The sequence below is a fragment of the Marinobacter sp. EVN1 genome (genome assembly GCF_000475375.1).
Taxonomy (GTDB): domain Bacteria; phylum Pseudomonadota; class Gammaproteobacteria; order Pseudomonadales; family Oleiphilaceae; genus Marinobacter; species Marinobacter nauticus.
In genome coordinates, this window is the sequence record NZ_AXCB01000012.1 from 1 (window position 1) to 115343 (window position 115343).

The 115343-nt window shown below is 56.7% G+C and carries 105 protein-coding genes and 3 tRNA genes (1 of these 108 running past the window's edge); 64 read left to right on the top strand and 44 right to left on the bottom strand.

The window, feature by feature from the left end:
• Nucleotides 1–649, top strand: a 649-nt coding sequence (locus Q674_RS25085; protein ID WP_031209797.1) for a DUF4336 domain-containing protein, incomplete at its 5' end; no start/stop codon positions are given.
• Nucleotides 650–1065: 416 nt separating this feature from the next.
• Here the strand turns inward: Q674_RS25085 and Q674_RS25090 are convergent.
• The gene (locus tag Q674_RS25090; protein WP_023008126.1) at nt 1066–2049 is read right to left on the bottom strand and encodes an AraC family transcriptional regulator; all 984 of its coding nucleotides are present in this window, start codon (nt 2047–2049) and stop codon (nt 1066–1068) included.
• Between the two features lie 138 nt (nt 2050–2187).
• Here Q674_RS25090 and Q674_RS25095 point away from each other — a divergent pair, with 138 nt between their 5' ends.
• From Q674_RS25095 to Q674_RS25115, 5 genes are all read left to right on the top strand, one after another.
• Complete coding sequence (locus tag Q674_RS25095; protein WP_023008127.1) at nt 2188–3006, top strand: NAD(P)H-binding protein; 819 nt, start codon at nt 2188–2190, stop codon at nt 3004–3006.
• A gap of 151 nt (nt 3007–3157) precedes the next feature.
• Nucleotides 3158–3859, top strand: a complete 702-nt coding sequence (locus tag Q674_RS25100) for a response regulator transcription factor (RefSeq protein ID WP_023008128.1) — start codon at nt 3158–3160, stop codon at nt 3857–3859.
• 2 nt (nt 3860–3861) lie between these two features.
• Nucleotides 3862–5328 carry a sensor histidine kinase gene (locus Q674_RS25105; protein WP_023008129.1) on the top strand — a complete coding sequence of 489 codons (1467 nt, stop codon included), beginning with the start codon at nt 3862–3864 and terminating at the stop codon, nt 5326–5328.
• 96 nt (nt 5329–5424) lie between these two features.
• Entirely contained in the window at nt 5425–6618 is a 1194-nt protein-coding gene (gene msrB / locus Q674_RS25110) for a peptide-methionine (R)-S-oxide reductase MsrB (protein WP_023008130.1), read from the top strand.
• A gap of 151 nt (nt 6619–6769) precedes the next feature.
• Nucleotides 6770–7456 carry a PEP-CTERM sorting domain-containing protein gene (locus Q674_RS25115; RefSeq protein WP_014421834.1) on the top strand — a complete coding sequence of 229 codons (687 nt, stop codon included), beginning with the start codon at nt 6770–6772 and terminating at the stop codon, nt 7454–7456.
• A 61-nt stretch (nt 7457–7517) separates the two neighbouring features.
• Here the strand turns inward: Q674_RS25115 and Q674_RS25120 are convergent, their stop codons facing one another.
• Genes Q674_RS25120 through Q674_RS25130 form a run of 3 tightly spaced genes read right to left on the bottom strand, consistent with a single transcriptional unit; the run spans nt 7518 to nt 11871 of the window.
• Nucleotides 7518–8726, bottom strand: a complete 1209-nt coding sequence (locus tag Q674_RS25120; protein ID WP_031209799.1) for an efflux RND transporter periplasmic adaptor subunit — start codon at nt 8724–8726, stop codon at nt 7518–7520.
• A 27-nt stretch (nt 8727–8753) separates the two neighbouring features.
• Complete coding sequence (locus tag Q674_RS25125) at nt 8754–11129, bottom strand: ABC transporter permease (RefSeq protein ID WP_023008132.1); 2376 nt, start codon at nt 11127–11129, stop codon at nt 8754–8756.
• 4 nt (nt 11130–11133) lie between these two features.
• The gene (locus Q674_RS25130; RefSeq protein WP_023008133.1) at nt 11134–11871 is read right to left on the bottom strand and encodes an ABC transporter ATP-binding protein; all 738 of its coding nucleotides are present in this window, start codon (nt 11869–11871) and stop codon (nt 11134–11136) included.
• A 146-nt stretch (nt 11872–12017) separates the two neighbouring features.
• Here Q674_RS25130 and yghU point away from each other — a divergent pair, with 146 nt between their 5' ends.
• The 3 genes from yghU to Q674_RS25145 are packed head-to-tail and all read left to right on the top strand — an operon-like array spanning nt 12018 to nt 16162.
• On the top strand, nt 12018–12890 hold the full coding sequence (gene yghU / locus Q674_RS25135; protein ID WP_023008134.1) for a glutathione-dependent disulfide-bond oxidoreductase: 873 nt from the start codon (nt 12018–12020) through the stop codon (nt 12888–12890).
• Nucleotides 12891–12906: 16 nt separating this feature from the next.
• On the top strand, nt 12907–15312 hold the full coding sequence (locus Q674_RS25140; protein ID WP_023008135.1) for a Lon protease family protein: 2406 nt from the start codon (nt 12907–12909) through the stop codon (nt 15310–15312).
• Nucleotides 15287–16162: a universal stress protein gene (locus Q674_RS25145; RefSeq protein ID WP_023008136.1), complete on the top strand. Its 876-nt coding sequence runs from the start codon at nt 15287–15289 to the stop codon at nt 16160–16162. Before Q674_RS25140 ends, Q674_RS25145 begins: the two co-directional genes overlap by 26 nt.
• A gap of 27 nt (nt 16163–16189) precedes the next feature.
• On the opposite strand, the gene ftsH is transcribed toward Q674_RS25145, so the two are convergent.
• The 3 genes from ftsH to ggt are packed head-to-tail and all read right to left on the bottom strand — an operon-like array spanning nt 16190 to nt 20141.
• Nucleotides 16190–18091, bottom strand: a complete 1902-nt coding sequence (ftsH, locus tag Q674_RS25150; RefSeq protein WP_023008137.1) for an ATP-dependent zinc metalloprotease FtsH — start codon at nt 18089–18091, stop codon at nt 16190–16192.
• Nucleotides 18088–18336: a YkoF family thiamine/hydroxymethylpyrimidine-binding protein gene (locus tag Q674_RS25155; protein ID WP_023008138.1), complete on the bottom strand. Its 249-nt coding sequence runs from the start codon at nt 18334–18336 to the stop codon at nt 18088–18090. Before Q674_RS25155 ends, ftsH begins: the two co-directional genes overlap by 4 nt.
• Before the next feature lie 44 nt (nt 18337–18380).
• On the bottom strand, nt 18381–20141 hold the full coding sequence (gene ggt, locus Q674_RS25160) for a gamma-glutamyltransferase (protein WP_023008139.1): 1761 nt from the start codon (nt 20139–20141) through the stop codon (nt 18381–18383).
• A 144-nt stretch (nt 20142–20285) separates the two neighbouring features.
• On the opposite strand from ggt, the gene purU reads away from it, so the two are divergent.
• The 12 genes from purU to pyrF all read left to right on the top strand — a co-directional run bounded on the left by purU (nt 20286) and on the right by pyrF (nt 34638).
• A complete protein-coding gene (gene purU, locus Q674_RS25165) occupies nt 20286–21140 on the top strand; it encodes a formyltetrahydrofolate deformylase (protein WP_023008141.1) in 855 nt (284 codons plus the stop codon).
• Between the two features lie 126 nt (nt 21141–21266).
• Entirely contained in the window at nt 21267–23837 is a 2571-nt protein-coding gene (gene gyrA, locus Q674_RS25170; protein ID WP_014421825.1) for a DNA gyrase subunit A, read from the top strand.
• Nucleotides 23834–24916, top strand: coding sequence for a 3-phosphoserine/phosphohydroxythreonine transaminase (gene serC, locus Q674_RS25175; RefSeq protein WP_023008142.1), 1083 nt, complete (start codon nt 23834–23836; stop codon nt 24914–24916). Before gyrA ends, serC begins: the two co-directional genes overlap by 4 nt.
• 2 nt (nt 24917–24918) lie before the next feature.
• Nucleotides 24919–26016: a prephenate dehydratase gene (pheA, locus tag Q674_RS25180; protein ID WP_023008143.1), complete on the top strand. Its 1098-nt coding sequence runs from the start codon at nt 24919–24921 to the stop codon at nt 26014–26016.
• A gap of 29 nt (nt 26017–26045) precedes the next feature.
• Nucleotides 26046–27170 carry a histidinol-phosphate transaminase gene (hisC, locus tag Q674_RS25185; protein ID WP_023008144.1) on the top strand — a complete coding sequence of 375 codons (1125 nt, stop codon included), beginning with the start codon at nt 26046–26048 and terminating at the stop codon, nt 27168–27170.
• A gap of 1 nt (nt 27171) precedes the next feature.
• Entirely contained in the window at nt 27172–29400 is a 2229-nt protein-coding gene (locus Q674_RS25190; protein ID WP_031209805.1) for a bifunctional prephenate dehydrogenase/3-phosphoshikimate 1-carboxyvinyltransferase, read from the top strand.
• Complete coding sequence (cmk, locus tag Q674_RS25195) at nt 29400–30080, top strand: (d)CMP kinase (protein WP_023008146.1); 681 nt, start codon at nt 29400–29402, stop codon at nt 30078–30080. Before Q674_RS25190 ends, cmk begins: the two co-directional genes overlap by 1 nt.
• A 129-nt stretch (nt 30081–30209) precedes the next feature.
• Nucleotides 30210–31901 carry a 30S ribosomal protein S1 gene (gene rpsA / locus Q674_RS25200; RefSeq protein WP_011784537.1) on the top strand — a complete coding sequence of 564 codons (1692 nt, stop codon included), beginning with the start codon at nt 30210–30212 and terminating at the stop codon, nt 31899–31901.
• A 132-nt stretch (nt 31902–32033) separates the two neighbouring features.
• On the top strand, nt 32034–32330 hold the full coding sequence (locus tag Q674_RS25205) for an integration host factor subunit beta (protein WP_011784538.1): 297 nt from the start codon (nt 32034–32036) through the stop codon (nt 32328–32330).
• 71 nt (nt 32331–32401) lie between these two features.
• Entirely contained in the window at nt 32402–32704 is a 303-nt protein-coding gene (locus Q674_RS25210) for a LapA family protein (RefSeq protein WP_011784539.1), read from the top strand.
• A complete protein-coding gene (gene lapB / locus Q674_RS25215) occupies nt 32704–33876 on the top strand; it encodes a lipopolysaccharide assembly protein LapB (RefSeq protein ID WP_023008147.1) in 1173 nt (390 codons plus the stop codon). Before Q674_RS25210 ends, lapB begins: the two co-directional genes overlap by 1 nt.
• 51 nt (nt 33877–33927) lie before the next feature.
• Nucleotides 33928–34638: an orotidine-5'-phosphate decarboxylase gene (pyrF, locus tag Q674_RS25220; RefSeq protein WP_023008148.1), complete on the top strand. Its 711-nt coding sequence runs from the start codon at nt 33928–33930 to the stop codon at nt 34636–34638.
• Between the two features lie 510 nt (nt 34639–35148).
• Here the strand turns inward: pyrF and Q674_RS25225 are convergent.
• Nucleotides 35149–35224, bottom strand: a tRNA-Asn gene (locus Q674_RS25225).
• Between the two features lie 70 nt (nt 35225–35294).
• The gene (locus Q674_RS25230; RefSeq protein WP_023008149.1) at nt 35295–36479 is read right to left on the bottom strand and encodes a pyridoxal phosphate-dependent aminotransferase; all 1185 of its coding nucleotides are present in this window, start codon (nt 36477–36479) and stop codon (nt 35295–35297) included.
• Nucleotides 36480–36672: 193 nt separating this feature from the next.
• On the opposite strand from Q674_RS25230, the gene uvrB reads away from it, so the two are divergent.
• Nucleotides 36673–38727: an excinuclease ABC subunit UvrB gene (gene uvrB / locus Q674_RS25235; RefSeq protein WP_023008150.1), complete on the top strand. Its 2055-nt coding sequence runs from the start codon at nt 36673–36675 to the stop codon at nt 38725–38727.
• Here uvrB and rimI read toward each other — a convergent pair whose 3' ends face one another.
• Nucleotides 38728–39843: a ribosomal protein S18-alanine N-acetyltransferase gene (gene rimI / locus Q674_RS25240; RefSeq protein WP_031209807.1), complete on the bottom strand. Its 1116-nt coding sequence runs from the start codon at nt 39841–39843 to the stop codon at nt 38728–38730.
• Nucleotides 39844–40045: 202 nt separating this feature from the next.
• On the opposite strand from rimI, the gene Q674_RS25245 reads away from it, so the two are divergent.
• Nucleotides 40046–41545: a RimK family protein gene (locus Q674_RS25245; RefSeq protein ID WP_014421813.1), complete on the top strand. Its 1500-nt coding sequence runs from the start codon at nt 40046–40048 to the stop codon at nt 41543–41545.
• Between the two features lie 9 nt (nt 41546–41554).
• Here Q674_RS25245 and Q674_RS25250 read toward each other — a convergent pair whose 3' ends face one another.
• Nucleotides 41555–42718: a cation diffusion facilitator family transporter gene (locus Q674_RS25250; protein ID WP_014421812.1), complete on the bottom strand. Its 1164-nt coding sequence runs from the start codon at nt 42716–42718 to the stop codon at nt 41555–41557.
• A gap of 404 nt (nt 42719–43122) precedes the next feature.
• Here Q674_RS25250 and Q674_RS25255 point away from each other — a divergent pair, with 404 nt between their 5' ends.
• Nucleotides 43123–44145: a quinone-dependent dihydroorotate dehydrogenase gene (locus Q674_RS25255; RefSeq protein WP_023008152.1), complete on the top strand. Its 1023-nt coding sequence runs from the start codon at nt 43123–43125 to the stop codon at nt 44143–44145.
• 174 nt (nt 44146–44319) lie between these two features.
• On the opposite strand, the gene rmf is transcribed toward Q674_RS25255, so the two are convergent.
• Nucleotides 44320–44532, bottom strand: coding sequence for a ribosome modulation factor (gene rmf / locus Q674_RS25260; protein ID WP_011784548.1), 213 nt, complete (start codon nt 44530–44532; stop codon nt 44320–44322).
• Nucleotides 44533–44853: 321 nt separating this feature from the next.
• Between rmf and rlmKL the strand changes: the two genes are divergently transcribed.
• The gene (gene rlmKL, locus Q674_RS25265; RefSeq protein WP_023008153.1) at nt 44854–47031 is read left to right on the top strand and encodes a bifunctional 23S rRNA (guanine(2069)-N(7))-methyltransferase RlmK/23S rRNA (guanine(2445)-N(2))-methyltransferase RlmL; all 2178 of its coding nucleotides are present in this window, start codon (nt 44854–44856) and stop codon (nt 47029–47031) included.
• Here the strand turns inward: rlmKL and Q674_RS25270 are convergent.
• The gene (locus tag Q674_RS25270; protein WP_022992549.1) at nt 47019–47621 is read right to left on the bottom strand and encodes an outer membrane beta-barrel protein; all 603 of its coding nucleotides are present in this window, start codon (nt 47619–47621) and stop codon (nt 47019–47021) included. The two genes, rlmKL and Q674_RS25270, sit on opposite strands and share 13 nt — an antisense overlap.
• Before the next feature lie 107 nt (nt 47622–47728).
• Nucleotides 47729–48211: a hypothetical protein gene (locus tag Q674_RS25275; protein ID WP_014421807.1), complete on the bottom strand. Its 483-nt coding sequence runs from the start codon at nt 48209–48211 to the stop codon at nt 47729–47731.
• A gap of 114 nt (nt 48212–48325) precedes the next feature.
• Between Q674_RS25275 and Q674_RS25280 the strand changes: the two genes are divergently transcribed.
• The gene (locus tag Q674_RS25280) at nt 48326–49615 is read left to right on the top strand and encodes a M18 family aminopeptidase (RefSeq protein ID WP_023008154.1); all 1290 of its coding nucleotides are present in this window, start codon (nt 48326–48328) and stop codon (nt 49613–49615) included.
• A 51-nt stretch (nt 49616–49666) separates the two neighbouring features.
• Here the strand turns inward: Q674_RS25280 and Q674_RS25285 are convergent.
• Nucleotides 49667–49742: transfer RNA gene (locus tag Q674_RS25285), tRNA-Asn, on the bottom strand.
• A gap of 73 nt (nt 49743–49815) precedes the next feature.
• On the opposite strand from Q674_RS25285, the gene Q674_RS25290 reads away from it, so the two are divergent.
• Nucleotides 49816–50781 (top strand): YheT family hydrolase, encoded by a 966-nt coding sequence (locus tag Q674_RS25290; protein WP_227501176.1) that lies wholly within the window; start codon nt 49816–49818, stop codon nt 50779–50781.
• 4 nt (nt 50782–50785) lie between these two features.
• On the opposite strand, the gene Q674_RS25295 is transcribed toward Q674_RS25290, so the two are convergent.
• Nucleotides 50786–51427, bottom strand: coding sequence for an arylesterase (locus tag Q674_RS25295; protein WP_023008156.1), 642 nt, complete (start codon nt 51425–51427; stop codon nt 50786–50788).
• Nucleotides 51428–51488: 61 nt separating this feature from the next.
• On the opposite strand from Q674_RS25295, the gene Q674_RS25300 reads away from it, so the two are divergent.
• A complete protein-coding gene (locus tag Q674_RS25300) occupies nt 51489–52208 on the top strand; it encodes an ABC transporter ATP-binding protein (protein ID WP_081698918.1) in 720 nt (239 codons plus the stop codon).
• Complete coding sequence (locus tag Q674_RS25305; protein ID WP_023008158.1) at nt 52208–54694, top strand: ABC transporter permease; 2487 nt, start codon at nt 52208–52210, stop codon at nt 54692–54694. The genes Q674_RS25300 and Q674_RS25305 overlap by 1 nt, the downstream gene beginning before the upstream one ends.
• 7 nt (nt 54695–54701) lie before the next feature.
• Here the strand turns inward: Q674_RS25305 and Q674_RS25310 are convergent, their stop codons facing one another.
• The 4 genes from Q674_RS25310 to Q674_RS25325 form a co-directional block, all read right to left on the bottom strand.
• Nucleotides 54702–55472, bottom strand: coding sequence for a substrate-binding periplasmic protein (locus Q674_RS25310; protein ID WP_011784557.1), 771 nt, complete (start codon nt 55470–55472; stop codon nt 54702–54704).
• A 174-nt stretch (nt 55473–55646) separates the two neighbouring features.
• Nucleotides 55647–56834: an iron-containing alcohol dehydrogenase gene (locus Q674_RS25315; RefSeq protein WP_014421801.1), complete on the bottom strand. Its 1188-nt coding sequence runs from the start codon at nt 56832–56834 to the stop codon at nt 55647–55649.
• Nucleotides 56834–57379 (bottom strand): hypothetical protein, encoded by a 546-nt coding sequence (locus tag Q674_RS25320; protein WP_031209808.1) that lies wholly within the window; start codon nt 57377–57379, stop codon nt 56834–56836. The genes Q674_RS25315 and Q674_RS25320 overlap by 1 nt, the downstream gene beginning before the upstream one ends.
• Before the next feature lie 160 nt (nt 57380–57539).
• Complete coding sequence (locus Q674_RS25325) at nt 57540–58814, bottom strand: M48 family metalloprotease (protein WP_023008160.1); 1275 nt, start codon at nt 58812–58814, stop codon at nt 57540–57542.
• A gap of 168 nt (nt 58815–58982) precedes the next feature.
• Between Q674_RS25325 and Q674_RS25330 the strand changes: the two genes are divergently transcribed.
• The 7 genes from Q674_RS25330 (at nt 58983) to Q674_RS25360 (ending at nt 66503) form a co-directional block, all read left to right on the top strand.
• Entirely contained in the window at nt 58983–59723 is a 741-nt protein-coding gene (locus Q674_RS25330; protein WP_014421798.1) for a DUF599 domain-containing protein, read from the top strand.
• Between the two features lie 18 nt (nt 59724–59741).
• Entirely contained in the window at nt 59742–60212 is a 471-nt protein-coding gene (locus Q674_RS25335) for a PaaI family thioesterase (protein ID WP_011784562.1), read from the top strand.
• A complete protein-coding gene (locus tag Q674_RS25340; protein WP_011784563.1) occupies nt 60209–60643 on the top strand; it encodes a PaaI family thioesterase in 435 nt (144 codons plus the stop codon). Before Q674_RS25335 ends, Q674_RS25340 begins: the two co-directional genes overlap by 4 nt.
• Nucleotides 60644–60744: 101 nt before the next feature.
• Nucleotides 60745–62637, top strand: a complete 1893-nt coding sequence (gene htpG / locus Q674_RS25345) for a molecular chaperone HtpG (RefSeq protein ID WP_023008161.1) — start codon at nt 60745–60747, stop codon at nt 62635–62637.
• A 13-nt stretch (nt 62638–62650) separates the two neighbouring features.
• Nucleotides 62651–62869, top strand: coding sequence for a DUF2835 domain-containing protein (locus Q674_RS25350; RefSeq protein ID WP_014421794.1), 219 nt, complete (start codon nt 62651–62653; stop codon nt 62867–62869).
• A 349-nt stretch (nt 62870–63218) separates the two neighbouring features.
• The gene (gene katG, locus Q674_RS25355; protein WP_023008163.1) at nt 63219–65390 is read left to right on the top strand and encodes a catalase/peroxidase HPI; all 2172 of its coding nucleotides are present in this window, start codon (nt 63219–63221) and stop codon (nt 65388–65390) included.
• Nucleotides 65391–65525: 135 nt separating this feature from the next.
• Complete coding sequence (locus tag Q674_RS25360; protein ID WP_023008164.1) at nt 65526–66503, top strand: tRNA dihydrouridine synthase; 978 nt, start codon at nt 65526–65528, stop codon at nt 66501–66503.
• Here Q674_RS25360 and Q674_RS25365 read toward each other — a convergent pair.
• Nucleotides 66500–67519, bottom strand: a complete 1020-nt coding sequence (locus tag Q674_RS25365; RefSeq protein WP_023008165.1) for a class I fructose-bisphosphate aldolase — start codon at nt 67517–67519, stop codon at nt 66500–66502. The two genes, Q674_RS25360 and Q674_RS25365, sit on opposite strands and share 4 nt — an antisense overlap.
• A gap of 152 nt (nt 67520–67671) precedes the next feature.
• Between Q674_RS25365 and Q674_RS25370 the strand changes: the two genes are divergently transcribed.
• Nucleotides 67672–69726, top strand: coding sequence for a dehydrogenase (locus tag Q674_RS25370; protein WP_023008166.1), 2055 nt, complete (start codon nt 67672–67674; stop codon nt 69724–69726).
• Between the two features lie 7 nt (nt 69727–69733).
• Here the strand turns inward: Q674_RS25370 and Q674_RS25375 are convergent, their stop codons facing one another.
• The 3 genes from Q674_RS25375 to Q674_RS25385 all read right to left on the bottom strand — a co-directional run bounded on the left by Q674_RS25375 (nt 69734) and on the right by Q674_RS25385 (nt 71320).
• The gene (locus Q674_RS25375) at nt 69734–70219 is read right to left on the bottom strand and encodes a GNAT family N-acetyltransferase (protein ID WP_011784570.1); all 486 of its coding nucleotides are present in this window, start codon (nt 70217–70219) and stop codon (nt 69734–69736) included.
• A 6-nt stretch (nt 70220–70225) separates the two neighbouring features.
• A complete protein-coding gene (locus Q674_RS25380) occupies nt 70226–70558 on the bottom strand; it encodes an SMR family transporter (RefSeq protein ID WP_023008167.1) in 333 nt (110 codons plus the stop codon).
• A 72-nt stretch (nt 70559–70630) separates the two neighbouring features.
• Nucleotides 70631–71320, bottom strand: coding sequence for an aspartate/glutamate racemase family protein (locus Q674_RS25385; RefSeq protein ID WP_023008168.1), 690 nt, complete (start codon nt 71318–71320; stop codon nt 70631–70633).
• Between the two features lie 252 nt (nt 71321–71572).
• Here Q674_RS25385 and Q674_RS41650 point away from each other — a divergent pair, with 252 nt between their 5' ends.
• On the top strand, nt 71573–71734 hold the full coding sequence (locus Q674_RS41650) for a CCGSCS motif protein (protein ID WP_022992530.1): 162 nt from the start codon (nt 71573–71575) through the stop codon (nt 71732–71734).
• A gap of 38 nt (nt 71735–71772) precedes the next feature.
• On the opposite strand, the gene Q674_RS25390 is transcribed toward Q674_RS41650, so the two are convergent.
• From Q674_RS25390 to Q674_RS25400, 3 genes are all read right to left on the bottom strand, one after another.
• Nucleotides 71773–72180: a hypothetical protein gene (locus tag Q674_RS25390; RefSeq protein WP_011784573.1), complete on the bottom strand. Its 408-nt coding sequence runs from the start codon at nt 72178–72180 to the stop codon at nt 71773–71775.
• Nucleotides 72181–72249: 69 nt separating this feature from the next.
• Complete coding sequence (locus Q674_RS25395; RefSeq protein WP_023008169.1) at nt 72250–72735, bottom strand: hypothetical protein; 486 nt, start codon at nt 72733–72735, stop codon at nt 72250–72252.
• A 113-nt stretch (nt 72736–72848) separates the two neighbouring features.
• On the bottom strand, nt 72849–73763 hold the full coding sequence (locus Q674_RS25400) for a DMT family transporter (protein ID WP_023008170.1): 915 nt from the start codon (nt 73761–73763) through the stop codon (nt 72849–72851).
• A gap of 122 nt (nt 73764–73885) precedes the next feature.
• Between Q674_RS25400 and Q674_RS25405 the strand changes: the two genes are divergently transcribed.
• Together Q674_RS25405 and Q674_RS25410 are read left to right on the top strand one after the other, a co-directional pair.
• Nucleotides 73886–74782: a LysR family transcriptional regulator gene (locus Q674_RS25405; protein WP_023008171.1), complete on the top strand. Its 897-nt coding sequence runs from the start codon at nt 73886–73888 to the stop codon at nt 74780–74782.
• 140 nt (nt 74783–74922) lie between these two features.
• Complete coding sequence (locus tag Q674_RS25410; RefSeq protein ID WP_011784577.1) at nt 74923–75549, top strand: NAD(P)H-dependent oxidoreductase; 627 nt, start codon at nt 74923–74925, stop codon at nt 75547–75549.
• Between the two features lie 6 nt (nt 75550–75555).
• Here the strand turns inward: Q674_RS25410 and Q674_RS25415 are convergent, their stop codons facing one another.
• The 10 genes from Q674_RS25415 to Q674_RS25465 all read right to left on the bottom strand — a co-directional run bounded on the left by Q674_RS25415 (nt 75556) and on the right by Q674_RS25465 (nt 84282).
• On the bottom strand, nt 75556–76362 hold the full coding sequence (locus tag Q674_RS25415; protein ID WP_023008172.1) for a tetratricopeptide repeat protein: 807 nt from the start codon (nt 76360–76362) through the stop codon (nt 75556–75558).
• 115 nt (nt 76363–76477) lie between these two features.
• A complete protein-coding gene (locus tag Q674_RS25420; RefSeq protein WP_023008173.1) occupies nt 76478–77131 on the bottom strand; it encodes an AraC family transcriptional regulator in 654 nt (217 codons plus the stop codon).
• 109 nt (nt 77132–77240) lie between these two features.
• On the bottom strand, nt 77241–77702 hold the full coding sequence (locus Q674_RS25425) for a carboxymuconolactone decarboxylase family protein (RefSeq protein ID WP_023008174.1): 462 nt from the start codon (nt 77700–77702) through the stop codon (nt 77241–77243).
• 83 nt (nt 77703–77785) lie between these two features.
• Nucleotides 77786–78088 (bottom strand): hypothetical protein, encoded by a 303-nt coding sequence (locus tag Q674_RS25430; protein WP_023008175.1) that lies wholly within the window; start codon nt 78086–78088, stop codon nt 77786–77788.
• A gap of 37 nt (nt 78089–78125) precedes the next feature.
• Nucleotides 78126–78734 (bottom strand): hypothetical protein, encoded by a 609-nt coding sequence (locus Q674_RS25435; RefSeq protein ID WP_036198996.1) that lies wholly within the window; start codon nt 78732–78734, stop codon nt 78126–78128.
• Nucleotides 78735–78828: 94 nt separating this feature from the next.
• The gene (locus Q674_RS40815) at nt 78829–79365 is read right to left on the bottom strand and encodes a zf-TFIIB domain-containing protein (protein ID WP_023008177.1); all 537 of its coding nucleotides are present in this window, start codon (nt 79363–79365) and stop codon (nt 78829–78831) included.
• A 45-nt stretch (nt 79366–79410) separates the two neighbouring features.
• Nucleotides 79411–80313 (bottom strand): glycosyltransferase family 2 protein, encoded by a 903-nt coding sequence (locus tag Q674_RS25445; protein ID WP_227501177.1) that lies wholly within the window; start codon nt 80311–80313, stop codon nt 79411–79413.
• 53 nt (nt 80314–80366) lie between these two features.
• Nucleotides 80367–80918 carry a hypothetical protein gene (locus tag Q674_RS25450; protein WP_147232537.1) on the bottom strand — a complete coding sequence of 184 codons (552 nt, stop codon included), beginning with the start codon at nt 80916–80918 and terminating at the stop codon, nt 80367–80369.
• A gap of 496 nt (nt 80919–81414) precedes the next feature.
• A complete protein-coding gene (locus Q674_RS25460; RefSeq protein ID WP_023008181.1) occupies nt 81415–82113 on the bottom strand; it encodes an NrdJb in 699 nt (232 codons plus the stop codon).
• A 30-nt stretch (nt 82114–82143) separates the two neighbouring features.
• A complete protein-coding gene (locus tag Q674_RS25465; protein ID WP_014421772.1) occupies nt 82144–84282 on the bottom strand; it encodes an adenosylcobalamin-dependent ribonucleoside-diphosphate reductase in 2139 nt (712 codons plus the stop codon).
• Between the two features lie 288 nt (nt 84283–84570).
• Between Q674_RS25465 and Q674_RS41040 the strand changes: the two genes are divergently transcribed.
• Complete coding sequence (locus Q674_RS41040) at nt 84571–84777, top strand: hypothetical protein (RefSeq protein WP_147232538.1); 207 nt, start codon at nt 84571–84573, stop codon at nt 84775–84777.
• Between the two features lie 64 nt (nt 84778–84841).
• Nucleotides 84842–85660 (top strand): DUF6160 family protein, encoded by an 819-nt coding sequence (locus Q674_RS25470; RefSeq protein WP_023008182.1) that lies wholly within the window; start codon nt 84842–84844, stop codon nt 85658–85660.
• A 60-nt stretch (nt 85661–85720) separates the two neighbouring features.
• Here Q674_RS25470 and Q674_RS25475 read toward each other — a convergent pair whose 3' ends face one another.
• The 3 genes from Q674_RS25475 to Q674_RS25485 form a co-directional block, all read right to left on the bottom strand.
• A complete protein-coding gene (locus Q674_RS25475) occupies nt 85721–86515 on the bottom strand; it encodes an ABC transporter ATP-binding protein (RefSeq protein ID WP_011784596.1) in 795 nt (264 codons plus the stop codon).
• 9 nt (nt 86516–86524) lie between these two features.
• On the bottom strand, nt 86525–87427 hold the full coding sequence (locus tag Q674_RS25480; protein WP_014421769.1) for an ABC transporter permease: 903 nt from the start codon (nt 87425–87427) through the stop codon (nt 86525–86527).
• 66 nt (nt 87428–87493) lie between these two features.
• The gene (locus Q674_RS25485; RefSeq protein ID WP_014421768.1) at nt 87494–88468 is read right to left on the bottom strand and encodes an ABC transporter substrate-binding protein; all 975 of its coding nucleotides are present in this window, start codon (nt 88466–88468) and stop codon (nt 87494–87496) included.
• A gap of 268 nt (nt 88469–88736) precedes the next feature.
• Here Q674_RS25485 and Q674_RS25490 point away from each other — a divergent pair, with 268 nt between their 5' ends.
• The gene (locus Q674_RS25490) at nt 88737–90404 is read left to right on the top strand and encodes an AMP-binding protein (RefSeq protein ID WP_023008183.1); all 1668 of its coding nucleotides are present in this window, start codon (nt 88737–88739) and stop codon (nt 90402–90404) included.
• An 84-nt stretch (nt 90405–90488) separates the two neighbouring features.
• Here the strand turns inward: Q674_RS25490 and Q674_RS25495 are convergent, their stop codons facing one another.
• A complete protein-coding gene (locus Q674_RS25495) occupies nt 90489–92177 on the bottom strand; it encodes an ABC transporter permease (protein WP_023008184.1) in 1689 nt (562 codons plus the stop codon).
• Between the two features lie 150 nt (nt 92178–92327).
• Complete coding sequence (locus Q674_RS25500; protein ID WP_014421765.1) at nt 92328–93341, bottom strand: Fe(3+) ABC transporter substrate-binding protein; 1014 nt, start codon at nt 93339–93341, stop codon at nt 92328–92330.
• 194 nt (nt 93342–93535) lie between these two features.
• Here Q674_RS25500 and Q674_RS25505 point away from each other — a divergent pair, with 194 nt between their 5' ends.
• The 3 genes from Q674_RS25505 (at nt 93536) to Q674_RS25515 (ending at nt 95958) form a co-directional block, all read left to right on the top strand.
• Complete coding sequence (locus Q674_RS25505; RefSeq protein ID WP_031209819.1) at nt 93536–93814, top strand: PilZ domain-containing protein; 279 nt, start codon at nt 93536–93538, stop codon at nt 93812–93814.
• 62 nt (nt 93815–93876) lie between these two features.
• Nucleotides 93877–94473, top strand: coding sequence for a hypothetical protein (locus tag Q674_RS25510; protein WP_023008186.1), 597 nt, complete (start codon nt 93877–93879; stop codon nt 94471–94473).
• A 177-nt stretch (nt 94474–94650) separates the two neighbouring features.
• Nucleotides 94651–95958: an HD-GYP domain-containing protein gene (locus Q674_RS25515; RefSeq protein ID WP_023008187.1), complete on the top strand. Its 1308-nt coding sequence runs from the start codon at nt 94651–94653 to the stop codon at nt 95956–95958.
• Here Q674_RS25515 and Q674_RS25520 read toward each other — a convergent pair.
• Nucleotides 95948–97063, bottom strand: coding sequence for a hypothetical protein (locus Q674_RS25520; RefSeq protein WP_023008188.1), 1116 nt, complete (start codon nt 97061–97063; stop codon nt 95948–95950). The two genes, Q674_RS25515 and Q674_RS25520, sit on opposite strands and share 11 nt — an antisense overlap.
• Nucleotides 97064–97311: 248 nt before the next feature.
• On the opposite strand from Q674_RS25520, the gene Q674_RS25525 reads away from it, so the two are divergent.
• The 3 genes from Q674_RS25525 to queF are packed head-to-tail and all read left to right on the top strand — an operon-like array spanning nt 97312 to nt 99869.
• Nucleotides 97312–98262 carry an ABC transporter ATP-binding protein gene (locus Q674_RS25525; protein WP_014421760.1) on the top strand — a complete coding sequence of 317 codons (951 nt, stop codon included), beginning with the start codon at nt 97312–97314 and terminating at the stop codon, nt 98260–98262.
• A complete protein-coding gene (locus tag Q674_RS25530; RefSeq protein ID WP_011784607.1) occupies nt 98259–99032 on the top strand; it encodes an ABC transporter permease in 774 nt (257 codons plus the stop codon). Before Q674_RS25525 ends, Q674_RS25530 begins: the two co-directional genes overlap by 4 nt.
• An 18-nt stretch (nt 99033–99050) precedes the next feature.
• Nucleotides 99051–99869: an NADPH-dependent 7-cyano-7-deazaguanine reductase QueF gene (gene queF / locus Q674_RS25535; RefSeq protein WP_023008189.1), complete on the top strand. Its 819-nt coding sequence runs from the start codon at nt 99051–99053 to the stop codon at nt 99867–99869.
• Nucleotides 99870–99878: 9 nt separating this feature from the next.
• On the opposite strand, the gene Q674_RS25540 is transcribed toward queF, so the two are convergent.
• Nucleotides 99879–101318, bottom strand: a complete 1440-nt coding sequence (locus Q674_RS25540) for an adenylate/guanylate cyclase domain-containing protein (protein WP_023008190.1) — start codon at nt 101316–101318, stop codon at nt 99879–99881.
• 173 nt (nt 101319–101491) lie between these two features.
• On the opposite strand from Q674_RS25540, the gene Q674_RS25545 reads away from it, so the two are divergent.
• From Q674_RS25545 to tgt, 15 genes are all read left to right on the top strand, one after another.
• Nucleotides 101492–102073 carry a nitroreductase gene (locus Q674_RS25545; RefSeq protein WP_023008191.1) on the top strand — a complete coding sequence of 194 codons (582 nt, stop codon included), beginning with the start codon at nt 101492–101494 and terminating at the stop codon, nt 102071–102073.
• Between the two features lie 216 nt (nt 102074–102289).
• Entirely contained in the window at nt 102290–102688 is a 399-nt protein-coding gene (flgB, locus tag Q674_RS25550; protein WP_011784611.1) for a flagellar basal body rod protein FlgB, read from the top strand.
• 33 nt (nt 102689–102721) lie between these two features.
• Nucleotides 102722–103171, top strand: coding sequence for a flagellar basal body rod protein FlgC (gene flgC, locus Q674_RS25555; protein ID WP_022992507.1), 450 nt, complete (start codon nt 102722–102724; stop codon nt 103169–103171).
• A gap of 17 nt (nt 103172–103188) precedes the next feature.
• Entirely contained in the window at nt 103189–103866 is a 678-nt protein-coding gene (locus tag Q674_RS25560) for a flagellar hook assembly protein FlgD (protein WP_011784613.1), read from the top strand.
• Between the two features lie 28 nt (nt 103867–103894).
• Nucleotides 103895–105820 (top strand): flagellar hook protein FlgE, encoded by a 1926-nt coding sequence (locus Q674_RS25565; protein WP_023008192.1) that lies wholly within the window; start codon nt 103895–103897, stop codon nt 105818–105820.
• A gap of 76 nt (nt 105821–105896) precedes the next feature.
• Entirely contained in the window at nt 105897–106649 is a 753-nt protein-coding gene (locus Q674_RS25570; protein WP_023008193.1) for a flagellar basal body rod protein FlgF, read from the top strand.
• Between the two features lie 81 nt (nt 106650–106730).
• Nucleotides 106731–107519, top strand: coding sequence for a flagellar basal-body rod protein FlgG (gene flgG / locus Q674_RS25575; protein ID WP_023008194.1), 789 nt, complete (start codon nt 106731–106733; stop codon nt 107517–107519).
• Nucleotides 107520–107522: 3 nt separating this feature from the next.
• Entirely contained in the window at nt 107523–108224 is a 702-nt protein-coding gene (flgH, locus tag Q674_RS25580) for a flagellar basal body L-ring protein FlgH (RefSeq protein WP_023008195.1), read from the top strand.
• Nucleotides 108221–109315 carry a flagellar basal body P-ring protein FlgI gene (locus Q674_RS25585; protein WP_022992502.1) on the top strand — a complete coding sequence of 365 codons (1095 nt, stop codon included), beginning with the start codon at nt 108221–108223 and terminating at the stop codon, nt 109313–109315. Before flgH ends, Q674_RS25585 begins: the two co-directional genes overlap by 4 nt.
• An 8-nt stretch (nt 109316–109323) precedes the next feature.
• The gene (gene flgJ / locus Q674_RS25590) at nt 109324–110310 is read left to right on the top strand and encodes a flagellar assembly peptidoglycan hydrolase FlgJ (protein WP_023008196.1); all 987 of its coding nucleotides are present in this window, start codon (nt 109324–109326) and stop codon (nt 110308–110310) included.
• Between the two features lie 6 nt (nt 110311–110316).
• Entirely contained in the window at nt 110317–112353 is a 2037-nt protein-coding gene (gene flgK / locus Q674_RS25595; RefSeq protein ID WP_022992500.1) for a flagellar hook-associated protein FlgK, read from the top strand.
• A gap of 16 nt (nt 112354–112369) precedes the next feature.
• Complete coding sequence (gene flgL / locus Q674_RS25600) at nt 112370–113659, top strand: flagellar hook-associated protein FlgL (RefSeq protein WP_023008197.1); 1290 nt, start codon at nt 112370–112372, stop codon at nt 113657–113659.
• Between the two features lie 83 nt (nt 113660–113742).
• Nucleotides 113743–113829 (top strand) — tRNA-Leu (locus tag Q674_RS25605).
• A 41-nt stretch (nt 113830–113870) separates the two neighbouring features.
• Nucleotides 113871–114971 carry a tRNA preQ1(34) S-adenosylmethionine ribosyltransferase-isomerase QueA gene (gene queA, locus Q674_RS25610; RefSeq protein ID WP_023008198.1) on the top strand — a complete coding sequence of 367 codons (1101 nt, stop codon included), beginning with the start codon at nt 113871–113873 and terminating at the stop codon, nt 114969–114971.
• 14 nt (nt 114972–114985) lie between these two features.
• A protein-coding gene (gene tgt / locus Q674_RS25615; protein WP_031209823.1) for a tRNA guanosine(34) transglycosylase Tgt crosses the window boundary here: on the top strand, nt 114986–115343 show its start. The gene runs 764 nt beyond the window's last position; the window shows 358 of its 1122 coding nt (coding positions 1–358); the start codon lies at nt 114986–114988; the stop codon falls past the right edge of the window.

A 115343-nucleotide genomic window follows, 5' to 3' on the forward strand; every position in this document is an offset into this window, starting at 1 on the left:
CTTATTCAGAGCCTCCTTAGGTTTGCCTTTTTCCACTCGAATGACCGTCGTTAGACTTTCCAGTGGAGACCTGTGGATTCATAGCCCAATCAAATTATCTGAATCAGTTATAGAGAAAATTGACAGTTTAGGCTGTGTAAAATATTTAATTGCACCCAATCATTTACACCACTTGTTCTTATCTTCATGGGTTGCCGCCTATCCGAACGCAGAAGTCTATGGCACCAACGAAGTGATTAAAAAGCGTAGCGATATCTCGTTTCATGCCTCGCTTGATAACTCGAAAGGCTATGCTTGGGCCCCAGACATTGAACAAGAACTGTTTTCTGGTTCTCCATTAATGGAAGAATGTGTGTTTTACCATAGCAGTTCAAGAACGTTGATTGTTACTGACCTGGTTGAGAACTTTTCTGGTCAGGACTTTAACTACTGGCAACGGGTAGTGGCTAAGGGTGTTGGTATACTTGCCCCTCATGGGAAGATGCCTTTGGACTGGCGTTTAAGCTTCATGTTTGGTAAAGCGGACGCACGGAAACACCTAGATAGGTTGTTGTCTTGGAAGCCGCAACTGTTGGTTATGGCTCATGGTGAGATAGTCACTGAAAATGCAGGCGAGTTCTTACAGCAGTCATTCAAATGGTTAGCATGAGTAATATTTGAAAAAGTCGAAAAAGGCATCTAAAAGGGATTCTCAATGCTTGGCGGTTTTGGTTTGAAGAGCTGCTTAAGTGTTTAAGGCACAGAGCTTTAGTTTGGGGGGCTTGCGTTGGTGCCCCCCTTTGGTTCCTATACCACTAACGTTACGGACTAACTGGATGAAGAACGTGACTAAAACTCAGTATTTACTGCTGGTGTGTGTCTTGGTTGCTGGCTGTAGCAGCAAAGCCGTGTATGACAATGTGCAGCGAAACAACCGACAGGAATGTGTCAGTGTGCCACCCCCTCAGTATGATGAATGCATCGAACGTTCCAGTAAGTCATACGAAGAGTACGAGAGGGATCGGTCTGAGGTACTCCAGTCTGAACCATAGAGCCGTGGGCGGGAAAATCGGGCTCATTATGTGTTTACCTTTCGCAGCCTTTCCGCCGCAGTGGTGGCACCCCGAAAACCCGCTTGTAAGCCCTCGAAAACGCCGCTTCGGATTGGTACCCCAGCTCTTCAGCCAGCTTAGTTAGTGTCACGGGTGATTGACCAATTCTGAGTCGCGCCAGGTTCATCCTCCATTCGGTCAGGTACTGTTTGACTGAAGTGCCTATCACCTCGGTAAACCGGGCGGAGAACCCCGAGCGGGACATGCCCGCGTGCCTGGCAAGCCGGCTGACTGTCCAGTCAGCCTCAGGATGTGCGTGTATGGCCGCCAGAGCCTTGCCCAGTTTCGGATCTTTCAGCGCGCCCAGCCAGCCTTTGCTGGCTTCCGTGCTGGAGTTGATCCAGTGTCGTATGGCCTGAATCACGATGATATCTGCCAGGTGGGCCATCACCGTGACCCCGCCGGGTGATAGTGCGCGGGCTTCCTGCTCCATCAGTTGTATCAGCGTTGTAAGCTGGGCGGGCAGGGTGCCATCGTCGCCTTTTATGTGAATGCACTGTGGCAATTCACGAATGAGCTTCTGAGCCGCAATCTGGTCGAAGCCAAGCACGCCGCAGGTCAGTCGGGTTTCTTCTTTGCCCGTGCGCTGTTCTTCCGTGCCGGCCCCGCCATAGCGCATGAACTCAAAGCGGTCTGTCAGCCGGGTGACGGGAATATCAAAAAAGGGTTCGCACGGCTGATTGTTACTATGGGAGATACAGTGGCCTTCCCCTTTGGGTACCAGCGCCATGTCGCCCGTTTTAAGGAGCAGGCTATCCCGGTCTTTGAAACGCAACCAGCAGCTTCCCTGGGTGACGATGTGAAACATCATTTTGCCGCCGAGCGGCGGCATCTCCATTCCCCACGGAGTAATCAGTTCGGCAGTCGCGTAGACGGTACCGTCCATACGAAGTGAGCACAGCGTCTCGCCGAGTGGATCGGAGGTTGTCGGCATGCGGCGCTCAAGTTCAGGGATCATTGTTTCTCACGTGTTTTGGACGATCTGCAAAATATAGTGGATTAAAGAGCATTAAGCATCGGTTTTTGTCCTCGTAAACTGGAATCTTCGGGGGTTAGCACCCTCATCAGAAACTGATCGTTAAACGAGGACCAGGCCATGAAATCAGAAGTCATCGCTGTTGTTGGCGCCACCGGTAAGACCGGTTCCAGGGTATTGGCAAAACTGGGTGAGATGGGGCTGGAGGCGCGCGGCCTGTCACGCTCTTCTCCCATCCCCTTCGATTGGGCAGACCGCAGTACCTGGGCCGCGGCACTTCAGGGAGTGCGTGCTGCCTACGTTACGTATTTCCCGGATCTCGCGGTGCCGGCGGCGGAAACGGATGTGCGTGCCTTTGTGGCGGAAGCTAAACAGCAGGGTGTGGCGCACCTGGTATTGATGTCGGGGCGTGGAGAGGCGGGTGCACGGCGGGCAGAACAGGTACTGGAAAGCAGCGGGTTGGACTGGAACGTGGTTCGCGCCAGCTGGTTTATGCAGAACTTCAGTGAAAGCTTTATGCTGCAGGGCCTGCAGGCGGGTGAGCTGGTGTTGCCCAGGCCCAACGCCAGGGAACCATTCATCGATGTGGATGACCTGGCCAGTGTGGCGGTAGCGGCGCTGACCAATCCCGCATTGAAAAACCAGGTACTGGAAGTTACCGGTCCGGAGCTGCTCTCGTTCGAGGAGTGTGTGCATGCGATTGCTGCGGCCAGTGGCCGTGAGATCCGGTTTACGCCGTTACCGGTGGAGGCCTATCTGGATGGCGCCAGGGCGCAGGGTATGGCAGACGACATGGCGTGGCTGATCAACGAACTGTTTGTGAACATTCTTGATGGCCGCAATGAAAGCACCACTCCAACGGTTGAACAAGTGCTGGGGCGGCCTGCGCGCCGGTTCAGGGACTATGTTGCTGATGTTGTGCCTATGGGGGTGTGGTGATTGGGTGATCGCTTGCTTGAGGTTCGATATTGTCTGTGTCCGGAGTTTATGAAGAAGTTTATGGTTTTGTGAACTTTCCACGATAGACTCAGAGGACTGACGATAATACTGGATTGACAGCCAGTGTTGACCGAAAGGAGCACTCAGCTGCATGCCGCGCACGGTATTGATAATCGAAGACAATCCCGGTATCGGCGAACTGGTCCGCATGCAGGTATCCGACCTGGGCATGACTGCGGTTCTGCGGGACCGGGGCGACAGCGGCCTGGCGCGGTTCCGGGACGGTGGTATTGATCTGGTGATTCTGGACCTCATGCTTCCAGGCCTGGATGGCCTGGCGGTGTGCCGGGAAATACGCTCCAGTGCGGACTATGTGCCGGTGCTCATGTTGACCGCAAAGAGCACCGAGCTGGACAGGGTGCTGGGGCTGGAAATGGGGGCGGATGACTACCTCACCAAGCCTTTCAGCGTGGCGGAACTGTCCGCTCGCATCAAAGCTCTGTTCCGGCGGGTGGACGCGCTCTCCCGGAAGAACTCACCCGAAGACGACGTGGCGGAGATCGAGGCGGACGGGCTGCGGATTGATCCGGCTCGGCGCCGGGTCTTCCTGGAGTGCCGCGAGCTCGATCTGACCGCCCGTGAGTTCGATCTTCTGTGGCACTTTGCTTCCCATCGTGGCCGGGTTTTCAGCCGGGCCCAATTGCTGGATGCCGTCTGGGGGTACAATCACGACGGCTACGAGCACACCGTAAACACCCATATCAACCGCCTGCGTAACAAGATTGAGCCCGATCCGGCCGAACCGCGTTACGTTCAGACGGTCTGGGGCGTGGGCTATCGGTTTATGGATTAACCATGGGCCTTTCCGTGCTTCGAACCCTGTATGCGAGGCTGGCCATTGGTCTGTTCCTGCTGCTGTTGGTGGTGGGCGGGCTATTCACTTTGCTGAGCCTGGCCTCGGTCAGGGAGTATTCGGCTGCCGTTAACCAGCAACTGAACCGGAATCTGGCGCAGAATCTGGTCTCTGACCGAAACCTGGTCACCGATGGCCAGTTGAATCGGGATGCCCTGAAGCAGCTGTTCGAGCTGTATATGACGATCAATCCCAGCCTTGAGATTTACCTGTTGGATACCGATGGGGCCATTCTTGCCTATTCCGCCGATCCGGACCGAATCAAGCGTAATCGGGTATCCCTCGGGCCAATCCAGACACTGCTCGAAAACCCGGACGCCTATCCTCTGCCGGGGGACGACCCTCGTAGTCACGATCGGCAAAAAGTCTTCTCTGTGACCCCCGTTCCCTCGGCAATCGACCCTGCCGGCTACCTTTATGTGGTTCTGAGGGGTGAAGAATTCGACCTCGCGGAGAGCATGGTGCACAGCAACCGGTTGTTGCAGATGGGCGCAGGCGCCCTGGCGGTGAGCCTGCTCGTCGGGCTCCTGGCCGGGTTGGTGTTCTTCCGAATGTTAACGCGGCGGCTGTCCCGGCTGACTGAACGGGTGGAGTCGTTTGAACGGGAATTGTCCTCTGAGCAGAGTCCTCCACTGGCCGAGAAGGGCGACGACATTGATTACCTGGCCTCTCGGTTTGATCTCATGGCGCGACGCATTGTGGCGCAACTGGATCTCCTGAAGCACAAAGACGCCCAGCGTCGACAGCTGGTTGCTCAGGTGTCTCACGATCTTCGAACACCGCTGGCGTCTATTCAGGGCTACCTGGAAGCGCTGCGGATGAAGCATGAGACCCTGGAAGCCGAAGAGCGAGGCCGGTTCCTGGCGGTGGCCCTGTCAGAAACACACCGGTTGGGCAGGCAGGTTGAGGAGTTGTTCGAGCTGGCCGCCCTGGACGCCCGTGAAAAACAGCCGGATATCGAGCCGTTTGTCATGGCTGAGTTGCTCTACGACGTCGTTCAGAAGCATAGGCCTGCGGCAGAACGAGCTGGTGTTGAGCTCACCATTTCGGCGACAGAGACCGAGAGCGTGCTGGCGGATATCGCGATGACAGAGCGGGTTCTGGACAATCTCATCAGCAATGCCATCGACCATTCTCCGCGGAATACAAGAGTCATACTCACGATGTCAGTACGGGATGGTGGAGCAGCGATCACTGTTGCTGATGGTGGGCCTGGCATCCGCAAAGAAGACCTTGGCCAGGTGTTTGACCCCTTCTACCAGGCCGCCGGAGCCGAACGCACCGGCCATGCCGGCCTGGGACTTGCGATCGCCCAGCGCTTGGTCGTCCTGCAGCAAGGCAGGCTCTCAGCGCACAATGCGAACGGTGCTGTCTTTACCCTCTGGCTACCGTTAGCTTCCTCCAGCTAGCTTTCCGCTGCGTTATAGATTTGTGATAGTTGCTGAACGTTTTTGTGAATTCAGATCGCTAGGCTGTGATTATGGATTCAAGCGAGGAGAAGTGTCATGAAATGCAAAGTTATAAGCCTGTTTTCCGCCCTGGCGCTGGTCTCCGCCGCCGGTCTTTTTGCGGCACAGGTGGCAGCAGAGCGAGTGGATAGTGCAGGTAATGCCTATGCACCGGATGATCCGGATCTGGCCGTGGCGACCTTTGCTGGCGGCTGTTTCTGGTGCGTGGAAGCCGGCTACGAAAAGATTCCTGGTGTTGTCGAGGCAGTGTCTGGCTACGCTGGTGGAGAAGAAAAAAGTCCGACCTATAAACAGGTCTCTTCCGGGCGTACAGGCCACACTGAAGCCGTCCAGGTATATTACGACCCGGACAAAATGACCTATGGGGGGTTGCTGGCCGGCCTCTGGCGAATGATGAATCCGACCGACCTGGAGGGCCAGTTCGTTGACCGTGGTCGGCAGTACCGGCCCACCATTTTTTACCACAACGAGGAGCAGAAGCGCCTCGCAGAGGCGGCAAAGCAGGCACTGGAGGCTTCTGGCGTCTATGACAAACCGGTGGTGATCCCCATTGAGCCGCTCAAGAGATTCTATTCGGCGGAGGAATACCACCAGGACTACTACAAGAAGAATCCGGTCCGCTACAAGTTCTATACCTTCAATTCGGGGCGTTATCAGTTTATTGAAGAGGTCTATGGCGAGGATTATGAGCTGGACTTCTCGCGCTATCAGCCCAATAACGGAGTCAATGACTCGATGCCTGCGGAGGCCGATCCGACAGAAGCGGCGGCAAGCGGGGGGTTTCACCCCGAACGTTTTCAAAAGCCGGATGACAAGACTCTTCGGCAGCGTTTGACGGAAATGCAGTATGAGGTCACGCAGGAGGATGGTACTGAACCCGCCTTCAACAATACATACTGGGACAACACCAGGGCGGGGCTTTATGTGGATGTCGTTTCCGGTGAGCCGCTGTTCTCCTCACGCGATAAGTACAAGTCCGGTACCGGCTGGCCGAGCTTCACTCGCCCGATTACGCCAGAGGCAGTGGTAGAACGTGAGGACAAGTCGTTTTTCATGACCCGGACGGAGATTCGCAGTGCCCATGCGGATTCTCATCTGGGCCATGTCTTTGACGATGGTCCGGCACCGACGGGATTGCGCTATTGCATGAATTCCGCGGCCATGAAGTTCATCCCGCTGGGGCAAATGGAAGCCGCGGGGTATGGCAAATGGATCGACGCTGTCGAGTAAGATTGCGCGATAATAGCGTCGGAATAATTTACATGACTGGCTTTATGTTCTAATAAAGGTTTTAAATATCAATAAGATATAAATAGGCACGCTATGTGCTTCCTTGCTGGCAACGTCATTATCTCTGGAAGAACCAAATAAGGAAGTACAGATGAACAAGTTGGGCAAAGCGCTTTCTGTTGTTGCAGTGTCCGGGCTCGCCAGCGTTGCCAACGCGGGTGTTATCGAAACCGTATCTGGCTGGAATGGCTCCAGCGAAATAGCCGCCTTCGGTGAATCTAACAGTGCTACGTACGGACAAACCTTCAAGGTGGGCGGTTCTGAAACCCAGCTGGATAGCTGGACGTTCTTCCTGAACGACAGAGTTAACCCCGATTACGTGGACTTTGCTTTCTATGTAATGGACTGGGATGCTGCCACCACCCGCGCGACCGGCTCCGTGCTTTTCCAGAGTGCCGCTGTGTCCTCAACCAACAACGGTGGTCTTGATGGTATGGAAGAGTTTACCTTCAACACCGGCGGGTTGAATCTTGTCGGGGGTAACGACTACATCGCGTTTATCAGTTCGACCGGCTTGTTCGATGGCCAGACTGGTACCGCCTCTGCAGGCTCCCTGCGTGACGAGTCTGCCTATCTGGACGGTGGCTTTTTCTGGCAGAACAACGGCAATAGTGCCGGTACCTGGGATACCCAGAGCTGGAGTTCCGGGTCGAACTACGGCGACCTGGCGTTTTCAGCCTCCTTCTCGTCCGCCGCGAAAGTGCCGGAGCCAGCCAGCCTTCTTTTGCTCGGCCTTGGTCTGGCTGGGCTGGGCTTCTCGCGCAGAACGAAAGCCTGATCCCATTGAAGAGGGACGCCGGCACACTATGTGCCGGCTTCGTTCCATTCAGGGGGTTGCGTTAACGCACCCGGACCTGATCGCCGTCTTCCAGGCCACGGCCGGGGTGCCGGACCACCCGAACGCCCTCCTGCAGTCCCTGCGTTACCTGGGTCATTAAACCGTTGGATGGTCCTGTCGTGACTGTCTGGCGTCTAGCCGTTTCGCTCTCAACCATGAAAACCGCAGAAGCGCCGTTGTATTCGAAGATCGCTGAGGTGGGTACCTGCAAGGTGTCTTCGCTTTGCCACAGGATAAAGTCAGCGTCCACCCGGTAGCCGTCTCCCAGCTGTCGCCACTGCTCCCGTGGGCTGACCATATCGGCAATAACCTGAACCCGTTGTTCTTCCACGCCCAGAGCGGATACATCCTCAAAACCGATAGGCTCGATACGACGAACCGTTGCTTCCAGTACCGGCCCGCCCCAGCCACTCAGTCGCACGCCAAGGCCGGGTTCCAGTTTGACGGCATCAAAACTCAAGACCTCGACCACCACTTCCAGAGCGCCAGGGTCTCCGACCTCCAGTATCGGCTCGCCGGCCTGGATGACGCCCTCGCTCTGGCGAACTAGAGCCAGAACCGCGCCGTTAACCGGAGAGCGCACGGCGACCCGCTCGGCAGGTTTCTGGCCATTGGAGGACGCGGTTGAGATCTGCAGCCGGGTTTGAGCGGCGGCCAGTTCATGGGCGGCCACCTCTTCATCAAAGCGGGCGGAACGCAGGATAGCCTGTGCCCGGGCTGCCGTGGATTTCGCCTGTTGTAACTGTTCGGTGGAGACAAAGCGGGATTCTTCCAGAGCGAGTAGGCGCTGGTATTCATTCTGAGCGAACTCAGCATCAGCCTCCGCCGCCTGAACCTTTTGTTGGATGGATTGAAGTGCCGCCTGGGCGGCGGCTGCCCGAGCCTCGGCTTCGGCGCGGGTTCGGGCGTCCAGGATGCTGGCGGGCGTCGGGTCCACAAACGTCAGTAGCTCCCCGGGAATCACCGCGTCGCCTACGTCCAGCTGAACCCGGTGAATATAGCCGGCCACGGGGGAGGAAATCAGATAGCGATCTTTGACCCGGGTTTTGCCCTCTTCAAGAATGGTCACTTCCATGGGGCCGCGCTCGACGGGGGCAAGGTCAACCCAAACGGGCTCTGGCCGCAGGATAAGCGCGAAGACGATGGCGGCTAGTGAGGCCATCAAAAGCCAGAAGGCCCATTTTCCTTTTGAGATGCGTTGTGTCGCCATGTTGGGTCCCATGTGAGTGTGTGTGCATTATTCCCGGGTTTTCAGAACCGCGACAAGGTCCAGTTTACGAAGTCGCCACCAGGTGATGAAGCCGGAAATCAATGCCGACAAAATGACCACGTTGGCCGCCAATGCCAGGGTTTGGACGGTCAGGACCAGAGGAACGCGATAGAGTTCGGTCTGCATCGCGGTAACCACAAAACTTGCCAGTCCAAAACCAATCGCCCAACCCAGAGGAATTCCCAGTAACAGCAGTATGGCCAGTTCCCCGAGCAGAATGTGGGCGACTTCGTTGTGGCTGTACCCCAGTACTCTCAAGCTCGCCAGGTCTCGCCCCCGTTCGGCCAGGGAAATCCGCGCGGTATTGTAGATCACACCGAAAGCAATAATGCCGCCGAGCAGGCTGATGATGAAGGTGTAGGTCAGGAAGGTGCGCGCGAGCGTCTCGAAGAAGCTGTCGAGCATTGCCTGTCGCAGATTGGTGGCCATCACTCCCGGCGTATCCCGGAGTGCCTGGTAGACGGTGTTGGTTTGCTCCGGCGCCAGATTCATCAGCATCTGGTTCACTCTCGGGCCTTCGCGAAACGCCTTGTTCATGGCGGCCAGATTCATGTAGGCGCCCACACCGAGGAACTCGCTGGTAACGCCAGCCACCGTGAGGTCCAGTTCCGGGCGTCGGCCTTCCAGCACTCGCACCCGAACTGTGTCTCCGGTCTCAACATTCAGGGCCTTGGCCAGAAAGTCGGTTACCAACAGGCCGGCAGCAGGAATGGCCACGTTCTCCAGATCCTGGTTAACCACAAATTGCAGTTTGGCGTCCCGGGGCAAGCCGGTGAGCACCGTGCGCCATCTGCGGTGTTCGTTAACCAGCTCTACGGTAACGGCCCGGCGTCCTTCGACGTAACGCACACCGGATTGGCGCGCCATTCCGTACAGTGCGGTCGGGTTGACCGGGTCGGTGAGTGTGGCGGTCAGGTCCTGCTTCTGCACCCGGGCGAATTGGGTGTGCACCATCAGCGAAACAGAGCTGAACTGGAAATTGCCCACCACCACGATGGCCGTGGCCATGGCAATGCCAAATACCGAGAGGGCGGTTCGGCCTGGCTTGCGGGCGAGCTGCCTGACGATCATGCGTGAAGGCTGATGAAAGCGCACCCAGCCCAGCAGCCGTTCGGTAATGGTAATCCGGTATCGGGCGGGGCTCTCGGGCTGCATGGCTTCCGCCGGGGGCAGGGCGGCCGCAGCGCGGATGGAGCGCCAGCCGCCGAGCAGTGCAACTGCCATGCTGATCAGGGCCAGTAACGCCAGCCACCAGGGATTGATTCGGAACAGTAGCGAAGGGAAGCGGTAGTAATCCATATACAGCTCTCCCAACCGATGCCCCAGCCAGAGGCCACTGGCGCAGCCGATGGCAAGCCCGGTAAACGCAATGGCCAGCACCAGTTGGCTATAGTGCCAGCCGATCTGGCCATTGCTGTAGCCGAAGGCTTTGAGAATGGCGACGATTTCCCTCTGGGTACTGATCAGGCGTGTCACCACCACATTGAGCAGAAACATGGCGACGCCCATAAAAATGGACGGAAAGATAATCGCCATGGCCTTCAGCTGCTCGAGCTCGTCACTGAGAAAACGGTGTGAGAACTGGTCAGCCCGGGCGAACGCACCGGTACTGCCGTAGCGCGCCAGCAACCGGTCCAGTGGGTCGATCACATCTTCCACAGGATGCCGCGGGTCGATCTGCAGCACCAGACTGTTGAAGGCACCCCGCATGTCCATGGCGGCGGCCAGTGCTTCCTGATTCAGCCAGAGCACGCCAAAGCGCTGATAATCCGGCAGCATGCCCCCCGGAGGTATCACGTAGATGAATTCCGGCGACTCGACAATGCCCACGATTTTCAGGGTTTGTTGTCGGCCATTGATGATGGCGTTGAAACTGTCGTCCAGAGTGAGCTGGTGCGCATCCGCGAAGCTGCCAATGATTGCGACTTCATTGGCGTGGGTGGCGCTTGGCAGTCGACCTTGCCGGACATACAGCTGGTTTACCTCGGGTTGGCCGGCCGGAGGAACAGACACCAGGTGGGCCGACACAGGTTCATCGTAATCGGGGAGACTGAGCTTTGCGGCGCCTTCCACCCGGCCGCTCAGGCGGGTCACACCCGGTAGCTTGGAAACCGTTTGCAGCACATGGCGGGGGGCCCGTTTTACCGAAACGAAAACATCAGCAAACTGGTGCTCCTGATAGTACTGATCCCGGGTGGCCGTCAGGGAGGAGTAATTGACCAGGGACATCAGGCAAACCGCGATCCCGCCCGCAATCACCAGCGCGATCGCCAGCAGCTGGCCGCGCATCTGCCAGATTTCCCGTCTCAGTTTGGTGTGCAGTACGCTCGGCCCGAAAATCATGGCATCACCAGCTCAGGGTGTTCGGGTCCTGGCGTTCTGAGTTGCGGTGCTCACCGCTGATCACGCCATCTGAAAGGGTGATCACTCTGTCCGCCATGTTCGCGATTGAAGCATTGTGGGTGATGATTATCGTGGTCGTGCCGGTTTCCCGGTTTGCCCGTTCCAATGCCGCGAGGACCAGTATACCGGTGGCCGAGTCCAGGGCTCCGGTAGGCTCATCGCACAGCAGCACCCGGGGTCGCTTGGATATGGCTCTGGCAATGGCCACTCTTTGTTGCTCGCCACCGGAAAGCTGAGCCGGGAAATGGTCCAGGCGACTGGCCAGGCCCACCATGTCCAGGGCTTCTTCCGGCGCCATGGGGTCACGGGCAATCTCGGTCACGGCGATGACGTTTTCGCGGGCGGTCAGGCTGGGGATGAGGTTGTAGAACTGAAACACGAACCCGACATAATCCCTGCGATAGCGGGTAAGCTCCCGGTCTGAGGCGCCGGCCAGGTCGATGTCCTGATAACGAACTTCGCCGGTGGTGGGCACATCCAGTCCGCCCAGAATGTTCAAAAGCGTGGATTTGCCTGAGCCTGAGGCGCCAAGCATCACTACCAGCTCCCCAGGATAAAGGCTGATATCGACCCCCCGCAGGGCATGTACTTCCACATCGCCCTGACGGTAGGTTTTGGTCAGGCCTTTCGTTTGAAAGACAGGAGCGGTCCGGTCGGCGTGACACGCCATGGCAGGTTCCATTGCAGTCCAGTTGATCCAGAGCCGAGTATAGCCCAATACCGATCACCGATTATTGATCCCGCGCAGACGTATTCCACGTGCGTACCCGTGCCGGATTCGGTTACAGTCATGCCACTAACCCTGTAAAGCCAATGGGAGAAAACGGAATGAGTGACCCAACTTACACACCTCCGAAAGTCTGGAAATGGGATCCGAACAACGGCGGCAAGTTCTCTAACATCAACCGCCCCATCGCCGGCCCTACCCATGAAAAAGAGCTGCCGGTGGGGGAGCATCCGTTCCAGCTTTATTCCCTGGCAACGCCCAACGGTGTGAAAGCAACGGTCATGCTTGAGGAGCTGCTGGAAAAAGGCATAAAGGAGGCGGAATACGATGCCTGGCTGATTCGAATCACCGAAGGGGATCAGTTCAGCAGCGGGTTCGTGAAGGTGAATCCCAACTCCAAGATCCCTGCCATGCTGGATCGCAGTGTGGACCCGGCCATCCGGGTTTTTGAGTCTGGTTCCATTCTGTTCTACCTGGCGGAAAAGTTTGATGCGTTTCTGCCCAGGGACCCGGCCAAACGCACCGAAACCATGAACTGGCTGTTCTGGCAGATGGGCAGTGCGCCTTTCCTGGGAGGCGGCTTTGGTCACTTTTATGCCTACGCGCCAGAAAAGTACGAGTACCCCATCAACCGCTACACTATGGAAGTGAAGCGCCAGTTGGACGTGCTCGATCGTCAGCTGGCGGATAACCAGTACATTGCCGGTGATGAATACACCATCGCCGACATGGCCATCTGGCCCTGGTACGGAGCCCTGGTGAAAAACATGGTGTACGAGGCGGCCGAATTCCTGGAAGCCCACACCTATACCAACGTGGTTCGCTGGACCGACGAGGTGGCCCAACGCCCGGCAGTAAAGCGTGGCCGTATGGTGAACAAGGCCTGGGGTGATCTTGCCTCCCAGCTGCACGAGCGGCACGATGCCAGCGATTTTGATTTGCGCACCCAGGACAAACTGGAAGGCAACGCCTAAGCCATAAGGAGGACGGATGGCTCTGCCCGACGCACTTACCGAAGACCGGATCTACCATCGGTGCCCGCTGGACAAACTGGATTTTGAAACCACGGAAAGCCTGGAAGATCTGGCTCTGCCATTCGGTCAGGATCGGGCACTGCGTGCCCTGGAATTCGGGGCTAGCATGAAGGCCCAGGGTTTTAACCTGTTCGTATTGGGGCCCTCCGGTGCCGGCAAGCATGAGCTGGTACGGCGGGTATTGGCCAGCCATGCCGCGGAAAAACCGGTGCCGTCGGACTGGTGTCATGTGTTCAATTTTCAGCAATCGGACAAACCCGGGGCCATCGAGCTGCCGCCGGGGGAAGGTCGCATATTCAAGGCCGATATGAGCGAACTGGCCAACGAACTGAAGTCCACCATACCGGCCACTTTTGAAAGCGAGGAGTACCAGGCCCGTATTCAGGAACTGCAGGAAGAGGTTACCCGGCGCCAGCAGCAAGGCCTGTCTGAGATTCAGGAAGAGGCAAACGCCAATAATATTGCCATGCTCACCACCCCGGCCGGTTTCACCTTTGCGCCCATGCGCAACGGCGAGGTGATCGAGCCTGAGGAATACAAGACCTTCTCCGATGAAGAAAAGGAACTGGTGGAATCCAAGGTGGAAGACCTCCAGAAAAAGCTGCAGCAGGCCATACAGCAGGTGCCCCGGCTGCGCAAGGAAGTTCGGGAGCGGGTCCATGCCCTGAATGAGGAAATGGTCCAGCTTACCCTGGGCGGGCCCATGGGTGAGCTGCGCGAGAAGTGGGCGCATGTGCCGGCCGTGGTCGCGCACCTGGACGCGGTTCGAGAGGATGTGGTGGAGCATGCCGAGGCCTTTCAGGATACCGAAAACGGCGCACCGGCAGGGTTGTTGAACCGTTACCGGGTGAATCTGCTGGTGGATAATGCCGAGACCCGTGGGGCCCCCGTCATCTATGAAGATCTTCCCAACCACCAGCACCTGGCGGGCCAGATCGAACACCGGGCCCACCAGGGTAACCTGTACACGGATTTCACCTTGATTCGGGCCGGGTCTCTGCACCGGGCCAACGGCGGCTACCTGATTCTGGATGCCCTGCGCGTACTGTCGCAGCCGATGGCCTGGGAAAGCCTCAAACGCATACTCTTTTCCGGCGAGATCCGCATCGAATCCCTGGAGCGCCTGTATGGCCTCGCCACCACGGTAAGCCAACAACCGGAGCCGATTCCGCTTTCGGTAAAGGTGGTGCTGCTTGGCGACCGGATGTTGTATTACCTGCTGTCCCACTACGATCCGGACTTTCTGGACCTGTTCAAGGTGGAAGCGGATTTTGAGGACGACATGGAGCGGGATGAGGCCAGCTACTTACTCTACGCCCGGATGATTGCCACTATGGCCCGGTCGGCTGGCGTAAGAACCCTGGACAGGGAGGCGGTTGCCAGGTTGATTGAACACGCGAGCCGTCTGGCCAGCGATCAGAACAAGCTGACGGCCCACGATCGTGTACTGAAAGATCTGCTCACTGAGTCGGACCACTGGGCTGGTGTGGCCAACAGCCCGCAGGTGTGCGCCAGCCATGTTCAGCAGGCCATTGACGAGCGGGACTACCGGGCGAGCCGGGTCCGTGAGCGCAGTCTGGAGCAGATTCGCCGGGGTGTGGTGATGATTGCCACTCAGGGCGAGCAGGTGGGGCAGGTGAATGGTCTATCGGTACTGCAGCTAGGCGCCACCCGCTTTGGTCAGCCCACCCGAATTACCGCCACGGCGCGCCCTGGCAAGGGCCAGGTGGTGGATGTCGAGCGGGAAGCCAAGCTTGGTGGGCCGATCCACAGCAAGGCGGTGATGATTCTGTCCCGGTTCCTGGCCAATCGTTATGCGCCGATGAATGAGCTTTCACTGTCGGCCAGTCTGGCCTTTGAACAATCCTACGGTGGCGTGGAAGGGGATTCTGCCTCGGTGGCGGAAACCTGTGTGTTGTTGTCCGCCATCGCCGGCGTTCCGCTCAAGCAGTCCCTGGCGGTTACCGGCTCCATGAACCAGCATGGTGAGGTGCAGGCGGTGGGTGGCGTCAACGAAAAGATTGAAGGCTTCTTCAATGTCTGCCGGCAGGACGGCGGCGTAAACAGCCAGGGTGCCTTGTTGCCGGCCAGCAATGTGGAGCATCTGATGTTGAATGAATCGGTGCGGGAAGCGGTGCAGGACGGAAGGTTCTCCATTTATCCCGTTACCCATATCGACCAGGCCATTGAGTTGTTGACGGGCCTGGAGCCGGGGCAACCGGATGCTGATGGCGTGTTCCCTGAGTGCAGCTTTAACCGACGCGTGGCAGACAGGCTGGCCGCGTTTGCCGAGGTTGGCAAAAGCAAGGACAAAGACACGGGTCAGGATAATGGCAATGGCGGACACAACGGTCAGTCATAAAACTCCGGAGCCAGCCCCCGCCGTAGCCCGGCGGATATTGGTGTTGCTGGATGGTTCCAGGCGGAGTCTGGCAGCCCTGGAGGCTGCGGCAGACATTGCACGTGCGCAGCAAGCCGAAGTTCTGGGTATCTTTGTGGAGGAAGTAAGCCTGCTGCGTAGCGCCGGTTACGGTTTTGCCCGGGAAGTGGGCCGGAGTTCCGGCGTGGCGAGGCCCATGGATGTCGACGCTCTGGAAGTCCGTATGCAGGCAACTGCAGAGAAGCTTCGCCGTACTCTCGAGCGAACCCTGGCGCCCTGGGGTGTGGCCCAGGCACTGAGATTATGCCGGGGTGAAGTGGTAGAGCAGGTATTGGGGCTGGTACAGCCTGATGATTTGTTGGTGCTCGGCGGGGCTGGCTGGTCCGGTATTTCATCTTTCAAGCTGGGCTCAACCGCGCGGGGCCTGTTACGGCAGGCGCCGGGAGATGTGCTGTTGTGGCCGGAATCGCGCTCATTACCACCGGGCAGGGTGGTGGTGTTGCTGAACCACGATCAGGGCGCGAATCATCGGGCTGTGCGGGTAGGCGTGGAGCTGGCCAGGCGTGGGCAGCGGGCGCTGACGGTTCTGGTGCGCTCAGACGCCGCTGATGATCCCGAATTGCTTGGGGAGCTTGCAGCCATGCTTGAAGCCGGGGGCATTGCTGCCCGGGTCAGGCGTTTGCCCAAAGCCGGTGCTGCTGCCATGGCGAGGGCCGTGCGGGAGGAGGGAGCAGCACAGCTGGTGATCAGCCGTCAGTGCAGCCTGTTTGAACAGCAAGGCGCGGAGTCCCTGCTTTGCCAGCTGAATCTACCGGTCACCATCACGCCCTGAGCAAACCGCTGTTGTGCCGGCAGTTGTTCAGGCGGTCTCCCGGCTGCGAGCTTCCTCCAGCACCTCGGTTATTTCCCCGGCTGACAGGGTTTCCCTTTTCATGACGGCTCTGGCAAGGGCATCCAGTTCCTGCCGGTGTTCGGTCAGGAAGCTCACGGTAAAGGCTTCAAAGGCCAGTAATTGCGACTGGATTTCCGAGTCGATCATTTCCGCGAGTTTTTCGCTGTACTCCCGGGGCGCGCCCATTTCCCGGCCAAGGAATACGTGTTCTTCGCCAATGCCCAGGCCGAGCGGGCCGATCTTTTCGCTCATGCCCCACTGGCCCACCATTCGCCTCAGCAGTTTGGTGGCTTCTTTCAGGTCATTCTGGGCGCCGGTGCTGACTTCGCCATATATGATCTTTTCGGCAGAACGCCCGCCCAGCATCACCTTGATGCGGTCCTCCAGGTAACTTTCGGTGTAATTGTATTTGTCTTCTTTCGGGGTCTGTTCGGTCACTCCCATGGCCATGCCGTGGGGAATAATGGTGATCTTGGTGAGAGGATCTGCCTTGGGCATGTAATAGGCCATAATGGCATGCCCGCATTCGTGGTAGGCCACGGCTTCACGCTCTTCCGGTGTTAACTGGGCGTCCCTTTCCTCACCCAGAATCAGGCGATCGTGGGCCACTTCAAAACAGTGGTTGTTTACCTCAACGAGGTTGTCGCGGGCGGCTGTAAGGGCCGCTTCGTTCACCAGGTTTTTCAGGTCGGCGCCGGAGAAGCCGGTCGTGCGTGCGGCCACCTGCGTCAGGTCCACATCCGCAGCCAGCGGCACCTTGCGCACATGTACCTTCAGAATAGCTTCCCGGGCCTCCCGGTGAGGGCGGTCCAGGGTGATTTTCCGGTCAAACCGGCCCGGGCGCAGCAGAGCGGTGTCCAATACATCCGGGCGGTTGGTGGCGGCCAGCACAAGAACGTTCTCATGGGCCTCGAAACCGTCCATTTCCGTGAGGATCTGGTTCAGGGTCTGTTCGCGCTCGTCGTGGCCGCCCCCCAGGCCAGCTCCCCGTGAGCGTCCGACGGCGTCCAGCTCATCGATAAAGATCAGTGCCGGGGCTTCCTTGCGAGCCGTCTGGAACATGTCCCGAACCCGTGCCGCGCCAACGCCCACGAACATTTCGATAAACTCGGAGGCACTGATGCTGAAGAAGGGGACTTCCGCCTCGCCGGCAATGGCCCGCGCCAACAGAGTCTTGCCGGTGCCCGGCGGGCCAACCAGGAGAACCCCTTTAGGCATCACGGCGCCCAGACGACGATACTTATCCGGAGACTTCAGGAAGTCGATAATTTCCGAAATGTCCCGTTTTGCGGACTCAATGCCCGCTACATCGTCCAGTGTCGTGGTGGAGGTTTCCCTGCGGGCGCGGCGGGCCCTGGACTTGCCATAGTCAAAGGGGCCGCCGCCCTGAGTCATGCGTTTCTGGGCGGCACCCCAGAACCAGAACATCAGCGCCAGTAACAGGATCCAGGGCAGGAAGCCCAGGATCAGCTCCTGCCACCAGGGGCGGCCGGAGCGGGAGCCTCGAACCAGTACTTCCTGTCTTTCCAGTAGTGGTAGTAGCTCCGGGTCTTCCACCTGTGGCCTGAGCGTTATGAAACTGCTCGACGGTGGCCGGCTGTCGTTGGCAAACCGGCTGGCACCGGAATCCGTAAAGCTTCCGCTGATCTCTTCGGTGCGCAGGGTAACTTCGGCAACCTGGCCGCTTATGACGGCCTGTTTGAACTCGGAATAGGCCAGTTCCTGTTGTTGCTGCTGGTTGTTCCCCTGTAGCCACAGGAACATCAGGAAAATGGCTGCGCTCAACCACAGAAACGAGTACTGGTTGGGTATCGTCGGTTGCGGCTGCGGTGTCTGGTCCTGCTTTCCGGGTTCTTTGCTGGGTGTCATCTCGGCCTCCGGTCACCCTCCATGATTTTTGCTACAAACACCGATTTGCCGTAGGTCTCGAAAGACCATTTCATGGTGTCTGAGAGCACCTTCATCACTTCGTCATACTCGCCGAAGATCTCGGTACTCATGCGACCAGGGTGGACCTCAAGGCTGGTCTGTTCCAGGCGTGCAATCAGATCCCAGATCGGTTGTTTGTAGTCGTCCTTGAGCGGATAGCAGCTCAGTTGTACGGAAAGATACATCAGTTACCTCCTGTCCGGGATGCGCCCGGTCAATATTGAATGGCTCAGAATCCCATGGCAGACGAAGTGCTGCGCCGGGGATCGGCTCCGCCGTAAAGCGTGCCGTCTTCGCCAATCAGGATGCTCTGGATGGCACCCATGGCCGAGCCGGTGTTGATGGTGTGCCCTCGCGCCCGTAGCAGGTCCAGAGTGTCCGGGCTGATACCCTGTTCCACCCGAATCTCGTCCGGTAACCATTGGTGGTGGATACGCGGCGCACTGACGGCTGTCTGTATGTTCATATTATGGTCGATCACATTCATGATCACCTGCAAGGTGGTGGTGATGATCCGGGAGCCGCCGGGGCTGCCGGTTACCAGGAAATTCCGGTTGTCCTTCCGTACGATGGTCGGCGACATGGAGCTGAGCATGCGTTTACCTGGCTCCACTTTGTTGGCTTCGCCGCCGATCAGGCCATAGGCATTGGGAACCCCCGGTTTGGCGCTGAAATCGTCCATCTCGTTATTGAGCAGAAAGCCGGCACCGGCCACGGTAATGCCCGAGCCATAGCTGAAATTGATGGTGTAGGTGTTTGATACCGCGTTGCCCCAGCGGTCCACCACCGAGAAGTGTGTGGTCTCCGGGCTTTCCCGGGGCCCAGGTTTTCCAGGCGCGATCTCGCTGGCGGGCCGGGCCTTGTCTGCCTTGATGGATGCGCGAAGTTGGTCGGCGTAGCCCTTGCTGGTCAGCCCTTGCAGCGGCACAGCTACGAAGTCTGTATCCCCCAGGTATTCCGAGCGATCTGCGTATGCCAGTTTCATGGCCTCGGCCATGTGGTGGATGGTGTTTGCGGAGTTGTGCCCCCAGTCGCCGATGGGGTATTCCTCCAGAATGTTGAGGATCTGCACGATGTGAGTGCCGCCGGAGGAGGGCGGCGACATGGAGTAGATATCAAATCCCCGATAGGTGCCGTGGACCGGCTGGCGAACGGCGGGTTCATAGTTGCGCAGGTCTTCCAGAGTAATCAGACCCTCGCCCCGTTGCATTTCCGCCACAATCAACCGGGCGGTTTCTCCTTCATAAAAGCCTTTTATACCCTGCTCGGCAATGCGCTGGAGGGTGTCGGCCAGTTCCGGCTGGCGAAACACTTCGCCAGGTTGTGGGGCCGATCCATCCTCTTTATAGAAGGTTGCGCGGGTGGCTGGCCAGCGTTCAAGGCGGTCCCGGGCCTGCTCCAGGCCTTCGGTGAATCGGTGGGGTACCACAAAACCCTCCCGGGCCAGTCGAATAGCCGGGGCCAGGGCCTGGCTCAGGCTCAGGGTGCCGTGGCGCTCCAGTGCCAGCGCCAGCCCGGCTACGGTGCCGGGTACCCCGGCGGCCTTATGGCTGAACCGGCTGCGCTCGCTCACGACATTGCCGTCCTGATCCTGAAACATGGTTTCGGTGGCTGCAGCCGGTGCGGTTTCGCGATAATCAATGGCTTCCGGGGCATCGCCGTAACCGGGCGAGTAGACCAGAAAGCCGCCACCGCCAATATTGCCGGAACGGGGTTGGGTGACGGCCAGGGCGAAGCCGGCGGTAACAGCGGCATCAATGGCGTTGCCCCCGTCTTTCAATACCTTCAGGGCAACCTCTGTGGCCAGGGTGTGGCTGGTGGCAACCATACCCTGGGTGCCCTGAACCGGATGGAAACGTTCCCCTTCCAGAATGGCCTGTTCGTTGGCACTTGTGTTGTAGGCGAGCAGGAAAAGCATCAGCGCGGCTGTCGCTCTCCAGAGCCGCCTGTGGCTGATTTTCGAAGCGGGGCTGTAGATCACTCTGTCCATGGTCGGATTCCTCGTTTCTGGCTGTCAGATAGGCTATCATAGCCGGTCATTTTTACCGGTGCGTACCGACCATCGCCGTGAATGTCCGGTTTGTGGTTTCCTTTCGCGCCCGCTTTCCCCGGATTCAAGTTAAGGAAAGGCTTCATGGAGCATACCTATCGTCTTGTTATTTCCTGCCCGGACAGGGTCGGGATTGTTGCCAAGGTGAGTAATTTTCTGTCCACCTATAACGGCTGGATTACCGAGGCGAGCCACCACTCCGATACCCAGGCCGGCTGGTTTTTCATGCGGCATGAAATCAAGGCCGAATCGATACCGTTCGGGCTGGACCAGTTCCGTGCCGCCTTTGAGCCGATTGCCCGCGAGTTCAACATGAACTGGCACATTGCTGATTCCGCGCGCCCCAAACGGGTTATCCTGATGTGCAGCAAGGAATCACACTGCCTAGCCGATCTGTTGCACCGTTGGCACAGCAAAGAGCTCAATTGCGAGATCGTTGCGGTGATTTCCAACCACGATGATCTTCGCCGTATGGTGGAGTGGCACGAGATTCCTTACCACCATGTGCCGGTGAGCAAAGAGAACAAGGCTGAGGCCTTCGCCCATATCGACGAGCTGTTCCAGCAATACGATACCGACGTGGTGGTGCTGGCCCGTTACATGCAGATTCTGCCTGCCGAGCTGTGCGGAAAGTACTCCGGCAAGGTGATCAATATTCACCACAGTTTCCTGCCATCTTTCGCCGGTGCCCGTCCCTACCATCAGGCCTATAGCCGGGGTGTGAAGCTGATTGGTGCCACCTGCCACTATGTCACCGAGGATCTGGACGAGGGTCCGATCATCGAGCAGGACGTCATTCGGATCAGTCACAGCGACTCCATCGAAGACATGGTTCGCCTGGGTAAGGATGTGGAGAAAAATGTTCTGGCCCGGGGCCTGCGGTCCCACATTGAAGACCGCGTGATTACCTACGAAAACAAGACCGTGGTGTTTGATTAAGGCTTTACCACAGTTGCCCCCGGTGGGGGCGGTCTGTGGTATGCTTGGCGGCTTGTTGAAGAATAAAGACGGGGCCCGGAAACGGCCCCGGAACGACTTCCAGATAACGCAAAGGAACCTTTCTCGATGGGTGAGTTAGCCAAAGAGATCCTGCCGGTCAATATTGAAGACGAGTTGAAACAGTCCTACCTCGACTACGCCATGAGCGTTATCGTTGGCCGGGCATTACCCGATGTCCGGGACGGCCTGAAGCCGGTACACCGCCGGGTGCTGTTCGCCATGTCCGAGTTGGGTAACGACTGGAACAAGGCCTACAAGAAGTCCGCCCGTGTGGTGGGTGACGTTATCGGTAAATATCACCCCCACGGTGACTCTGCGGTATACGACACCATCGTTCGAATGGCCCAGCCATTCTCCCTGCGCTACCCGCTGGTAGACGGCCAGGGTAACTTCGGTTCCATCGACGGCGACAATGCCGCCGCCATGCGTTACACCGAAATCCGCATGGAGAAGATCGCCCATTCGCTGCTGGCGGATCTCGACAAGGAAACCGTCGATTACGTAGACAACTACGACGGCACCGAACGTATTCCGGAAGTCCTGCCGACCCGTGTGCCTAACCTGCTAGTGAACGGCTCCTCCGGTATTGCCGTGGGTATGGCGACCAATATTCCACCCCACAACCTGACGGAAGTGGTGAACGGCTGCCTGGCACTGATCGATAACCCGGATCTCACGGTCGATGAGCTGATGGAATTCATCCCGGGCCCGGACTTCCCCACCCAGGGCATCATCAATGGCCGTGCCGGTATCGTGGAAGCCTACCGCACAGGACGTGGCCGCATTTATATCCGTGCCCGCCACGAGATTGAGCAGGACAAGAAGACCGGCCGCGAATCCATCATCATCACCGAGCTGCCTTACCAACTGAACAAGGCCCGTCTGATCGAGAAGATCGCGGAACTGGTGAAGGAAAAGCGCCTGGAGGGTATCTCCGAGCTGCGTGATGAATCGAACAAGGAAGGTATCCGGGTTGTGATCGAATTGCGCCGGGGCGAGAACCCGGATGTGATCATCAACAATCTGTTCGCCCAGACTCAGCTGGAAACCGTGTTCGGTATCAACATGGTGGCGCTGATCAACGGCGAGCCCAAGACCCTGAACCTGAAAGAAATGCTCGATGCGTTTGTGCGTCATCGTCGGGAAGTGGTCACCCGCCGCACCATTTATGAGCTGCGCAAGGCTCGTGAGCGGGGCCATATTCTGGAAGGTCTCACCGTTGCCCTGGCCAACATTGATGAAATCATCGAGTTGATCAAACAGTCGCCCTCTGCTGCAGAAGCGAAAGAAAAGCTGATGGACAAGGGCTGGGCGCCTGGCGACGTACTCGCGATGTTGGAGCGTGCAGGTGAAGATGCTTGCCGCCCGGATGATTTGCCGGAGATTTATGGCCTCCGAGAAGGCCTGTACCACCTGTCGCCGGAGCAGGCCCAGGCGATTCTGGATCTGCGACTGCACCGCCTGACCGGTCTGGAAACCGAAAAGCTCCAGAACGAGTACAAGGAAATCCTGGAGAAGATTGCCGATCTGCTGGATATCCTGGGCGACCCCGAGCGTCTGATGCAGGTGATTCGTGACGAACTGGCAGAAATTGTCAGCCAGTATGGCGATGAGCGCCGTACCGAGATCACCAGCTCCCGTCGCGACCTGACCATCGCAGACCTGATCGACGAAGAAGATCTGGTGGTGACTATTTCCCACAGTGGCTATGCCAAGACCCAGGCCGTTGAGGATTACCAGGCCCAGCGCCGTGGTGGCCGGGGTAAAGCGGCAACGTCGATGAAGGACGAAGACTTTATCGAGAAGCTGCTGGTTGCGAATTCCCACGACACCATTCTGTGCTTCTCCAACAAGGGTAAGGTGTACTGGCTGCGGGTGTTCGAGATTCCCCGCGGCAGCCGTGGCTCCCGTGGTCGCCCCATGGTCAACATTCTGCCGCTGGACGAAGGAGAGCGTATTACCACCTTCCTGCCGGTACGGGATTACCCGGAAGATCAGTTTGTGCTGATGGCCACCTCGGCCGGTGTGGTCAAGAAGACACCGCTGCCGAACTTCTCGCGCCCACGCAGCAGTGGCCTGATTGCCCTGAATCTCGATGAGGGTGACACCCTGATTGGTGCCGCCATTACAGATGGTTCTGCCGAAGTGATGCTGTTCTCCAGTGCCGGTAAAGCGGTGCGCTTCCAGGAAGAGCAGGTTCGCCCGATGAGCAGGACGGCTCGTGGTGTCCGCGGTATCAAGATGCCGGAAGGGCACCATGTCGTGTCCCTGATCATTCCGCAGGAAGGCGGTGTGATTCTGACGGCCAGTGAGCATGGTTATGGCAAGCGCACGGCCATTGATGAATTCCCGGCCTACAGTCGTGGCAGTCAGGGCGTTATCGCCATGCAGTGCTCCGAGCGAAACGGTAATCTGGTGACTGCGCTGCAACTGTTTGATGGCGACCAGATGATGCTGATCTCCGACAAGGGCACACTGGTGCGTACCCGCACTGATGAGGTGTCGGTACTGAGCCGGAATACCCAGGGCGTGCGTCTGATCCGTCTGGCCCAGGAAGATGAGCGCCTGGTGGGTGTGGAGCGGATTGCAGAATCCGATGATGAAGAAGAAGTGGAAGGCGAGGAAACCGAAGAATGAGCAGGGCGTTCAATTTCTGTGCTGGTCCGGCCACCTTGCCGGAAGCTGTGCTGAAGCAGGCCCAGAGCGAAATGCTCGATTGGCGGGGCACCGGCATGTCGGTGATGGAGATGAGTCATCGCAGCGATGAGTTTGTTGCCATTGCAGAAGCGGCTGAGAAGGATCTCCGTGAATTGGCCGGTATTTCAGATGATTACGCTGTACTCTTCATGCAGGGTGGAGCTTCCAGCCAGTTCTCGACCATTCCGCTGAATCTGCTTGGTGACAAGGCCTCGGCCGATTACGTGAACACCGGTATCTGGTCGAAAAAGGCCATTGCCGAAGCCAAGCGCTACGGTAATGTGAATGTGGTTGCCAGCTCTGAAGACAGCGGGTTTACCACCATTCCGGATCAGTCCGGCTGGAATACCAGTGCCGATGCCGCTTACCTGCATTACACGCCGAACGAAACCATCGGTGGTCTGGAATACGATTTTATTCCGGACAGTGGCAATGTGCCGCTGGTGGCGGATATGTCTTCCACCATGCTGTCCCGGCCGCTGGATATCAGCAAATTCGGTCTGATCTATGCCGGCGCCCAGAAGAACATCGGCCCCTCGGGCCTGGTGGTGGTAATTATCCGTAAGGATCTCCTGGGTAAGGCCCGGAAAGAGACGCCGACCATGATGAACTATCAGGTCATCGCCGATAACGGCTCCATGTACAACACCCCGGCGACCTATTCCTGGTACCTGTCCGGGCTGGTGTTCAAGTGGCTGAAAGAGCAGGGCGGTGTTCAAGCCATGGGCGAGATGAACGCCCGGAAAGCAAAGAAGCTGTATGGTTTCATTGATGGCAACGATTTCTACGCCAACCCCATTGAACCACGCTTCCGCTCCTGGATGAACGTACCGTTCACTCTGGCCGATGATGCGCTTAATGCTGAATTTCTGAAAGGCGCTGAAGCCCGGCATCTGCTCAACCTGCAGGGCCACCGTTCGGTCGGTGGTATGCGTGCCAGCATCTACAACGCCATGCCGGAAGAAGGTGTCGACGCACTGATCGACTACATGGCGGAATTTGCGAAGGAGCGCGGCTGATCATGACGGATGAGAAGACCCGCCTGGGGGAATTAAGGGAGGAGATCGACGCCCTTGATCAGCAGATCATGGAGCTGATCAGTGCCCGGGCGAAATGTGCGCAGGAAGTGGCCCATGTCAAATTGGCGGCCAATCCCGGTGAGGATGTATTCTTTTACCGGCCTGAGCGCGAAGCTCAGGTGTTGCGCCGGATCAAGGAAAAGAATCCGGGGCCTTTGCCCGCTGAAGAGATGGCGCGGCTGTTCCGTGAGATCATGTCGGCTTGCCTGGCGCTGGAAAAGCCCATGCATATTGCCTTCCTGGGCCCGGTAGGCACCTTCACCCAGGCGGCGGCGCTCAAACACTTCGGCCACTCTGTCGTCAGCGTGCCGCTGCCTGCGATTGATGCGGTATTCCGCGAGGTAGAATCCGGTGCGGCGCATTACGGTGTGGTGCCGGTTGAGAATTCCACTGAGGGTATGATCAATCACACCCTCGATATGTTCATGTCTTCGCCGTTGAAAATCTGCGGTGAGGTGCAGCTTCGCATTCATCATCATCTGCTGGTATCGCCGAAGCACAAGGATGAGGAAATTACCCGCATCTATTCCCATCAACAGTCGTTCGCCCAGTGCCGGCAGTGGCTGGATACACATCGCTACGGTATTGAGCGTATTACCGTTTCCAGCAATGCCGAGGCGGCGCGCCGCGCGGCTGAAGAGCCGGGCGCGGCGGCGATTGCCGGAGATATGGCGGCGGAGCTGTACGGTCTGGAAAAGCTGGCTAACAGCATTGAGGATCGCCCGGACAATACCACCCGCTTCCTGATCATTGGGCGGGAAGAGGTGCCGGCCAGTGGCCAGGACAAGTCCTCGATTCTGGTCTCCATGCGCAACAAACCGGGCGCTCTGTATCAGCTGCTGGAGCCGTTCCACCGTCACGGCATCAGTCTGACACGGATTGAAACGCGGCCTTCGCCCAGTGGCACCTGGGCTTATGTTTTCTACATTGATTTCGAAGGTCACATGCAGGATGACAGGATCAGCAAGGTACTGGCTGAAATTGATGAAGAAGCCGTGGAGCTGAAGCGCCTGGGGTCCTATCCCATCGGCGTACTTTGATTTCGAATGTCGATCCTGAGGAGAGTTCAATGGCAGTGGATTACCAGAGTCTTGCGGTAAAAGGTGTTCAGGCTCTGTCTCCGTACCAGCCCGGCAAGCCGATTGAAGAGCTGGCCCGGGAGTTGGGATTGAATCCGTCGGAGATCATCAAGCTGGCCAGCAATGAGAACCCGCTTGGGCCGAGTGAGAAAGCGGTATCGGCCGCCCGAAATGCCCTCGATGAAATGTGCCTGTACCCGGACGGCAATGGCTTTGATCTGAAGCAGGCTCTGGCTCGTCGCTTTGGCGTGGAAATGAGCCAGATCACCCTCGGTAATGGTTCCAACGATGTGCTGGAAGTCATTGCCCGGTGTTTCGCCGACTCTGATAGCGAAGTGGTGTTCTCCCAGTATGCCTTCGCGGTTTACCCGCTGGTAACCCAGGCGATTGGCGCCCGAGGTGTGGCGGTGCCTGCAAAAGACTGGGGGCACGATCTGGATGCCATGGCCGATGCGGTGACCGAGCGCACCAAGCTGGTGTTTGTTGCTAATCCGAATAATCCCACCGGTACCGTGCACACCGCCGATGCGATTGAAGCGTTTCTGGATCGTATCCCTGAACAGGTTTTGATTGTTCTGGATGAAGCCTACTGCGAATACCTTGTTGGTGACGAGTACCCGGATGGTATTCGACTGCTGGACAAATACCCGAACCTGATTGTCTGCCGCACCTTTTCCAAGGCGTGGGGGCTTGCAGCGTTGCGAGTGGGCTACAGCATCAGTTCTCCGGCCATTGCTGACATCCTGAACCGGGTTCGCCAGCCATTCAATGTCGATACCGTTGCCCTGGCGGCGGCCACAGCAGTTCTTGAGGATGAGGCCTATCTGCAGAAATCCCGGGAGGTGAACGAAGCCGGCCTGCAACAACTGGCGGAAGGCTTCGATCGCATGGGGCTTTCCTACATCCCTTCGGCAGGCAACTTCATTGCCGTGGAAGTGGGTGAGCCAGCCGCCGGTATCTATCAGGCCTTGTTGGCCCATGGCGTGATTGTTCGGCCCGTCGCTGGTTATGGCATGCCCCGGCACCTGCGTGTGTCGGTCGGCCTTCCGCAAGAAAATGAACGTTTTCTTGATGCGCTGGCTGAGGCATTGGCGTCAGCAGGGCTGGGGGCATGAAGTGACAGTTCCGAGTGCGCCTTTTCGTCGGGTTGCGGTTATCGGCCTGGGGCTGATTGGCGGTTCTCTGGCCAGCGCCATACGCACGCAACAGCTTGCGGGAATGGTGACCGGTTTTGATACCCGTCAGGATGAACTGGCTCTCGGCGTTGAACTGGGTGTAATAGACGAGGCTGCGGATTCCATCGAGCAGGCCGTAAAGGGCAGTGATCTGGTGGTGTTGGCCGTTCCGGTGCGGGCCACCCGTGCGGTGCTGGAACAAATTCGGCCCGTTCTCGAAGAGGGCGCCATTCTTTCTGATGTGGGTAGTACCAAGTCCAGTTTTGTCTCCGATGTGGAGGCAGTGTTTGGTGAGCTGCCGCCATGGGTAATACCCGGCCATCCCATTGCCGGTTCCGAGAAGAGCGGTATCCGTGCGGCCCGGCCCGATCTCTTTGCCAATCACAAGGTGATCCTGACGCCAGCGCAAAATGCCGACCAAGATGGCCTGAATCGTTTGCGGACCGTCTGGGAAGGTGCCGGTGCGACCGTGCTTACCATGTCGGTGGGGTATCACGATGAGGTGCTCGCGGCCACCAGCCATTTACCCCACCTGATCGCTTTTTCGCTGGTAGACACTCTGGCGGGCGAAGATGAGAATATGGATATCTTCCGATATGCCGCAGGTGGGTTCCGTGATTTTACCCGGATTGCCGCAAGCGATCCGGTGATGTGGCACGACATTTTTCTCTCCAATCGGGATGCCGTACTCCGGGTAATAGACCACTTTACCGAAGATCTGGATCAACTCCGCGCTGCCATTGCCTGTGGCGATGGTGCCACGTTGCTCAGGGTTTTCAGCCGTGCCAAGGCGGCGCGGGAACATTTTTCCAAAATGCTTTCAGGACAGGCGTACGTGACTAACAACAGCGATAAACAGGTGACTTTCCAAATGCAGCCGGGCGGCACCGTGAGAGGTGACATCCGGGTTCCGGGCGACAAGTCCATGTCTCACCGTTCCATCATGCTCGGTGCCCTGGCTGAGGGGACAACCGAAGTGAAGGGCTTCCTGGAGGGGGAGGACAGTCTTGCCACCCTGCAGGCGTTCCGGGATATGGGCGTCACCATCGAAGGTCCGGATGACGGCTTCGTGCGCATTCACGGCGTCGGTATGAAAGGCCTGCAGGCGCCCCGTGGCCCGTTGTATCTGGGTAACTCGGGTACGGCCATGCGCCTGTTTGCCGGATTGCTGGCCGCTCAGCCCTTCGATTCTGAGCTCACGGGCGATGCCAGTTTGTCGAAGCGGCCTATGGGGCGCGTGGCAGATCCACTGCGTGCCATGGGAGCGGTCATCGACACCGGTGAGGGTGGTCGGCCGCCGTTGAAGATTCGGGGTGGACATGCACTCACGGGCATTCATTACGAAATGCCGGTGGCCAGTGCCCAGGTGAAATCCTGCCTGCTGCTGGCGGGACTCTACGCTGAGGGTGTTACCTCGGTGACCGAGCCGGCGCCAACCCGGGATCATACCGAGCGCATGCTGGAGGGTTTCGGTTACCACGTTCACCGCGACGGTGCGACTGCCAGTGTCACCGGTGGAGGCAAACTGTCTGCTTGCGCCATTGATGTGCCGGCTGATATTTCCTCGGCCGCGTTTTTCCTGGTGGCGGCCAGTATTGCCGAAGATTCTGACCTGACGCTTCGCCACGTTGGCATGAACCCCACCCGTGTAGGTGTAATCAATATCCTGAAACAGATGGGTGCCAACATTGAAGTGTTCAATGAGAAGGTCATCGGTGGAGAGCCGGTAGCCGATCTTCGGGTGCAGTCAGCCCGTCTGAAGGGCATCGACATTCCGGAAGAGCAGGTACCACTGGCCATTGATGAGTTCCCTGTATTGTTCATCGCTGCTGCCTGCGCCAAAGGGCGCACCGTATTGCGCGGCGCCGAGGAGCTTCGGGTGAAAGAGAGTGACCGGATTCAGGTAATGGCGGACGGTCTCAAGGCTCTGGGCGTGGAAACCACCGTGACACCCGACGGCATCATCATAGATGGCGGCCAGGAAATCGGCGGCGGTACCGTGGAAAGCCATGGTGATCATCGCATTTCCATGTCGTTTGCGGTGGCATCATTGCGCGCAACCGGACCTATCCGGATCAACGATTGCGCCAACGTGGCTACATCGTTCCCGGGTTTTGTTGATCTGGCATTGCAGACAGGAATTCGAATTAACGCAGAAGGTAGTGATTGATGAGTAATAGCAAGGCACCGGTAATTACGGTTGACGGCCCTGGCGGTTCTGGCAAGGGTACCGTTACCCAGATGTTAGCCCGCAAACTGGGCTGGCATCTGCTCGACAGTGGTGCCTTGTATCGGCTGACGGCCCTGGCGGCTGCCCGCCAAGGGGTTGCGCTGGACGACGAGCCGGCACTGGTTCGGGTTGCCGCAGGGCTCGATGTTGCGTTCATGCCGACGCCTCCGGGTGAGCCTGCGAAGGTTCTGTTGGCCGGGGAAGATGTTACCTCCGAAATCCGCACCGAGACCTGCGGTGATAACGCGTCAAAAGTCGCCGTCATGCAACCGGTGCGCGATGCCTTGTTGCAGCGCCAGCGGGATTTCCGGGTGGCGCCCGGGCTGGTGGCCGATGGCCGCGATATGGGTACGGTGGTCTTTCCGGATGCACCGGTCAAAATCTTCCTGACCGCCAGTGCCGAGGAGCGGGCCCGCAGGCGCTACAATCAGTTGAAGGAAGCAGGTGTCGATGTTAACATTGACGCCCTTTTAGAGGAGATACGGGTACGTGACGAGCGGGATATGAACCGTTCTGCGGCCCCCCTCAAGCCTGCAGATGATGCGCAAGTCATTGATTCTACGGGTTTGAGTATCGAAGAGGTGTTAGACAGGTGTATGGCCGCAGCAGGTCAGGCCTGACTACACCTTTTTGTCGTTGAAATGCCGGAACAGCGTACTCTGCCAGCCGCTGGCTGATTCCGGACATCGTTAACAGACCGTGTTGCTGGTGACACGGAGCACACTTGCGTTGATCATATAGGGCACATAATGAGCGAGAGCTTTGCGGATCTTTTTGAAGAAAGTCTAAAAGAAATTGACATGCAACCGGGTTCCATCGTCCAGGGAACCGTAGTTGACGTCGACAACGACTGGGTCACCGTTAACGCCGGACTGAAGTCCGAAGGCGTTATCCCCGCCTCCCAGTTCCTGAACGAAAAAGGCGAGTTGGAAGTAGCTGTCGGCGATGTTGTCGATGTGGCTCTCGATGCAGTTGAAGACGGTTTCGGTGAAACCCGTCTGTCCCGTGAAAAGGCCAAGCGCGCTGAAGCGTGGAAGGTTCTCGAGAAGTCCTTCGAAGCTGAGGAAGTGGTCAAGGGTATTATCAATGGCAAGGTCAAAGGTGGTTTCACTGTTGATCTGGCCGGCATCCGTGCCTTCCTGCCGGGTTCCCTGGTAGACGTTCGTCCGGTTCGCGACACTGCGCACCTGGAGAACAAAGAGCTTGAATTCAAGGTTATCAAGCTGGACCAGAAGCGTAACAACGTGGTTGTTTCCCGCCGCGCCGTTCTGGAAGCTGAAAACAGCGAGCAGCGTGAAGCTCTGCTGGAAACCCTGACCGAAGGTCTGGAAATCAAGGGTATCGTCAAGAACCTGACCGACTACGGTGCATTCGTAGACCTGGGCGGTGTTGACGGCCTGCTGCACATCACTGATATGGCCTGGAAGCGCATCAAGCATCCGAGCGAAATCGTGAATGTGGGCGACGAAATCAATGTTAAAGTCCTGAAGTTTGACCGTGAGCGCAACCGTGTGTCTCTGGGTCTGAAGCAGCTGGGCGAAGATCCCTGGGTCGACATCAAAGGTCGTTACCCGGAAGGTTCCAAGGTTACTGCTCGCGTAACCAACCTGACCGACTACGGCTGCTTTGCCGAGCTGGAAGAGGGTGTTGAAGGTCTGGTCCACGTATCCGAAATGGATTGGACCAACAAGAACATCCATCCGTCCAAGGTTGTTCAGGTAGGTGACGAAGTAGAAGTGATGATCCTGGATATTGACGAAGAGCGTCGTCGTATCTCTCTGGGCATCAAGCAGTGCGTTGCCAACCCGTGGGAAGATTTCTCCAGCAACTTCAACAAGGGCGACCGTATCTCCGGCAAGATCAAGTCCATCACGGACTTCGGTATCTTCATCGGCCTGGACGGTGGCATCGATGGTCTGGTTCACCTGTCTGACATCAGCTGGAACGAGACTGGCGAAGAAGCCGTTCGCGAATACAAGAAGGGCGACGAAGTTGAAACCGTTATCCTGTCTGTTGATCCAGAGCGTGAGCGCATCTCCCTGGGCATCAAACAGCTGGAAAGCGATCCGTTTGCCGAGTTCGTTCAGCTGAACGACAAGGGCTCCATCGTTAAGGGCACCGTATCTGCGGTTGACGCCAAAGGCGCCACCATTGCCCTGAACGAAGAAGTTGAAGCGGTACTGAAAGCCTCTGAAATCAGCCGTGACCGCGTAGAAGACGCGCGTAACGTTCTGAAGGAAGGCGAAGAAGTTGAAGCGAAGATCATCAGCATCGATCGCAAAAACCGCGTGATCAACCTGTCTGTCAAGTCCAAAGACGTTGAGGACGACAAGCAGGCCCTGGAAAACGTACGCAGTAAGGCTGCAGAATCCTCAGGTGCCACCACTATCGGTGACCTGATCAAGGAGCAGATGCAGCAGCAGAACGCTAACAAGGACTAAGTTTCCGGTTGGTATCAAAAAAACGGGCTCTAAGAGCCCGTTTTTTTTGTGTTTTTTTCTGGTTTGGCTAAACTAGAGGCATTGGAACCCGGTAATTTGCTGCGGAATAATAACGACAGAGGGAAAAGCCTCATGACGAAGTCCGAACTGGTTGAACTGATCGCCTCGAAGCAGACTCAGCTCTCCGTAAAGGATGTTGAGCTCGCGGTGAAAAGCATCATCGAGCATATGTCTCAGTCCCTTGCCGACGGCCAGCGAATTGAGATCCGTGGATTTGGCAGTTTTTCCCTGCATCATCGGGCTGCCCGCACCGGACGTAACCCGAAAACCGGCGACGCCGTGCAGCTGCCTGCCAAGTTTGTGCCGCACTTCAAGCCCGGCAAAGAGCTTAGGGAGCAGGTGAACGACAGCATGAAGAAAGGTTTCTGAGGCCCCGAGAAGGCAATTAATACACGAAACCTCACATACCGGGCATCTGACCCGTTGGGAGCGCTTAAGACATGGCAGGACTGCGGAAGATCCTAATTACCTTGCTGGTTCTGGTTCTGATTCTTCTGGCGCTGGTGTTTTCCCTGAATAATCAGATGGCGGTCTCGCTCAACTTCCTGTTGTTCGAAACCCAGCCCCATGGCGTTGCTGTCTGGATCATCATGGCGTTTGTGATTGGTGCACTGGTTGGGGTGCTTGTGACTACCATGGCTACCGTCCGGACGTCTGTATCGCGCCGTCATCTGCAGAAGCGTCTTGAGCGGACAGAGCACGCACTCGAAAAATCCAGGGCACAAAACGACCGGGCACTTTGATGGACATGCTGTTTCAGTGGCTGCTTCTGACGGCGGCCGTTGCCGCTGGCTGGGCTGTAGGTCGATACGGAAACCGCTCTGGCCGCGCCTCCCGAGCCATTATGGACGAGGATTCCGTTCGGGACCGTCTGCAGTTTCTCTTTACCAACTACTCTGATCAGGCCGTCGAGAACTTCGTTCAATCCCTTGCCGTCAACAAAGACACCGTCAGCTTGCATCTCTCCATTGGCAGCCATTTCCGGAACAAGGGAGAGACAGACCGCGCCATTCTGATTCACCAGAATCTTCTTGCCAGGCCTGAGCTGCCGGCCCGTTATTCGCCCCAGGTTACCCAGGAACTGGCAATGGACTATCTGAATGCCGGATTGCTCGACCGGGCCGAAGCATTGTTTCACCAGTTGATGGGCGACCGCGAGTACGGGCGTCGCTCAGCCATTGCGTTGATCGAGCTCTATCAGCAGGAGAGAGAGTGGGAGAAGGCGGCCCAGGTGGCAAAAACCCTCACTCGTGGTGATGCGGATCCTGCTACCTTCAAGGCGCTGGCCTACATTACCTGCGAATTGTCTGATAGCGCCCTGAGCCGTAACGACGACCGCTGGACAGCGCAGAAGCTGGCGAAAGAGGCGCTGGATTACGACCGCTCCTGTGTGCGGGCAACCCTGCTGCTGATGAAGCTCCAGATTCGGCAGGGCAATTTTCGGGAGGCGGCAAATCAGTCCCTGAAAATTTTCGACCAGAATCCGGAGTTCGGTCCGGAAGCGATAGACCGATTGATGAAGCTGGAGCGTGAGCATGGTGATGTTTCACGCCTTTATAAAAAGCTTCGTAAGCTCTATGAGCAGTATCCCAGTACCAGCCTGCTGCTGGCCCTGGTGGAGTCAGTTGAGCGTTCCTCCGGCCGGCCGGCGGCCATTGATCTACTGCGCATGGAGCTGGAGACCAGGCCCTCCGTGCGAGGGCTTTTGCGGTTGGTGGAGATGGCGGGCTATGAAAAAGGCATGACCACCGATGAAGGGCGCCTTGTCAGCAGAATAGGGCACCTGATTCTCGCCAACCGCCCGGTCTACCGTTGCGTAAGCTGCGGATTCTCCGGCCAACAGTTACACTGGCTGTGCCCAAGCTGCAAACAGTGGGAAACCGTGCGTCCCATTCAGGGCGTAGAGGCGGAATAACCTCGCTTTGACCCATCCCGATTACCTTTCTACCTACCCAGGAACCTGAACGTGCAAAACCTGAATGACCCGAAAATCATCGTCGCGCTCGACTTTCCTTCCCAGAATCCCGCCTTGGCCCTGGCTGATCAGCTTGATCCGGCAAAATGCCGCCTGAAAGTGGGCAAGGAGCTGTTTACGCGCTCAGGCCCGGATCTGGTAAAAGCGCTCCAGAGTCGCGGGTTTGATATTTTCCTGGATCTGAAATTTCACGATATCCCTAATACCACCTCGGCTGCTGTGGCTGCCGCTGCAGAGCTGGGCGTGTGGATGGTGAATGTGCATGCCTCAGGGGGCGAGAAGATGATGGTAGCCTGCCGAGAGCGCCTGGAATCGTTCGGCAATGATCGCCCGCTCCTGATCGCGGTTACCGTGTTGACCAGCATGTCTGACGAGGACCTTGCTGGTATCGGTATTACCGGTTCGGCAGAAGCCCATGTTTCCCGTCTGGCAACCCTGACCAAAAACAGCGGCCTGGACGGCGTGGTTTGCTCGGCTCAGGAAGCCCCGCGTCTGAAAGCGGAGCAGGGCAGTGACTTCCAACTGATCACGCCGGGAATTCGACCGCTGACCGCAGACAAAGGGGACCAGCAACGCATCATGACCCCGACCGATGCCCTTAAGGCTGGATCTGACTACCTGGTGATTGGTCGCCCGATTACCCAGGCGCCGGACCCCTTGGCTGCTTTGAAAGCTATCTATGCCGAGGTGGTTTCATCTTGATGTCTGGTTTGGGGTTAGTTATCGATTCCTAGCCTGCTAGTTTGGTGCGGGCGCCATGGATGGTGTTCCCTCCCGAAAACCGCTACGAGCACATCCATGTGCGCTTCTCTCCGGCCATCCATGGCCTCCGACATTTTCGGGAGGGAACACCATCCATAGCACATCATCCATAGTGGTAACGCTAACTAAATAGAACGGAGAAGCTTGCTGTTGTTTTTTCAGCATTGAAGTTCGATGGTTTCTGATGTGTGTTTATCAGGTACTTAATGCACGCAGTTTTTTGACTATTACGCCTTGGCTTGATTGGTGTGATGGGAAGTCCTTTCCAAAAATTTCGGAGGCCATGGATGGCCGGAGAGAAGCGCACATGGATGTGCTTGTAGCGGTTTTTGGAAAGGACTTCCCATCACGCCACGGCTTATTACAAGCAGGCTGGGTTCGGTGCCTTGAGCATAGCGTAACGCACGAAAAAGCCCGCTAATTCAGAGAACTAGCGGGCTTTCGAAATAGTGGCTCCCCGAGCTGGGCTCGAACCAGCGACAAACGGATTAACAGTCCGTTGCTCTACCAACTGAGCTATCGGGGAACGTCGTCGTGTGACGAGGCGCGTATATTATGTTGGCCATACCGCCCCGTCAACCCCTCAGCTTAAAATTTTAGCCAAGAGCCTTCTGCAAACGCTCGACCGCCTTCTGCAGGTTATCCATGCTGGTGGCAAAGCTCAGCCGCATGTGCCCCGGGCAGCCAAACGCAGAGCCCGGAACCAGAGCCACGCCGGCTTCGGTCAGCAGCTTCTCGGCGAATTCCACATCGGTGCTCACGCCGTCAGTGGCATCGATGGCACCCTGGAAACTCGGGAAGACATAAAACGTGCCGTCACCGTTCAGGCAGTCCACACCAGGCAGCTTGTTCAGGGCCGCTACCAACCAGTCGTGACGTTCCCTGAAAGCCTTGACCATCTCGCCCACGCACGCCTGATCGCCGTCCAGAGCGGCTGTTGCGGCGGCCTGGGAGATAGAGCAGGGGTTCGAGGTGCTCTGAGACTGGATCTTCTTCATGGCACCGATGATTTTTGCCGGGCCAGCGGCATAGCCGATACGCCAGCCAGTCATGGAGTAGGCCTTGGAGACACCGTTCAGTACGAAGGTGCGGTCATACAGCTCCGGGCAAGCGTTCAGGATGTTGCAGAACGGCTTGCCAGTCCACAGGATCGGCTCGTACATATCGTCGGTGGCAATCATGATGTTCGGGTGCTTTTTAAGCACCTCACCGATGGCCTGCAGCTCTTCCATGGTGTAAGCCATGCCACTGGGGTTGGACGGGCTGTTGATCACGAACAGGCGGGTGCGCTCAGTAATGGCGTTTTCCAGCTGTTCCGGCGTGATCTTGAAGCGAGTCTCTGCGGTGGTTTCGATGATCACCGGTTTGCCTTCGGCCACCAGCACCATATCCGGGTAGGAAACCCAGTAGGGTGCGGGAATGATGGCCTCGTCGCCTTCATTCAGTGTCGCCAGGGCGAGGTTGAAAAAGCTCTGTTTGCCACCACTGCTTACCAGTATCTGGTTGGCTTCGTATTCCAGGCCGTTGTCCCGTTTGAACTTCGCAATAATCGCTTTCTTCAGCGCGGGCGTACCATCCACGGCGGTGTACTTGGTCTGGCCGTTGTTGATGGCGTCGATAGCCGCCTGTTTGATGTGATCGGGGGTGTCGAAGTCAGGCTCGCCAGCACCGAGGCCAATAATGTCTTGGCCGGCCGCACGGAGTTCAGCGGCTTTATTGGTAACTGCGAGGGTGGGGGAAGGCTTGATCGCCTGTACTCGGCTGGAAAGTTGAAGGTCCAAACTTGAGCTCCTTAAAGCTGCGTCTTATTGGGCTGCGATCGGCCGGGCAACTGGAGCCAAAGTTACTGGCTGATTTTTCACCCAGCCGTCGATCGCACAGATGGTATCATGAAGCTGCCAGAACGCTAAATTTCTTGAGGATGCGACGCAAATATTCCGTCGTTTCCGGTGTCCGGAGGTTAAAACGCCAGATATGGCCAACAAAGCATCCAGTGCAAGGGAAGGGGCTTTTCGCGTCGACTCGCCCTACCAACCTGCCGGCGACCAGCCCAAAGCGATTGCGGGACTGGTAGATGGCATTGAATCCGGGCTTGCCCATCAAACGCTGCTCGGGGTAACCGGCTCTGGCAAGACTTTCACCATTGCCAATGTGGTTCAGCAGGTTCAGCGGCCAACCATCATCATGGCCCACAACAAGACCCTGGCAGCCCAGCTCTATGGCGAGTTCAAGGAGTTCTTCCCCGATAACGCGGTGGAGTACTTCGTCTCCTACTACGATTACTACCAGCCGGAGGCCTACGTACCGTCTTCCGATACCTTTATCGAAAAAGACGCCTCCATCAATGAGCACATTGAGCAGATGCGGCTGTCGGCCACCAAGGCTTTGCTGGAGCGGCCGGATGCCATCATTGTCGCGACGGTTTCTTCCATCTACGGTCTGGGTGATCCGCAGTCCTATCTGAAAATGATGTTGCACCTGGACCGGGGTGACCAGATGGATCAACGGTATATCCTGCGCCGGCTGGCCGAACTGCAGTACACCCGCAATGACATCGAGTTCCACCGCGCCAATTATCGGGTACGGGGCGATGTGATTGATGTCTTCCCGGCAGAATCCGAGAAGGAAGCCATTCGCATCGAGTTGTTCGATGATGAGGTGGAGAATCTGAGCTATTTTGACCCGCTTACGGGAGAGGTGCTCAGGCGGGTGCCGCGGGTGACCATCTATCCGAAGTCCCACTATGTCACGCCCCGGCAGACCGTGCTGGATGCGGTCGAGCACATCAAGCAGGAGCTGGATGTGCGGCTGCAGCAGTTGCGGGATAACAACCGGTTGGTGGAAGCCCAGCGGTTGGAGGAGCGTACCCGCTACGACATCGAGATGATGCTGGAGCTGGGCTACTGCAATGGTATTGAGAACTACTCCCGCTACCTCTCCGGGCGGAATCCCGGCGAAGCGCCACCCACGCTGTTTGATTACCTGCCGCCCAACGCCTTGCTGGTAGTGGACGAGTCCCACGTGACCATTCCTCAGATTGGTGCCATGTACAAGGGTGACCGGTCCCGTAAGGAAACCCTGGTGGAGTACGGTTTCCGTCTGCCTTCCGCCCTGGATAACCGCCCTATGCGCTTTGAGGAGTGGGAGCGAATTGCGCCCCAGATGATCTTTGTTTCGGCCACCCCGGGTAATTATGAGGCGGAGCATGCCGGCCAGGTGGTTGAGCAGGTGGTGCGACCGACCGGGCTGCTGGACCCCGAGATTGAGGTTCGGCCAGCCTCTACCCAGGTGGACGATCTGCTGTCCGAGATTCACAAGCGCGTGGGGGTGAATGAGCGGGTGCTGGTCACAACGCTCACTAAGCGTATGGCTGAGGACCTGACCGACTTCCTGATGGAGCACGACATCCGCGTGCGTTATCTGCATTCAGATATCGATACCGTGGAGCGAGTGGAGATTATTCGGGATCTGCGGCGGGGTGAGTTCGATGTTCTGGTGGGTATTAACCTGCTACGGGAAGGACTGGATATGCCGGAAGTATCGCTGGTAGCGATTCTGGATGCGGACAAAGAGGGCTTCCTGCGTTCAGAGCGTTCGCTGATTCAGACCATTGGCCGGGCCGCCCGTAACGTGAACGGCAAGGCCATTCTGTATGGCGACAGGATCACGGGCTCCATGCAGCGGGCCATTGATGAGACCGAGCGCCGTCGTGCCAAACAGATGGCTCATAACGAGGAGCACGGTATTACGCCCACCGGCCTCAACAAGAAGATCGCGGATATCATGGAAGGTGCCGCCGGTGGTGGTCGTGGCCGACGCAAAGCTGAGCGTCCCGGGCAGAAAGCGGCTGAGGAGGCCGAGGATTACCGCGTGAAGGTAGGGAAGCGGTCGCCGGAAGAGGTGCTCAAGGAAGTGGCGAAGCTGGAAGACGACATGTACAAAGCCGCCGCCGATCTGGATTTCGAGTCCGCAGCGCGCCTGCGGGATCAGATATCGGAACTGAAGGAAGCTGCGCTTCGTACCGGTTGATCAGCGGCGCTTGGGGCCGACAATCACCGCCGCCTGCAGGGGCTGGTTGCGGCCATAGCGGGACATCTTGTCGAACACCCGTCGGTCGATGGGCAGGTATTGCTTGTCGGCCACGGTTTCCCCTTCCTCAGTATCGATTTCCGGGTCGTGCAGATACACGAAGTCCTCGTCGATGGCACACACGGTTACCCAGTGCGGAACGCGGCTTCGGTTCAGCTGCCAGGTGCTGATCAGGATGACCGGGATGCGCCCCTCATGCAGGGCCGTCTCCATTGCTTCCAGAGTTAGCGGGTCGTGGTGCAGCTGGATTTCTGTCTGCCCGATGTCGTGTAGAAAACCTTCGTGTACCAGTTCCAGTACCCGCTTTTTGTCTTCGTTGCGAACGGTATCTTTGAATAGGGCACCTTCCTGGCTGATCCAGGCGCTGGCCTCGAAGCCCCGGTGCCAGGCAGACAATGCCAATCCGTGGGGGCCGCAACCGCCATGCCCTGCCAGCATGAAAATCGTGGTCGCTTCGCGCCAGATTTTCAGCTCCTCCAGGGTGCTCACCCGTTGCTGTTCATCCAGGGCTGCCATGGCCATGATTAATGCAGAGGGGCCGCAGGTGAACTCGGTGGTCTGGGGATAATAGGGCACCGGCAGAAATTCACGGGACGGCTCGTAGTAGAGAATCCGGCGCTCGAACCGTAAGGCATCGCCGTGGTCTTCATAATAGTCCCGGTAGGTGCCGAACTGGCGGTATCCCAGCCTGCGGTACAGGGCAATGGCCCCGGTATTGTCTTCCCGCACTTCCAGCCGCATGATGATGCGGTCGGCCTCAACGGCTTCTTTTTCTGCCTCCCGCACCAGTTGCTCGCCGACGCCCCGGCCACGTGTTGCCGGAGATACCGCAATCGAGTAGATCCTGGCCAATCGGGTGGCTGCGTTCATCAGTACCAGGCAATAGCCCACGAGATCACCATCCAGTTCCGCGATGATCAAACGGTCCCTGGGCATCTCCAGAAAGCGCCGGAAACTGCGGCGGGATATCCGGTCCTCGGTAAAACAGCGGTTTTCCAGCTGAACGAGGGCATCCAGATCACTGGCATGGGCTTGGCGGAGCATTACATCGGTCATGGTCTGGTAAACCCGGTCAACGAGAAAAAGGTAGCGCCTGGCGGGCACGCTCATTGCCGCTATTATGGTAGACAGATGCCATCCCGTCATAGCAGCGGATGATGCGTAAAAGCACGCATCTTCAGGCGATTGTCTGGCAAGGTGATGGGGCGTATTGTTGCCGGAATTATCAGGCTTTACCTTCAGGGAGGAATGCCGCTTTATGTCCCGATTGCTCATCGTTGTAGACCGCGCCAAAGACTGGGCACCGTACTACCCCAGCGAAGACGTGCTTACCTTCGATCAATACCTTCAGTTTACCGCCCCGGTTAACAGCCGCGTGCGGGTGATAAACCTGTGTCAGAGTGCCAGGTATCTGAGCCGGGGCTACTACTGTTCGTTGCTTGCGGAAGCGCGCGGGCACCACGTGGTGCCATCGGTTATGACGCTCAACGACCTGAGCCGGAAGGGACTGTTTTCGCTTGAACTCGAAGAGCTGGACAGCAGTGTCATCCAGTGGCTGGAAAAATCAGCCTCCGAAATCGATCCCGCCACCGATGACCGGGACGCCACCCATGAAGTACGAATCCGAACCTATTTTGGCCAGGCCGAACATCCAGACCTGAAGCCCGTGGCCCGTGCCCTGTTCGAGCGGTTTCCGTGCCCGATTCTGGAAGTGGTGTTCCGTCACCGCAAACAATGGCAGATCGAAACCATGAAGCCGGCGGCACCGGCGGATCTTGACGAGCGTGAGCAGGACTTGTTTGCGGCCGCCCTGGATCGCTTCAGCAGCATGATCTGGCGCAAACCGCGCACCCGTCGCCGCTACCGTTTTGATCTGGCTATGCTGGTGAACCCCGAGGAAGAGTTGCCTCCGAGCGATGAGATGGCCCTGAAGCGTTTTGAGCGTGCCGGCAGAAAGCTGGGAATTAACGTGGAGCGCATTACCCGCCGGGATTACATGCGCCTGCCGGAATATGATGGTCTGTTTATTCGTGAAACCACCGCTATTGATCACCACACCTATCGGTTTGCTCGCAAGGCAGAGGCCGAGGGGATGGTGGTAATTGACGACCCGGTGTCGATTCTGCGTTGCACCAACAAGGTGTTTCTGGCGGACCTGCTGAAAAACAACAAGGTGCCAACACCGAAAACGCTGATCCTTTCAAAGGATCAGAAGGATGCGGTACAGCAGGTGAGTAATGAACTGGGCTTTCCTGTGGTCATCAAAATTCCGGATGGCGCCTTTTCCCGTGGTGTGATCAAAGCCAAGGACGAAAAGGAACTTCGGGCAGGGCTGAAAGACCTGTTCAAACAGTCTGCGTTGGTATTGGCTCAGGAGTACTTCTACACGGATTACGATTGGCGCATTGGTGTGCTTGGCGGCCGGGCCATCTATGCCTGTAAATATCTGATGGTGAAAGGTCACTGGCAGATTTACCAGCACGGTGGTGCCACAGTGGAAAGTGGCGGTTTTGAAACCATGCCCACCTACGAGGTGCCTCGCAATGTCATCCAGGCGGCATTGAATTCGACCCGGTTGATCGGTAATGGGCTTTACGGTGTCGACATCAAACAAGCCGGGAATCGGGTGGCGGTGATTGAAGTGAATGACAACCCGAGTATCGACTCGGGTGTGGAAGACAAGTTCCTGGGCGGAGAGCTGTATACCCTGGTGATGCAGGAATTCCTGTCGCGCATGGAGGAGAACCGGCGCCGTTAAACCGGCGCGTCAGTTGGCAGCGACCCAGACCCGGACGCTGCCAAACCAGGGGTAGTCTGCCAGAACCGCTCGAACCTGTTCCGTGGTCAGGTGTGGCCCGGAATGGTTTTCATCCAGGAAGATTTCCAGGTGGATGCGATTCTTGAGGTAATGAAGCCGGAGCCGGCTTTGCGGTGGTAGCTCGCCCAGCTTCTCTGTCAGCAGGCGACGAAGTGCTTCGCGATCGGGTAGCCCCGGGTCGGTGGCGTGGGGCACTTTTTCATCGTTCTCGGCGTCGATATGGAAGTTGATGTCCCGAATGTTCTCCAGGGCATCCCGCATGCCCGTGACCACCTTCATACCAATCTGATGCCCTTCGGAAACGCTGATTTCCGGGCGAACTACCAGGTGTACGTCCAGCAGGATGTCGTGCCCCATCCGCCGGCTGCGCAGTTCATGAACATTTCGCACGCCATCCGTTTCCAGGGCAATGGTTTTCAACATCCGGGTATCATCTTCGGACAGACCTGTATCGACCAGTTCTTTCACGCTGTCCCAGGTGAATTTCCAGCCGATGTGCACAATGATGGCTGCAATGAGGACGGCGGCTACCACGTCGAGCCAGACGAAACCCAGCATGGCACCGATGGTAGATACCAGAACGACCACTGACGAAAATGCATCGGTACGGCTGTGCCAGGCGTTGGCAATGATCAGGTCTGAGCGGATTTTCATGCCAACATGGCGAGTATAACGGTAGATCCATTCCTTGCCTGCTACCGAGGCCGCGGCCGCTACCAGCACTGGCCAGCCCGGAACCAGCTGCGCTTCACCGGAAAGGAGCCTGAGAATGTTCTCCCAGGCCAGGGCCGCGCCCACGGCAATAAGAATGCTGCCCAGTACCAGAGTGCCGAGGGTTTCGATTCGCTGGTGTCCGTATGGGTGGTCCGCATCTGGCTCCTTACGGGACAGACGCATGACCGCCAGAACCACCCAATCCGATGCCACATCGGTAAAGGAATGGATACCATCCACCAGTAGCGCCTGGGAATTAAAAAGAGTGCCGCCAATGACTTTTATGATGCCCAGAACGGCATCGAGAATCATGCCAATGATCGTGACCCGGGTCGCCGCATGCTTCTCGGATTCGAGATTATTCTGGCGCTGCTGGCTGGGTTGATCAGGCTGTTCCATTGGATTCACTCCGGGCTTTTCGCGATGAGGGCAGTATAACGGGAATAAACGCAGAAATGGGTGGAATTAATGGCCTGGCTGTGATCGATTTATGCACATCATGACGAATTGGTTACCCGTTAGCATTTTGTTACCAAAGCCGTCAAATGTTAATTTTATCTATTTAAGATATTGATAAATAAAGGGAAAATAACTGGTCAAAAAATGATCAATTTGTAGGCTGGCGCAGTTATCAAGGGGTCGGGGCGCTTGCTCGGCAATTTTCAACAGGGTTATCCACAGATTCCGTGGAAAAGCGTCGGGAGGCTATACAGGGCGGGGTTTTCGGGACTAATTGGGGTTTACACAAGATGGTGTGGAAAACTTTCGGTATACTCCTGCCACCCGGAGAAAGGAGTTTGACGATGTACGGCCTTCTGAGAAACCTGCTGTTCCGATTGCCACCGGAGCGGGCCCATAATGTTGCCCTTGGCAGCCTGGATGTTGCTCAAAAACTGGGCATCCTGAATACATTTACCCGACAGCCGGAGCCTTGCCCGGTAAACGTGATGGGCCTGGAATTCCCGAATCCGGTTGGATTGGCTGCTGGGCTGGACAAAAACGCCGACCACATTGATGCTCTTGGTGCTCTCGGTTTCGGGTTTATCGAAGTGGGCACTGTTACGCCTCTGGCACAGCCAGGTAATCCAAAACCCCGAATGTTCCGGTTGCCGGAGCACCAGGCCATCATTAACCGCATGGGGTTCAATAATGAAGGCCTGGAACACCTCATTACCAATGTCCGCCACCGTCGTTACCGGGGCGTACTGGGCATTAATGTCGGCAAGAACAAAGACACCCCGAATGAGCAGTCGGAACAGGACTACCGTAAAGGAATAGCGGCTGTTTACCCCTATGCCGACTACATCACCGTTAATGTATCTTCTCCTAATACGCCGGGCCTCCGGGATCTGCAGTTTGGCGATTCGCTCAAGCAGCTTTTGCACGCCATAAAGGAAGAGCAGGCAGCGTGTGAGCGAAAGCATGGCCGCTATGTGCCGGTGGCTGTAAAGATCGCCCCGGATATGGACGAGCAGGGCATTCGCTTTGTGGCTGCAGCATTGCTCGAAGCTGGCCTGGATGGTGTGATTGCCACCAACACCACGATCAGCCGGGAGGCGGTGAAGGGGCACGCTCACGAGCAGGAGGCGGGCGGTCTCAGCGGTGCACCGGTACGGGAAGCGTCTGTGAAAGTGATTCAGGGGCTGTATGCTGAGCTGGGCGATCGGCTGCCGATTATTGGCGTGGGCGGCATCACGGATGGCGACAGTGCGGCAGAGAAGATTCGGGCAGGCGCAAAGCTGGTGCAGATCTATACCGGGTTTATTTATCGAGGCCCGGCGTTGATCAACGAAGCTGTGGAAGCAATCCGGAAAGAAATCAGCTGAGGCCAGAAAGAAGGTGGGCCCGCTGAGCGGGCCCTTGCGGGGAATAAACCCCGTAGCGCTTCTTCGCATGGTACGGGGCGGGAGGCCCCGTTTGGGTTGCTCTGGTTACTGCTCTGATTGTGATTTGTGCGTAAAAATTGAAAAAAACAGATCAGGGTTAAACGGGGTTGGCCATTACGTTGCGGTTACGTTGGCCAGTTTATGGATGCCGGAGACGCCGGTCATGCCCTCCCAGTTATCTGTGCGGCCTTCTCGCCACCCGTTCAGCCATTCCTGGCGGACTTCCGGTTGTTCTAATGGGCAGCTGTCTTTGGATTTGCCGGACACGCCAGCGAGATAACCCCGCTTGAATGCACGAGCGTACATGTCTCTCTTCTGTCTTTTCATGCCGTTCCTCACTGATGGATTAACAGAACAAGCGTGTACACATCTGCAGTGACCTTGGCAGTCGGGAGCCTCTCCGGGACAACCCACTATTGCCAGCTCCGGTCAGAGCAGTCAGGATCCTGTTAACGGAGACTTTTATTCGGCCTCCGGAACGACGCGTCAACTACAAGGTAAGACGAACCTCGCGCCGGTGTACACTATTTATTTCATCTATATGGCGCTTCTTTTATATTTTTGTGAAATAACGATGACAGTCGCTAAAAGGCTTTTACTGCCATTCCGGAAACTTACCGGCCCTATTCAGAAAACCAGGAGTTGATCTTGTCCAAGCATGTCTTTTTCGTAACCTGCCCCAAAGGCGTCGAGTACCTCCTGGCCGATGAATTGAAAGAATTCGGCCTGAACCTTGTGCGGAATGCACCCGCTGGTGTCTGGGTTGAGGGCGAGCTGGAGAGTGGCTATCGGGCCTGCCTGTGGTCCCGTCTGGCGAACAGGGTGATTCTGAATGTGGCGGATGTGGATGCCCGGAGCGCCGACGAACTTTATGCCGGTGTCGTGGATCTTGACTGGCAGGCCCATATACCCGCGGGGGGGAGCTTCCGGGTAACGTTTCTTGGCCAGAACGAAGCCATCCGGAACACTCAGTTTGGCGCCCAGAAAGTGAAAGATGGCATTGTTGACAGCATTCGGGGTGCCGGTGCACCCAGGCCCTCGGTTGCGCCGAAAGACCCGGATGTCACGGTATCGGCGCGGTTGAACCGGGGCCGCTTGTCGTTGGGGATTGATCTGAGTGGCCACAGCCTTCATATGCGGGGCTACCGAACTGAAAAGGGTATCGCGCCCTTGAAAGAAAACCTTGCAGCGGCTTTGCTGCTGCGGGCAGGGTGGCCAGAGATTGCCGCTAACGGTGGTGACTTTGTGGACCCGATGTGCGGTTCCGGTACGCTGGTGGTTGAAGCTGCGTTGATGGCGCTGGACATTGCGCCGGGGCGGAAGCAGGAGCGGTTCGGGTTCGAAAAGTGGCCAGGACACCAGCCCGAGCTCTGGCTGTCGCTGCGCCAGGAAGCGGAGCGTCGGGCCCATGAGGGCAAGCAGGAGCGCATTCCCACTTTTTATGGTTTTGATCAGGATTGTCGCGTGATTGAGACTGCGGAGAAGAACATCCTGCGAGCTGGCCTGGAAGGTATCGTTCGTGTAGAAGCCAGGCCGATCTCCGAATTCACTCGCAAGAATGACTGGAGCGATACTGGGCTGGTGCTGACCAACCCGCCCTACGGTGAGCGGTTGAGTGAGCGCAAGGAGCTGGCGGCCCTGTACCAGAGCCTTGGAGAGGTTGTGGCCCGGGAGCTCACCGGATGGCGCCTGGGGGTGTTCACCGGTGCGCCGGAGTTCGGAAAATCCCTCGGTTTGCGAAGCTTCAAGCAGTACAAGTTGTTCAATGGCAAGCTGCCGGCGCAGCTGTTGCTGTTCGAAGTACAGCCGGAGAATGCCCGCACGCCCCGTGATCCGGCCGCGCCGGGGCAGATTATGCCTCGCATCGCCAACGCCGAACGGGCAGACATGCTGCGTAACCGTCTCAAGAAGAATCTGAAAACGATTGGCCAGTGGGCCAGGAAGCAGAACATTGGTTGTTACCGCCTGTACGATGCCGATATGCCGGAATATGCCCTGGCGATCGATATCTACGAGGGGCGGGTACATGTTCAGGAATACCTGGCCCCGAAATCAGTTGACGAAAAGGCAGCCAGAGAGCGCCTTGCCGAAGCCATGGCGGTGATCCCGGAAGTGCTTGAGGTCGCGCCGGAGGATCTGGTGTGCAAGCAACGTCAGCGCCAGACCGGGACCCGGCAATATGAAAAACAGGCGGCGACCGGCGAGTACTTTAACGTGCACGAGCACGGCTGCGCCCTGAAGGTGAACCTGAAAGACTATCTGGATACCGGCCTGTTCCTGGATCATCGCCCGGTACGTTACTGGATCCAGCAACATGCCAGGGGCAAGCGCTTTCTGAACCTGTTCTGTTATACCGGCGCAGCGAGCGTGCACGCAGCGGTTGGCGGAGCCAGCCGCACCCTGAGCCTGGACATGTCCAAAACCTACGTCAGCTGGGCTCAGGATAACCTGGCTCTCAACTCGGCAGATCCGCGCAAGCATGTCGTCGAACAGGCAGATTGTCTGGCCTGGCTGGCAGACCGAAAAACCGCGAATCAGACCTTTGATCTGATTTTCATGGACCCGCCCACCTTCTCAAACTCAGCCCGGATGGCTGGCGTTCTCGACATTCAGCGCGATCATGCCGATCTGGTGCGGCAGTGCATGGCACGACTGTCCAGTGATGGCCTGCTGATTTTCTCCAATAACTTCCGTAAGTTCAGGCTGGATGAGGCGCTGGAGTCAGAGTTTGAAGTGAAAGAGGTGAGTGCCAGCACTCTGGACAAGGATTTTCAGCGCAACCCGAAAATCCATCGGTGCTGGCATATCCGGCATCAGAACTCGTAACGGATACCTGAGGAGAACTGGAAGGCATTGGCGCTGGTGTCCGTGTCTTCAAACAGCTTGCCGCCCTCGAAAACCAGGTAGGTGTTATCCATCAGTTCCAGGTCCAGGCCGGCCAGCCAGCTGAAGCTGAAGCTGCTGCTCGGGTAATCGCCCTCGATATCCCGAAACTGGGCATTGGCGTCGGCATCCCGGTTGTCGAGGGTTGCCTCCCCGCTGACATGGGTAAAGCCAGCCTGGGCATAGACATTGCCAAGCTCACCGATGGGGTAGTGCAGGCCCATGTACCAGCTGCCGAAGTAGTCGACGGCCAGGCTCAGGTCGCCACGGGAAATCTCGGCGTCTGCCAAGCCGCCCCCCAGCCTCACCTCTGCATGAATCAGGTCGCTCAGGTGGCCGCCAATCACCAGTGTCGCTGCCTGGCCCCAGCCATCCTCGTCGGACTGCCCGATGGAGCGGTGTTCAATGGCTGTCGCCAACAGTCCGACATAGTGTTTATCGGAGCGAGGGGTCTCCTGGCCAAAGGCGGCGCAAGAAAACAGGCCAAGCGCTATCAGGCTGGATGTGAGGAAACGGGGTGTGACCTTGTTCATTATTATCTGGCTTCCTGTCAGTAACGGTACTGACGCCCGATTCTGCCTTGTGTAACGCAATGTTACGCGGACTCATGTCACAGTTCCCCGTGATCAGGGGCCGGACCTCAATCCTCCAGGTAGCCTTCCTCACGGGCCAGCAACAGCAGGGAATATACGCCGTTTTCCGGCAGCTGCGGTTCAAGCCCTTCATCAAAGAGCAACTGCCGGCGGCGGTCTTCCAGTGCTTCGCTGTCCAGGCCGGTAATCAGCTCGGAAATGGGGGCGATTTCAAACGGGGCCTCCTGGCGAACGGCACTGAAGATCAGGTCTATCAGGATTTCGTCCGGATCCAGTCCATCCACGTATACGGTCTGGTCCGGCAGATCCTCGTGTAGCTCCCTGGCCAGTTCCAGCAGGGGTACCCCCTGTTCTTCCAGATACAGCAGGTCTACATCGCCCAGGTCGCCATCTTCGGGCAACCAGGCATCCTCCGGTGCAATTACCACGGTTTTCATCTGGCCGTCTGCAAGGGACCAGGCGATGGCCGTGGGAAACAGGGCGTCGTCGGTCTGGCAGTATTCGATATCCAGAAAGCGGGGTAGTGACACAGTGAACTCCGGAATCTTCGGTGAGTGCTTATGGCGGTGCGCAGCGTACCCGGTAGGAGCCGGCGCGGCTTCATGCCATACTGTAGCCGCCATTATCATGCAATCAGGAAGATCATGGAACACACTGAATTCAATAAAGACTTGATTGAGTTTTTGAATGCCTCGCCGACTCCGTGGCATGCGGTAAATACCATGAAAACGCGTCTTGAAGCAGCGGGATTTCAACCGCTGGACGAGCGCGAAGAATGGTCGTTGCAGCCAGGGCAGGGCTACTACGTAACCCGTAATGGCTCGTCTATTGTTGCCTTTCGTACCGGCACCAAGGATGTGGTCAGTTCCGGCATCCGGATGGTGGGAGCCCATACCGACAGCCCCTGCCTGAAGGTCAAACCGAACCCTGAGATTCGCCGCAAGGGCTTTTTCCAGTTGGGTGTGGAAGTGTATGGGGGCGTATTGCTGAACCCCTGGTTTGACCGGGATCTTTCTTTGGCCGGCCGTGTGACGGTATTGGACGACAACGGCAAAGTACGGGACACCCTGGTGAATTTCCGCAAGCCAGTGGCGATCATTCCGAGCCTGGCCATCCATCTGGACCGGGAGGCGAACAGCAGTCGCACCGTTAATGCCCAGACTGATCTTCCGCCGGTGGTTATGCAGGTGCCGGAAACCGATACCACCACCTTTGCCGAGTTGCTGAAACAGCAGATTGCCAAAGAATCCGGGCTGCAGACCAGCAAGATTCTGGGCTATGAACTGAGTTTTTACGATGCACAGGGTGCAGCTCTGGTGGGGCTGCGTGAAGAGTTCCTGGCCTCCGCACGGCTCGATAATCTGCTCAGTTGTTATATCGGCCTGCAGGCCCTGCTGGAAACCTCTGGTGACGAGCCGGCACTACTGGTCTGCAATGACCATGAGGAAGTGGGCAGTATGTCCGCCGAAGGTGCCCAGGGGCCGTTTCTCACGGCGGTGCTGGACCGCTGGTGTGGCGCCGGGAAAAGCCGTGCCATTGCTCGTTCCATGATGATTTCTGCGGATAACGCCCACGGTATTCATCCAAACTACGCAGACCGACATGATGAGAATCATGGGCCATTGTTGAATCAGGGGCCGGTCATCAAGGTAAACCACAATCAGCGTTACGCCACCAACAGTCGTTCCGCCGCCCTGTATCGCCACATCAGCGAGGAACTGGGGTTGCCGCACCAGACATTTGTGGTGCGTAGTGACATGGGGTGTGGCAGCACGATCGGGCCGTTGACCGCGGGAAATCTTGGCGTGACCACGCTGGATATCGGCGTACCCCAGTTTGCCATGCACTCGATTCGTGAAATGATCGGTACACGGGATGGTTATACGCTGTTCCAGGTGTTGCGGGAGTTCATGCAGCGGGCCGAGGTTTTCTGAGGCCCAAAAGAAAAGGCCGCTGATATCTGATCAGCGGCCTTTCGGAATAAGTGGCTCCCCGAGCTGGGCTCGAACCAGCGACAAACGGATTAACAGTCCGTTGCTCTACCAACTGAGCTATCGGGGAACAGCATCAATGTGGCGCGCATATTAAGTACTTTAATCAGGTTCGTCAACCCCCTGAAATGAAAGGTCAAAATTTGCACAAAGCTAAGCTTGAACCCTATCGTCCGCCGGTGTGGTTGCGTAATGGCCACGTCCAGTCGGTATGGCCGACTCTGTTCCGGAAAGTGACCCTGCCGGAACCGGAAACCGACATACTGGCCACCGACGATGACGACGAACTGCATCTGGACTGGTATCGCCAGGGCAGTGACCGGCTGGCGGTGATATCCCACGGGCTGGAAGGCCACAGCCGTAGGCCCTACGTGCTGGGTCTGGCCAGAGCATTGATGGCCGACGGCTGGGATGTGCTGGCATGGAACTTTCGGTCCTGCGGCGGGGTGATGAACCAACAGCCGCGCTTCTATCACAGTGGCGCCACTTCGGATCTGCATGCCGTCGTCAGTCACGCGCTGGGGCGGCGGTATCAGAACCTCTTCCTGTCAGGTTTCAGTATGGGAGGGAATCTCACGCTGCTGTACCTGGGCGAGCAGGGGGAGCGTGTGGACAGCCGTATCAGTGGTGCGGTGGCCTACTCGGTGCCTCTGGACCTGGCGGGCAGCGCGGACGTGCTGGCGCGACCCAGCCGGCGTATTTACATGCAACGGTTTTTGACGGATCTGCACGTCAAGATGCGGGAAAAAGCGGAAAAATTCCCCGATCTGATCGATGTCACGGGTTTCGAGGAAATCCGGAGTTTTCACGAATTCGATAATCGCTACACGGCACCACTGCATGGATTCCAGGACGCGGCCGACTATTGGGCCCGGTGTTCTGCTCTGTTCCGGTTGAGTGATATCCGGGTGCCAGCTCTGGTAGTGAATGCAGCAGATGACCCGTTCCTTTCGGCCCGCTGTTTTCCGGACAGTCGCCGGGTATTGGGACATCACGTCCAGATGGAAATCCCGAAGTGGGGTGGGCATGTGGGGTTTGTCCAACATGCCCGGGACGGTTACTACTGGTCTGAACGCCGAGCTTTAGGGTTTGTCCGGCAGGTAATCTGAGTAGTCAGCTGCTGGCCTGTTTGTTCAGCAGCGGTTCCAGCTTTGGCCAGATGTTATCCAGCAGCCGGGGTTGTGCCTCTTCCGTCGGATGAATGCCGTCACCTTGCATCAAGCCGTCCTGATCGTAAATGCCGTCCAGAAAGAAAGGAACCAGGGGCGTATTGTATCGGTCTGAAAGAGTCGGAAAGATATCGGCGAACATGGTGGTGTAGCGCTGGCCGTAGTTTGGCGGGATCTGCATACCCACCAGCAAAGGTGTGGCGCCGATGCCGCGTACCTGCTCGATCATATTGGCCAGATTGGATTCAATCACATTGGGTGGGAACCCCCGCAGGCCGTCATTGCCGCCGAGCTCAATGATTACAATCGTGGGATCGTGGGTTTCCAGCAGGCCTGGCAGGCGCCGCAGGCCACCGTCGGTGGTTTCGCCGCCAATACTGGCATTCACCACGGTCCAGTTCAGTTCCTGGCTGTCGATGCGGTCCCTCAGCAGCTCCACCCACGCGGTTTCCGAGGGTACGCCGTGGGCGGCGCTCAGGCTGTCACCCACCACCAGCACTGTGTTCTGGCTGGCCAGCGCAGGCAAGGTGAGCAAGAGCAGAGCCGAGAGTACGATTGATCTGACGTACAGCGATATCGTATGCATAGTAAATTCATATACCCTTTACAGATTCAACGATACAGACAATGGAGTTACCGTGAACCAGATGACGGATCTCAGTAATACCGATAGCAACCTTATGTTGCGGGTGACTGATCTGACCCATCGGGTCAGCCTGGAAACCGATACGCTCACGATCTTGCAGGGGGTCAGTCTGGAAATCAATCGGGGAGAGTCCGTAGCCATCGTTGGTCGCTCCGGTTCCGGCAAAACGACTTTGCTTGGCTTGCTTGCGGGCCTGGATACACCCACGGAAGGCACCGTTGAACTGGATGGTGCGGTCATCAGCAAGCTGAGTGAAGATGAGCGTGCCAAACTGCGGGCCCGTCGGGTCGGATTTGTGTTCCAGTCGTTCCAGTTGCTGCCGGCATTAACCGCGCTTGAAAATGTCATGCTGCCGCTGGAACTGGGCGGCACGGAGGCACCGGAGCAGCGGGCCAGAGAATTGCTTGATCGGGTAGGTTTGGGGGAACGGCTGAACCATACCCCTCGTCAGTTGTCCGGTGGCGAGCAGCAGCGCGTCGCGATTGCGCGGGCCTTTGCTTCCGACCCCGCCATTCTGTTTGCGGATGAGCCGACGGGCAATCTGGACAACCGAACCGGACAGGCGGTATCTGACCTTCTGATGGACCTGAACCGGGAGCAGGGCACCACACTGGTAATGGTTACCCATGATGAACACCTTGCAGAACGTTGCGGCCGGCAGCTGCACATCGAGGCGGGAGTGCTGACTGAGCCGGATCTGGCCGGGGAGTCGGCACACTGATGAGAGCCTCCAACAAACTCATGTCCGTGAGCCGAGACTGGCGAGAGCGCGATGTTCGTGTGGTGCTGGTTGCGCTGATTATTGCTGTTGCCACCGTAGCCACAATTGCGCTGTTCGCCAGCCAGTTGCAGCGTACCCTGGTATCGTCTGCCAGCTCCTTTCTGGCGGCAGACCGGCAACTGGAAGCCGAGAACGGCCGTCCGATCCCACCGGAATGGTTGGAGAATGCCCAGTCCCGAGGCCTCGAAACCGGGCGCATGGTGGAGTTCTCCACCATGGTCTTCGGCGAAAGCGGGTTTCAGCTGGTCTCGGTCAAAGCCGTGAGCGACGAATATCCGTTGCGCGGCGAAATCGAGATCCAGTCCGGTGCTGCAGAGCCGAGACAGATTGTCAGTCAGGGCCCCGGCCCCGGCCAGGTGTGGGTGAATCCACGGTTGCTGCGTCTGCTCGAACTGGACATCGGCGATACTCTGGAAGTCGGCAATCTTAAACTGGAAATCACCCGCTTATTAATCCGCGAGCCGGACGGCGGCTTCCGGCTGTCATCACTGGCGCCACGGGTGATGATGCATGTGGACGATGTTGCCGGCACCGGTGTGGTCCAGGAAGGTAGCCGCGTGGAATATGTCTACCTGTTTGCCGGCGCCGAAGGTGTGCTTGAAGACTATTACCAGTGGCTGGAACCACAGCTGGAGCCCAGTCACGAGTGGGAAGGGGTCAGAGACGGTGAAACCTTCTCGCGCTCCCTGGAGCGGGCCGAACGCTTCCTGCTGCTGGGTGGCAGTCTTGCGGTGTTGCTGGCGGCGGTAGCCGTGGCGGTGGCCAGCCGGCAATACGCTCTGTCTCAGAGGGACACGGTGGCATTGCTGAAAACCCTTGGATTATCCAGCCGGGGCATTGGTGAGCTCTACCTGCGCCGCCTCACTCTGTGGGGTGTTGTTGGCGTGTTGGGTGGTCTGGCAGTGGCGTTACCATTGTTCTGGCTGTTGGTGCGTTTGCTGAGCGACCTGCTGGAACGGCCCGTTGATTTCTACCTGGATCCTTCCGCGTTAACGCCCGCCCTGTTAACGGCACTGGTTTCTCTATTCGCATTTGCCTATCCGCCCATTCGCCGCCTGCGTAATGTTCCCGCTATGCGGGTATTACGCTCCCAGCCCGGCGAAACCGGCCGGGAAGCCATTCCGGATATCCTGCTGGCGGTGGTCGCCGTGTTTGGGTTGGTATGGATGTACGCCGGCGAGCTGATGCTGGTGGCCGCACTTTTGGGCGGGCTGGTACTGCTGCTGGGTGTGCTCGGTCTGCTGGGGTGGGGCATGGTCGCCCTGTTGCGCAGAGTGAAGGGTGGCGGCAACTCCTGGCGCCTGGCCCTGGTGGGCTTATATCGGCACCGACGTGCCAGCATGGCGCAGATGGCGGTTTTTGCCATGACGCTTATGCTGGCTGCTACGCTGGTGTTGGTGCGTTCCTCCCTGCTGGACGACTGGCAGGCCCAGCTGCCGGACGACGCGCCAAACCATTTCCTGATCAACATTGCCCCGGATGCGGTGGATGATGTTGAGGAATTCTGGGCCACTCGCGGCGCGCCCCTGGAGACGCTTTATCCGATGGTTCGCGGTCGCCTGACCGAACTGAACGGCGAGCCGGTGAAAGAAGCGGTCAGCAAGGATGAGCGGGTTGGTGCGCTGAACCGGGAGCTGAATCTGACCTGGATGCCGGAGCTGCCGGAAGACAACCGGATTGTGGATGGCCAGTGGTTCGGGCCGGGCGAAACCGAGGGGGTTTCGGTAGAAGCTGAGCTGGCGGAGAAACTCGGTTTGCAGCTGGGTGATCGGCTGACCTTCACCATCGGCTCCAGCAAGGTGACCGAGCCGGTAACGAGTATTCGTACCGTGCAGTGGGACAGCATGAAACCCAATTTCTACATGGCCTTCCCGCCCGATGGCGGTCTGACTGACATGCCCGCCACCTGGATTACCGCGTTCTATCTGAACCCGGACAATAAACTGGCTCTTAACGACTTCTCGCGCCAGTTCCCGACGGTCTCGGTGCTGGAGATAGACCATATCATTGATCGCATCCAGCAGATTGTGCAGCAGGTAACTCAGGCCATTGAGGCAATCCTGGCGCTGATTCTCGCGGCCGCCCTGGTGGTGATGGCAGCGGTTGTCAGTGCCACCCTGCGGGATCGTCAGAGGGAGGGGGCGTTGCTGCGAACCCTGGGCGGCCAGCAGTCGTTGTTGGCACGCAGTACCATGCTGGAATTCGCACTGTTGGGGTTCTTTGCCGGCACGCTCGGTGTGATTGCGGCGGAAGGGGCGGTATATGCGCTTCAGGCCGGAATGTTCGAGGGCACTTTCCGCTGGCACTGGCAGGTGATGCTGCCAGTACCGCTGATTGCAGCCATTCTGTTGGCGTTGTTTGGCCGCTGGCAATTACGACCAGTGCTTAGCGTATCGCCGATGCTACTGCTTCGTCGCCTCGAGTGATCGGGTTTTAGCGATAGTTTGAGAGAATGGCGTCGAGTTCGCCATTCTCCTGGATATTTGCCAGCTCCTGGTTGAAGGCCTCGGCAAACGCTTTCCAGTCTTTACGCAGCATGATCCGGAAGCCGAACTGGCTGATTCCTTCCACAGAAGAGCGAAAGTGCTCGGTCAGTCCTTCGTTCCTGAGAATCCATTGCCCGACCAACCGATCCGCAAGCGCTGCGTGAAACTGCTCGCCATGCAGCACAAAGGTGAAAATCTCCCGATCTCTGGAGACGTCAAATCGCTTAATGCGATGATCTTTGAAATAGGGCTCGAGAAAGGGATAGTAGTATCCCAGTGGCGTGACAATCGTCTTGCCGTAGAGGTCTGCGGGGTGTTTGTATTCAAGCTCAGAGCTCTTCGGGAAGAAGAATACTTCCTCCACGTGAACGACCGGGTCGGTAAACAGGAACTTCTCCGGCTCTTCCGTCCACTCTATGGCCCTTGGCGTGCCGTCAATGTAGCCGTCGGCAAGCATAGGGTCTACCCGTTTTCTGGGGATTTTTACCGGTTCCACGTCGTAGCCCAGGCGGGGGACAATCAGGTTTACCACGTCCCACATAATACCGGAGGGCTTGCTGCCATCAACGATCAGATAAGGTGGGTACCCGTTAGGAGAGATGTTGAAGCGGAACACCCGCTCCTGATTGTCCACTTCGGCAGCGGCATTGCCACTGAAAGTGGTTAGCAGGCTCAACAGGATCGCGGTAAAGGAGAGCTTGAAAAGGAGTTTCTTCATGGCGGAACTCTGGATAGGACAGGCCCATACGCTGGTTAGATCGATACCCGGCCAACTCCCTGCCAGAATGCCTGCTAAATATTACCTTCTTACTATTTTATTTCAATCATTGTGAATCTGACTTTAGGCTAACCCCGGCCAGAGAGGGCCGGGGCGAGATATGCCTCCGAGGTATCAGGCCCAGGCGCGACGAAGCACCGCCATGGCATCTTCGTGGCTCACTTCCCGGGGGTTGAACATGATCGAGCCGTCGTCCAGGGCCAGCTTGGCAATGCTTTCCAGCTGATTTTCCAGTACTTTGCCGGTTTCTTTCAACGTCCGGGGCAGTTCGCAGCGCTTGTAGAGGGCATCCCGCAGTTTTCGAATGGCTGAAATACTGGCCTCGGCACGTCGGCTCGCAGGGGTGGCGGAGTAGACGTCCGGACCTTCCAGGTACAGCAGCAACTCGCCCAAAGGCTCCCGAATGCTCTCAAGGTTGAACTCAAGCACATAGGGCAGGTACAGGCTCATGCACAGTCCGTGGGGCAGGTGGCAGATGGCTCCGGTAGCATGTCCCAGAGAGTGGACCAGGCCCACCATGGAGTTGGAAAAGGCAATGCCCGCCATGGTTGACGCCTGAGCCAGTTCCAGTCGGCCATCACTGTCTTTCGGATTATCCATGACTGAAAGCAGGGATTGGCTCACCTTCTTGACTGCTGCCGTGGCGTACGCGTCGCTCAGGGGGTTTTTGGCCATGCAGGTGAACGCTTCCGTAGCATGGGTGAGCGCGTCCATAGCGGTGGCCGCCGTAATGTGGGGCGGCAGGGTCAGGGTCATACGCGGGTCGATGATGGCGGCGTTAGGCAGCAGGAATGATGAGGTAAACGGAAGTTTTACGCCTTTTTTCTCATCGGTGATGACCGCCACCGAGGTTACCTCGGAACCGGTGCCCGCCGTGGTAGGCACCACAAAGAAAGGCTTGAGCGGGTGCTTGAGAACACCGGCGCCACTGTATTTGGCGATATTATCGCCGCCTTCGGATACCAGAATATTGACCGCCTTGCCGGTATCAATGGCGGAGCCGCCGCCCACCGCAATGATCGAGTCGCATTTTTCCTTGCGGTAAACGCTGGCAATGTCTTTCACCACCGACGTGGAGGAATCCGGTGGCACATCATCGTAAATGGATACAATCTCCAGCCCGCTTTCTTCGCAGGCGGCAATCACCGGCTCGAGCAAGCCGGCCGCGCGCACCCCTTTATCCGTGACAATCATAGGCCGTTTGGCTGCCAGGCCAGTCAGTTCATAGGGAATGTGTTCCAGCGCGGCTTTACCGGCAATCACTTTTACCGGGCAGAAGAACTCGTAGTATTTGTTGGTCATTATGCTCTCACTGTCTCGACGAATTGGGTGGCGACTTTCAGATAAATGCGGGCGGCACTGATGAGTTTTTCAGGCAGTTTGATGCTTGCCGGATATTCTTTGACCGCCCTTTCGGCAATTAGTCGGGGCAGGATGAATGATTCCAGTCGGTTGAGAACCCGGGTCATCCGCACCGCGTAACTCACATCCCCATCCACCAGCATGCGGTCGTTGGCAAAGGCAACGGAGGTCTTCTCCTGAAACGACAGTACCAGGAAGGCATGGGCGATATGCTTGAACTGGATCGAGAGGTCAACGGGGCGTGGAGCTTCATCCCCGTGGAAGAGCAATTTACCGTTGCCGGTGTGCTCAACGATGAGTTTTGGCCCGTTGGGCATAACCTGCATCTCGAACAGGAAGCCCTCCGGCAGTTCGCAGGTTTCGTTTCGGGTGGCTTCATCCACCTCGCTGATTGCCTGGAGTGCGCGCCCCATCACCTGGAACATCAGCTCAACATAGCTGCGTCGTGCGTGGGACATCATTGGCTGAAGTCGTTTTACGATCATGGTCGCCATCCGATTGTTGTTGGTTAATCTGATTTTTAGAGTTATTGCTCTAGAAGTCAATGCAATCGTTGACGCGGTTTTTGTGTCAGGTCAGCAAATGCGACAACCATAAAAAAAACCGGGCGTATTGGCGCCCGGCTTTTTTTGAAACTGCAAAGAGCTATTCGTTGAGTTCGGCCAGCTTGCGCTGAGCTTCAGCCCCCACATCACCACCGGCCTCAGCGGCGGTGGAGTAATAGGCTACTGCCTCCCTGCGTTGGCCCTGTTGCCGCGCGATATCACCTAGTCGGAGATAGGCAATGGAAGTCGGTACCACCTGATTGGCTTTCTCCAGATGGCTTTTTGCCTTGCCTAGGTTGTTCAGCTCCAGTTCGTTCAAACCGCTGTACAGCTGATACTGGAACATCTCCGGATAGAGTGACACGGCCTTGTCGAAATCGGCTTTGGCCTTCTCCGGTTGTTCCATGCCCCGATAGATTCGGCCGCGCAGCGCAAAGAACATAGCTTCTCGTGGTTCCAGCTTGATGGCCTTGTTTACCTGATCGAGAGCCGCTTCATACTTGCCTTCTGAGGCCAGCTTCATGGCTTCATCGTGAGCATCGTAGGCTGGCTGAAGTTCCTTGAGCTTGGCGATACGGCGCTGGTAAACGTCCCGGCCGCGATAACCGCCGGCACCGATCTTCTGAACCAGCTCCTGGTTTTCCTGAACCCGCTTGGCAGAGGGAGGGTGAGTGGCGAACAGGCCATCCAGCCATCCGCTCTGGCGGCCTTCCGATAGCTTCAGAAACAGCTGTTGGAGCTCTACGGCGGCTTGTGGATCATAGCCGGCTTCTTTCATGTATCGGATACCGTAGGCATCGGATTCCAGTTCGTCTCCCTGGCTGTACTGGGCCAGCGCCAGCTGTGCACCCAGAGCTGCACCACCCATGATCAACCCGGCCCATTCATTATCGGAAAGGGCGAAGCCCAGTCCGGCCACCCCGGCGCTGATCAACATGCCCTGCTGCATCCGCTGCACGCTGTGGCGGGCTGCTGCATGAACAATCTCGTGGCCCAGCACCGATGCCAGCTGGGCTTCATCCTCCAGCTCCACCAGCAGGCCTCGGTTGATGGCGATCTTGCCGCCGGGCAGGGCCCAGGCATTGGGCACGCTGTTATTGAGCACGACAAATTCATAAGGAAGGTCTGGCCGGTCACTCACGCGCGCCAGCTTCTGGCCCACATCACGCACATAAATGGAAAGTTCCGGGTCGATGTAGAAGCGGCCGCCCTGGGTCTGTTGTGTGGGTGTGTACTGTTCCGCCCCTAGTGCCAGCTCCTGGTTCTCTGAAATCAGAGACAGCTGCTTCTCTCCGGTTACCGGGTTCACAGAACACCCAGCCAGCCCTGTCAGTGTGAGGGCGATTGCCGCTATCGCGATATATCTGGTCAACATTCCGGGTCTCACTTATGTCTCCTTAACGTTGGGGTAAGTTTATAGCACAGACCGCTTTCCGACGTCGGCACCGCCCGACAGACAGTGGTCGGCGCGCTCCCCTTGGCGTATCATAACGGAAGTTTTCGCCCTATTTATCTCCCCAATCCAGGCTTTTTTAACCACCCAATGAGCTACTATCTGGAATTTCTGGCACTGATCTGGTTTTTTGTCTGCTGGGGAGGGTACACCTGGTATTCGCGCAATCGCGCCAACTCTCGCTCGTGTCTGTCGAACACCCTGGATTTATACCGCGAAGACTGGATGCGGGTCATGCTCAAGCGTGAAAACCGTATTTCAGACGCCTCGGTTGTCGGTAACCTGGAACGCAACGGAGCGTTTTTTGCGTCCAGCTGTCTGCTGATTCTCGCCGGTATTATCACCGCCCTCGGCTACACCAGCGAGGCTATGGAAATTTTTGCCACCATGCCATTTTCCGCTGTGCCCAGTCGTGAAATCTGGGAATTGCGATTGGTGGTGTTGCTGGTGGTCTTTATTTACGCGTTTTTCAAGTTCACCTGGTCCATGAGAATGTACAATTTCGTGGCCGTCATGATTGGCAGTGCGCCGCTACCAGACGACAGCAAGACCAGTCCGGCAGCGCGAGAGGCCTTTGCCCGCAGCGCCGGCAACATCTGTAACCTGGCCGGCGACGCGTTTAACCTTGGCTTGCGTTCTTACTACTATGCCCTGGCTGTGGTGGCCTGGTTCATTCATCCGGTGGCCTTTATGGCTGCCTCAACCCTGGTGGTGTACGTACTCTACCGCCGGGAATTCCACTCAGATGCATTATCCGCCCTGCGCGACGGCAAGGTCTTCGAAGAAGCCATACCCGCCCGTGCCGATGCGGACGTAAAATCCAAGAACTGATCTGCAGGACAGTCCTGAATGAATGATGAAACCCGAATAAACCGGGTTAACCGGTTTATCAGTACGCTCAACCAGGCAAGGGAACTGGGTCTGAACGCAACGGAGGCGGGTGAAGGCTATCTGGTTATGGAGCTGCCTTACAGCGACAGGATTATTGGCAACCCGGACACTGGAGTTATCCATGGTGGCGCTATCACGACCCTGATGGACACCGCCTCCGGTTCGGTAATGATCTGTGGTCTGGATGAATTTGAGCTGTGTCCGACCCTGGATCTCAGAGTGGATTACATGCGCCCGGCGGAGCCCCGGAAGCCGGTGTACGCGAGGGCAGAGACCTACAAGATCACCCGTAACATCATCTTTACGCGCTGCGAGGCCTATCAGGAGGGGGGTGAAACCATCGCCAATTGCGTGGGCACCTTCATGCGCATTGGCAAAGAAGCCACGCCGAAATCCTATCGCGACCTGATCACCGGAGGTGAGGAATGACCGACCCGGAAATTCTGCGCTACACCCAGGAAACCGGCGACTTCTCGCGCATGATGGAGAGTATCCCGTACGCCAGCTGGATTGGCCTGCAGTGCGACCGATTTGGTGATGACCTGATCTTCCGCCTGCCCGCAAAGGAAGAGAACCTGGGCAATCCGATCCTGCCTGCCATTCATGGCGGTGTAATTGGTGGTTTTATGGAAATGTCTGCGGCTATTTATCTGATTATGTCCCAGGACACCTTCCGCATGCCCCGAATTGTCGATTTCTCCCTCGACTATCTTCGGGCCGGCCTGAACCGGGAAACGTACGCCGAGTGCCGGCTTACCCGCCAGGGTAACCGCGTGGCCAACGTGATGATCTCCGCCTGGCAGAAGTCTCGCTCCCAGCCCATCGCCACCGCCCGAGCTCACTTCCTGCTCGAAGACTGATTTTGGGTGCTCGCCGGGGTTGAAATACTCCGGCCAACCCCCACTCTCTTGCTCATAAAACTGTTTCTTTATTTGTGACACAGCAGGAGACCAAACCAGCCATGACGGTAGAAGCCAACAAAGAGACCCTGGGATTCCAGACTGAAGTGAAGCAACTGCTTCACCTGATGATCCACTCTCTGTACTCGAACAAAGAGATCTTCCTTCGTGAGCTTATCTCTAACGCCTCAGACGCCGAAGACAAACTGCGCTTCGCTGCCCTGAAAGACGACAAGCTGTTTGAAGGCGATTCGGATCTCAAGATTCGCCTGGATTACGATAAAGATGCCGGCACCATCACCATCGCCGACAACGGCATCGGTATGACCCGTGACGATGTGATCGCCAACCTGGGCACCATCGCCAAGTCCGGCACCGCCGAGTTCCTCAAGCAACTGTCTGGCGACGAGAAAAAAGACAGCAAGCTGATCGGTCAGTTCGGTGTTGGTTTCTACTCCGCGTTCATCGTGGCGGACAAAGTGGAAGTGTTCACCCGCAAGGCGGGTGAGTCGGCCGACAATGGCGTGCACTGGGAATCCAAGGGTGATGGCGAGTTCACCATCGAGCCGGCGACACGTGAGCAGCGTGGTACCGAAATCGTGCTGCACCTGAAAGCCGAGGATAAAGAGTTTGCCGATGGCTGGAAACTGCGCAGCCTGGTGAAAAAGTATTCTGATCACATTTCGTTCCCGGTGGTGATGAAGTCCGAATCCGAGGAGGAGGACAAGAAGGGCGAAGAAGAGACGGTAAACGATGCCACCGCCCTGTGGACATTGCCTCGTACTGAGATCAAAGACGAAGAGTACAAGGAGTTCTACAAACACATCGCCCACGATTTTGAAGACCCGCTGACCTGGTCCCACAATAAGGTAGAAGGCAAGCTGGACTACACCAGCCTGCTGTACATCCCCAAGCGCGCGCCGTTCGACCTGTACAACCGGGAAGCGCCCCGTGGCCTGAAACTGTACGTGCAGCGCGTGTTCATCATGGACGACGCCGAGCAGTTCCTGCCGCTGTACCTGCGGTTCGCCAAGGGCGTGATCGATTCCAACGATCTGTCCCTGAACGTATCGCGGGAAATCCTGCAGAACGACAGCACCGTGGAGAGCATCCGCACCGCCATGACCAAGCGGGTGCTGGACATGCTGTCCAAGCTGGCCAAGAAAGACAGCGATGAGTACCAGGGCTTCTGGGATGAGTTCGGCACTGTGCTGAAAGAAGGTCCGGCAGAGGACTTCAGCAACCGCGAAAAAATCGCTGGCCTGCTGCGCTTTGCCACCACCCATACCGGCGAAGCCACTCAGAACGTGTCTCTGGATGATTACATCAGCCGGATGAAGGAAGGCCAGAACAAGATCTACTACATCACCGGCGACAACTTTGCCGCCGCCAAGAGCAGCCCGCACCTGGAAGTATTCCGCAAGAAGGGGATCGAGGTACTCATCCTCTCTGACCGCATCGACGAATGGATGATGGGCTATCTGAGCGAATACGACGGCAAGCAGTTCCAGGACGTGGCCCGTGGTAATCTCGACCTGGGTGAAGTGGAAACCGAGGAAGACAAGAAGCACCAGGAAGAAGCCGCAAAAGAGCACAAGGATCTGCTGGAGCGCATCAAGACCGCTCTGGAAGATCAGGTGCAGGAAGTACGGGTAACCAATCGCCTGACCGATTCACCGGCATGCCTGGTGGTGGGCCAGTTCGATATGGGGGCCCAGATGAAGAAGATCATGGAAGCCGCCGGCCAGAAAGTGCCGGAGAGCAAGCCGATCTTTGAAATCAACGTGGATCATCCGCTGGTTCAGCGACTCGAAGCCGAGCAGGGCGAAGAGCGCTTCAGGGAGCTGTCTGCCGTTCTGTTCGACCAGGCCACCCTGGCCAGTGGTGAACAGCTGAAAGACCCTGGCGCCTATGTTAGCCGCCTGAACCGACTGTTGCTTGAACTGGCCAACTGAGACAGACGCGCCAATGCAGCAGATCATTGTGGACATCAGTATCAGCCCTGATGAGTGGATCAAGCTCTATCAGGGCGTGGCCACCGATGTTCACACCAGGGCCCGGGACGGACGTTCTGTCCGGTTCCCGGCCCGTATTCTCTCCCGTTTTTTCCTCAATGACGGCGTACGCGGCAGCTTTCGCATCCTGTTTGACGATGCCGGAAAGTTCACCTCTATCGAGCGCCTTTAATCGATAAACAAAAACTCTCGCAAATTTATTTTTAATTAATTGTTCCTCTTAATAGCGTCGGCGGTAAGGTAATGGTGTTCTCGTTAACACAGGAGTTACCCAATGTCAGCGTTTTCCTATCTCACACCGGTTGCGTGGCGTGACTTCCTGGGAATTCTGGCCGATTACTGCGGGAATTATGCGATTGCCCAGTGAGTTACAGGTTCCCAGTGCAGCGGGAAAAACGATAGCCCTTAACTATTCTGGCGGTAGGAAACATTCAAGCAGCCAACCGTGGATGATCTATATTGATAGTTGCTCTTGAATATGAATCGCCTTTTTGCCAATGACGCAGAAGCAGGAGAGTACGATGAGTGAGACCAATTCTGGTGGTAAGTGCCCGGTTATGCACGGCGGCAGTACCGCCCACGCTCAGGACAATACCAACTGGTGGCCCGAGGCCCTGAACCTGGACATCCTGCACCAGCACGACCACAAGACCAACCCCATGGGGGAAGACTTCGATTATCGCGAAGAGGTCAAAAAGCTCGACTACGAAGCCCTCGAAAAGGACATGCACGATTTGATGATCAACAGCCAGGATTGGTGGCCGGCAGACTGGGGGCATTACGGTGGTTTGATGATCCGGCTTGCCTGGCACGCAGCGGGTACCTACCGACTGGCCGATGGTCGTGGCGGCGGTGGTACCGGTAACCAGCGTTTCGCTCCGCTGAATTCCTGGCCTGATAACGGCAACCTGGACAAGGCCCGTCGCCTGCTTTGGCCGCTGAAGAAAAAGTATGGCAACAAGGTTAGTTGGGCCGATCTGTTTATTTTGGCCGGCAACGTTGCCTATGAATCCATGGGCTTCAAGACTTTCGGTTTCTCGTACGGCCGTGCAGACATCTGGCACCCTGAGAAAGACATCTACTGGGGTGCAGAGAAGGAGTGGCTGGCACCGTCCGACGAACGTTATGACAACGTAGAAAAGCCAGACACCATGGAAAACCCTCTGGCAGCGGTGCAGATGGGTCTGATTTACGTGAACCCTGAGGGTGTTAACGGTGTATCCGATCCGATCAAATCCGGCGACCAGGTGCTGGAAACGTTCGCCCGTATGGCGATGAATGCGGAAGAAACCGCCGCCCTGACGGCAGGCGGGCACACCGTTGGTAAAACCCACGGTAATGGTGACGCCGAGGCACTTGGCCCCGAGCCTGAAGGTGCCGACGTGCACGAGCAGGGCCTTGGCTGGCACAACCCGAATATGGGTGGAAAAGCGGCTAACGCCATCACTTCTGGTATTGAAGGTGCCTGGACCACGAACCCAACCCAGTTTGACATGGGTTACTTCGAGTTGCTGTTTGGCTATGAGTGGGAGCTGAGAAAGAGCCCGGCCGGTGCCAATCAGTGGGAACCGATTGATATCAAGGAAGAGCACAAGCCGGTAGACGCCACGGATCCTTCCAAACGCCACAATCCGATCATGACCGATGCGGATATGGCCATGAAGATGCACCCGACTTTCCGGCCGATCTGTGAAAAGTTCATGAAGGACCCGGAGTACTTCAAGGACTGCTTCGCCCGCGCCTGGTTCAAGCTGACCCACCGGGATATGGGGCCGAAGTCCCGTTACATCGGCCCGGATGTGCCGGCCGAAGATCTGATCTGGCAGGATCCTATTCCCCAGGGAGAGACCAGCTATATCGAGGAAGTGGTTAAAGAGAAGATTGACGAAGCCGGCCTGACCCTTAACGAGCTGATCACAACGGCCTGGGACAGCGCCCGTACTTTCCGTGGCTCTGACATGCGCGGTGGTGCCAATGGTGCCCGTATTCGCCTGGCCCCCCAGAAAGACTGGGAAGGCAACGAGCCCCAGCGTCTGGCCAAGGTGCTGAAGGTTTACGAAAAGATCTCCGCTGATACCGGTGCCAGCATTGCCGATGTCATTGTGCTTGGCGGTAATCTGGGTATCGAAAAGGCTGCCAGAGCGGCAGGTTATCCGGTACACGTGCCTTTCCTGAAAGGTCGTGGCGATGCCACCGATGAGATGACGGATGCGGAATCTTTTGAGCCGCTGGAGCCGCTGGCGGATGGCTTCCGTAACTGGCAGAAGAAGGAATACGTGGTCAAACCGGAAGAAATGCTGCTGGATCGGGCGCAGCTGATGGGCCTGACCGCACCGGAAATGACGGTACTGGTCGGTGGTATGCGCGTACTGGGTACCAACCATGGTGGCACCAAGCACGGTGTGTTCACCGATCGCGAAGGCCAGCTCACCAACGACTTCTTCGTGAACCTGACCGACATGGCGTACCGTTGGGTGCCGAAGGGCAGCAATGTCTACGACATCGTGGATCGCAAGAGTGGTAGCACCAAGTGGACGGCTTCCCGTGTAGACCTGGTGTTTGGCTCTAACTCCATCCTGCGTTCATACGCCGAGGTGTACGCTCAGGACGACAATCAGGAGAAGTTCGTGAACGACTTCGTTGCCGCCTGGACCAAGGTGATGAACAACGACCGCTTCGACGTGAAGAAGTAAACCTGCAGTGATTAGCCGGGCGTCCTGTTTCGGGATGCCCGGCTACCTATTTCCCCCCGAATTCCTTACAATCCGCTCCGCCTGATTTTTGATCAGCCGTATTCTGATTCACTTCTCTCAGTTTCTGGAGCCTTCATGCGAATCATCCTTGCCCCGATGGAAGGGCTGGTCGACGCACCCATTCGTGAAACCCTGACCAAGGTCGGTGGGATTGACCGGTGCGTGACGGAATTTATTCGCGTGACCCACGGCATGCTGCCGCCCCGGATTTTCTACAAGTACGCTCCGGAGCTTTACAACGGTGCGCTCACAGAAGTAGGTACACCCGTGGCCGTTCAACTGCTGGGCTCCAACGCCGACATGATGGGCCGTCACGGTGCCAAGGCTGCCGAGCTGGGAGCAGGGCAGGTGGACATCAATTTCGGCTGCCCGGCCAAGACCGTGAACAAACACAAAGGTGGTTGCGTGCTGATGCGCGAGCCCGAGCTGATGTATGAAATCACCGCAGCCGTTCGTAAAGCCGTGCCTGCGGATATTCCGGTAACGGCCAAGATGCGATTGGGTTACGACGACCGTTCCATGGGCGTGGCCTGTGGCCAGGCTCTGGAAGCGGCCGGTGCTTCTGAGATTGTCATTCACGCCCGCAGTAAGGTAGATGGCTACAAGCCGCCCGCTTACTGGGAAGAAATCGCCAAGGTACGCGAAGCGGTCAAAAGCCACGTAATCGCCAACGGCGAAATCTGGACCGTGGAAGACTACTGGCGCTGCCGGAAAGTCTCCGGCTGCGACGATGTAATGATCGGCCGTGGCCTGATCGCCAGGCCAGACCTGGCGGCCCAGATCAAGGCCTCCCAGAGCGGAGAAACACGGGAGCCCATGAGCTGGGCCGAGGTCGTGGTTCTGGTGCGGGAATACGCCGCTGCTTTGCAAATCCGCCTGGAAGACAAATACGTCACCGGCCGCATCAAGCAATGGCTCAATTACCTGCGTCAGGGCTTTGCCGAAGCCGAGGCCCTTTGGCCCCAGGCTCGTAAAATCCGGGAAGTTGCGCCCATGCTGGCCTGCCTGGATCACCCATTAGACCTGCCGCAGCGCCACACCAACGCGGCCTAATTATCAGCTTCCATTGAGCCTAGATAATCACCGGAACGGGCCAGGCCATTGAGTCTGGCCCGTTTTTTCATGGCCGCCTGTGCCGACCCGGCATTCTCCAGCTTTCCGGCCCAGGCTTTCTGGGCAGGTTCCTGGAGAGCCCGGCCATAGGAGAAACTCAGCTCCCAGGGATGGTAGCCCATGCTGTTCAGAGCATTGAGGTTCTCGGTGGATTCTTCAGGTGTCTGGCCTCCGGAGAGAAAAAATATCCCCGGGACGGCCGCCGGCACCACTCGCCGGAATACGCTCAGTGTTGCTTCGGCAACCTGTTCAGGCGAGGCTTTGCCGGATTCCTTGCCTGGTGTCACCATACTGGGCTTCAGTACCATGCATTCCAGGTTCACCCGGTGCCGGTGCAGGGCCTTGAACACTTCCAGCAATACGTCTTCGCTCACCTCTGCAGCCCGCTCGATAGTGTGATTTCCGTCAATCAGTACCTCCGGCTCAACAATCGGCACAATACCCATCGACTGGCACACGGCGGCGTAGCGGGCCAGCACCTCGGCGTTGGATTTGATGGCCTGGAACGAGGGCAGAGTGTCCGAGATATGGAACACATCCCGCCACTTGGCGAAGCGGGCACCCATGGCCTTGTAGTGTTCAAGCCGGGCTGCCAGGCCATCCAGTCCGTAGGTAATCTCGTCCCCCGGGGCATTCACCAGCGGGCCTTTGCCCTGATCGACCTTGATGCCGGGCACGATGCCCTGGCTGGCAAGGAGCTTGGGGATAGCAATGTCTTCCAGGCTCAGCTGTTCCAGTGTCTCTTCGTAAAGAATCACGCCACTGATGTGCTCGCCAAGTCCGGGCGTGGAGAAAATAATGCTGCGGTATTCGCGCCGCGTGGCTTCCGTGGATTCAACGCCTACGGCTTTGAAGCGTTTGGCAATGGTCGGGGAGCTTTCATCTGCGGCCAGAATGCCTTTGCCCGGTTGCACGAGATCGGCAATGGTGGCGTTAAGTTCTTCCTGAGTGGTCATGGAGCCTCCCTGAATCGGACTGGGTTTTGAGGTTTCGACACAGCATGAGTTTAGCCGGTTATTTTGTGCCTGCTATTTGATCTGAGCTAAAGCAGCTGAGCGCTCCATCTTCTAAACTGATTGCATAACAAAACAACAAGGATGCCCCCGCCATGAAAACGGTCGTTAGTGTCAGCCAGGGATCATCGGAATACGATTACGAACTGGAAACCACATTTCTGGAACAGCCATTCCGGATTATTCGGGTAGGCACGGATGGAAACTTGGAACGTGCCGAGGCGGTGCTGGATTCCGTTTGCGGGGAGGCCGATGCCATTGGCCTGAGCATGATTCACGATCACTACCAGGTGGGCCGTGAGCAGCTGGAACATCCTGACACGGCTCGCCTTGAGGCCTGTATTCCGGACAAACCGATGACGACCGGTGCCGGCCTCCGGGGTATCTTGCAGGAATGGGCGGTACGCCATACACAGACTGAGCTGGGGCACTTTTTTGACAACGCCCGGGTACTGTTTCTGAACGGCCAGGCCGGCTACCGAATTGCCAAGGCGTTGTCTGAACACACCGATAACCTGTTTTTTGCCGATCCCTACCTGGATTTTGGCGTACCGAGATTGCTTACTTCCCTGCGTCAGCTCGAAACCTATACCTCGCTTACTGCTCCGGTAACCTTCCGTCCTGCGGCGGTCAAGCTCATTGAAGCTCTGCACAAAACGCCAATTTACCGCATGGGCGAAAAGCTTATTCGTGGCTCTTTACATGAGTCGGTGAAGGATTCCCATGTGATTGTAGGTGCCATGGGGGATCTGGAGGCTTTCTCGGAAAAGGAACTGGACGGTAAAACCGTGATCACCTCCCGGGTTACGGAGTCTGCCCTGGACTGGTTCCGCTCCCGGAAAGTCGCCATGGTAGTGGACTACAGTCCCTGGCTGGAAGGCCGGCCCGTGGGCGTGAATGTGATGGAAGCGATGATAAGCGCGGCCTTGTCCCGCACGCCGGAGCAGCTGGGAGCAGACGACTTCCTGGACGTTATTCAAACCCTGGGAATTGAGCCGCGGATTCTATATCCCAACGGCTATCGGCGGGTAAACCGGTTTGCCTTCGTGATTCATCCGCTGTCTCAGCAGTATCTGACCAAAACTCCGCCGCTGGACTGGATTGCCAATGTCTCTCCGCCCACCGTGATGAACCTGGTGGAAAAGGCTGTCGCTTACACACCGCCTTTCATTTACTCCAAGGTAAGCGGCATCACATCCCCCACCGGAGATGAAGCCGAGGGTTGGTTGATCACCGTAGGTGGCACACCCAGGGAAATCATGGCCCACGGCCCGGAGTTTACCTACAGCCGGTTGTTGGCGGCGGCAAAGCTGGCCAAGAAACTCGGGGCCCAGATTATGGGACTGGGTGCGTTCACCAAAGTGGTGGGTGACGCCGGCATCACCGTGGCCAAACGAGCACCGTTACCCATCACCACGGGTAACAGCTACAGTGCCTCCGGCGCGCTCTGGGCCGCCCACGACGCCGCCAAAAAAGTCGGCTGCGTGAGTATTGGAAAGAGCGGCAAAATGGCGGGTAAGGCGATGGTGGTCGGGGCCACAGGCGCCATTGGTTCCGTGTGCGCGCGCCTGCTGGCAAAAGCCGTGGACGAAATCTACATGGTGGCCCCGGAGGCAGCCAAGTTGCTGGCGCTGAGGGAAAGTATCGAACTGGAAACTCCTGGGGCCATCGTTCACGTCTCTGCCACCACGGATCGGGATCTTTCAGAAATGGATATGGTGGTCACCGCTACGTCCGGGGCCGGTAAACGCATTCTGGACATCATGCAGGTGAAACCCGGCTGTGTGATCACCGACGTGGCCCGGCCATTGGATATCCCGGCGGAGGACGTGGCCAAGCGGCCAGATGTGCTGGTAATCGAATCCGGGGAAATCCAGCTACCCGGAAACGTTCGCATGAAGGACATCGGCTTGCCCCGGGGCATCGCCTACGCCTGTCTGGCCGAGACGATTGTGCTGGCGCTGGAAGCGAGATTCGAGAACTTTACCCTGGGCCGAAATATTGAATGGGAGAAGGTGCGGGAGATCTACAAGCTCGGGCTCAAGCACGGCATGGAGCTGGCCGCCATATCCGGCGTGAATGGTGTGTTTACCGACGAGGACTTTGAGCGGGTGCGGACTCTGGCCGAAGAGGCCGAAGAGCCCGTTTGACTCCAGGTCAGGCGTCGAGCTTTTTGCGCATCAGATAACGCAGGAACTGGGCGCCACGCACCGTGACACGCTGTTCATCCACCACCTCAAAACCGTGGCGCTCGAAGAAGGGCCGGGCGACCACGCTGGCCTCGGTCTTGAGTTCTGTGACGCCCAGGTCTTTGAGCTGCTGCTCTGCCTCGTGATAAAGGGCAGAAGCAATGCCGCGACGAGCATAATTCGGGGCAGTGAACACCAGGTCGATGTGGCCGTCTTTTTCATAGGAAATGAAACCGGCGAGATCCGAGCCTTCCTCTGCCACCAGGGTTTCCAGAGACTCCAGCCGTTCGCGCCAGGTATCCAGATGTGGCGTGCGTGAAGCCCAGGCATAACGCTGGGTTTCGTCGTAGGCACCGGCCGTGAGCTCGTGCACGGAATCGGTGAACAGGCGAACCACCGGGCTCAGATCCTGAATCCGGTATTTACGAATGGTGATCGAAGTTACGGTACTCATGTCGGTTCAGTGTGCACCTGTGTTGGAAAGCAGGTTGATAACCAATACGCCGGCTACAATCAGCAGCATACCGACAACCGCAGGAAAATCCAGCTTTTGACCGAGCAGTAACCAACCGATGAGCGAAATTAATACAATGCCCAGCCCGGCCCAGACGGCATAGGCTATCCCCACAGGAATCACCTTAATAGCCAGCGCCAGAAAATAGAAGGCCACACTGTAACCGATCACGACCACAACGCTCGGCATCAACCGGGTGAATCCGTCGCTGGATTTCAGTGCCGAGGTAGCAATCACTTCGGCCACAATGGCCAGACCAAGAAGCAGCCAGCTTTTCATAGAACGTGTTAAAACCATCACCAAGTGAATGAGGAGCTAAATAAACTGTGGTGGCTGAAACGGCTGTGCTGGTCACGCTAAGGCGTGCGCCACGGCTTGCTCCGCGTGGATGCGGGTGGTGTCGTAAAGCGAAATGGCAGTATCAGCCTGCTGCACCAATAAGCCAATTTCGGTACAACCCAGTATTACGCCTTGCGCTCCTCGTGCGGCCAGTGAGTCCAGCACCTGCAGATAGCCCTGTTTTGAAGGTTGGCGGATAATACCACGGCATAGCTCGTCATAAATGACGGTATGCACGAATTCCCTCTGCGCGTCACCCGGCACTAAAACCCGGATGCCACGGTTCTCCAGACGCTCCTTGTAGAACGCCTGTTCCATGGTGAATTTTGTGCCGAGAAGGCCGACACAATCGATCCCATCGCGATGAAGCGCATCAGCTGTCGCATCGGCGATGTGAAGCATGGGCAGGCCAGAAGCCTTCTCAATACTATCTGCCACTTTGTGCATGGTGTTCGTGCACAGCACAATGAAATCGGCCCCTGCCGCGGCCAACGCCTTTCCGACTGCACCAAGAATTTCCCCGGTCGCCGCCCAGTCCCCCTGATGTTGCAGGGCTTCGATCTCGGCAAAATCCACACTGTAGAGAACCAGTCGCGCTGAGTGCAGCCCGCCCAGCTCGTCTCGCACTCTCTGGTTGATCAACTGATAGTAGGTTTGGGTGGATTCCCAGCTCATTCCACCGATGAGACCTATGGTTTTCATAGTAGTGGCTTCTTCCTTTGAAATAATTGAACCAGGCAAGCCTGCCTGGAATCCGTGCGGCTTCCGTCGAGTTCCCTGAGTCTTGGGGAAACCCCGATGGTATTGTTTTACGCATAGCGCTGTATAGAGGCTCCGGCACCTGAATCAAATTTGACGTTACCTGAGGTGTAAATCGCTTGACCAAATAGATGTCCACCCAATAACATGCATAAAAAATGAATGTTAAATCCAGTAGCAAACCGAGGTATCCAGATGGCCCTGTCATTCGTGAATATTTTCAAGAAAGAAGACGCAGAAACTGAAAGCAATGGCGTTGAACACGTCGAGGCAAGTGGTATTGCGGAGACGCAGAACGACGAGCCAAAAAAGGGTGGGCACGGCGAGGGCGGTACCTGCTGCGGGTCCTGTTCGTAAACCGGAGCTTGAAGTTAACCCCGGGCTGGAGTCCGGGGTTAGTTTCGATCCTTTAATACTGAATAAATCTGATACGCCGCGTGTTCTGACTCTTCAGAAGGCGCCTTTCGGTTTTTTTCCCAAGACGTCAGCAAATTCAGAACCCGTTTTTCGTCATTACTGCGGAACCCTGGCCAGTATACGTAGGGCACCAGGGTCGGGCGGCTGATGAAAAACAGCGCGGCTTCCTCCGGTTTCTCTTCTATATCGCCACGCAGCCCCAGGGTGAAACGCCGGCCTTCGCTTCCGGTGAGCGACACCAGCAAGGAGTTGTTGTCATCTACGCGCCGGGCGTCACTTACCGTGATGGGCGGTTCCAGGCTGGGCACCGAGGTTATGATGTACTGAAAGATAATCAGCCCCAGGAGCAGGACAAGAAGCCCCGCCAAAGCGATCGATTTAACCATGAGTGTCTCGCGGAACCCGTTTAAAGTTGGTTTTAATGGCGGGTTGCAAGTGTAACACTACTAACTGGCTTACAACTCTCCGGAAACTAGCCTTACCGCAACATCCCGGTATTCCGTGTTGTTTTCTCTCTCATGCCTGGAGCTGAACAGATTCAGCCACTGATCCTTCGTTAGCAATACCTCTCCGGTACCGGTAACGTTCTGGCTTACGGGATCGTAATGGCCGGCGAACTTGAAGGTGAAGTCGCTGGGGGATTCTGGCCGCGCCTTGAGCTCAAAGCCCAATGTTATTTCCGGTGAAGATACAAATCCCGTGTCTTCAGGGTCTACGTCAACTTTCAGAAGGCGCGATTGTTCCAGAAACGCCGGGCGTAATTCGGTCGGAGCGTTGCCCGGCTCTGTGGCCTGGCATTCGCAATAGCGAATCTCCAGGACCATCGCGCTGTCATTGAGGAAGTGTTCGGGAGACGGGCCGCCGGCCTGGGTCATGCCGGGAAGCAAAGACAGGGTTGTAAGGCCAAGCAAACCGAATTTGAGTGATGCGATCCTTTGCATGATTGAGCTCCATTCAAGGTTTAACCAGAGGTGTTCAAGCTATTCTGTTTTAACTTCCTTCGCAAGTTACGCCAGCCGATCGAGTAACCCTGAATGCCTGAAAAATGCTCCGTTCAGGATGGAGCAGGTGCCGCCGCATGGTTGCTGATTCGTAAGCCGAGAATCACCAGAAATACCCCAAGCCAGATGGCCGCAGAATACTGCTCCCTGAACCAGACGACGCCGATCAACAGCCCGAACACGGCGGCGACAGCGCCTAACTGACTGTAAAATACCGGGCCTGCGCGCCGTTGCAGTTCAAAGGCGACCAGATAGGTAAGGGCCGTGAGTAGCCCCTGCAGCATCAGAATGCCAATCAACTGAGGCGATGTGCCTGATGGAAGCAGTTCGGTGTTTGTCATAGCGGCGAACAGAGCCAGCGCCAGGGCAGACGCCAGCAGGGTACCGGCCGCAAGAATCATCGGTTTGGCTTTTGCTGGCCAGGCCACAGAGCGATATACGTTCCCCACAGACAACATCACAGGGATGGCCAGCCCAAGAACAAACAAGAGTGGACTGGCGTTGCTCATTTCAGCATGGCGTTGAACCACAATCCAGCCGCAGGCCATCACCGCGATGGACAACCCGGCGAGCTTGAGCCAGTTGCGGTTTTCCAGCCCCAGGCCCCACGCTAACAGGAAGGTAAAGATAGGCGGAAGGGCATACATAATTCCCGTGTAGCCGGCCCCCAGCTTTGTCACCAGAAAGAAACCGATGGCGTTGGGCACGGCAATGCCGGTCAGGCCGCTGACCAGAAAATAGCGGGCGAATCTTGCTTGATGAATCGCCCGGCGCTCCCCCGTGCATAACAGCAGCACGACGCCCGCAATGAGTGTTTGCCAGAAGGCGTAGGCAACGGCCGGCAGGCCGAGAGACGTTGCGGCCTTGGCCAGCGCCAGCATTAGTGCAATCAGAAAGCCATTGATTAGCAGTAAACCCCAGAGTACGGCCTGGAGGGGAAGGCTGAATCTTGATGTGGTGGCAAGCATGGCTGGCACTCCGATGTCTGAAAAATGTCTGGTGACCACCAGTGTGCGCTTTCGGATTGATTTGATAATCAGTCTAATTCGAATAATACTCCTTCCAAATTGGAAATAATGAGGGGCGAGCCATGGCTACGGACAAACTGGTCGCAATGAACATCTTCAGGCGCGTGGCAGAACTGGGCAGTTTCACCCGGGCCGCCGACGACCTGGATATCACCGCAGCCACCGTTAGCAAACACATCGCGTTTCTGGAGAGAGATCTTGACACTCGCCTGATCAACCGTACCACCCGCCGCATGAGCCTGACGGATGCTGGTCTGGCTTTTCTGAAGCGTACCCAGGCATTGCTGGATGAACTTGAAGATGCCGAGCTGGAGGCTCGCGGATTTCAGGCGGAACCCCGTGGCCTGATCCGTCTGAACGTTCCCATGTCTTTCGGGCTTACCCACATTACCGGGGCCATCGACAGCTTTCTGGCCCGGTATCCGGAGATCGAGATCGACCTTCAGCTCAGCGACCGCATGGTGGACCTGGTGGAGCAGGGTGTGGACATGGCTATTCGCATTCGGAGCACTCTGGCGGATTCAAGCCTGCTGGCCAAACCGCTAAGGCAGTCCCGGAATACTGTCTGTGCTGCGCCGGGCTATCTGGAGCATTCGCCCGCCATTCACACACCCGCCGACCTGGCCGTACAGAATTGCCTGATGTTCAATCTTCATGACCGGCCCCGGGTATGGGCATTGGGCGATGAAGAAGTCGTCGTGAGCGGCAACTACCGTACCGACAGCAGTCTGGCCATACGGCAAAGCCTGCTGAACGGCGCGGGGGTGGGGTTGGTGCCGCGCTTCCTGGTGCAACAGGACCTGGATAATGGGGCGCTGGTGGCCTTGCTTCCCGAATACCCACCCCAGCCCTATACCGTGTTCGCGCTGTTTCCCCCGGGGCGAAAACAGCCCACCAAAGTGCGGTTGTTGCTGGAGCACATTGACCAACACCTCGGTGAGAAGCCGTATTGGGAATGAGCGGTCACGATTACCCGATGACTGTGTTGGTACAACAATTTCTATATTGGAAAAAGTATTCTTCAGGATTCTCTGTTTTTTGATAGATAACCGCGCCCTAGAGTGGTCAGCAACATGTCACTGCTAAGGGAGTCATCACCATGAATATCCACCAAGCCCTGGACTGGCGCTACGCCGTTCGCGAATTTTCACCGGAAAAGCTTGATACCCGTACTGTCGAAACTCTATTGGATGCGGCACGGAAAAGCGCCTCGTCATACGGTCTGCAGCCGTACAAGCTCCTAGTAGTGGAGAGCAGGCGGGTGAGGCAGGCATTGCTGGCGCACTCATTCGGCCAGCAAAAGGTGCTGGAGTGCTCCCACCTGATCGTTTTCGCGGCCCAGACAGAGATTGGCGACCACACCGTTGATCGCTACGTAGACCAGTTCGTGAAGACCCGCGGTGTCCCGGCCAGCGACATTGCCGGGTATGTGGAACATATGAAACAGGCGCTTTCGGGCAAAACAGCGGCCGAGAAACAAGCCTGGGCTCATCAGCAAGCCTACATTGCCCTGGGCACCCTTCTGACCGCCGCCGCCACCATGCAGATCGACAGCTGCCCCATGACCGGCTTCGATCATAAAGCCTACGACGAAGTGCTGGGGCTGCCGGAACTTGGCCTGGAGAGCACCGCCATCGTGGCGCTGGGGTACCGCAGTGTCTGGGACACCACGGCGCAGTTACCGAAGGTACGGTTTGATTATGAGGATATTGTTTTGAGTGTTTGAATCGAATCAAAACGCCTGATTCAGCTTCCTGCGTGCCTCCGCTAACTGGCTCACCGCGAGCCCGTAGGGTTTCAACTCTACGGCTCGCTCCAGGTTATGCACGGCTTCCCGGTAACGCTTCTGGCCCAATAGAAATGAACCGTAATTGCCCCAGGCGTAGGCATAGTCCGGGTCCAGATCGATCATTTCCCGATACAGCCTATCCCGCTCCTCAAGGTTTTTAGTAGCCTTGGCCAACCGCATGCGCTCCTGAAGCAACAGCCGTTTCTGATACTTCTGGGATGCTCTGCTCTCGATTTCTTTGAAACCCTCTGCGGCGAATTTTTCGTCTTTGTGGTGTATCGCGATAACCGTCCGCAGGTACCAGGGGTAGAAGCTCTGTTCATCCAGTGAGTCTGCGGTATTCAAATGATCCCAGGCCGTACGCAGTTCGCCTTGAATAATGAGCACCATGGCCAACTGAACGTGTGCCATGGCCAGGTTCGGCCCATTACGAACTGCGCGTTCCGCCTGTTGCCTTGCGGTGCTGACGGCGCTTTCTTCGTAGGCCCGGCGATCGTGTCGTTGCCCAACCCTGTAGCCGCTCACCAGAGTCAGGCGGGATTGGGCAACCGCCACCCACGGCTCGTCGCCATCCAACACATTGGCGCGCTGAATCAGGTAACTCGCTTCATTGCGTTGATCAAGATCGAGAGGGTCACGCTCAATCAAGAAATACGCCTGCTTGGCCATTTCGACGGCGGTGGCGGCTTGAGTCAGAGCGGAGAAAAAGGTGAGGACGATTAGTGCGCAGGCGCTTTTGATTCCCTTCATAAGAGACAACTCCAAGTTTGCTGATCTGCACTGGTCGGGGGCTGCATATGAACCTGGTAATAGGCTACGAAAAATGAGTAGGGGGATTCCAGTCCTCATGCCTCATTTCCAGTGATTACACCTTGCCCGGCGTGATGCGAGCAATCGTACGGAACTCCCGGGTCATATGAGCCTGGTCACTGAAGCCGAACTGATGAGCAATTTCAGCCAGGTTAACCTGGCCATGCTCACGAATGTAATTGACGGCCCGTTTCACCCGAAGAATGCGCTGGTACTGCTTCGGCGTCATTTCCATCCAGTGTTTGAAAAGGCGTTCCACATGGCGCTGACTGATTTCCAGGTGTTGCGTAAGCGAGCCCGGTTCCGCATTGTCTCTCATACACTCCAGAGCCTGCTGCAGAGCGCCGGGAATGAGCCGGGTGAGCCGGAAGTTGTCATCAGCCCAGCTTTGCATCGTGCTCACGCGGCTTACATTGTTGCAACAGGTTTTGAGTCGGGAAAAGAGCGGAATGAGACCGGGCAATTGCCTCGGGTCACGGGTCAGTACCGTGGGCCGGCCAAAGTGCTGGCGGATCAGGCCATAGCCGATGGCAGGCTGAAAGCGAATCCCCGCGAGCTCTGATCCCGGCGCCAGTGATACCTGGGCGGCCACCTTCTCTACCGGCAAAACCACCACCCCTTCAGGAATGGCTATATCCCCGATTCGTACGTCCCCCGCAAGACTGAACCAGATGCTGCTGCACGCCTCAGAATGCAGCAGCTTTACCACAGGTTCCGCTACCGATTCTGAGACAGCCGCAGACCAAAGCCCCTGAACGAAGGCCGACAGTGGTCCCGATGGGCAGGACAACTGAAAGTCGAACGTAGGTTTGCGAAGGCTACTTGGGTTTATGACTGCCTACCTCTGGCTTGAAGGTTTTGACGATCCGGTTCCAGCTGTTGATAGCGTTCACCGCGATGGTTACATCAACCAGCCCTTTTTCGCCAAGGGCCGTTGCCAGTTTGTCATAGTAGTGGTCGTCCACCGGCTTGCTTTGGGTAAGATGCTCTGCCCACTCAAGAGCCGCGCGCTCTGTGGCTGAGTACATCGGCATATCCCGCCAAGCGCTCAAGCCAATCAAACGCTCCACTGTCTCGCCCTGGGCCAGGGCATCTTTACTGTGCATGTCCACGCAAAAGGCGCACTGGTTAATCTGTGAAACCCGTAGCTTCAGCAGCTCCCACAACGCCGTGCTCAGGATGCTGGAGTCGCTGAACTGCTCTTTCAGATAGGCTTCCTGATTCAATAGGATCTGCATGGCTTTGGGTGCCAGGCCGATATAGTTCGCGCGTGCAGTCATCGTTCATGTTCTCCAATAGTGTTGGAGTTTCACAATAATCACTACGGGCGAGCGGGTATTGAAGATTTTCGACACAACGCCACTCACTGGCGTTTGATACACAGCTTGACGTACAGGCAGTAGCTTGCAAACAACAGAATCGGCGCTGCGTACCAGAGATAGGACATTTCACTCGCGCCAGAGCGGTAGAGACCAATAACAACCACCGCACTGATCAGACAGCTTGCAGGCGCTGCATACAGGGCCGAGTTGAGTACCGAGAAATCGAACGGAGTGGGGCGGTGGGTGTTACCCACGGCGCTGAAACCGAATACACCCAGAATAAACAGCATGTAGGCCAGAAGCACCTGGCCGATTGTGCCGGCAATTACCCATCCGAGAGTCATGGAAAGTCCTTTTTATCCGCTGATTACGCAGGGCAGTCTATAACGTGCTAATGGCCCTGTGGAGGTTCTGTTTGGCTTGATCTTCGTATTTTTCGTTAAACAGCTCAAGGTTATAAATGCTGCCTCTACTCAGAAAGGACCGAAGCAGCTCCTTTCGCTTCTTGCGGTAGATAAACCCGGGCACCAGCCTGTATTCCTTGCGTACGTTACGCTCAAACTGATCGTGCACCTCAGGCGGGGCGCCCAGAATAGCAAGGTCGATATCTACAATCAGCTGCTCGTCCGGAGTCTCGATGTTGCCATTGTGCAGGGTGGCCATGATGAGGTTGTGCACGCGCTCGATGCCTGCCTTACCGTAACTGTGAGCAGCCAGGAACGTCTGTGCCCAGTTTGCGCTGTCCAGCTCGTTAGTCTTCGACAGGGACTTGTAGACGGCATCGTGGAACCAGATGGCCAGCTCCAGCTCTTCCGGTTTTTCAGCGATTTCCTTTACGCCGTCAAAGTGGGTAAGCATGGCATCAATGTGATCGACGGTATGGTAGAACCGGTGCTTCTCTAAGTAGGCGGCATGGAGTGCGTGATAACACTCTTCTGAAAGCGGGAGCCCCAGAGCGCTCATCAGGGTTTGCCATCGTGTTTGGTTCATTGCTTTAGCCATGAGCGACCGCCATATGAGGCGACACGGATAGTTGCCGGTGCCGCGAGAGTATGGGAATCCAGAGTTGCCTGTTAAAAGCCGATCACTCCGAGGCAATAAACTGAACGATTGCAGCCTTTCGGTTGTGATTCTTCAACCAATCCCGGATTTCAACGGCCCTCGTGGTATCGGTTTCTCCCACCAGTTTTTTCAGGCGCTCGACTTTCTTGCTCTCCATTTTTTCATCCCGCACCTTCCGCTGCCATTGGTCGGTGAACACCGAGGGAAGCTTGTGGGCGAGCTCCAGGGACTTGAGCAACGTCCATTCGCTGCCGTCGAGCCAGGCCTCATCACAGAATCCGCAGAGATCGATACGGTTCTTGTGCTCGCTGGATACCGAGTATTTGGTCATGAGTTTGCTGCACTTGGGGCAGGAGAGGGCGGTTTTGGCATCATTTTCGACGGTTACATCGGAGTCAACACTTTCGCTCTGCTCGACCGGTGCATTTCGTTCTGCCCAGTCTCGATAGTAGAGCAATGACAGCGAGGCACCCTCACAGTCCGGGCAACCCATAACCGGGAGGCCATCCTCAATCTTGGTGGGTTTCAGGTCCGTGTTTCTGCATTTCGGGCATTTCATGGCCATTCCTTTCTTGATGAAAACCAGTCTGACAGGCTACCAGTGTTAATCTTGTAAGGTGTCGCTGGGGGGAAAGATCACCCGATAAACGGCGCGCCATACCACGGAATCCAGCGGAGCATACCGCAACGCCTGAGCAACCGCGCCCCAGGCAGTCGCCGAGTCTCCTGCTGATGCAAAATGACGGGCTTTCCGGCAGTAGAAGCGGGCCAGACCCCAGCGGATGTCACCGGGTTGGAGTGTACTTCCGTATTCCTCGATAAAATCACGAATGATCGCTTCGTTGGCGGCAAATCGGCGTTTCTTGTCGCTGGAAATCTGGTCTGCCATCACCCGGTAATAGCCCCAATACTCGGGCACATACAGGAAGGTGAAACGGGCTGAAAAACGCAGCCAGATGTCGTAATCGTCGGCAACGCCGTAGCGGCCCGAAAACCCGCCCATGGCATCGAAGCATTTCCGCCGCGCCATTACCGTGTTGATGCTCACGCTGTTGTCCACCAGCATCTGGCGGGCAATCCGGCCCGAGTACCGGCGCATATTCTTGCGGGACAACTCCCGGCCCTGCTCGTCGATCATGATTTCATCACTGTGAAGGACATCCACCTTCGGGTGAGCCTCCATAAGCGCCACTTGCTTCTCCAGCTTTTCAGGCACCCACAGGTCATCGGAATCCAGAAAACACAGCAATTCGCCTCGGGCATATTGAAGCGCCAGGTTCCGGGCAATGCTCTGGCCCTGGTTCTCCTGAAAATGGTAGTGGATGCGTTCATCGTCCAGGTAACTGGCCAGCTTCTCGCGGGTGCTGTCCCGGGAGCCATCATCGACGATGATCAGCTCCCAGTGGGGATAGGATTGGGCCAGCACAGACTCGACCGCTTGCGTGATGGTGCGCTCACGGTTGAAGGTGGGGGTGATAATGCTGACCAGAGGGGCTGACGCAGGCACGGTTTTCCTTTCCAAAGATTGTTCCCTTTCCGGTGAATAAAGGGCGGTTCAGATCACTGGACCCTTTCAAAAACCTGATTGAAATCGACCACCAGTTCCGAGGGTTCACTGCTCATCGCGTCCGTATAGTAAGCCCTGTAGAGCACATCACCCACCGGATAAACGTTCATGCCCGGCTCAGATGCCAAATCACAACTTTCGGGAACCTGGGGATTGTACCGGTCATCAATGTAGGGAAAGCTCAGCACCTCGTATACGCCTTGTACCAGCACTCTTTGACGAGTTTCCCCGAAACACTGAAGTACAATTCCCGGTCCGTCCTCGAAGGACAGAGGCGTCTCGCACATCTCATCAACATAAACGGATCGAGAGACCACTATAGTGTTTTCTGTGATGTCGAGTCGCTCTACCCACCGAGCGGATAACTCGCCGTCATAAAATATTTCTGCTGTGATCACATCATCAATTGGGGAGCAGGCCCTGATCCAGCTTCCTACCTCAGGAGCGATTGTTTCGGCGCCAACATCTGGCTGGTCATTATCGGAATTGCTTGATTTACAAGCCGCCAAAAACAAGACACAAACAACAACAAGAATTTCCTTCATAACGTCCCTATTAAAACTGATCAAAGCGTGCGCTGACTGCATCAGACATTTAAGGTCTTTAGTTGCTGTTAGTTGGGGGCGCAGCGGAAAACCCATTGGAGCCTGAACGCGAGGTGAGTCACAGGGCTACCAGCCCCACCAGCTCCATAGTTTGGCTATACCACGCCAAACGGACCCGAGAATGGATGGAAACAATTGCGGGAGCAGTATGGCCAACACAGCGAAGACAATAATACAGGCGACAAGGTAACCACTACTGAGAAAGGAATCCCAGTAAATAGCTAACTCCAAATTGACCCAGAGCCAAATGAGGGCTGCTGTTGGGATAGAGAAAAACAACGATGCCAATAAGCTGATTAGCCGTGATTCAATCGGCCCACCTTGGCCTTGATTCCTTGCCATGATCTATGAACATTCCTTGTGTTTGCTGCCTTTAAACAGCAAGGCCCGGAAGCTTCCGCAACCGGGCCTTTTCATCACTCAGCGGTCAATCACCTTAACCGCACTTGCTGTCGCCGCAGGACAGGCAGGTAGCGCATCCGTCCATCACAATCACCGCTTTGGTGCTGCATTTGCCGCACATGGTGGCGTTGGCGGGGTAGTCGCTGCCGCTGTCGTCGTTGGTGGCCTTGTTCTGGCTGGCCTCAAACTCTGCCCGCTTTTCAGCGAGGATGCGCTTGGTGGTCTCGCTCAGCTCGTCGCTTTCCAGCAGGCCGATGGCCTTCAGGTGCTTCTCGATCACGGCGCCGATCTCGGCTACCAGTGAGGGCATGAACACGCCGCCCTTCTTGAAGTACCCGCCGTTGGGGTCGTACACGCTGCGCAGCTCTTCCACCAGGAAAGTGACGTCACCACCTTTGCGGAACACCGCTGAGATAACGCGGGTGAGGGCGATAACCCACTGGAAGTGCTCCATCGATTTGGAGTTGATGAACACTTCATACGGCTGCCGGCTTTCGTGGTCTGTGTCTTCGTTCAGCAGGATGTCATTGATGGTAATGTACATCGCGTGCTCGGCCACCGGCGGCTTGATCTTGTAGGTGGTGCCCAGGAGGAAATCCGGGCGTTCGATGTTCTCGTTCATCTCCACCGGCTTGGTGTCGGCTTTCACCGGCGCCTGGTGCTCACCCGTGGTCTCGGCGTCGGCTTTCTTTACCCGGTAGCCGACGATCTTGTTGCTGATTTTCACTGTCATGTTCGTAATTCCTGTCTGTCGGTTCCCGGATCAATACTTGCCGTAAGTGCCTTCTTTCAGCGCGTCGAAGAGGTTGGCGGCGGTGTGAATTTCGCCGTCGTACTCTACCTGTTCGTTGCCGCGCAGGGTCACTTTGCTGCCGTCGTCCAGGGTGAACTCATACATTGTGTTCTCAAGGTCTTTCTCTTTAACCAGTACGCCCTGGAACGCTTCCGGGTTGAAGCGGAAGGTGGTGCAGCCTTTCAGACCCTTGTCGTAGGCGTACAGGTAGATGTCCTTGAAATCCTGGTACGGGAATTCTGTAGGAACGTTAGCGGTTTTGGAAATGGAGGAATCTACCCATTTCTGTGCCGCAGCCTGGATGTCGACGTGTTGCGTGGGCGTTACGTCGTCGGACGTAGTGAAGTAGCTGGGCAGCTTCTTGTCTTCTTCATCGGAGAACGGCATGGCGCCCGGGTTCACCAGGTGGCGGTAGGCCAGCAGTTCGAAGCTGAATACGTCTACCTTCTCTTTGGTTTTACGGCCTTCACGAATGATGTTCCGGGCGTAGTGGTGAGAGAAGCTCGGTTCAATGCCGTTACTGGCGTTGTTGGCCAGGGACAGGCTGATGGTGCCGGTCGGGGCAATGGAGGTGTGGTGGGTGAAGCGGCCACCTTTCTCGGCCAGTTTGGCTACCAGCTCCGGCTCTACTTCGGCAATACGGCCCATGTAGGCACTGTACTTGGCGTGCAGTACCTTGCCTTTGACCTTGTCGCCCACCTTGATGCCGTCTTCGGCCAGTTTCGGGCACTTGGTCATCATCTTCGGCGTTACTTCAAACTCGTCGTCCATGATTGGCGCCGGGCCTTTCTCTTCGGCCAGGGCCAGGGACTGGCGCCAGCCTTCTACCGCCATTTCACGAACCACTTCTTCGGTGAACTTCACGGACTCGTCAGAGCCGTAAGGCATGCGCAGCATGGCGAGGGTGGAGCCCAGGCCCAGAATGCCCATACCGTGGCGACGCTTGTAGGTGATCTCATGGCGCTGTTCGCCCAGGGGCAGGCCGTTGATTTCGACTACGTTGTCCAGCATGCGGGTGAAGGTGCCCACCACTTTGCGGTACTTCTCGTAGTTGAAGCTCGCTTTCTCGGTGAACGGGTACTCAACGAACTTGGTGAGGTTCACGGAGCCCAGCAGGCAGCTGCCGTACGGGGGCAGGGGCTGCTCGCCACAGGGGTTGGTGGCGCGGATGTCTTCGCAGAACCAGTTGTTGTTCATCTGGTTGACCTTGTCGATCAGGATGAAACCTGGCTCGGCGTAGTCGTAGGTGCTGGTCATGATGGTGTCCCAGATGAACTGGGCTTTGACCGTTTTGTAGATGCGGCAGGCGACCTTGCCTTCGTTGTTCACCACGTAGCCTTCCTGTACCGGGAAGTCACGGTAGACGAACTGGCTGGCGTCGGTCAGGTCCAGGCCTTCGTCGTCGGCTTCTTTCTGGGTAACCGGGAAGGACAGGTGCCAGTCGTCGCCGTTGCGCACGGCTTCGATGAAGTCTTCGGTGATCAGCAGGGACAGGTTGAACTGGCGCAGGCGGCCGTCTTCACGCTTGGCCTGGATGAATTCGATCACGTCCGGGTGGTGTACGTCGAAGGTGGCCATCTGGGCACCGCGGCGGCCACCAGCGGAAGACACGGTGAAGCACATGCGGTCGAAGATATCCATGAACGACAGCGGGCCGGAGGTGGTGGCACCCGCGCCGGCGACATAGGCACCGCGTGGGCGCAGGGTCGAGAATTCGTAACCGATACCACAGCCGGCCTTGAGGGTGAGGCCCGCTTCGTGGTTTTTCTCCAGGATATCGTTCATGGAATCCTGGATGGTGCCGGATACGGTGCAGTTAATGGTGGAGGTGGCCGGCTTGTGGGCTTCGGCTCCGGCGTTGGAAGTAATGCGGCCGGCGGGGATGGCGCCGTTTTGCAGGGCCCACAGGAATTCCTTCATGTACTTGTCGCGTACATTCTTTTTCTCAACCTCGGCCAGGGCCTTGGCCACGCGCTCGTAGGTTGCGTTGATGTCTTTGTCGACAGGCTCGCCGGTCTTGGTCTTGAGCTGGTACTTGCTGCTCCAGATATCCAGCGAAGCTTCCTGCATGGGAATCGTTGTGATCACTGCCTGTGCCTTAGCGTTCATTGCCACCCTCGGTTTTCAGTATGTCTCATTTTTTGAAGACGCCATCCTCAGCGCCTTACCCCTGTGTGTTTCTGGTACTTCATGGGTTATCTGGCCAGCAGAATCACTATATATGGTGTCCGTGCCTGGCCGGGAAGACTGCCTTCCATAACCGGAATTCTGTGTTGATCACTGCAGCCAGCCTTGTGTCTGCTGGCATTTCTACTGCTTGACAATCAGTAGGTGTTGGCGTAGCTGACCCTATATATGGGCTTATTTTTTGGGAAGTATAACAGGATATAGTGTTCTGTGAATAAGAGAGCAACTATTGATTGGCGCCTGTGGGCAAAGAAAATCAATGGAAAAGTTCTTGAATCTGCGGGAAGCCGCGCCATTAACGGATTCTCTGCATGTCACTACATCTTGTGGTTAAAAAGTGTGCGCCTGAAAAGTTCTGGAATGCAGGTTTTTGTGACTTCTGCACGTATCCAAAAACGACGTGTCGGTAGAGTATGACAGTGGCGTCGTAATACTGCAGTGGCCCACAGGAAGTGATAACGACTATAAAAGGAAAAGAACAATGAAAGGCCTGAAACCTACCGTTCTTGCGCTGTGTATTGCCGGGGCGCCCCCTGCGGCCCTGGCGTTTCAACCGTTGGATGAAACCACGATGGGAAACATCACCGGCCAGGCGGGTGTGACCATTGAACTGGAGACCAAGCTGAACATTGATCGGTTTATCTACACCGATGAGGGGTCGCTTGAGATCAACAACATCTTCGTGGGCGGTACCAACCGGACCGACCTGTTTCCGGAACTGGGCGTTAACCTGATGGGCGGCGCTGCCCAGCAAACCGACCTGCTGGACAACATCCGCATTGAAATCGATGTGCTCAGTGACGGCGATGCCATCATCAACGTGCTGCCGCAGATGTTCGGTGCGGTGGATGTGCGGGTCTCCACCGACCAGTGGAATCTGGTTGGCACCACAGACTCCACCACCATCCTTGATAATTTCACCGCTGACATTCTGATGGGCGGCGCCAATATCGAGATTGATGCGGATACCGACGTGATGAACCTGCGCGCCGATATAGCGATTGATAACCTGGAGTTCGATGCACCGTTCCTGGCGGTGGGCATCCGGGATCTGCGCCTGACCGGTGATGCCTATGATCCGGTTCGCAACAAAAACATTCCGGACCTGTTCGCCAAGGTGGACCTCGATATCTACAAGGGCTCTAACAGCCTGGGTGTCGACAGCCTTGCGGTCGATATGGATTCGTTCCGCGCTGACATGACCATTGGCGGTGTGCTGGTGGGTGGTACGTCCATTGGCAGCATCTTTATGGACGACCTGGCCATTACCAATACCCAGATGGTGATCTACGGCCACTAAAATGGCTAAGTAGAAACAAAAACGGGGCCGCGTGGGCCCCGTTTTTGTCTGTCGGGTGTTTCAACCCAACAACAGACTGTCGTCGTCCACCTCCAGGCCGCGCTGTTTCTCGAACAGGCCCAGCAGGTCTTTCACTTCCAGTCCGTCCCGGTCCTTACCGGCAATATCGAATACCACCTGGCCCTGGTGCAGCATCACCGTACGGCTGCCGACTTCCAGTGCCTGTTTCATGCTGTGAGTGACCATCAGGGCGGTGAGCTTCTGCTCCTCGATGATCTGCTGGGTGAGTTCCAGCACGAAGTTGGCGGTTTTCGGGTCCAGTGCGGCAGTGTGCTCATCCAGCAGCAGTATGCTGGAGGGCGTCAGGCTGGCCATCAGCAGGCTGACGGCCTGGCGCTGGCCGCCCGAAAGCAGGCCCATTTTGTCACCCAGGCGGTTTTCCAGGCCCAGTTTCAGCGTGGCAAGGCTTTCCCGGAACTGCCCGAGATACTGCTTTTTCACCGCACTGGTCAGACCTCGGCTTTGGCCACGTTTGATGGCCAGTGCCAGGTTTTCTTCAATGGACAGGTTTTCGCAGGTGCCGGCCAAGGGGTCCTGGAACACCCGGGCAACCCGCGCCGCCCGTTTATGGGTGGGCAGCCGGGTAACGTCCAGGTTGTCGACGATAATCTGGCCGCTGTCCACCATGACTTCGCCGGCGAGGGCGTTCAGGAAGGTGGATTTTCCGGCGCCGTTGCTGCCGATGACCGTCACGAATTCGCCCTGGTTTACCGTCAGGCTCATGCCCCGAAGGGCCGGGTTTTCCAGCGGGGTGCCTTTGCCAAAGGTAAGCCGCAGATCGGTTGCGCTGATCATAGTGCCTCCTCAGGCCTTTTTGCTGGTGAAACGACTGGCGATCTTGGTGCGAACGCCAGGCAGTACGATGGCCAGGGTAACCAGAACCGCGGTAATCAGATTCAGATCCTGTGCCTGCAGGCCGAGGACATCGGCATTCAGGGCAAAGGCAATGGCCAGTCGGTAGATGATGGCGCCCACTACACACGCCAACAGGGCGCGTACCACGGTGGAGGGGGTGATAACGGCTTCACCGCCAATCAGTGAGGCGAGGCCGATCACGATTACGCCTACACCCATGGTGACGTCTGCTGCGCCCTGGCTCTGGGCAAACAGAGCACCGGCCAGACCCACCAGACCGTTGGACAGAGCAACCCCCAGTATGATCATGCCGCCGGTCGCAATGCCCTGGGCGCGAGCCATGCGGGCGTTGGCGCCAGTGGCGCGCATGGCCAGGCCAGTCTCGGATTTCATGAAACGCCACAACAGAATCAGGGACACAATAGCGACCAGGGTAAACAGCAACACCGGCACCTGATGGAAAGCCAGGCCCAGGTCGTACCAGGGAGTCAGTACCGTTTCTTCTGTGAGCAAGGCCACGTTCGGCCGGCCCATGATGCGCAGGTTCACGGAGTAGAGCGCGATCATGGTAAGGATGGAGGCCAGCAGGTTCAGAATGTTGAGTTTGACATTCAGGATGGCGGTTACGGCACCGGCGGCCATGCCGGCCAGTACCGCACAGCCAGTTGCCAGCCAGGGATTCCAGCCTTCAATAATCAACATGGCGGCAACGGCGGCGCCCAGGGGGAAGCTGCCATCCACCGTCAGGTCGGGGAAGTCGAGAACACGGAAAGAGAGATAGATACCAAAGGCAACCAGGCCGTAGATCAGGCCGGTTTCGAGAGCACCGTAGAATGCGATTTCACTGAGCATGGGTAGTTTTTCACCGTGAAAGAAAACGGGCGGGCCCTTTTGGGGTCCGCCCGTGTTGGTCAGGCGTTACTTGTCGTTTTTGACGACTTTGACGGCTTCCTGGATGAGGTCTTCGGGCAGAGTGACGCCCATGCGTTCGGCGGCCTCGGGGTTCACGTACAGATCCAGTTCTTCCATGGTTTCAACCGGCATGTCGGCTGTGCCGGCACCTTCCAGTACGCGTGCGACCATGGCGCCGGTCTGGCGGCCGTGGTTGTAATAGTTGAAGCCCAAAGCGGCTACCGCGCCACGCTCAACGGTGGCGGTGTCGGCAGCAAAAACCGGGATCTTGGCTCGTTCGCCAACGGAAATAACCGCTTCGGCGGCACTGATCACGGTGTTATCGGTGGTCAGGTAGATGGCGTCGGCCTTGCCTACCAGTGAGCGGGCTGCGCCCAGCACTTCAGAAGTCTTGGTGGCCGCACCTTTAACCAGCTCCAGACCGCGGGCCTGCAGGCGTTCTTCCAGCAGTTCAATCAGCGCGGCGGCGTTGGCTTCGCCAGGGTTGTAAACGGTGCCGATGCGCTTGGCGTCGGGCATTGCACGCTGCAGCATGTCCAGGTGCTTCTCGATGGGCAGCATATCGCTTACCCCGGTGATGTTGGCACCAGGGGCCTCCCAGCTTTGTACCAGTTTGGCGGCAACCGGATCAGTCACGGCAGAGAAGACCACGGGCACGTTACGGGCTGCAGCGGCAACGGTTTGTGCGGACGGTGTGGCAATGGCCACGATTACATCCGGGTTTTCACCCACAAACTTGCGGGCAATCTGAGAGGCAATGGCTGAGTTGCCCTGGGCACTTTCGTGCATCAGGCGCAGGTTTTCGCCTTCGCGATAGCCGCGCTCGGCCAGTTCGTCCTTAACGCCCTCATGTACGGCATCCAGTGCCGGGTGTTCAACAATCTGTGTGATGGCAACAACACGGGGGTCGTCCGCTTGAACCAGGCTTGCTGCGGCAAGCAGCGAGGCGCCGATCAGCGTGCGCAGGGATTTCTTGGCCATATGCCCATCTCCGAGTCAGTTACTGTTTTTTCCCGTGAAACCGGGGGCAAAAATTCAAGGTGCGCAAGTTTAACACAGCCATGCGGCAATCGGTGTAGGGGAAGGCGCAGTTTGTTGCGACGAGCGTTTGAGTGGTTGCAGATGCAAATTATTTTGCACGGATCACGTTTTGACGGGCTCTGGTGTGTTGAAATAGGCTACTAAAGTCTAATAATACGAGAACGCGAAAAAGCGAATCCGAAACTATAACGACAAATCAGGAAGGTCCATGGACACAACGAAAAAGCTCCCCCTGGATATGGTCTACCACTGGGAGGCCACCAGCCCTAATTCCCTTTATATGACGCAGCCCATTGGCGACGGTAAGGTGGTTGAGTACACCTGGGGCCGTGCCGTGGATGAGGCACGCCGGATGGCGGCGTACCTGAAATCCCTGAACCTGCCGGAGAAAAGCCGGATTGGTCTGATTTCCAAGAACTGCGCCCAGTGGGTGATGACAGACTGGGCCATCTGGATGGCAGGGCACATTTCCGTGCCGCTGTATCCCACCCTGAACGCCGATACCGTGAACTACATCCTCAACCACGCCGAGTGCGACGTGTTGTTCGTGGGTAAACTGGATGACTGGGACAGTATGAAATCCGGTGTGCCGGAATCGGTTCGCTGCATTTCCTATCCGCTGAGCCCGCCCAACGATTTCGAGACCTGGGACGACATTGTTGCCAAGTACCCGCCACTGGAAGGCAAAACCAGGCGTGATCCGGAAGAGTTGGCCACCATCGTGTACACCTCTGGCAGTACCGGTCGCCCGAAAGGCGTTATGCTCAGCTTCAATAACATGGCGTTCGCCGCTGCTGGCGGTATCGAGACTCTGGGCGTAGGGCCAGGTGAGCGCATGTTGTCCTACCTGCCGCTGGCTCATGTATTTGAGCGCACCTTTGTGGAGCTGGGCTCTTTGTATTCCGGCTTCCAGCTTTATTTTGCAGAGTCTCTGGACACCTTCGTTCAGGATCTTCAGCGGGCACGGCCAACGCTCTTCCTCTCGGTTCCGCGCCTGTGGGTGAAGTTCCAGCATGGTGTTTTGCAGAAAGTGCCCAAGCAGAAGCTGGATCGCCTGCTGAAGATTCCGGTAGTGAGCAAGCTGATCAAGAAGAAGGTGCTGAAAGGCCTGGGCCTGGACAAGGTGAAGCTGGCCGGTTCCGGTTCCGCACCGTTGTCCAACGATGTATTGGACTGGTACCGCAATCTCGGCCTGGAACTGCTGGAAGGTTATGGCATGTCCGAGAACTTTGCCTACTCTCACATGAACAAACCGGGCCGTACCCGCACCGGTTATGTCGGCGAAGCCCTGCCGGGCGTTGAAGTGAAGATCAGCGATCAGGGTGAGGTGCTGGTCAAGAGCCCGGCTACCATGATGGGGTATTACAAGGATGAGGAGAAAACTGCTGAAGCTTTCACCGAGGATGGCTTCCTGCGTACCGGTGACAAGGGCGAGATTGACGAGATGGGCCGTCTCAAGCTGACCGGCCGCATCAAGGAGATCTTCAAGACCAGCAAGGGCAAGTACATTGCGCCGGCGCCGATCGAGAACCGCCTGATGTCTCACGATGCCATCGAAATGGTGTGTGTGTCGGGTGCCAACCAGACCCAGCCCCACGCGTTGGTGGTTCTGGGTGAGGAGATTCGCCCGAAAGCTGCTGACGAGAGCTTCCGCAAGGAGTTGGAAGAAAGCTTCAAGCAGCTGATTCAGGACGTAAACAAAACTGTAGATCCCCACGAACAGTTGGCTTTCATTACGGTGGTCAGCGATGAGTGGTCCATCGAGAACAGCTTCCTGACGCCGACGCTCAAGCTTAAGCGTAACGTGGTGGAAGACGCCTATCAGGCGAAAGTGGACAGCTGGTACGCCAAGAAGCAGCCGGTTATCTGGCAGTAAAGGCGACGGCTTACACGGTAAGGACAAGAAGGCCCGGCAAACTGCCGGGCCTTCTTGTTTCTGGCGTTCCGATATTTCTGGCCGTCAGGCCATGGTTCTGGAATTGGAGATGGACCGGTTCATCAGAATGATGGGGATGATACCGGCGACCACAATGATCAGGGCGGGAAGGGCGCTGTGATAGAGCTGTTCGTCTGAGGCAAACTGGTACACGTAGGTGGCCAGGGTCTCGTAATTAAAGGGCCGAAGAATCAGGGTGGCCGGCAGTTCCTTCATGCAGTCGACAAACACTACCAGGGCGGCGGTGACCAGGGTTCCACGCAGCATCGGCAGGTGTACGTTGATCAGGGTTTTGCCCGGAGTGTGGCCCAGGGAGCGGGAGGCCATGTCCATGCTGGGGGTGATTTTCTGGAGGGCGCTCTCCACACTGCCGGCAGACACCGCCAGAAAACGCACGGTGTAGGCAAAAATCAGGGCAAAGGCCGTTCCACTCAGCAGCAGGCCGGTGCTCACGCCAAGATAATCCCGCATCAGGGAATCCAGCCAGTTATCGAAGCCGGCCAGTGGCACGATGACGCCCACGGCCAGCACTGCGCCGGGCATGGCGTAACCGAGACTGGATAGGCGCATCAGGATCTGCATGCCACGGGTGTTGTGCAGACGGCGGCTATAGGCCAGCGTAACGCCGATGATCAGGGTGGTGAGCGCTGCCGCGCTGGACAGGAACAGGCTGTTAAAAGTGTTTTGAATAAAATCCGGGTTCCAGCTGACATCAAAGTATTCCCAGGCGTAATAGCCCAGGGTGGCTCCGGGGATTATGAAGCCAAATATCAGTGGCACGGCGCAGACGACGACACAGATCATCTGGCGCGGGAAAGACATGGTGAAGCGATGAATCGGATCACGGTTGTCGCGGGCCGCGTATTGTTGCTGGCGGCGCCGTGAATAACGTTCCAGGGTTACCAGGATCACCACGAAAATGAGCATGGTGGTCGCGATCTGGGCCGCGCCGCCCAGATTACCCAGGTTCATCCAGGTATCGAACAGGCCGCGAGTGAGGGTTTGCACGGCAAAGAAATCGACGGTGCCGAAGTCGTTCAGGGTTTCCATCAGCACCAGGGACAGGCCCACGGCAATGGCTGGCCGGGCAATGGGCAGAACCACCCGAAAGAAAGTGCTCAGTGCGGAATGACCCAGGCTGCGGCTGACGGCAAACAGTGACGGTGATTGTTCAAGAAAGGCAGCTCGCCCCAGCAGGTACACATAGGGGTAGAGTACCAGGCCGATCATCAGGATGGCGCCTTCCAGGCTGCGGATTTCCGGAAACCAGTAATCGCTGGCGTTCTGCCAGCCAAACCACTCACGCAGGCCTCGCTGCACGGGACCGGCGTAATCCAGCAGGCTGGTGTAGACATAGGCAATCACGTAGGCCGGTACGGCAAAAGGCAGCAGCAGAGCCCATTCAAAGAATTTCCGGCCCGGGAACTCGCACATGGTCACGGCCCAGGCGGTGGCCAGTCCGATCAACAGGGTTAGTGCGCCCACACCGATCATCAACTTGATGGTGGTGGTCAGGTAGCGGGGCAGGGTGGTTTCAATCAGATGAGGCCAGATGTTCTCGTCCGGGAACAGGGCCAGGAAGATCACCGACAGTACTGGAAGCGCGACAATAGTGGTGGTAAGGACGGCGCTGATCAGCCACCGTTTTGAGGTGCGTTTTGCCAGTAGCGGTTGCGAGAGCCCCGGGTTTGCACTGGAAACGACCTCGGTCATGGTGATCCTGTTAGCGTAGTGGTGATGAGAAGTGTTGCGATTTTAGATAGTGCGTTGCTTCCCTGCAATGACTGCGGTCATGTTTGTGGCCAACAAAAAAGGGTGCCCTGGACAGGACACCCTTCGGTTTACCGGTTGGTGTGAGGCTGATCAGCCGTCATAGTCAACGCGGTCAACCAGCTTCACAGCCGCTTCGCGGTTGTTGGCGATTTCCTGCAGTGACAGATCGTCCGGGTTGATCTCACCCCACTCGGCTACCAGGCCAGAAGGCTTCACTTCCGGGTTCGCCGGGTACTCGGTGTTGGCTTCCGCGTAGATGCGCTGGGCTTCCGGTGAGGACAGGAATTCCATCAGCTTGATGGCATTGTCCTTGTTCGGCGCGCTCTTGGTGAGGGAAATGCCACTGATGTTTACGTGAGTGCCACGACCTTCGGCATTCGGGAATACCAGGTTAACCTGTTCGGCGATCGGGCGCTGGTTTTCGTCCATCAGCATGTTGCCGTAGTAGTAGCTGTTGCCAATGGAAATGTCGCAGACGCCTTCAGCGATGGCTTTGATCTGGTCGCGATCGCCACCCTGGGGTTTGCGTGCCAGGTTTTCTTTGACGCCTTGCAGCCACTCTTCGGTCTTCTCTTCACCGTGGTGGGCGATCATGGAGGAGATCAGGGCGATGTTGTACGGGTGCTTGCCGCTGCGGGTACAGATGCGGCCTTCCCACTTGTCATCAGCCAGTTGCTCGTATGTGGTGATCTCACCCTCTTCAACGCGATCTTTGGATGCGAAGATCAGGCGGCCACGAGTGGTCAGGGCGTACCACTTACCTTCCGGGTGGCGCAGGTTCTCCGGAATGTTCTCCTGCAGCGTGTCGGTCTCAACGCCGGCAACGAGGTCTTTCTCAACCAGTTCGTTGATGCGTGAAATGTCGACCGTCATCACCACGTCTGCCGGGCTGTTGCGGCCTTCACGCTCAAGGCGCTCGGCCAGACCCTGCTTGGCAAAGACAACGTTCGCTTCAATGCCGGTTTCTTCGGTGAAGGCGTTGAGCAGCGGTTCCAGCAGGTAAGCCTGACGGTAGGAGTAGATGTTGACCTCGCCGTCGGCAGAGGCAGACAGCGGCATGGCGGCCAGAGCGATGGCGGCAGTTGCGGCAAGTTTCATTCGCATAGTGGTGATCCTTTCTGTCGCGTTGCTAAAAGGTGAACGTTCGCCTGTAATCGAATGTGACAGGCAGTTAAAAACGACAACTATTCTCATTGCTAACCGCGAATGAGTCAATAACCCTTCGGGGATATTTTTCAGAAAATAGTGTTATGCTTCAGAACACTATAAGAAGGCAGCAAATGGCAGGGTTTCCGAGCATGGTCGGTAGTGATCGCAGAGAGCATAGCCGCACGGCAATGAGTGCAAAAGTGAAGTTGGTCCATGAACAGTTGGGAGAATTCGTCTTCTCTACCCGTGACATCTCAGACGGCGGCGTTTTCATCGTTGTGGGTGAACAGGTCTTCGAGCCCTTCTTGGGCGATTGCGTAAGCGTTCAGGTGCAGGGGCTTCCTGTGCCGGCCCCCATTCTGGATATGGTGGTGGTGCGTCGCACGGTTGACGGGTTCGGGTTGCAGTTTGCCGATACTGCCGAATAGTTGGCGGAAGAGAATTTCATGATGGAGATAATGGGCTCAGTTAAAAGGAAAGGTTTTGCCTGATGAGTTCACCTGCGTATTTCAGATTGATGGTCTCGGTGTTTGTTGTGCCGATGGCAATGCTATCAGGATGCGCCAGCTACTATACCCACTATGCCATGTTCCCCGCGGAGAATTCCGCGGGTGAAACCCGGCAGGTGCGGGTGAACTGGCAAAGCGCGGAGTATCCAGAGTGGTGGCCGGGCCGTAATCAGGCCACCACCATGAAACTGGAAACCCAGTGTAGTGAACGGGTCTGGCGTATTGCCGACAGCAGTCATGACAGTGCTGGTGATTGTGGTGATGGCATTCGTGCTTGTGGAGACCCCTCGCTGGATGTCTTGGCGGCAACAGGTTCGCCAGCCACAGGGCAGTCTTCCTGTCTCACGGTAAAAACGCCGCAGGGAGGAGGCCGGGTGGCCGATGTCGGCAGCCGCTTTGAGCTTCTGGTTTCCTGCCACCCTGCGAGGGCAACCCTGATGAAGGGTGGCGAAGAGGTGAATGTTGATTACATTCGTCCGTCTGCAGTCGCCTATACGGTTTATGCCAGGAAGGTGCCCCGGGGCTCTTTGAATGCGCGTCTGCCGGATTTTGACGAGACTCAGTGCCTGGAAGATTGAAGTCTGTCTGCTTTTTCCTGTGAGCTTGGTCACAGTGATACATTTCGTTGCCGAGTGAAAATCTGAGTTACGACTTGTTGCGCTTTGGTGACGGTTCGCTACCAAATAGTAATGGTGTCTTGCCGTTAACGTGGCAAACTGGGAACTGTCTAAGAATCCCTGTTCCTGAGGTGTCTAGTGGGCGTTCGTCAGAAAAAAATTGCGGCACATGATCTTGAGATCGGCATGTTCGTGTCTGATCTTGATCGCCCCTGGCATCAAACACCGTTTCCCATCCAGGGCTTTTACCTCCGTTCCGAAAACGATCTGAAAGCCGTTGTCTCCCACTGTAAGTGGGTGATGGTCGATGTGGCGGAAACCCGCGAGGAAATCACCCTCGGGCCAGACAAGGTTCGCCCTTTTGCCCGACGTTCCAACGCCCGGTCCGGTGGTCGTGAGCAATTGCAGCTGGCGCCACTTAGTATTCGCGAACCGGTTGCCTACAAGAACGAAGTGCCTCTCCGAAAAGAGCTCAAAGTATCCCGCAAACTTCTCAGTGATGCGGAACTGGCATTAAGCCGTATGTTCGAGACCATCCAGGATGACCAGATGCCGGATTTGCGCCCGGCTGCGGAGGTCACCCGCCGCATGGTAGAGAGCGTCGTTCGCCAGCCGAACGCGCTTTTGTGGTTGAGCCGCACCCGCCAGTATGATGATTTTGTGTATCGGCATGCCCTGAATACCGCAGTATGGGCCCTGGTGTGTGGCCGGCAGCTAGGATTGAACGAAGGGCTCCTGAACCATCTGGGAGTGGGGTGTCTTTTGTCGCAGGTGGGTAAGACCGCATTGCCTAAAGAGATGCTGGCCCGAGAGCACCGTCTATCCACTGAAGAATACGCGACTTATCGCACCTATGTCGAACGTGGTTGTCAGATGCTGGAAGCCGCGGGTCTCTCCAGAGCCGTTATGAGCGTAGTTCAGGGGCACCGCGAGCGGCACAATGGTTCCGGCTTTCCACAGGGAATTCGTGGCGACCGTATCCCGCTGCTGGCAAAAGTTGCAGGTATTGCAGAATTCTTCGAGTCGTTGATTGCGCCCAGGGATGATCAGGATCCCATGACACCGGCAAAAGCGGTATCGCTGTTGTACGATATGCGCAACATCGAATTTCAGGAAGATCTTGTTGAGGCTTTTATCCAGGGTGTGGGCGTGTATCCGACCGGTACTCTGGTGGAGCTTTCTGATGGCCAGCGTGGCATTGTGGTATCCCATTCACCGGGAAGGAGGCTGTGGCCCAGCGTGATGGTCATGCAGGACGCCGAGCATCGGCCGCTGAAATCCGCAAAGATTGTTGATCTGGCCCGGCACAATGAGTCCCGAGGCGCCTCGGAGTTACTGACCGTGCGCGAGTGTTTGCCCCATGGCACCGAGGGCCTGGACCCGGCTGGCTACGATGTAACAGGTGCCGAGTCCCGTTGGTCCCTGGGTAAACTGATTAATCGATAAGTATGCGTATCTGCTTGCGCACCCAGCGATAGGTGCCCTCCGGCCGGAAGTTCACCAGAATTTCTGATTCACCGCCTGTGGGGCCGTCGACCACGTACTCCACTTCTGCCTCTTGCCAGCTTTCGGCGTTAACATAAACGTCGGTTGGGCGTGTGCTTTGAGCTTGCAGCTGGGCTAGTTGAGCGTCCCCCCTGATCTTTTTGACTTTCACGGACTTGATGCTGGTGTCGCCGGCGGCGTGTGTGGCGTCTTCCGGTGACAGGTAGTACTGCCTTGATAACTTCCGGGTTATAGCGGCGAGCTCTCTGCGAAGGTAATTGCGGGCCTGTTCGTTGTCGAATTCATCCATGTTGCGCACAGACTGGAGAATTCGTTCCCGGAGCGCCTCCAGATCTTCCTTGTAGTCGATATCAGGATCCAGCTCACCATCTACAGGGCGGTCATCGGCGTTGTCGATTTCCTCCTGGGTTGGCGGCTCACCGCACAGTGGGTCGTCTTTCGGGTGGAAGCAGATCTCCGCCAGGATCTGGTTGGCCGGCGAATTCTCGGCGGTAAACTCGCCGATGCTGACATTGAAATCTATGGTGTTCGGCAGGTTAGGATCATCAAGCGCCTGGTTGAGCTGGTTGATGACTCGCTCGCGGATGTCGATGCCCTCGTCGTCGTCTACGTTCTCGGTCCAGTTCAGGGCCAGAAGGAAGCGGGACAGGTTCATCAGTGTGTTGTTCTCAAACAATAGCTGTTCACGGACCTGGTGGCTGTTCAGTCCTTCATCGTCAACGGCCGGGGTTTGCAGGGCCGCGCGGGTGTCTTCCTGAAATTCCAGGAAGGTCACGTATTCCCTTGCCGGAATCCCCTCTGCGATAGGGAGATTGCCTACTTTGACCGAGATTGTCTCGCCGGGGTAATAGCGGAACTCGCCACGGGTGTTGGTCTTTCCGGACTGACTGGCAGTCTGGTAGGTCAGCCCACCAACGCCCTGGAAATGAATTTGCCCGGTGCGGGTATCGTCGGATCCGGAGCTGCTGCCACTATCGAAGCAGCCGGTCAGGGCGATGGCTGCAGAGAGTGGCAGAATAAAGCGGGTGAGGTGAACGAGTTTCATGGCGTTTCGTACAATCCCTTCGCGTTGACTTGGAGCATCCGGTGGCCGGTGTCCGATTTGTAAGTTGTTGTAACTGCATTATAGGGATGGCACTTCGGCTATATCGGGAATCCTGTCGCAGTTTGAGGGTTTGGGACACCTGGCTTTAATTGGCTTCGTCCCTTGAATTTTCGGGCGTTGCCTCAATCAAATAGCTCTCTATCTTTTTAGCTCCTCTGGAGCCAGGTTTCTGAACAACGGTGGGGTGTATGACCTACGCACTGGACATTGAAGGGCTGACCAAGAACTACAGCGATGGTTTTCAGGCCCTCAAAGGCATTGATCTGCACGTTCGGGAAGGCGATTTTTTCGCCTTGCTGGGCCCAAACGGGGCCGGCAAGTCGACCACTCTTGGGATTGTTTCCTCTCTGGTAAACAAGTCGGGCGGCAAGGTCAGAGTGTTCGGCCATGATATCGATACAGACCTCTCAAGCGCCAAGCTCTCCCTGGGTGTGGTTCCACAGGAATTCAATTTTAACCAGTTCGAGAAGGTGGAAGATATCGTCACCACGCAGGCTGGTTATTACGGCATACCCCTGAAAACCGCACGGGTGTCTGCGGAGAAGTATCTGAAGAAGCTCGGGCTCTGGGACAAGCGCAACACACCGGCCAGGATGTTGTCCGGTGGTATGAAACGCCGCCTGATGATCGCCCGGGCACTGGTACATGAGCCCAGATTGTTGATTCTTGATGAGCCGACGGCCGGTGTGGATATCGAATTGCGTCGCTCCATGTGGCAATTCCTGGAGGAGATGAATCGTCAGGGGACTACCATCATTCTGACCACCCACTATCTGGAGGAGGCGGAAGCCCTGTGCCGCAACATTGCCATTATTGATCATGGGGAAATCATCCGGCACACCAGCAAGCGGGAACTGCTGCAACAGCTCAGTGTAGAAACCTTTGTGCTGGATACCGAGCAGCCGTTAGAAAAAGCCCCTGAGCTGACTGCATTCAAAGCCAGTCTGGATGACGATGGTGCGCTCGAGGTGGAAGTTGCCAAGGGACAGGGTTTGAACGCTCTGTTTATCGAGCTGGAGAATCTGGGTATTCGTGTGCTGAGCATGCGAACCAAGGCCAACCGGCTGGAAGAGCTGTTCGTTCGCATGGTTGAGGAGAATGCCCGGGAGGCAGAGAAAGCCAGCGAGGTGACAGCATGACACCACAAGCACTGTGGACAGCCTTTACAACCATCGTTACCCGCGAGGTTCGGCGCTTTACGCGGATCTGGCCGCAGACGCTGTTGCCGCCGGCCGTCACGATGACGCTGTATTTTATTATTTTTGGCAACCTGATTGGTTCCCGCATCGGTGAAATGGGCGGCTACGACTATATGCAGTTCATTGTGCCGGGCCTGATCATGATGGCGGTCATCACCAATTCCTACTCCAATGTGGTGTCGTCGTTTTTCTCTATGAAGTTCCAGCGCAGTATTGAGGAATTGCTGGTGTCGCCGGTGCCGAACTGGACCATCCTGGCGGGCTATGTGGCTGGTGGTATGGCCCGGGGTCTGAGTATCGGCCTGATCGTCACCTTGCTGTCGCTGGCATTCACTCAGTTAAGTATCCATAACCTGCTGATGGTGGTTATCACGGTGATTCTCACATCGGCATTGTTCTCTCTGGGCGGCTTCATCAACGCCATGCTGGCGACCAAGTTTGATGACATTTCCATCGTCCCGACCTTTGTGCTTACTCCGCTAACGTACCTTGGGGGTGTGTTCTACAGCATCGACATGCTGCCGTCGTTCTGGCAGGGCGTGTCCATGGCGAATCCGATCCTGTATATGGTTAACGGTTTTCGCTTCGGCATACTGGGTGTTTCGGACGTTAATCCGTTCGTGTCTCTTGGTATGATTCTGGTTTTCATCGTCTTGCTGGCGGCGGTAGCCTTGCGCATGCTTGCCCGTGGCAAGGGCATTCGACACTGATTAAATTCCGGAACTGATATGGCTCTTGATAACGCGCCACTGGGCAAGTCCAGTGAATACCCTGATCAGTATGATCCGTCTCTGCTGTTCCCGGTGGCTCGGGAAGAAAACCGCCGGCGAATCGGCCTGGACGATGGTCGCTGGCCCTGGTTTGGCGAGGACATGTGGCAGGCGTGGGAAATCTCCTGGCTGAAGCCTGGCGGTTTACCGGCCGTGGCCTGGGGAGAAATCCGGTTTCCTGCGGCATCGCCTGCCATTATTGAGAGCAAATCCCTGAAGTTGTACCTGAACTCTCTGAATCAGGCGGTGTTCTCGTCTCCGGATCAAGTGGCCGAGACCATTACCCAGGATCTTTCGAGTGCCTGTGGCGCGGCGGTGGATGTGACACTTCTGAGTGTGGATGACTCAGCGCCTGCAATCGGCCGGCCCGAAGGATACGAGTTGATCGATGATGAAACGCTAGAGCAGGTGGCCTACGACTATGCGCCTGAGTCGCTGACAACCAGCGAGCCGGTGGTCAGTGAAGGCTTGTGTTCACATCTTCTGAAAAGCAACTGTCCAGTGACCGGCCAACCCGACTGGGCCACGGTATTGATTCGCTATTCCGGGAGGAAGATTGATCGGGCAGGGTTGCTGCGCTATATCGTGAGCTTCCGTCAGAAACAGGATTTTCACGAACATTGTGTTGAAACCATCTTTACTGACTTGATGGCGAGGTGTCAGCCAGAATCCTTGATGGTGTGCGCCCGTTACACCCGGCGTGGTGGCCTGGATATCAACCCCTGGCGCAGCACGTGTGCTGAAGATGGTCCGGGGCCGCGGTTGGTTAGGCAGTAGCAGGCTCGGCTATTCGGTATCGTCTTCCTGACGCAGTCGGTCGGCTGCGTCTTCGAGGGCGCTGAGTATGGCTTTGCGCTCCCGTTCGGTGACCTTATCGGAATCCAGGTACATGGCAAAGCCGCTGTGTTCGTGTTCCAGGAAGCTACGGTGAGGCCCCATGTCGCGCCGGAAATCCACCACCTCGTAGATGGGCACCGGCTTGCCAAAGCCTTTTACGGTAATCTCGCCCTTGTCCCGGCACATAATGCGGTCTTTGATCAGCGAGAAGGTCTCATACGACACCAGAATCTCGCCTGGTTCCGCCAGGGACTCCAGTCGGCTGGCGAGGTTCACTTCCTTGCCGATAATGGTGTAATCCATCCGGTTTTCGGCGCCGAAGTTACCAACCGTGGTATAGCCGGTACTGATGCCCATGCGGATTTCCAGGGGCGTCTTGATGCCCTGGCTGCGCCATTTCTGGCGCATGATCTTCATGTGTTTGCGCATCTCGATGGCCATGGACACACACGAGAACGCATCTTCTTTCTGGCCGCGACTGGTCGGATCGCCAAAGAACACCATGATGGAATCGCCGACAAACTTGTCGATGGTGCCGCCGTATTTCAGGGCGACCTCTGACATTTCGTTGAAGTAGTGATTCAGAAGCTCGGTAAGGGCTTCCGGCTCCATCTCCTCCGACAGTTCAGTAAAGCCTTTTATGTCTGAGAAAAACACTGCGAGTTTCTTGCGCTGGGTTTCAAGCCGAACATCCCGTTCCCCGGTAAAGATGGACTGCCAGACCTGAGGCGACAGGTATTTCGAGAGCTTGTGGGACAGGGCGATGGACTGTTCCCGCTGGTTCTGAATCTGGGTCTTTGCCAGCAGCAGGGCCCGGGCCTGTTGGTGTGAGTAATAGGCGGTAACGCAGATGTACGTGCCTGTGGCCAAAATGGCGACGATGCTGGTGAGCAGGGGGGCTTCCAGATCGGCGGCGGTGCCGGTTGCCGCCACTGTGGCGGCCATGGCGGCAGACATGAGCGCTGTGCCGAACAACCATTGCCTGACGCCGCCCACGATCAGACAGCTGAACATCAGCATCAGGACAACCGATACCGACGGAATGGCGATTAATCCGATCAAACCAATAAAGCTGCCTCCGATTATGCAGTCGAGGAACAGCATTTTTTGCCGAATCCGGGCTGAACGTCGCAGGAAGGTTCGCCGTGTAAGCACGTGCGCGAGATGTGGCCAGATCAGAGCGCCAGCCACCATCCAGAGAAGCAATTGGGGAAACATATCCTGAAGGACACCCGTGACAATAATGGCGGCAGTGGCGGTGTAGGCCAGTATCCGACCGTTGTAATCGGGCATCGGTGGAATCGCCACCGTGTGGTCGTAGATGTCGCCTTGCCCCAGCTTGCCGGTATTGCCGGTTATGCTGCGTAATTCAGCGGGTGCGCTCATCATTTTCAGAACCGGATCCTTCCGATAAGTATGTCGCTCATTGTATGCTGCCGATTCTTTATAATTGTTGGTTTGAACTACGACTAAAGATTAACAGCATTACGTAGAACTCACAATTCATCGGGGCCGCTTCCGGCCCAACCGAAAATCATGCAACCAATCAACAGCGAGACTGTATGAGTTCGATAACCCGTTTTATTCTGGATCGTGCTTCGGAGCCCCGTTTGCAGGCACCGGCACCACCGGTGTCTGTGGTTGATCAGGCCTTCCGGTGCGCGGCCCGGGCCCCGGATCATGCGTTGTTGAGGCCCTGGCGTTATCTCGTGATAGAGGGGGAAGGCCTGGCAGCTCTGGGCGACCTGTTTGCTGAATGCTGCCCGCCGGACGCTTCTGATAAGGAGCGTGAGAAGGCCCGGAATGCTCCGGCTCGTGCACCCATGATTATTGTCGGTATTGCGTCGCCCCGTCATCATCCGAAGGTGCCGGAGGTGGAGCAGGTAATGTCGGCAGCGGCCGGTATGAGTTTTATCTCCCTGGCGCTGAATGATGCCGGCTACGGCGCCATGTGGCGAACCGGGCCTGTGGCTTATCATCCGTCGCTGCATGACGGTCTTAGGCTGCTGCCGGGCGAGTCCATTATCGGTTTCCTCTATACCGGTACCGTTGCCAGTGAGAAACCATCGGTGCCCCGGCCCGATACCAAAGAGTATGTCTCAAGGTGGGCCGCGCCAGGGCGCACTTCCCCCTGGCAAGTCTGAGCCTCGATCAGCGGCAAGTCCGCCTGGGGAAACCCGTTGCCGCCCTCGTTGCGTTTAACCGGAATTTGCCGCTCATTTATTAGACAGCCCTCTTCGAAGCCCGCATTACAGCGGGCTTTTTCAATTCTGGCACTCTGCTTGCTTTAATCACTTCAGAACGCAAAACCGGCAAGTTCACAGGTTCAGCCTGGTCGGTGCAAAGATCTGGAGGCAGTAATGGCTATTACATTCGACAAAGCGCTTGGTATTCATGAGCACGCGCTGCAGGCGCGGGTCAAGCGGGCCGAAGTGCTGGCGAACAACTTGGCAAATGCCGACACCCCGGGCTACAAAGCCCGCGACGTGGATTTCCAGGCGATGATGCAGAAGGCGCAGGATTCCATGACGGGCTTTGGTATGACCACGACCCACAGTGGCCATATGGACACCTCCAGCCCTGGCGCTGACGGCGAGCTGCTGTACCGTACCCCGCACCAGCCATCAATTGATGGCAATACCGTGGATGCGCAGGCCGAGCAGACCCGTTTCATGCGCAACGCCATGGATTACCAGGCCAGCTTCCAGTTCCTGAGTAGTCGGTTTTCCGGCCTGACCAAGGCGCTGAAGGGCGAATAAGCCGCAGTCCGTACGAGATTGAAGGAGATTGTCATGTCACTGGGTAACATTTTCGACATCGCCGGTTCCGGCATGACCGCACAGTCACTGCGGCTCAACACCACCGCGTCTAACATTGCCAACGCAGAAACCGCCAGTTCGAGCACGGATACAACGTACCGTGCCCGCAAACCGGTGTTTGCCGCTATTCAGCAGGCCATGCTGAACCCTGATCAGCAGGGATTTGGTATTGGTTCCGAAGAGGGGGCCGGGGCAGGTGTTCGCGTTGAGGGGATTGTCGAGAGCGATGCAGAACTGCAGATGCGCTATGAGCCGAATCACCCTGCCGCGAACGAGGAAGGGTACGTTTATTACCCCAACGTGAACGTGGTTGAGGAAATGGCGGACATGATGTCGTCGTCCCGCAGTTTTCAGATGAATGTGGATGTCATGAACACCGCCAAATCCATGATGCAGCGAATTCTGACACTGGGTCAGCAGTAACAAGTGAGGATTAAGCCATGAGTGCAGTGAATTCCGCAGCCGCCTCAGACGTGCTGAGCCAGTACCAACTGAACCAGGAGGGCAAGACCCCTGGTGGCAACGAGCTGGGTAAAGACGCGTTTATGGAGCTGATGCTGGCGCAGCTCAAGAATCAGAACCCACTGGAGCCGCAGGACAACGGCGATTTTATCGCCCAGTTGGCCCAGTTCAGTTCACTGGAAGAAATGCAGAATCTGTCGGGCAGTGTCGACGATGTGGTTGGTCAGTTCCGGTCCAGCCAGGCCTTGCAGGCCTCGGCGATGGTAGGCAAAACCGTTCTGGCACCCTCCAGTGTGGGCATTCTGGGTAGCGAAGGCGAGATAACTGGCACCATTCAGGTGCCGGCTTCCACGGGTGGGCTGCGACTGTCGGTCATGAATCAAAGCGGTGAGTTAGTTCGCCAGATTGATATGGGCAGCAGCCAGGCTGGTGTGGTTTCGTTCCAGTGGGATGGGCAAGACGGCAACGGCAATCCTTTGCCGCCCGGCCCCTACTCGATTGTGGCGCAGGGCTCCTATCCCTCCGGATCGGAGCAGTTGGCGACCATGGTGAGCGCCAATGTCGACAGTGTGTCGTTGGGGCAGGGTGGTTCCATTACTCTGAATCTGGCCGGAATGGGCTCCATTCCGCTGTCTGAAGTCAAACAAATCAACTGATCCGGTGTCAGACCAGGAGGTATAAGTCATGGCATTTAACACAGGTTTGAGTGGTCTGCGCGCCGCTTCGGTGGATCTGGATGTCACCGGTAACAACATCGCCAACGCCAGTACCGTCGGCTTCAAAAGCAGCAAGGTACAGTTCGGTGATTTGTACGCCAGTGGTTTCCTGAGTGCCGGTACCAATCCGATTGGCGACGGCGTGCGGGTGCAGGACGTAAAGCAGTCATTCGGTCAGGGCAATATCAGCTTCACCGATAACGGCCTGGATATGGCTATCAGTGGTGATGGCTTCTTTATTCTGAATAACGGCGGTGAAATCCGCTATTCCCGGGCTGGCCAGTTCGGGATTGATAAAGAAGGTTATGTTGTTAATAACCAGAATATGCGGGTTCAGGGCTACGTCGCTGACGGTGATGGCAACTTGTCTGGTATCCGTGGTGACCTACAAATTGAAACTGATAATCTGGCTCCCAAGCGAACCACCTTGCTGGAGACAGATGTCAATTTAGATTCACGAGAGTCGGTTTTAGAGCGACAAGTGTCGGTTATGGGTGAGATAGCGGGTCCAGCCTACACCAATAATGGCTTTAACCTCGACCCTAATAATCCACCAGTTACAGCATTCCCTACGGGTACATTTACGGTCTCCTATAATGATGGTTCTGCCGACCGCACAATCAATATTCCCTCTGGACTGTCTGCAAAAGATGTAGCTGCAGCCATTAATGATGAGACCGGGTTAAGTGCCTCTGCTACTACAGAGTTAAATTTGGGTCAGATAGACGATGCCTTTATTCAAAGTGGTAACTTCGATTTCACACTGCAGATCGATGGTTCAGAGGTGTTCGTGGATCTCGGTGGCGTTAACGATGTAGACGGATTGATTAATGCAATTAACGCTAGCCCCAGCGCCAGGAGCTTATTCGCCTCTCTTGATGACAACGGAGAGTTGCAGGTTGTTGACAATAGCGGCAATACACTAACGTATGCATACAGTAATAATTCTACGTCTGTTGGGCCTAATACGGAGTTGGGGACCGTCAGGCCGCAGGCGGATCGCACAGTTGCCAATGTGGTTCCCGGAGGTGATGCGCTTTATGCCAACACTTGGTTGGATCGAACCCTGGAAACCACGAACTCTTTCAATCCTATCGATCAGCGCACGTACAATCACGCCACATCGACTACTATTTACGATAGTCTTGGCAACCCTCACGAGATGACACAGTTTTACGTCAAAGACCCTTCTCCGGGAAATGGGGTCGGTCAGAGCCAGTGGTCGATTTATATCCAGATTGATGGTGAGCTTGTAGCGGGCACGGATCAACAGCCATATACAGCATTGTTTGATCAGGACGGTGTTCTGCAATCTGTAAACGGTGATCCGAATGGTGAGATCATTGTTACAGATTGGGTGCCCAAGGACTCCAATGGTGATCCAAATGGGGCCGACGGTCCTCCTTCAGACCCCACCAGTGTCGTTAGTCCAATTCCTGAGCCTGCGACCTCGTCTGCTTTTGTCCTTAGCCTGGGTGATGCGACTCAGTACGGCGCGGCATTCGGTGTGAATGATCAACAGCAAAATGGCTATACTACAGGACGGCTGTCCGGCTTGGATGTGTCTGATCAGGGCGTGATCTTCGCGCGCTACACCAATGGCCAGTCCAAGTCATTGGGGCAGGTTGCTCTAGCTGCGTTCAACAATACTGATGGGCTGTCGCCGGTAGGTGACACGACCTGGGTGGAGACTTTCGAATCTGGCCAGGCGATAATTGGTGCTCCGGATACCGGTACGCTCGGTTCCATCAAGGCCAGCTCCGTAGAGGACTCCAACGTGGATCTCTCGGCAGAGCTGGTGAACCTGATCATTGCCCAGCGCAACTACCAGGCTAACGCCAAAACCATTGAAACCTCCGATGCGGTCACCCAGACCATCATCAACCTCCGATAATTTCGCGCCCTAGCGAACATGGCATGACTCCTGCAGGAAGACCGGAAACAGTCAAAATTCCGGCAGGAGTTTGCCCATGGACAAAGCCCTCTATATTGGAATGTCTGGCGCCAAGCAGAACATGCTGGCCCAGCGTGCCCATGCCAACAACCTGGCTAACGTCAATACCACCGGGTTCAAGAAGGATTTTGCCCAGGCCCGCAGTATGCCCGTGTTCGGTGAGCACCATCCCACCCGCGCCTACGCCATGACCGAGCGGCCCGGCACTGATCTCTCGCCCGGCGCTTTAATGGAGACCGGACGTAAGCTGGATGTGGCGGTAGACGGCGGTGGTTGGCTCGCCGTTCAAAACAATCTGGGCGAAGAGGTATTCACCCGTACCGGTAGCTTACAGGTCGACGTGAACGGGCTTGTGCGGCTGGCGAGTGGTGAGCTGGTTCTGGGTAACGGTGGGCCGGTGGCTCTTCCTCCTTTTGACAATCTTCAGGTTGGCTCGGACGGCACCATCTCCATTGTGCCGGTAGGTGGGCCGCCGGATCAGTTGGTGGAAGTTGACCGACTGAAGCTTGTCAACCCACCGGCAGATGCACTTGAGAAAGGTCTGGATGGGTTCATTCGTCGCAAGCCGGATCAGGCTCTGGATGGTCCAGAGCCACCGGATGCAGCCATGCGTGTCGCCACTGGTTTTCTCGAAAGTTCAAACGTGAATGCGGTGGAGGAAATGATCTCCAACCTGCAGTTGTCTCGCCAATACGAGATGCAGGTAAAGGTGATGTCGACCGCCAATGAAAATTCCGAGGCTACGGCACGACTGTTGCAGAACCTCTGATAACGATGATCAAACGCCATCGGTTGGCGGAGAGCGGCAAAAGATCGCCGCATCGGCCCCCGGCAGGCAAGGAGTAAATCAATGCATCCAGCACTTTGGGTCAGTAAAACCGGGTTGAGCGCGCAGGACACCAACATGTCCACCATTTCCAACAACCTGGCCAATGTGAATACCACCGGCTTCAAGCGGGATCGGGCGGTGTTCCAGGATCTGCTGTATCAGATAAACCGTCAGCCCGGCGGGCAGAGCACTGAGAACACGCAGTTGCCCTCTGGCCTGCAGCTCGGGACCGGGGTCCGGATTGTTGGCACTGCCAAGCAATTCAGCCAGGGCAACCTGCAGATCACTGAACAGCCTCTGGATATGGCGGTGAATGGCCGGGGATTCTTTCAGATTCAGATGCCGGACGGACAGATCGCCTATACCCGGGATGGCCAGTTTCAACTGAACTCTGATGGCGATGTGGTCACACCGGATGGTTTTCCGCTTCAGCCGAATATCAATGTGCCGGAGAACGCCACCAATATCACCATTGGCAAAGATGGGACGGTCACCGCTATTACCGATGACCAGGCTGCGCCCGTCAACCTCGGCCAGATCACCCTGGTGGACTTCATCAACCCGCAGGGCTTGCAGGCCATCGGTAATAATCTGTTCAAGCAGACCAATGCCAGTGGTGATCCGGCTGAAGGTGAAGCCGGACTTGCAGGTCTCGGGTCCATTGAACAGGGCACCATTGAATCCTCCAACGTAGAGGTGGTGGAAGAGCTGGTGAACATGATTACGACCCAGCGTGCCTATGAAATGAACTCCAAGGTGGTTTCGACCACAGACCAGATGCTTCAGTTCATCACCAACAATATTGGTTAAGTCATGAAACGCATTCAACGCAGTTTATACACTGAACGGCTGGCCACCCTGGCATTGGTGGGTGTGCTGATTGTGCTGCAGGGATGCACCGCCATGTCTCGCCCCCGGGCTATGCCGGACGATCCGGCCTATGCTCCGGTTCGTGCTCAATCGATGATGCAGCGCGACCCGGATTCCGGGGCAATCTACCAGGTGTCCAGGAATTACAATCTGTACGGCGATACCAAGGCACTCAACGTGGGTGACGTGCTGACGGTGTTGCTGCAGGAATCCACCAGTGCCACCAAGAACGCTGAAACCTCCATTACCAAGGATCAGGAACTGAGCATTCCGGAACCGAGCATCTTTGGAAAGACAAATATCGGCTTGAACGCTTCTGCCAATTTTGAGCGGGACTTTGAAGGCTCCGCCGAAGCTGACCAGAGCAACAGCCTGGCTGGCAGTATTACCGTAACGGTTACCGAGGTTCTGCCTAATGGTGTGCTTCGTGTCCGCGGCGAGAAGTGGTTGTCTCTCACCAATGGGGACGAATACATCCGGTTGACCGGTCTGGTTCGACCGCAGGATATTCAACCGGATAACACCGTAACCTCCAACCGTGTTGCAGATGCCCGGTTTGCCTACGGCGGTACCGGTGATTTTGACCAGGCCAACCAGATGGGCTGGCTGGCTCGCTTCTTCAACAGTGAGTGGTGGCCGCTATGATCCGCAAACTGATTGCCGTCTTTGCCCTCACGGCCCTTTGTTCCGCGCCGGTGATGGCCGACCGCCTGAAAGACCTGGCCAAGGTTAAAGGCGTACGCAACAACCAACTGATTGGTTATGGCCTGGTGGTCGGTCTTGATGGTACTGGCGACAAAGCGCCGTTTACCAACCAGACCTTTCGGAACATGATGAACCAGTTCGGCATAACCTTGCCGGATGGTGTGAACCCGAATCTGGCCAATGTGGCGGCGGTAACCGTAAGCGCGACTTTGCCGGCCTTTGCCAAAGCCGGGCAGGAGCTGGACATCACGGTTTCATCCATCGGAAATGCCGATAGCCTGCGTGGCGGAACCTTGCTGATGACACCGCTGAAAGGCGCCGATGGCCAGGTTTATGCCATGGCACAGGGCAGCCTGGTGGTGGGCGGTTTTGGTGCCCAGGGCCAGGATGGTTCCCGGATTACCGTGAATGTACCCAGCGTTGGCCGAATTCCGAACGGCGCAACCATCGAGCGTGAGGTGGAATCGCCGTTCAACCGGGGCGATACCATCACCTTCAACCTGTTGCGTTCCGACTTTACCACGGCCCGCCGTGTGGTTGAGGCGATTAATGGTCGTCTGGGCCCGGACATGGCTTATGCACACGACGCCACGTCTATATCGGTGCGGGCACCCAGGGACCCATCACAGAGAGTCAGTTTTCTATCCATTCTGGAGAACATTGAGGTCGATCCGGCTCAGGAAGCCGCAAGAGTGGTGATCAATAGCCGCACCGGTACCATCGTGGTCGGCCAGAATGTAAAAGTGAGCCCGGCTGCCATTACCCATGGCAACCTGACCGTGACTATTCAGGAAAACCCCGAGGTAGTGCAGCCCAATCCTCTGGCTCAGGGTGATACAGCCGTTCAGCAGAATACCCAGATCGCTGTGACTGAAGACCCGGCGCGGATGTTCCAGTTCGGCCCGGCAACCACACTTAACGAAATTGTTCAGGCAGTAAACCAGGTAGGAGCAGCGCCAGGCGATGTCATGGCGGTGCTTGAAGCACTCAAACAGGCTGGCGCGCTTCGTGCCGAGTTGATTGTGATCTAGGTATCGCCATGCAGGATCCACGACTACAGCAAGCCCAGGTCTACACCGATTTCAGTGGTCTGAATGCACTGAAAACCCAGGCTCGTACCGACAAGCAGGCCGCGCTGGAGCAGGTTGCCAAGCAGTTCGAGAGCCTGTTCCTGTCAGAGATGCTTAAATCCATGCGCAAGGCAGGCGAGGTGTTTGCCGAAGGAAACTACCTGAACAGCAATGAAAGCCAGATGTACCGGGATATGTTCGACAGCCAGATAAGCTTGAGTATGGCCGGTGGCACCGGTACCGGGCTGGCGGAAGCGCTGGTCCGGCAACTGAGTCAACAGATCCCTGGGCTCGGTGAGGATGGAGAGAAACTGGCGGGTCACAAGGGCGCCATTACCGATTACGACCGCAGTATGCCGGCGATTTCCAGGGAGTTGCCGGAGCGAATGGCAGAGGTGGCGGATGTAGCTGCGAAGGTAAAAGCAGAGCCAGCAGAGAACCCCGGCAAGTTGCCGGAGGTATTTGAGTCGCCAGAGCATTTTGTTGAGCAGCTCATGCCGTTCGCAGAGCAGATCGGAAAGGAGACCGGCATTGATCCGCGCCTGATGATTGCCCAGGCGGCGCTCGAAACCGGTTGGGGCAAACACATGATCAAAGGCGATGGTTCGCAGCCGAGTTTCAATCTGTTTGGCATCAAGGCAGACAGTCGTTGGGGCGGTGACGCTGTGAGCATTACCACTACCGAATTCCGGGGTGGCGTGGCGATGAAAGAGCGGGCAGATTTCCGGGCCTATCCGGACTACGAAGCCAGCTTCCGGGACTACGTTGACTTCCTGCAAAACAATCCCCGTTACCGCGATGTTCTGTCATCGGCAGATGAGCCAGAAGTCTTTGCTGAGAAGCTGCAGGAAGCGGGTTATGCAACCGATCCGGAATACGGAGCCAAGATCCGTCGGATCATGAATCGTGATTCTCTGATGACACTGTCGATGAGCAGTGACAGAGTAAAGGAGTAACAGATCATGGCGGGCTTGATCGGTATTGGTCTGAGTGGGGTATTGGGGCACCAGGCGGCGCTCAACACCACTGCAAATAACATAACCAACGCAAATACGCCGGGTTACAGTCGCCAGGAGGTCCAGTTCGAGACCCAGGAAGGTCGGCGTACAGGTGCAGGGACCATCGGCAGTGGCGTATCCGTCGCTAATATCCGCCGGCTGGCAGATGCCTATCTGAGTCAGCAGTTACGTGAGGACAGCACACTGTTTGGCGAGCAGAATGCTTTCAACGCCGAACTCACGCGGCTGGATAACCTGTTAGGCGGCGAAGACACCGGTCTGAACAAAGCTCTGAACAACTTTTTCTCGGCTATGCAGAATGCCGCGGAAGACCCGACGTCGTTGCCCCAACGCCAGCTCGTGCTCAGTGAAGCCCAACAACTGGTGAATCGCTTTCAGGGATTGAACCAGGAGTTCATCCAGCAGCGCGAATCGGTAAAAACCCAGATGCAGCAGGGCGTGAAAGATGCCAATACTCTGCTGAAGAGTATCGCTGAACTGAACCTGGCTATTTCTGAATCTCCGGGCCTGGCCCAGGGCAAGGAGCCCCTGGAGCTGATGGATAAGCGGGACGAGAAGTTGCGCCAGTTGTCTGAGCTGGTGAGCATTCGGGTAACGGAGGTTGAAGGCAGCCAGGTGAATGTGTCCCTGTCTAACGGTCTGGCTTTGGTTACCGGCGCCAACGCCGCAGAATTTGCGACCCGAAGCAGTGCGGAAGATCCCACGCGGCTGGAATTTACGCTCTCCAGTGGTGGGCGCACCCTGCTGGTGGATGAACAGATTCAGGGCGGAAAACTGGGTGGCTTGCGTGCCTTTGATGAAATGGCCCTGAAGCCCGCCTTCGATGAGCTCGGCCGGCTGGCGATTGCCATCTCCTCGGCCATAAACCATCAGCATGAGATCGGGATGGACCTGGAGGGCGATCTGGGGAGCAATTTCTTTACCGATGTAAATGCTCTGGAACTTCAGCGCAGTCGGGTGATTCCAAACGCCAATAATGCAGAGCCCCAGAATGGCCGTTTGGCGGTTGAAATCACTGACAGCAGCAATCTACCTGCCGGTACCTGGTCACTTCAGTTCAGTGGTGACGGTCGCAATTTTGAGTTGATCAATACTGCGACAGGGGACACTGTCAACCAGGGGCGATTGCCGGACCCGGTGCAATCCGAAATCACAATGCCGGGATTTAATATCCGCATTGACGGAGGAGAATTCAATGCCGGTGACAAGTACCTGATTCAGCCCAGCAGAAATGCGGCGGAGAACATCAAGCTGAATGTTCGGCGTGAGGAAGATCTTGCTTTTGCCAGTCCGATCAGGGCAAGCGGCAGTGACGACAACCTAGGCACTGCCGAGATTGGCCAGGGCAATATGCTGAATGTTCGTAACCCGAATACGGGAGCCTTGTTGCCAGGGTTTCAGAGTCGGGGGGAGCTGAGCAATGGCCCCCTGAATATCGAGTTCACGAATTACGATGCGGCAACGGGCACTTACGATTACGAGATCACGGATACCCCGGGTAATAACGTTCTCGAAACCGGCAATTATGATCCGAAAAAGGTCAACGTGTTTTTTAGTGATGACCCCAGCGATGGCAGCCGCTACCAGGGCTTTCAGTTCGAAATGACTGGAGAGCCTGCAGTTGGCGATGAGTTTACCATCGATTTCAATAAGAACGGCGTTTCAGACAACCGCAACGCTGAGCTTCTGGCCGCGCTGGGTACAAAAAATACGCTCAATGGCGGTTCCCAGAACTTTACCGAGGGCTACGCTGGCCTGGTCGAGGATATCGGCGTGAAAACCCGCCAGAGCCAGCTGGATAAAGACGCCGGGGCAACGCTGCTGGAGCAGTCTACCAATCAGCGGGAGTCTGTCTCGGGCGTTAACCTGGACGAAGAGGCCGGCAAATTGATTCAGTACCAGGCAGCCTACAACGCATCGGCCCAGGTGATGTCTGTGGCGCAGGATCTTTTTAACACGTTGCTGCAGAGCTTCCGTTAAGGCGAGGTGATGTCACATGATCAGAATTTCATCACAACAGATTTTTTTCGGCGGCATCAACCGTCTGCAGGACATCAACAGCAACCTGGTTAACACCCAGCAGCAGATCTCTACCGGTAAGAAAGTAAACAAACCGTCGGATGATCCAGTGGCGGCCGCCCGTATTCTGAAGCTTGACCAGGAGCTTCAGCGCTCGGAAACCTACGGCCGGAATGCCAATCTGGCCGATAACCGGCTGAAGCAGGAAGAAAGCACACTCGCCAGCGCTGTGGACATTATCCAGAGGGTGAGGGAGCTGACGGTTCAGGCCGGTAATGGTTCTCTGTCTGCAAATGATCGGCAGTCCATCTCGGCGGAGCTCAAGGAACGTCTTGGCCAGCTCGCCAATATTGCCAATACCCGGGATGCATCCGGGGAGTATATCTTCAGTGGCTTCCAGGGCAGTACGCCTGCATTTGCCAAAAATGATGAAGGCAAATGGGTGTATCAAGGCGATGAGGGGCAGCGGGTATTGGAGATTGATGATGGTGTGACCGTGCCTATTAGCGACCACGGCAAAGGGATCTTTGTGGATGTTCCTAAGTCAATCTCTGTAACTAGCGATGACAATGGATCTGACAATGGTGTTTCCGCCTCTGGTTACATCTCTGGGCTTGAATTGGTCGCCCCGAATGATTTAACGAATTCATTTATTGGAGCCACGCCGTCTGTCCCCGATGACCTGACCGTTTCGGTTGTGAATTTAGATGGTGACCTTAGAATTACAGGGCCGAATGGTTCTCCTGATTTAACTCCAACACCTCCACCTAGGGTTGGTGAAGAGTTTCAAGTGGCCGGTATAAAAATGACGGTCAATGATGCTGTTTATGATCCAAATGGAATTGATCCGGTTACAGGTTTACCAACGGGAGCAGGAGATACTTTCACGATAGGGGTAAATGATAAACAATCCATCTTCGGCACCATCGAGAACCTGATTGCCGGCCTGGACGGAATTTCCAAAACAACGCCCAAGAGCAGTGCCGAGTACGATGCGCTGATCGCTGAAACCCTGGTCAATCTCGATAATGCCCAGGAGTCAATCATTCTCAAGCAAACCGAGCTTGGTGGCCGGCTCAACGCAGTGGAGTCCACCACCGCGTTTCTTGAGGATTCGGAACTCTACACCAAAGAGATTCGTTCCCAGCTACAGGATGTCGACTACGCCGAGGCCATCAGCAACCTCAGTTTCCAGAGCTTCGTATTGCAGGCCGCTCAGCAGTCGTTTGCGCAGGTTTCTCAGCTGTCCCTGTTCGATCGACTCTAATTCACTGTGCCGGCGGGTGATTTTTGCCTGCCGGCTGGTTGCTTTCGGGCTCTGGCTCAGTATAATCCCTCCCACTCTCCGATGGCGGCGTGGTGAAATTGGTAGACACGACGGATTCAAAATCCGTTGGGGTAAAACCCGTGGCGGTTCGAGTCCGCCCGCCGCTACCACTTATAGGCCGCAACCTGCGGCATCGTGAATAGCCCGGCCCATGAACGTCTCCGATTTTCATTTTGATCTGCCGGACGAGCTTATCGCCCGTTATCCGCTTAAAGAACGCAGTGCTTCACGCCTGCTCAGCCTTGACGGCCTTTCCGGCCAGACCACTCCTCTGAAGTTTACTGACCTTCCGGACCTGCTCCAGCCCGGGGACCTCCTGGTATTCAACAATACCCGTGTTATTCCGGCCCGGTTGTTTGGCCAGAAGGAAACCGGTGGCAAAGTTGAAATACTGGTTGAGCGTTTACTGGGTGAAAAGGAATTGCTTGCCCATACCCGTTCTTCCAAATCTCCCAAGGAAGGCCAGCGACTATTGCTGGAAGATGGAACCGCACTGCGAATGCTGGCGCGGGAGGATGCGCTCTTTCATTTCGTCTATGAAGGGGATGAGGCGTTTCTGGATGTGCTCGAGCGTATCGGTCACATGCCTTTACCGCCTTACATGGAACGGGAAGATGAGCAGTCGGATCGTGAGCGCTATCAGACCGTCTATGCCAAGGAGGCGGGCGCCGTGGCTGCACCCACTGCCGGGCTGCACTTTGATGATGTCGTGCTGTCTGCCCTGAAAGCGAAGGGCATTGAGTTTGCATACGTTACGTTGCACGTTGGCGCTGGCACCTTTCAGCCGGTACGGGTCGACAAGATCGAAGATCATGTCATGCACAGTGAAATCGCCCATGTGCCGGAAGAGACGGTAAAGGCCGTTAATCAGGCCCGCGCTCGGGGTGGCCGGGTCGTTGCCGTGGGTACCACTTCCGTCCGCTCTCTGGAGTCGGCCAGCCGGGCAGGGCGTTTGCAGGAGTTCCGGGGCGATACGGATATCTTCATCTACCCTGGTTACCGTTTCCAGACCGTGGACGCCATGATCACCAACTTCCATTTGCCGGAGTCCACACTGATCATGCTGGTCAGTGCGTTTGCAGGCTATAACAACATCATGTCTGCGTATCGCGAGGCGGTGGAGCAAAAGTACCGGTTTTTCAGCTACGGCGATGCCATGTTTCTTACCGCTCAGGAGCCCAGCCGGGGCATGATGCTGGGAACGGATTCCGCCGAGCCACATCAAACCGAATCCCGTGGAGAATCACAGTGAGTGAATCCTGTTTTATGTCCTTCGAGAAACTCGGAGAAGATGGCAAGGCCCGTCGTGGCCGACTGACGTTTCCCCGAGGCGTAGTGGAGACTCCGGCATTCATGCCGGTAGGCACCTATGGCACTGTAAAGGGAATGCTGCCCCGGGACATCGAGGAAATCGGCGCCCATATTATTCTGGGCAATACGTTTCACCTGATGCTGCGCCCCGGCACGGAAGTGGTCAAAGCCCACGGCGACCTGCACGACTTCACCCAGTGGCAGGGGCCAATTCTGACGGATTCCGGCGGTTTCCAGGTTTTTAGCCTGGGCGAGATGCGCAAGATTACCGAGCAGGGTGTGACTTTCCGGTCTCCGGTTGATGGTTCCAAAG

Coding starts and splice junctions, on each gene's coding strand:
- Q674_RS25320 (WP_031209808.1), bottom strand. CDS start 57,379: ATGATCGTAAAACGACTTCAGCCAATGATGTCCCACGCACGACGCAGC.
- Q674_RS25545 (WP_023008191.1), top strand. CDS start 101,492: ATGAGTTCGATAACCCGTTTTATTCTGGATCGTGCTTCGGAGCCCCGT.
- Q674_RS25450 (WP_147232537.1), bottom strand. CDS start 80,918: ATGAAGGAAATTCTTGTTGTTGTTTGTGTCTTGTTTTTGGCGGCTTGT.
- Q674_RS25330 (WP_014421798.1), top strand. CDS start 58,983: ATGAGCTACTATCTGGAATTTCTGGCACTGATCTGGTTTTTTGTCTGC.
- Q674_RS25340 (WP_011784563.1), top strand. CDS start 60,209: ATGACCGACCCGGAAATTCTGCGCTACACCCAGGAAACCGGCGACTTC.
- Q674_RS25560 (WP_011784613.1), top strand. CDS start 103,189: ATGAGTGCAGTGAATTCCGCAGCCGCCTCAGACGTGCTGAGCCAGTAC.
- Q674_RS25495 (WP_023008184.1), bottom strand. CDS start 92,177: ATGACCGAGGTCGTTTCCAGTGCAAACCCGGGGCTCTCGCAACCGCTA.
- serC (WP_023008142.1), top strand. CDS start 23,834: ATGAGCAGGGCGTTCAATTTCTGTGCTGGTCCGGCCACCTTGCCGGAA.
- lapB (WP_023008147.1), top strand. CDS start 32,704: ATGGACATGCTGTTTCAGTGGCTGCTTCTGACGGCGGCCGTTGCCGCT.
- Q674_RS25465 (WP_014421772.1), bottom strand. CDS start 84,282: ATGAACGCTAAGGCACAGGCAGTGATCACAACGATTCCCATGCAGGAA.
- Q674_RS25460 (WP_023008181.1), bottom strand. CDS start 82,113: ATGACAGTGAAAATCAGCAACAAGATCGTCGGCTACCGGGTAAAGAAA.
- Q674_RS25425 (WP_023008174.1), bottom strand. CDS start 77,702: ATGACTGCACGCGCGAACTATATCGGCCTGGCACCCAAAGCCATGCAG.
- Q674_RS25405 (WP_023008171.1), top strand. CDS start 73,886: ATGGCTACGGACAAACTGGTCGCAATGAACATCTTCAGGCGCGTGGCA.
- ggt (WP_023008139.1), bottom strand. CDS start 20,141: ATGGACAGAGTGATCTACAGCCCCGCTTCGAAAATCAGCCACAGGCGG.
- Q674_RS25310 (WP_011784557.1), bottom strand. CDS start 55,472: ATGAAGAAACTCCTTTTCAAGCTCTCCTTTACCGCGATCCTGTTGAGC.
- Q674_RS41650 (WP_022992530.1), top strand. CDS start 71,573: ATGGCCCTGTCATTCGTGAATATTTTCAAGAAAGAAGACGCAGAAACT.
- Q674_RS25585 (WP_022992502.1), top strand. CDS start 108,221: ATGATCCGCAAACTGATTGCCGTCTTTGCCCTCACGGCCCTTTGTTCC.
- Q674_RS25500 (WP_014421765.1), bottom strand. CDS start 93,341: ATGCGAATGAAACTTGCCGCAACTGCCGCCATCGCTCTGGCCGCCATG.
- Q674_RS25255 (WP_023008152.1), top strand. CDS start 43,123: ATGTACGGCCTTCTGAGAAACCTGCTGTTCCGATTGCCACCGGAGCGG.
- flgH (WP_023008195.1), top strand. CDS start 107,523: ATGAAACGCATTCAACGCAGTTTATACACTGAACGGCTGGCCACCCTG.
- flgL (WP_023008197.1), top strand. CDS start 112,370: ATGATCAGAATTTCATCACAACAGATTTTTTTCGGCGGCATCAACCGT.
- Q674_RS25365 (WP_023008165.1), bottom strand. CDS start 67,519: ATGACCACTCAGGAAGAACTTAACGCCACCATTGCCGATCTCGTGCAA.
- Q674_RS40815 (WP_023008177.1), bottom strand. CDS start 79,365: ATGAAATGCCCGAAATGCAGAAACACGGACCTGAAACCCACCAAGATT.
- Q674_RS25300 (WP_081698918.1), top strand. CDS start 51,489: ATGACGGATCTCAGTAATACCGATAGCAACCTTATGTTGCGGGTGACT.
- Q674_RS25270 (WP_022992549.1), bottom strand. CDS start 47,621: ATGAACAAGGTCACACCCCGTTTCCTCACATCCAGCCTGATAGCGCTT.
- Q674_RS25115 (WP_014421834.1), top strand. CDS start 6,770: ATGAACAAGTTGGGCAAAGCGCTTTCTGTTGTTGCAGTGTCCGGGCTC.
- Q674_RS25125 (WP_023008132.1), bottom strand. CDS start 11,129: ATGATTTTCGGGCCGAGCGTACTGCACACCAAACTGAGACGGGAAATC.
- cmk (WP_023008146.1), top strand. CDS start 29,400: ATGAGTAATAGCAAGGCACCGGTAATTACGGTTGACGGCCCTGGCGGT.
- ftsH (WP_023008137.1), bottom strand. CDS start 18,091: ATGACACCCAGCAAAGAACCCGGAAAGCAGGACCAGACACCGCAGCCG.
- Q674_RS25130 (WP_023008133.1), bottom strand. CDS start 11,871: ATGGAACCTGCCATGGCGTGTCACGCCGACCGGACCGCTCCTGTCTTT.
- Q674_RS25400 (WP_023008170.1), bottom strand. CDS start 73,763: ATGCTTGCCACCACATCAAGATTCAGCCTTCCCCTCCAGGCCGTACTC.
- msrB (WP_023008130.1), top strand. CDS start 5,425: ATGAAATGCAAAGTTATAAGCCTGTTTTCCGCCCTGGCGCTGGTCTCC.
- Q674_RS25570 (WP_023008193.1), top strand. CDS start 105,897: ATGGACAAAGCCCTCTATATTGGAATGTCTGGCGCCAAGCAGAACATG.
- pheA (WP_023008143.1), top strand. CDS start 24,919: ATGACGGATGAGAAGACCCGCCTGGGGGAATTAAGGGAGGAGATCGAC.
- flgK (WP_022992500.1), top strand. CDS start 110,317: ATGGCGGGCTTGATCGGTATTGGTCTGAGTGGGGTATTGGGGCACCAG.
- Q674_RS25525 (WP_014421760.1), top strand. CDS start 97,312: ATGACCTACGCACTGGACATTGAAGGGCTGACCAAGAACTACAGCGAT.
- purU (WP_023008141.1), top strand. CDS start 20,286: ATGGAGCATACCTATCGTCTTGTTATTTCCTGCCCGGACAGGGTCGGG.
- Q674_RS25100 (WP_023008128.1), top strand. CDS start 3,158: ATGCCGCGCACGGTATTGATAATCGAAGACAATCCCGGTATCGGCGAA.
- Q674_RS25565 (WP_023008192.1), top strand. CDS start 103,895: ATGGCATTTAACACAGGTTTGAGTGGTCTGCGCGCCGCTTCGGTGGAT.
- Q674_RS25090 (WP_023008126.1), bottom strand. CDS start 2,049: ATGATCCCTGAACTTGAGCGCCGCATGCCGACAACCTCCGATCCACTC.
- uvrB (WP_023008150.1), top strand. CDS start 36,673: ATGGCCAACAAAGCATCCAGTGCAAGGGAAGGGGCTTTTCGCGTCGAC.
- Q674_RS25105 (WP_023008129.1), top strand. CDS start 3,862: ATGGGCCTTTCCGTGCTTCGAACCCTGTATGCGAGGCTGGCCATTGGT.
- Q674_RS25380 (WP_023008167.1), bottom strand. CDS start 70,558: ATGAAAAGCTGGCTGCTTCTTGGTCTGGCCATTGTGGCCGAAGTGATT.
- Q674_RS25305 (WP_023008158.1), top strand. CDS start 52,208: ATGAGAGCCTCCAACAAACTCATGTCCGTGAGCCGAGACTGGCGAGAG.
- Q674_RS25360 (WP_023008164.1), top strand. CDS start 65,526: ATGCGAATCATCCTTGCCCCGATGGAAGGGCTGGTCGACGCACCCATT.
- Q674_RS25520 (WP_023008188.1), bottom strand. CDS start 97,063: ATGAAACTCGTTCACCTCACCCGCTTTATTCTGCCACTCTCTGCAGCC.
- rmf (WP_011784548.1), bottom strand. CDS start 44,532: ATGAAAAGACAGAAGAGAGACATGTACGCTCGTGCATTCAAGCGGGGT.
- Q674_RS25485 (WP_014421768.1), bottom strand. CDS start 88,468: ATGGCCAAGAAATCCCTGCGCACGCTGATCGGCGCCTCGCTGCTTGCC.
- Q674_RS25295 (WP_023008156.1), bottom strand. CDS start 51,427: ATGCATACGATATCGCTGTACGTCAGATCAATCGTACTCTCGGCTCTG.
- Q674_RS25210 (WP_011784539.1), top strand. CDS start 32,402: ATGGCAGGACTGCGGAAGATCCTAATTACCTTGCTGGTTCTGGTTCTG.
- Q674_RS25315 (WP_014421801.1), bottom strand. CDS start 56,834: ATGACCAACAAATACTACGAGTTCTTCTGCCCGGTAAAAGTGATTGCC.
- Q674_RS25245 (WP_014421813.1), top strand. CDS start 40,046: ATGTCCCGATTGCTCATCGTTGTAGACCGCGCCAAAGACTGGGCACCG.
- Q674_RS25335 (WP_011784562.1), top strand. CDS start 59,742: ATGAATGATGAAACCCGAATAAACCGGGTTAACCGGTTTATCAGTACG.
- Q674_RS25390 (WP_011784573.1), bottom strand. CDS start 72,180: ATGGTTAAATCGATCGCTTTGGCGGGGCTTCTTGTCCTGCTCCTGGGG.
- Q674_RS25410 (WP_011784577.1), top strand. CDS start 74,923: ATGAATATCCACCAAGCCCTGGACTGGCGCTACGCCGTTCGCGAATTT.
- Q674_RS25395 (WP_023008169.1), bottom strand. CDS start 72,735: ATGCAAAGGATCGCATCACTCAAATTCGGTTTGCTTGGCCTTACAACC.
- Q674_RS25205 (WP_011784538.1), top strand. CDS start 32,034: ATGACGAAGTCCGAACTGGTTGAACTGATCGCCTCGAAGCAGACTCAG.
- Q674_RS25350 (WP_014421794.1), top strand. CDS start 62,651: ATGCAGCAGATCATTGTGGACATCAGTATCAGCCCTGATGAGTGGATC.
- Q674_RS25250 (WP_014421812.1), bottom strand. CDS start 42,718: ATGGAACAGCCTGATCAACCCAGCCAGCAGCGCCAGAATAATCTCGAA.
- Q674_RS25155 (WP_023008138.1), bottom strand. CDS start 18,336: ATGTATCTTTCCGTACAACTGAGCTGCTATCCGCTCAAGGACGACTAC.
- rpsA (WP_011784537.1), top strand. CDS start 30,210: ATGAGCGAGAGCTTTGCGGATCTTTTTGAAGAAAGTCTAAAAGAAATT.
- flgG (WP_023008194.1), top strand. CDS start 106,731: ATGCATCCAGCACTTTGGGTCAGTAAAACCGGGTTGAGCGCGCAGGAC.
- Q674_RS25505 (WP_031209819.1), top strand. CDS start 93,536: ATGGTCGGTAGTGATCGCAGAGAGCATAGCCGCACGGCAATGAGTGCA.
- Q674_RS25540 (WP_023008190.1), bottom strand. CDS start 101,318: ATGATGAGCGCACCCGCTGAATTACGCAGCATAACCGGCAATACCGGC.
- Q674_RS25375 (WP_011784570.1), bottom strand. CDS start 70,219: ATGAGTACCGTAACTTCGATCACCATTCGTAAATACCGGATTCAGGAT.
- katG (WP_023008163.1), top strand. CDS start 63,219: ATGAGTGAGACCAATTCTGGTGGTAAGTGCCCGGTTATGCACGGCGGC.
- Q674_RS25530 (WP_011784607.1), top strand. CDS start 98,259: ATGACACCACAAGCACTGTGGACAGCCTTTACAACCATCGTTACCCGC.
- flgJ (WP_023008196.1), top strand. CDS start 109,324: ATGCAGGATCCACGACTACAGCAAGCCCAGGTCTACACCGATTTCAGT.
- Q674_RS25430 (WP_023008175.1), bottom strand. CDS start 78,088: ATGACTCTCGGATGGGTAATTGCCGGCACAATCGGCCAGGTGCTTCTG.
- flgC (WP_022992507.1), top strand. CDS start 102,722: ATGTCACTGGGTAACATTTTCGACATCGCCGGTTCCGGCATGACCGCA.
- Q674_RS25475 (WP_011784596.1), bottom strand. CDS start 86,515: ATGATCAGCGCAACCGATCTGCGGCTTACCTTTGGCAAAGGCACCCCG.
- Q674_RS25370 (WP_023008166.1), top strand. CDS start 67,672: ATGAAAACGGTCGTTAGTGTCAGCCAGGGATCATCGGAATACGATTAC.
- Q674_RS25325 (WP_023008160.1), bottom strand. CDS start 58,814: ATGTTGACCAGATATATCGCGATAGCGGCAATCGCCCTCACACTGACA.
- flgB (WP_011784611.1), top strand. CDS start 102,290: ATGGCTATTACATTCGACAAAGCGCTTGGTATTCATGAGCACGCGCTG.
- Q674_RS25385 (WP_023008168.1), bottom strand. CDS start 71,320: ATGAAAACCATAGGTCTCATCGGTGGAATGAGCTGGGAATCCACCCAA.
- Q674_RS25470 (WP_023008182.1), top strand. CDS start 84,842: ATGAAAGGCCTGAAACCTACCGTTCTTGCGCTGTGTATTGCCGGGGCG.
- htpG (WP_023008161.1), top strand. CDS start 60,745: ATGACGGTAGAAGCCAACAAAGAGACCCTGGGATTCCAGACTGAAGTG.
- Q674_RS25120 (WP_031209799.1), bottom strand. CDS start 8,726: ATGGCGACACAACGCATCTCAAAAGGAAAATGGGCCTTCTGGCTTTTG.
- Q674_RS25095 (WP_023008127.1), top strand. CDS start 2,188: ATGAAATCAGAAGTCATCGCTGTTGTTGGCGCCACCGGTAAGACCGGT.
- Q674_RS25280 (WP_023008154.1), top strand. CDS start 48,326: ATGGAACACACTGAATTCAATAAAGACTTGATTGAGTTTTTGAATGCC.
- queA (WP_023008198.1), top strand. CDS start 113,871: ATGAACGTCTCCGATTTTCATTTTGATCTGCCGGACGAGCTTATCGCC.
- Q674_RS25415 (WP_023008172.1), bottom strand. CDS start 76,362: ATGAAGGGAATCAAAAGCGCCTGCGCACTAATCGTCCTCACCTTTTTC.
- rimI (WP_031209807.1), bottom strand. CDS start 39,843: ATGACCGATGTAATGCTCCGCCAAGCCCATGCCAGTGATCTGGATGCC.
- Q674_RS25145 (WP_023008136.1), top strand. CDS start 15,287: ATGGCGGACACAACGGTCAGTCATAAAACTCCGGAGCCAGCCCCCGCC.
- gyrA (WP_014421825.1), top strand. CDS start 21,267: ATGGGTGAGTTAGCCAAAGAGATCCTGCCGGTCAATATTGAAGACGAG.
- hisC (WP_023008144.1), top strand. CDS start 26,046: ATGGCAGTGGATTACCAGAGTCTTGCGGTAAAAGGTGTTCAGGCTCTG.
- Q674_RS25480 (WP_014421769.1), bottom strand. CDS start 87,427: ATGCTCAGTGAAATCGCATTCTACGGTGCTCTCGAAACCGGCCTGATC.
- Q674_RS25435 (WP_036198996.1), bottom strand. CDS start 78,734: ATGAACCAAACACGATGGCAAACCCTGATGAGCGCTCTGGGGCTCCCG.
- Q674_RS25490 (WP_023008183.1), top strand. CDS start 88,737: ATGGACACAACGAAAAAGCTCCCCCTGGATATGGTCTACCACTGGGAG.
- Q674_RS25140 (WP_023008135.1), top strand. CDS start 12,907: ATGGCTCTGCCCGACGCACTTACCGAAGACCGGATCTACCATCGGTGC.
- queF (WP_023008189.1), top strand. CDS start 99,051: ATGGCTCTTGATAACGCGCCACTGGGCAAGTCCAGTGAATACCCTGAT.
- Q674_RS25510 (WP_023008186.1), top strand. CDS start 93,877: ATGAGTTCACCTGCGTATTTCAGATTGATGGTCTCGGTGTTTGTTGTG.
- yghU (WP_023008134.1), top strand. CDS start 12,018: ATGAGTGACCCAACTTACACACCTCCGAAAGTCTGGAAATGGGATCCG.